The sequence below is a fragment of the Streptomyces sp. JN8 genome (assembly GCF_055808075.1).
Genome location: NZ_CM147852.1, coordinates 4712168 through 4824506, shown reverse-complemented (window position 1 = coordinate 4824506; position 112339 = coordinate 4712168). Strand labels below are relative to the sequence as shown.

The 112339-nt window shown below is 73.2% G+C and carries 102 protein-coding genes and 1 pseudogene (2 of these 103 cut by a window edge); 42 read left to right on the top strand and 61 right to left on the bottom strand.

Annotated elements, in window-relative coordinates:
- The 3 genes from ACY0MR_RS21360 to ACY0MR_RS21350 form a co-directional block, all read right to left on the bottom strand.
- Positions 1-812 carry the 5' portion of an ADP-ribosylglycohydrolase family protein gene (locus ACY0MR_RS21360; RefSeq protein WP_388806617.1) on the bottom strand. Its footprint begins 307 nt before the window's first position, so 812 of the gene's 1119 nt are visible here — the first part of the coding sequence; the start codon lies at positions 810-812; its stop codon lies off the left edge, out of view.
- A gap of 254 nt (positions 813-1066) precedes the next feature.
- On the bottom strand, positions 1067-3652 hold the full coding sequence (locus ACY0MR_RS21355) for a bifunctional FO biosynthesis protein CofGH (RefSeq protein WP_404085246.1): 2586 nt from the start codon (positions 3650-3652) through the stop codon (positions 1067-1069).
- Between the two features lie 111 nt (positions 3653-3763).
- Positions 3764-4594, bottom strand: coding sequence for an LLM class F420-dependent oxidoreductase (locus tag ACY0MR_RS21350; RefSeq protein WP_451059694.1), 831 nt, complete (start codon positions 4592-4594; stop codon positions 3764-3766).
- 155 nt (positions 4595-4749) lie between these two features.
- Here ACY0MR_RS21350 and ACY0MR_RS21345 point away from each other — a divergent pair, with 155 nt between their 5' ends.
- Entirely contained in the window at positions 4750-5490 is a 741-nt protein-coding gene (locus tag ACY0MR_RS21345) for a GNAT family N-acetyltransferase (RefSeq protein ID WP_388806623.1), read from the top strand.
- A gap of 92 nt (positions 5491-5582) precedes the next feature.
- Positions 5583-5786 carry a hypothetical protein gene (locus ACY0MR_RS21340; RefSeq protein WP_361854174.1) on the top strand — a complete coding sequence of 68 codons (204 nt, stop codon included), beginning with the start codon at positions 5583-5585 and terminating at the stop codon, positions 5784-5786.
- Positions 5787-5873: 87 nt separating this feature from the next.
- Here the strand turns inward: ACY0MR_RS21340 and ACY0MR_RS21335 are convergent, their stop codons facing one another.
- The 8 genes from ACY0MR_RS21335 to ACY0MR_RS21300 all read right to left on the bottom strand — a co-directional run bounded on the left by ACY0MR_RS21335 (position 5874) and on the right by ACY0MR_RS21300 (position 17046).
- Positions 5874-7457 carry an APC family permease gene (locus ACY0MR_RS21335; protein WP_451059696.1) on the bottom strand — a complete coding sequence of 528 codons (1584 nt, stop codon included), beginning with the start codon at positions 7455-7457 and terminating at the stop codon, positions 5874-5876.
- A gap of 238 nt (positions 7458-7695) precedes the next feature.
- Positions 7696-9147: an aldehyde dehydrogenase family protein gene (locus tag ACY0MR_RS21330; protein WP_473554722.1), complete on the bottom strand. Its 1452-nt coding sequence runs from the start codon at positions 9145-9147 to the stop codon at positions 7696-7698.
- Positions 9144-10883: an N-acyl-D-amino-acid deacylase family protein gene (locus ACY0MR_RS21325; RefSeq protein WP_473554720.1), complete on the bottom strand. Its 1740-nt coding sequence runs from the start codon at positions 10881-10883 to the stop codon at positions 9144-9146. The genes ACY0MR_RS21330 and ACY0MR_RS21325 overlap by 4 nt, the downstream gene beginning before the upstream one ends.
- A gap of 145 nt (positions 10884-11028) precedes the next feature.
- Positions 11029-12153, bottom strand: coding sequence for an LLM class flavin-dependent oxidoreductase (locus ACY0MR_RS21320; protein ID WP_392866138.1), 1125 nt, complete (start codon positions 12151-12153; stop codon positions 11029-11031).
- A gap of 99 nt (positions 12154-12252) precedes the next feature.
- Positions 12253-13014 (bottom strand): SDR family NAD(P)-dependent oxidoreductase, encoded by a 762-nt coding sequence (locus ACY0MR_RS21315; RefSeq protein WP_473554716.1) that lies wholly within the window; start codon positions 13012-13014, stop codon positions 12253-12255.
- Between the two features lie 10 nt (positions 13015-13024).
- A complete protein-coding gene (locus ACY0MR_RS21310) occupies positions 13025-13942 on the bottom strand; it encodes an LLM class F420-dependent oxidoreductase (RefSeq protein WP_388806635.1) in 918 nt (305 codons plus the stop codon).
- 207 nt (positions 13943-14149) lie between these two features.
- Positions 14150-15577: a hypothetical protein gene (locus tag ACY0MR_RS21305; protein WP_473554714.1), complete on the bottom strand. Its 1428-nt coding sequence runs from the start codon at positions 15575-15577 to the stop codon at positions 14150-14152.
- Between the two features lie 251 nt (positions 15578-15828).
- Positions 15829-17046 carry an amidohydrolase family protein gene (locus ACY0MR_RS21300; protein WP_388806639.1) on the bottom strand — a complete coding sequence of 406 codons (1218 nt, stop codon included), beginning with the start codon at positions 17044-17046 and terminating at the stop codon, positions 15829-15831.
- Between the two features lie 184 nt (positions 17047-17230).
- Between ACY0MR_RS21300 and afsR the strand changes: the two genes are divergently transcribed.
- Together afsR and ACY0MR_RS21290 are read left to right on the top strand one after the other, a co-directional pair.
- Positions 17231-20344 (top strand): SARP-family global regulator AfsR, encoded by a 3114-nt coding sequence (gene afsR / locus ACY0MR_RS21295; protein WP_473554711.1) that lies wholly within the window; start codon positions 17231-17233, stop codon positions 20342-20344.
- Between the two features lie 217 nt (positions 20345-20561).
- Positions 20562-20804 (top strand): hypothetical protein, encoded by a 243-nt coding sequence (locus ACY0MR_RS21290; protein WP_361857758.1) that lies wholly within the window; start codon positions 20562-20564, stop codon positions 20802-20804.
- Between the two features lie 276 nt (positions 20805-21080).
- Here the strand turns inward: ACY0MR_RS21290 and ACY0MR_RS21285 are convergent, their stop codons facing one another.
- Complete coding sequence (locus ACY0MR_RS21285) at positions 21081-22625, bottom strand: FadD3 family acyl-CoA ligase (RefSeq protein ID WP_404085349.1); 1545 nt, start codon at positions 22623-22625, stop codon at positions 21081-21083.
- A 90-nt stretch (positions 22626-22715) separates the two neighbouring features.
- On the opposite strand from ACY0MR_RS21285, the gene ACY0MR_RS21280 reads away from it, so the two are divergent.
- Genes ACY0MR_RS21280 through ACY0MR_RS21270 form a run of 3 tightly spaced genes read left to right on the top strand, consistent with a single transcriptional unit; the run spans position 22716 to position 25079 of the window.
- On the top strand, positions 22716-23858 hold the full coding sequence (locus ACY0MR_RS21280) for a lipid-transfer protein (protein WP_388806644.1): 1143 nt from the start codon (positions 22716-22718) through the stop codon (positions 23856-23858).
- A gap of 13 nt (positions 23859-23871) precedes the next feature.
- Positions 23872-24297 (top strand): Zn-ribbon domain-containing OB-fold protein, encoded by a 426-nt coding sequence (locus ACY0MR_RS21275; RefSeq protein WP_361857753.1) that lies wholly within the window; start codon positions 23872-23874, stop codon positions 24295-24297.
- Entirely contained in the window at positions 24294-25079 is a 786-nt protein-coding gene (locus tag ACY0MR_RS21270; RefSeq protein ID WP_392866129.1) for an enoyl-CoA hydratase/isomerase family protein, read from the top strand. The genes ACY0MR_RS21275 and ACY0MR_RS21270 overlap by 4 nt, the downstream gene beginning before the upstream one ends.
- Here the strand turns inward: ACY0MR_RS21270 and ACY0MR_RS21265 are convergent.
- Positions 25066-25668: a hypothetical protein gene (locus ACY0MR_RS21265; RefSeq protein WP_404085266.1), complete on the bottom strand. Its 603-nt coding sequence runs from the start codon at positions 25666-25668 to the stop codon at positions 25066-25068. The two genes, ACY0MR_RS21270 and ACY0MR_RS21265, sit on opposite strands and share 14 nt — an antisense overlap.
- Before the next feature lie 124 nt (positions 25669-25792).
- Here ACY0MR_RS21265 and ACY0MR_RS21260 point away from each other — a divergent pair, with 124 nt between their 5' ends.
- Complete coding sequence (locus tag ACY0MR_RS21260) at positions 25793-26404, top strand: hypothetical protein (protein WP_388806650.1); 612 nt, start codon at positions 25793-25795, stop codon at positions 26402-26404.
- A 58-nt stretch (positions 26405-26462) separates the two neighbouring features.
- On the opposite strand, the gene afsK is transcribed toward ACY0MR_RS21260, so the two are convergent.
- Positions 26463-28880, bottom strand: a complete 2418-nt coding sequence (gene afsK / locus ACY0MR_RS21255) for a protein serine/threonine kinase AfsK (protein WP_388806652.1) — start codon at positions 28878-28880, stop codon at positions 26463-26465.
- A gap of 136 nt (positions 28881-29016) precedes the next feature.
- The gene (locus ACY0MR_RS21250; protein WP_388806654.1) at positions 29017-29802 is read right to left on the bottom strand and encodes a VOC family protein; all 786 of its coding nucleotides are present in this window, start codon (positions 29800-29802) and stop codon (positions 29017-29019) included.
- A gap of 320 nt (positions 29803-30122) precedes the next feature.
- Between ACY0MR_RS21250 and ACY0MR_RS21245 the strand changes: the two genes are divergently transcribed.
- Positions 30123-30770 carry a TetR family transcriptional regulator gene (locus ACY0MR_RS21245; protein ID WP_361852592.1) on the top strand — a complete coding sequence of 216 codons (648 nt, stop codon included), beginning with the start codon at positions 30123-30125 and terminating at the stop codon, positions 30768-30770.
- 103 nt (positions 30771-30873) lie between these two features.
- Here ACY0MR_RS21245 and ACY0MR_RS21240 read toward each other — a convergent pair whose 3' ends face one another.
- A complete protein-coding gene (locus tag ACY0MR_RS21240; protein WP_361852595.1) occupies positions 30874-31344 on the bottom strand; it encodes a nitroreductase family deazaflavin-dependent oxidoreductase in 471 nt (156 codons plus the stop codon).
- Positions 31345-32583 (bottom strand): acyl-CoA dehydrogenase family protein, encoded by a 1239-nt coding sequence (locus ACY0MR_RS21235; protein WP_473554706.1) that lies wholly within the window; start codon positions 32581-32583, stop codon positions 31345-31347.
- Between the two features lie 105 nt (positions 32584-32688).
- Here ACY0MR_RS21235 and ACY0MR_RS21230 point away from each other — a divergent pair, with 105 nt between their 5' ends.
- The 3 genes from ACY0MR_RS21230 (at position 32689) to ACY0MR_RS21220 (ending at position 35962) form a co-directional block, all read left to right on the top strand.
- Positions 32689-33900, top strand: coding sequence for a thiolase C-terminal domain-containing protein (locus ACY0MR_RS21230; RefSeq protein WP_451060578.1), 1212 nt, complete (start codon positions 32689-32691; stop codon positions 33898-33900).
- A gap of 110 nt (positions 33901-34010) precedes the next feature.
- The gene (locus ACY0MR_RS21225) at positions 34011-35312 is read left to right on the top strand and encodes an FAD-dependent monooxygenase (RefSeq protein WP_473554703.1); all 1302 of its coding nucleotides are present in this window, start codon (positions 34011-34013) and stop codon (positions 35310-35312) included.
- On the top strand, positions 35309-35962 hold the full coding sequence (locus ACY0MR_RS21220; RefSeq protein WP_388806663.1) for a pyridoxine/pyridoxamine 5'-phosphate oxidase: 654 nt from the start codon (positions 35309-35311) through the stop codon (positions 35960-35962). The genes ACY0MR_RS21225 and ACY0MR_RS21220 overlap by 4 nt, the downstream gene beginning before the upstream one ends.
- 7 nt (positions 35963-35969) lie before the next feature.
- On the opposite strand, the gene ACY0MR_RS21215 is transcribed toward ACY0MR_RS21220, so the two are convergent.
- The 4 genes from ACY0MR_RS21215 to ACY0MR_RS21200 all read right to left on the bottom strand — a co-directional run bounded on the left by ACY0MR_RS21215 (position 35970) and on the right by ACY0MR_RS21200 (position 40739).
- The gene (locus ACY0MR_RS21215) at positions 35970-37853 is read right to left on the bottom strand and encodes an AMP-dependent synthetase/ligase (RefSeq protein WP_473554700.1); all 1884 of its coding nucleotides are present in this window, start codon (positions 37851-37853) and stop codon (positions 35970-35972) included.
- A 144-nt stretch (positions 37854-37997) separates the two neighbouring features.
- Entirely contained in the window at positions 37998-38639 is a 642-nt protein-coding gene (locus ACY0MR_RS21210) for a TetR/AcrR family transcriptional regulator (RefSeq protein WP_473554697.1), read from the bottom strand.
- A gap of 103 nt (positions 38640-38742) precedes the next feature.
- Complete coding sequence (locus ACY0MR_RS21205; RefSeq protein ID WP_388806668.1) at positions 38743-40092, bottom strand: dicarboxylate/amino acid:cation symporter; 1350 nt, start codon at positions 40090-40092, stop codon at positions 38743-38745.
- 380 nt (positions 40093-40472) lie between these two features.
- A complete protein-coding gene (locus ACY0MR_RS21200; RefSeq protein ID WP_361852615.1) occupies positions 40473-40739 on the bottom strand; it encodes a DUF4229 domain-containing protein in 267 nt (88 codons plus the stop codon).
- A 144-nt stretch (positions 40740-40883) separates the two neighbouring features.
- Here ACY0MR_RS21200 and ACY0MR_RS21195 point away from each other — a divergent pair, with 144 nt between their 5' ends.
- Positions 40884-41417, top strand: coding sequence for a GNAT family N-acetyltransferase (locus ACY0MR_RS21195; RefSeq protein ID WP_404085281.1), 534 nt, complete (start codon positions 40884-40886; stop codon positions 41415-41417).
- Positions 41418-41497: 80 nt separating this feature from the next.
- The gene (locus ACY0MR_RS21190; protein WP_388806672.1) at positions 41498-42376 is read left to right on the top strand and encodes an AraC family transcriptional regulator; all 879 of its coding nucleotides are present in this window, start codon (positions 41498-41500) and stop codon (positions 42374-42376) included.
- Between the two features lie 78 nt (positions 42377-42454).
- Here ACY0MR_RS21190 and mqnE read toward each other — a convergent pair whose 3' ends face one another.
- Positions 42455-43618, bottom strand: a complete 1164-nt coding sequence (mqnE, locus tag ACY0MR_RS21185; protein WP_361852622.1) for an aminofutalosine synthase MqnE — start codon at positions 43616-43618, stop codon at positions 42455-42457.
- 49 nt (positions 43619-43667) lie between these two features.
- Positions 43668-44123 carry an Lrp/AsnC family transcriptional regulator gene (locus tag ACY0MR_RS21180; protein WP_148005687.1) on the bottom strand — a complete coding sequence of 152 codons (456 nt, stop codon included), beginning with the start codon at positions 44121-44123 and terminating at the stop codon, positions 43668-43670.
- Between the two features lie 113 nt (positions 44124-44236).
- On the opposite strand from ACY0MR_RS21180, the gene ACY0MR_RS21175 reads away from it, so the two are divergent.
- Complete coding sequence (locus ACY0MR_RS21175) at positions 44237-44374, top strand: hypothetical protein (RefSeq protein ID WP_361852626.1); 138 nt, start codon at positions 44237-44239, stop codon at positions 44372-44374.
- Here the strand turns inward: ACY0MR_RS21175 and ACY0MR_RS21170 are convergent.
- From ACY0MR_RS21170 to ACY0MR_RS21160, 3 genes are all read right to left on the bottom strand, one after another.
- Positions 44371-45042 (bottom strand): UbiX family flavin prenyltransferase, encoded by a 672-nt coding sequence (locus tag ACY0MR_RS21170; RefSeq protein ID WP_473561862.1) that lies wholly within the window; start codon positions 45040-45042, stop codon positions 44371-44373. The two genes, ACY0MR_RS21175 and ACY0MR_RS21170, sit on opposite strands and share 4 nt — an antisense overlap.
- A gap of 100 nt (positions 45043-45142) precedes the next feature.
- Complete coding sequence (locus tag ACY0MR_RS21165) at positions 45143-46231, bottom strand: GNAT family N-acetyltransferase (protein ID WP_473554692.1); 1089 nt, start codon at positions 46229-46231, stop codon at positions 45143-45145.
- Entirely contained in the window at positions 46231-47316 is a 1086-nt protein-coding gene (locus ACY0MR_RS21160) for a phosphotransferase (protein ID WP_388806679.1), read from the bottom strand. The genes ACY0MR_RS21165 and ACY0MR_RS21160 overlap by 1 nt, the downstream gene beginning before the upstream one ends.
- Positions 47317-47576: 260 nt before the next feature.
- Between ACY0MR_RS21160 and ACY0MR_RS21155 the strand changes: the two genes are divergently transcribed.
- The 3 genes from ACY0MR_RS21155 to ACY0MR_RS21145 are packed head-to-tail and all read left to right on the top strand — an operon-like array spanning position 47577 to position 50638.
- Complete coding sequence (locus ACY0MR_RS21155) at positions 47577-49397, top strand: glycosyltransferase (RefSeq protein ID WP_388806681.1); 1821 nt, start codon at positions 47577-47579, stop codon at positions 49395-49397.
- Positions 49398-49409: 12 nt separating this feature from the next.
- Complete coding sequence (locus tag ACY0MR_RS21150; RefSeq protein ID WP_388806683.1) at positions 49410-49775, top strand: hypothetical protein; 366 nt, start codon at positions 49410-49412, stop codon at positions 49773-49775.
- Positions 49772-50638: a glycoside hydrolase family 16 protein gene (locus tag ACY0MR_RS21145; protein ID WP_392866108.1), complete on the top strand. Its 867-nt coding sequence runs from the start codon at positions 49772-49774 to the stop codon at positions 50636-50638. The genes ACY0MR_RS21150 and ACY0MR_RS21145 overlap by 4 nt, the downstream gene beginning before the upstream one ends.
- Positions 50639-50659: 21 nt before the next feature.
- On the opposite strand, the gene ACY0MR_RS21140 is transcribed toward ACY0MR_RS21145, so the two are convergent.
- The 4 genes from ACY0MR_RS21140 to ACY0MR_RS21125 are packed head-to-tail and all read right to left on the bottom strand — an operon-like array spanning position 50660 to position 56268.
- A complete protein-coding gene (locus ACY0MR_RS21140) occupies positions 50660-51469 on the bottom strand; it encodes a polysaccharide deacetylase family protein (RefSeq protein ID WP_473554689.1) in 810 nt (269 codons plus the stop codon).
- Position 51470: 1 nt separating this feature from the next.
- Complete coding sequence (locus ACY0MR_RS21135; RefSeq protein ID WP_473554686.1) at positions 51471-53909, bottom strand: glycosyltransferase; 2439 nt, start codon at positions 53907-53909, stop codon at positions 51471-51473.
- On the bottom strand, positions 53906-55444 hold the full coding sequence (locus tag ACY0MR_RS21130; protein WP_473554685.1) for a glycosyltransferase family 2 protein: 1539 nt from the start codon (positions 55442-55444) through the stop codon (positions 53906-53908). Before ACY0MR_RS21130 ends, ACY0MR_RS21135 begins: the two co-directional genes overlap by 4 nt.
- The gene (locus ACY0MR_RS21125; protein WP_403316084.1) at positions 55441-56268 is read right to left on the bottom strand and encodes a glycosyltransferase family 2 protein; all 828 of its coding nucleotides are present in this window, start codon (positions 56266-56268) and stop codon (positions 55441-55443) included. Before ACY0MR_RS21125 ends, ACY0MR_RS21130 begins: the two co-directional genes overlap by 4 nt.
- 213 nt (positions 56269-56481) lie before the next feature.
- On the opposite strand from ACY0MR_RS21125, the gene ACY0MR_RS21120 reads away from it, so the two are divergent.
- Complete coding sequence (locus tag ACY0MR_RS21120; protein ID WP_473554682.1) at positions 56482-57216, top strand: TetR/AcrR family transcriptional regulator; 735 nt, start codon at positions 56482-56484, stop codon at positions 57214-57216.
- Here the strand turns inward: ACY0MR_RS21120 and mqnP are convergent.
- The 3 genes from mqnP to ACY0MR_RS21105 are packed head-to-tail and all read right to left on the bottom strand — an operon-like array spanning position 57206 to position 59978.
- On the bottom strand, positions 57206-58129 hold the full coding sequence (gene mqnP, locus ACY0MR_RS21115) for a menaquinone biosynthesis prenyltransferase MqnP (protein ID WP_361852192.1): 924 nt from the start codon (positions 58127-58129) through the stop codon (positions 57206-57208). The two genes, ACY0MR_RS21120 and mqnP, sit on opposite strands and share 11 nt — an antisense overlap.
- A complete protein-coding gene (locus tag ACY0MR_RS21110) occupies positions 58126-58524 on the bottom strand; it encodes a hypothetical protein (protein WP_388806699.1) in 399 nt (132 codons plus the stop codon). Before ACY0MR_RS21110 ends, mqnP begins: the two co-directional genes overlap by 4 nt.
- Positions 58521-59978 carry a menaquinone biosynthesis decarboxylase gene (locus ACY0MR_RS21105; protein WP_388806701.1) on the bottom strand — a complete coding sequence of 486 codons (1458 nt, stop codon included), beginning with the start codon at positions 59976-59978 and terminating at the stop codon, positions 58521-58523. Before ACY0MR_RS21105 ends, ACY0MR_RS21110 begins: the two co-directional genes overlap by 4 nt.
- Positions 59979-60067: 89 nt before the next feature.
- On the opposite strand from ACY0MR_RS21105, the gene ACY0MR_RS21100 reads away from it, so the two are divergent.
- Together ACY0MR_RS21100 and ACY0MR_RS21095 are read left to right on the top strand one after the other, a co-directional pair.
- Complete coding sequence (locus tag ACY0MR_RS21100) at positions 60068-60460, top strand: PLD nuclease N-terminal domain-containing protein (protein ID WP_388806703.1); 393 nt, start codon at positions 60068-60070, stop codon at positions 60458-60460.
- A gap of 1 nt (position 60461) precedes the next feature.
- Complete coding sequence (locus ACY0MR_RS21095) at positions 60462-61346, top strand: LysR family transcriptional regulator (protein ID WP_388806705.1); 885 nt, start codon at positions 60462-60464, stop codon at positions 61344-61346.
- Here ACY0MR_RS21095 and ACY0MR_RS21090 read toward each other — a convergent pair.
- Both ACY0MR_RS21090 and ACY0MR_RS21085 read right to left on the bottom strand, forming a co-directional pair.
- Positions 61249-62178, bottom strand: a complete 930-nt coding sequence (locus tag ACY0MR_RS21090; protein ID WP_388806707.1) for a DMT family transporter — start codon at positions 62176-62178, stop codon at positions 61249-61251. The two genes, ACY0MR_RS21095 and ACY0MR_RS21090, sit on opposite strands and share 98 nt — an antisense overlap.
- 125 nt (positions 62179-62303) lie before the next feature.
- Positions 62304-62495, bottom strand: coding sequence for a hypothetical protein (locus tag ACY0MR_RS21085; RefSeq protein WP_361852175.1), 192 nt, complete (start codon positions 62493-62495; stop codon positions 62304-62306).
- Positions 62496-62740: 245 nt separating this feature from the next.
- Here ACY0MR_RS21085 and ACY0MR_RS21080 point away from each other — a divergent pair, with 245 nt between their 5' ends.
- From ACY0MR_RS21080 to ACY0MR_RS21065, 4 genes are all read left to right on the top strand, one after another.
- On the top strand, positions 62741-63367 hold the full coding sequence (locus tag ACY0MR_RS21080; RefSeq protein WP_473554678.1) for a hypothetical protein: 627 nt from the start codon (positions 62741-62743) through the stop codon (positions 63365-63367).
- A gap of 31 nt (positions 63368-63398) precedes the next feature.
- Positions 63399-63863, top strand: a complete 465-nt coding sequence (locus ACY0MR_RS21075) for a nucleoside deaminase (RefSeq protein WP_473554676.1) — start codon at positions 63399-63401, stop codon at positions 63861-63863.
- Between the two features lie 164 nt (positions 63864-64027).
- Positions 64028-66118, top strand: coding sequence for a hypothetical protein (locus ACY0MR_RS21070; RefSeq protein ID WP_403316092.1), 2091 nt, complete (start codon positions 64028-64030; stop codon positions 66116-66118).
- Between the two features lie 4 nt (positions 66119-66122).
- A complete protein-coding gene (locus tag ACY0MR_RS21065; RefSeq protein ID WP_388806715.1) occupies positions 66123-67694 on the top strand; it encodes a hypothetical protein in 1572 nt (523 codons plus the stop codon).
- A gap of 31 nt (positions 67695-67725) precedes the next feature.
- On the opposite strand, the gene ACY0MR_RS21060 is transcribed toward ACY0MR_RS21065, so the two are convergent.
- The 8 genes from ACY0MR_RS21060 to hemL form a co-directional block, all read right to left on the bottom strand.
- Complete coding sequence (locus ACY0MR_RS21060) at positions 67726-68259, bottom strand: SRPBCC domain-containing protein (RefSeq protein WP_388806717.1); 534 nt, start codon at positions 68257-68259, stop codon at positions 67726-67728.
- A gap of 32 nt (positions 68260-68291) precedes the next feature.
- Entirely contained in the window at positions 68292-69047 is a 756-nt protein-coding gene (ccsB, locus tag ACY0MR_RS21055; protein WP_473561860.1) for a c-type cytochrome biogenesis protein CcsB, read from the bottom strand.
- Between the two features lie 326 nt (positions 69048-69373).
- On the bottom strand, positions 69374-71125 hold the full coding sequence (resB, locus tag ACY0MR_RS21050; RefSeq protein ID WP_473554673.1) for a cytochrome c biogenesis protein ResB: 1752 nt from the start codon (positions 71123-71125) through the stop codon (positions 69374-69376).
- 3 nt (positions 71126-71128) lie between these two features.
- Positions 71129-71866 carry a cytochrome c biogenesis CcdA family protein gene (locus ACY0MR_RS21045; protein WP_473554671.1) on the bottom strand — a complete coding sequence of 246 codons (738 nt, stop codon included), beginning with the start codon at positions 71864-71866 and terminating at the stop codon, positions 71129-71131.
- Positions 71867-71870: 4 nt separating this feature from the next.
- Complete coding sequence (locus ACY0MR_RS21040; protein WP_392866085.1) at positions 71871-72476, bottom strand: TlpA family protein disulfide reductase; 606 nt, start codon at positions 72474-72476, stop codon at positions 71871-71873.
- Positions 72477-72574: 98 nt separating this feature from the next.
- Positions 72575-73852 carry a polysaccharide deacetylase family protein gene (locus tag ACY0MR_RS21035; RefSeq protein WP_361852200.1) on the bottom strand — a complete coding sequence of 426 codons (1278 nt, stop codon included), beginning with the start codon at positions 73850-73852 and terminating at the stop codon, positions 72575-72577.
- Between the two features lie 304 nt (positions 73853-74156).
- The gene (locus tag ACY0MR_RS21030) at positions 74157-74861 is read right to left on the bottom strand and encodes a histidine phosphatase family protein (RefSeq protein WP_388806723.1); all 705 of its coding nucleotides are present in this window, start codon (positions 74859-74861) and stop codon (positions 74157-74159) included.
- Positions 74858-76204: a glutamate-1-semialdehyde 2,1-aminomutase gene (gene hemL, locus ACY0MR_RS21025; protein WP_392866083.1), complete on the bottom strand. Its 1347-nt coding sequence runs from the start codon at positions 76202-76204 to the stop codon at positions 74858-74860. Before hemL ends, ACY0MR_RS21030 begins: the two co-directional genes overlap by 4 nt.
- A gap of 410 nt (positions 76205-76614) precedes the next feature.
- On the opposite strand from hemL, the pseudogene ACY0MR_RS21020 reads away from it, so the two are divergent.
- A pseudogene (locus ACY0MR_RS21020) lies at positions 76615-77058 on the top strand (hypothetical protein); the annotation flags it as partial.
- A 91-nt stretch (positions 77059-77149) separates the two neighbouring features.
- Here the strand turns inward: ACY0MR_RS21020 and ACY0MR_RS21015 are convergent.
- Positions 77150-79123 carry an APC family permease gene (locus tag ACY0MR_RS21015; RefSeq protein WP_473554668.1) on the bottom strand — a complete coding sequence of 658 codons (1974 nt, stop codon included), beginning with the start codon at positions 79121-79123 and terminating at the stop codon, positions 77150-77152.
- Between the two features lie 125 nt (positions 79124-79248).
- Between ACY0MR_RS21015 and ACY0MR_RS21010 the strand changes: the two genes are divergently transcribed.
- A complete protein-coding gene (locus ACY0MR_RS21010) occupies positions 79249-79668 on the top strand; it encodes a MerR family transcriptional regulator (RefSeq protein WP_404085302.1) in 420 nt (139 codons plus the stop codon).
- A gap of 235 nt (positions 79669-79903) precedes the next feature.
- On the opposite strand, the gene ACY0MR_RS21005 is transcribed toward ACY0MR_RS21010, so the two are convergent.
- On the bottom strand, positions 79904-80752 hold the full coding sequence (locus ACY0MR_RS21005) for a substrate-binding domain-containing protein (RefSeq protein ID WP_404085303.1): 849 nt from the start codon (positions 80750-80752) through the stop codon (positions 79904-79906).
- 300 nt (positions 80753-81052) lie between these two features.
- Between ACY0MR_RS21005 and ACY0MR_RS21000 the strand changes: the two genes are divergently transcribed.
- Complete coding sequence (locus tag ACY0MR_RS21000; protein WP_361853858.1) at positions 81053-81292, top strand: hypothetical protein; 240 nt, start codon at positions 81053-81055, stop codon at positions 81290-81292.
- Positions 81293-81330: 38 nt separating this feature from the next.
- Here the strand turns inward: ACY0MR_RS21000 and ACY0MR_RS20995 are convergent, their stop codons facing one another.
- Positions 81331-81933: a TIGR03086 family metal-binding protein gene (locus tag ACY0MR_RS20995; RefSeq protein WP_388806730.1), complete on the bottom strand. Its 603-nt coding sequence runs from the start codon at positions 81931-81933 to the stop codon at positions 81331-81333.
- Positions 81934-82022: 89 nt separating this feature from the next.
- On the opposite strand from ACY0MR_RS20995, the gene ACY0MR_RS20990 reads away from it, so the two are divergent.
- Together ACY0MR_RS20990 and ACY0MR_RS20985 are read left to right on the top strand one after the other, a co-directional pair.
- Positions 82023-82973: a DUF6597 domain-containing transcriptional factor gene (locus ACY0MR_RS20990; RefSeq protein ID WP_473554664.1), complete on the top strand. Its 951-nt coding sequence runs from the start codon at positions 82023-82025 to the stop codon at positions 82971-82973.
- Between the two features lie 14 nt (positions 82974-82987).
- Entirely contained in the window at positions 82988-83521 is a 534-nt protein-coding gene (locus ACY0MR_RS20985) for a GNAT family N-acetyltransferase (RefSeq protein WP_473554663.1), read from the top strand.
- A 21-nt stretch (positions 83522-83542) separates the two neighbouring features.
- Here ACY0MR_RS20985 and ACY0MR_RS20980 read toward each other — a convergent pair whose 3' ends face one another.
- A complete protein-coding gene (locus ACY0MR_RS20980) occupies positions 83543-83992 on the bottom strand; it encodes a GNAT family N-acetyltransferase (RefSeq protein ID WP_388806736.1) in 450 nt (149 codons plus the stop codon).
- A gap of 123 nt (positions 83993-84115) precedes the next feature.
- Here ACY0MR_RS20980 and ACY0MR_RS20975 point away from each other — a divergent pair, with 123 nt between their 5' ends.
- Both ACY0MR_RS20975 and ACY0MR_RS20970 read left to right on the top strand, forming a co-directional pair.
- The gene (locus tag ACY0MR_RS20975; protein ID WP_473554660.1) at positions 84116-84967 is read left to right on the top strand and encodes an NAD(P)H-binding protein; all 852 of its coding nucleotides are present in this window, start codon (positions 84116-84118) and stop codon (positions 84965-84967) included.
- Between the two features lie 51 nt (positions 84968-85018).
- Positions 85019-85759, top strand: coding sequence for a Mut7-C RNAse domain-containing protein (locus tag ACY0MR_RS20970; protein WP_388806740.1), 741 nt, complete (start codon positions 85019-85021; stop codon positions 85757-85759).
- A 173-nt stretch (positions 85760-85932) separates the two neighbouring features.
- Here the strand turns inward: ACY0MR_RS20970 and ACY0MR_RS20965 are convergent, their stop codons facing one another.
- Both ACY0MR_RS20965 and ACY0MR_RS20960 read right to left on the bottom strand, forming a co-directional pair.
- Complete coding sequence (locus ACY0MR_RS20965; protein ID WP_361853879.1) at positions 85933-86418, bottom strand: MarR family winged helix-turn-helix transcriptional regulator; 486 nt, start codon at positions 86416-86418, stop codon at positions 85933-85935.
- 61 nt (positions 86419-86479) lie between these two features.
- Positions 86480-87040, bottom strand: coding sequence for a TetR/AcrR family transcriptional regulator (locus tag ACY0MR_RS20960; protein ID WP_361853881.1), 561 nt, complete (start codon positions 87038-87040; stop codon positions 86480-86482).
- 116 nt (positions 87041-87156) lie between these two features.
- On the opposite strand from ACY0MR_RS20960, the gene ACY0MR_RS20955 reads away from it, so the two are divergent.
- On the top strand, positions 87157-88644 hold the full coding sequence (locus tag ACY0MR_RS20955) for an FAD-dependent oxidoreductase (RefSeq protein ID WP_473554657.1): 1488 nt from the start codon (positions 87157-87159) through the stop codon (positions 88642-88644).
- A gap of 28 nt (positions 88645-88672) precedes the next feature.
- On the opposite strand, the gene ACY0MR_RS20950 is transcribed toward ACY0MR_RS20955, so the two are convergent.
- On the bottom strand, positions 88673-89155 hold the full coding sequence (locus ACY0MR_RS20950) for a hypothetical protein (protein WP_361853887.1): 483 nt from the start codon (positions 89153-89155) through the stop codon (positions 88673-88675).
- A gap of 174 nt (positions 89156-89329) precedes the next feature.
- On the opposite strand from ACY0MR_RS20950, the gene ACY0MR_RS20945 reads away from it, so the two are divergent.
- Entirely contained in the window at positions 89330-90094 is a 765-nt protein-coding gene (locus ACY0MR_RS20945) for an SDR family NAD(P)-dependent oxidoreductase (protein ID WP_361853890.1), read from the top strand.
- Positions 90095-90168: 74 nt separating this feature from the next.
- Here ACY0MR_RS20945 and ACY0MR_RS20940 read toward each other — a convergent pair whose 3' ends face one another.
- On the bottom strand, positions 90169-91362 hold the full coding sequence (locus ACY0MR_RS20940) for an RtcB family protein (protein ID WP_388806750.1): 1194 nt from the start codon (positions 91360-91362) through the stop codon (positions 90169-90171).
- A 175-nt stretch (positions 91363-91537) separates the two neighbouring features.
- On the opposite strand from ACY0MR_RS20940, the gene ACY0MR_RS20935 reads away from it, so the two are divergent.
- The 3 genes from ACY0MR_RS20935 (at position 91538) to ACY0MR_RS20925 (ending at position 94675) form a co-directional block, all read left to right on the top strand.
- Positions 91538-92473: a DUF3558 domain-containing protein gene (locus ACY0MR_RS20935; RefSeq protein WP_473554653.1), complete on the top strand. Its 936-nt coding sequence runs from the start codon at positions 91538-91540 to the stop codon at positions 92471-92473.
- Between the two features lie 87 nt (positions 92474-92560).
- Positions 92561-93295 (top strand): DUF3558 domain-containing protein, encoded by a 735-nt coding sequence (locus ACY0MR_RS20930; RefSeq protein ID WP_388806754.1) that lies wholly within the window; start codon positions 92561-92563, stop codon positions 93293-93295.
- A gap of 144 nt (positions 93296-93439) precedes the next feature.
- A complete protein-coding gene (locus ACY0MR_RS20925) occupies positions 93440-94675 on the top strand; it encodes a DUF2637 domain-containing protein (protein ID WP_404085320.1) in 1236 nt (411 codons plus the stop codon).
- Positions 94676-94839: 164 nt separating this feature from the next.
- On the opposite strand, the gene lysS is transcribed toward ACY0MR_RS20925, so the two are convergent.
- Positions 94840-96564 carry a lysine--tRNA ligase gene (lysS, locus tag ACY0MR_RS20920; RefSeq protein ID WP_404085322.1) on the bottom strand — a complete coding sequence of 575 codons (1725 nt, stop codon included), beginning with the start codon at positions 96562-96564 and terminating at the stop codon, positions 94840-94842.
- Positions 96565-96780: 216 nt separating this feature from the next.
- Here lysS and argS point away from each other — a divergent pair, with 216 nt between their 5' ends.
- The gene (argS, locus tag ACY0MR_RS20915) at positions 96781-98577 is read left to right on the top strand and encodes an arginine--tRNA ligase (RefSeq protein ID WP_473554650.1); all 1797 of its coding nucleotides are present in this window, start codon (positions 96781-96783) and stop codon (positions 98575-98577) included.
- A 66-nt stretch (positions 98578-98643) separates the two neighbouring features.
- Here argS and ACY0MR_RS20910 read toward each other — a convergent pair whose 3' ends face one another.
- Positions 98644-98913 (bottom strand): DUF1876 domain-containing protein, encoded by a 270-nt coding sequence (locus ACY0MR_RS20910; RefSeq protein ID WP_073916640.1) that lies wholly within the window; start codon positions 98911-98913, stop codon positions 98644-98646.
- Positions 98914-99033: 120 nt separating this feature from the next.
- Between ACY0MR_RS20910 and ACY0MR_RS20905 the strand changes: the two genes are divergently transcribed.
- On the top strand, positions 99034-99810 hold the full coding sequence (locus ACY0MR_RS20905) for a DUF4253 domain-containing protein (protein ID WP_473554647.1): 777 nt from the start codon (positions 99034-99036) through the stop codon (positions 99808-99810).
- A gap of 111 nt (positions 99811-99921) precedes the next feature.
- On the opposite strand, the gene hemB is transcribed toward ACY0MR_RS20905, so the two are convergent.
- From hemB to ACY0MR_RS20875, 6 genes are all read right to left on the bottom strand, one after another.
- Positions 99922-100926 (bottom strand): porphobilinogen synthase, encoded by a 1005-nt coding sequence (hemB, locus tag ACY0MR_RS20900; RefSeq protein ID WP_361853913.1) that lies wholly within the window; start codon positions 100924-100926, stop codon positions 99922-99924.
- 528 nt (positions 100927-101454) lie between these two features.
- Positions 101455-103125 carry a bifunctional uroporphyrinogen-III C-methyltransferase/uroporphyrinogen-III synthase gene (locus tag ACY0MR_RS20895; RefSeq protein WP_388806765.1) on the bottom strand — a complete coding sequence of 557 codons (1671 nt, stop codon included), beginning with the start codon at positions 103123-103125 and terminating at the stop codon, positions 101455-101457.
- Entirely contained in the window at positions 103122-104108 is a 987-nt protein-coding gene (gene hemC, locus ACY0MR_RS20890) for a hydroxymethylbilane synthase (RefSeq protein ID WP_361861351.1), read from the bottom strand. Before hemC ends, ACY0MR_RS20895 begins: the two co-directional genes overlap by 4 nt.
- On the bottom strand, positions 104105-105460 hold the full coding sequence (locus ACY0MR_RS20885) for a glutamyl-tRNA reductase (protein ID WP_392045124.1): 1356 nt from the start codon (positions 105458-105460) through the stop codon (positions 104105-104107). The genes hemC and ACY0MR_RS20885 overlap by 4 nt, the downstream gene beginning before the upstream one ends.
- Positions 105457-106254, bottom strand: coding sequence for a redox-sensing transcriptional repressor Rex (locus tag ACY0MR_RS20880; RefSeq protein ID WP_388806769.1), 798 nt, complete (start codon positions 106252-106254; stop codon positions 105457-105459). The genes ACY0MR_RS20885 and ACY0MR_RS20880 overlap by 4 nt, the downstream gene beginning before the upstream one ends.
- Positions 106255-106526: 272 nt before the next feature.
- On the bottom strand, positions 106527-106808 hold the full coding sequence (locus ACY0MR_RS20875) for a glutaredoxin family protein (RefSeq protein WP_361861343.1): 282 nt from the start codon (positions 106806-106808) through the stop codon (positions 106527-106529).
- A gap of 105 nt (positions 106809-106913) precedes the next feature.
- Between ACY0MR_RS20875 and ACY0MR_RS20870 the strand changes: the two genes are divergently transcribed.
- The 3 genes from ACY0MR_RS20870 (at position 106914) to ACY0MR_RS20860 (ending at position 110762) form a co-directional block, all read left to right on the top strand.
- Positions 106914-107870 (top strand): HAD family hydrolase, encoded by a 957-nt coding sequence (locus tag ACY0MR_RS20870; RefSeq protein ID WP_388806771.1) that lies wholly within the window; start codon positions 106914-106916, stop codon positions 107868-107870.
- A 569-nt stretch (positions 107871-108439) separates the two neighbouring features.
- On the top strand, positions 108440-109225 hold the full coding sequence (locus ACY0MR_RS20865) for an ECF subfamily RNA polymerase sigma factor, BldN family (RefSeq protein WP_361859232.1): 786 nt from the start codon (positions 108440-108442) through the stop codon (positions 109223-109225).
- Positions 109226-109523: 298 nt separating this feature from the next.
- Positions 109524-110762 carry a DUF5667 domain-containing protein gene (locus ACY0MR_RS20860; protein WP_388806774.1) on the top strand — a complete coding sequence of 413 codons (1239 nt, stop codon included), beginning with the start codon at positions 109524-109526 and terminating at the stop codon, positions 110760-110762.
- A gap of 55 nt (positions 110763-110817) precedes the next feature.
- Here ACY0MR_RS20860 and ACY0MR_RS20855 read toward each other — a convergent pair whose 3' ends face one another.
- Together ACY0MR_RS20855 and ACY0MR_RS20850 are read right to left on the bottom strand one after the other, a co-directional pair.
- The gene (locus ACY0MR_RS20855) at positions 110818-111870 is read right to left on the bottom strand and encodes a lysophospholipid acyltransferase family protein (RefSeq protein ID WP_392866049.1); all 1053 of its coding nucleotides are present in this window, start codon (positions 111868-111870) and stop codon (positions 110818-110820) included.
- Positions 111871-111885: 15 nt separating this feature from the next.
- Positions 111886-112339 carry the 3' portion of an NAD-dependent epimerase/dehydratase family protein gene (locus ACY0MR_RS20850; RefSeq protein ID WP_361859241.1) on the bottom strand. Its footprint extends 650 nt past the window's final position, so only the last 454 of its 1104 coding nucleotides appear in the window; its start codon lies beyond the right edge, outside the window; its stop codon occupies positions 111886-111888.

Genomic DNA, 112339 nt, shown 5'->3' with positions numbered 1-112339 from the left:
TCCTCGGCCGCCCCGAGGGCGGCCACCCGCTCCGGATCGGGGGCCCCTTCGCGTACGGCTCCGAGGGCGCGGCCCAGCGCCTCGGTGACCGGCTCGTGGCCGGAGCGCTCCGCCAGCTGACCGAGGGCCCGCTCGACGGCCGCCTCCACGGAGCCGCCGCGCGCCAGGCCGTGGACGACGACCGCGAAGGCTCCGGCGGCGAGGCCGGCGGCCGGGGCGCCGTGGGTCTGCACGGCGCACTCCACGGCCAGCTGGCAGACGAGCTGCGGCTCCCAGCCGACGAGCAGCCCGAAGGGTGCCGAGCGGACCAGGGCACCGGAGTCGGCGGCCTCCGGGTTCTTGGGCTTGTCGAGGGTGCCGAGGATCTCGTCGCCGAGGCCGGTGAGGCAGGCGCGGGACGGGTCGCGGCGGGCGTAGAGCCACTCCTCGCCGGCGAGGAAGCCGTTGTCCTTGCGGCGCTCGTCGGGGCCCCAGTCGCGCTGGGTGGCGGCCCAGCGGAGATGGGCCCGGTGGACGTCGGTGGGCGGGTGCCAGGCGCCGGTGTCCCGGCGGACCTGAGCGCGGATCAGGCCGTCGACGGTGAAGAGCGCCATCTGCGTGGCGGCGGTGACGGCGCCGCGGCGCCCGAAGGCGGGCGCGGGCTCCCCGAGTCCGTCAGGTCCGTGCCGCTCCAGGATCTCGGCGAGGGTGAGCCCCGCGACCCCGGCGCCCAGGGCGTCGCCGAGGGCTCCGCCGAGCAGACAGCCCCGTACGCGGGCGCGGAAGTCCTGCTGTTCGGCGCGGCCCCACACGGCCGCGGCTGTCGTGGCCACGTCGTGCCCTCCCCCCGTAGACCGGTCTGCGCAGCACTGTAATGGACCGGGTACGTCCGCTCGGGGTCCGGAACGTTATGCGATCCGAAGCCTTTCAGTCCACTTTCGACCGTAGTTCACCTGAGGTTTGAGCATGAATTGAACGATCCGCGTCATGAACGCCCCTCGTTCCGCGGCTGCCTGCGGAAGGGCCTCGGCATCGCCGACCGGGAGCTCAAGGAGCTGAAGAAGGACCTGGGCGTCGGCTGACCCCGCTACTCCCGCGGAAGGACCGGCAGCAGTTCCGGGAGGTGTCCGTCCGACGCCCTCGCCGTGCGCTGCCGCTCCTCGGGCACGTCGCCGTAGAGGGTCGTCCGGGGCTTCGCCGGGCGGCCCGCCGCCTCGGCGATGGCCTCGAGGTCCTGGATCGAGCGGTAGGAGCCGTAACTCGACCCGGCCATGCGGGAGATCGTCTCCTCCATCAGGGTCCCGCCGAGGTCGTTGGCGCCCGAGCGGAGCATCTCGGCGGCGCCCTCGGTGCCGAGCTTCACCCAGCTGGTCTGGATGTTCGGGATGTGCGGGTGGAGGAGGAGGCGGGCCATCGCGATGACCGCGCGGTTGTCGCGGGCGGTCGGGCCCGGGCGGGCGATGCCGGCGAGGTAGACCGGCGCGTTCGTGTGGATGAAGGGCAGCGTCACGAACTCGGTGAAGCCGCCCGTCTCCTGCTGGATGCGGGAGAGGGTGCGGAAGTGGCCCAGCCAGTGGCGGGGCTGGTCCACATGCCCGTACATCATCGTCGAGGAGGAGCGGATGCCCAGCTCGTGGGCGGTGGTGACGACCTCGATCCAGGTGGCGGTGGGCAGTTTGCCCTTGGTGAGGACCCAGCGGACCTCGTCGTCGAGGATCTCGGCGGCGGTGCCGGGAATCGAGTCGAGTCCGGCCTCCTTGGCGGCGGTGAGCCACTCGCGGATGGACAGGCCGGTGCGGGTGGCGCCGTTGACGACCTCCATCGGGGAGAAGGCGTGGACGTGCATGCCGGGGACGCGCTCCTTCACCGCGCGGGCGATGTCGAAGTAGGCGGTGCCGGGCAGGTCGGGGTGGATCCCGCCCTGCATGCAGACCTCGACGGCGCCGACGTCCCAGGCCTGGGCGGCGCGGTCGGCGACCTGGTCCAGGGAGAGGGTGTAGGCGTCGGCGTCGGTGCGGCGCTGGGCGAAGGCGCAGAAGCGGCAGCCGGTGTAGCAGACGTTGGTGAAGTTGATGTTCCGGGTGACGATGTAGGTCACCTCGTCGCCGACGGTGGACCTGCGGACGTCGTCGGCGATCCGGGTCAGCGCGTCGAGCGCGGGCCCGTCGGCGTGCAGCAGGGCGAGCGCCTGCGCGTCGCTGAGCCCGGTCGGGTCGTCGGCGGCGACGGCGAGGGCCTCGCGGACGTCGGCGTCGACGCGCTCGGGGACCATGCCGGGGGCGGCGGCCTCGCGCAGGGCGTCCCAGTCCCCGTAGACCTCGTCGAAGTCCTCGCGGCGGTCGTGGGTGCGGCCGGTGGTGTCGATCGTGCGGTGCAGATCGGTGCGGCCGGCGGCGGTGAACGCCTCGTCCGGCTCCTGCCACGGCAGACCCCGCACCGGCGCGTCCGGGTTCGCGAGACCGGTCTCCGGGTCGGCCAGGGCCCGCACGTGCGGCAGCAGCCGGGGGTCCAGCCACGGCTCGCCGCGGGTGACGAACTCCGGGTAGACGCAGAGCCGTTCGCGCAGCTCGAAACCGGCCGCGGCGGACCGGGCGGCCAGCTCCTCGATGCGGGGCCAGGGCCGCTCGGGGTTGACGTGGTCGATGGTGAGCGGCGAGACGCCGCCCCAGTCGTCGATCCCTGCGGCGATCAGCCGCTCGTACGCGGAGTCGACGAGGTTCGGCGGCGCCTGGAGGCAGGCGGAGGGGCCCATGATGAGCCGGGCGACGGCGACGGTGGCGACCAGGTCGTCCAGCTCCGCGTCCGGCATCCCGCGCATCGCCGTGTCCGGCTTGGCGCGGAAGTTCTGGATGATCAGCTCCTGCACCGAGTGGTACGCCCGCGCCACCCGCCGGAGCGCGAACAGGGACTCGGCCCGCTCCTCAAGGGTCTCGCCGATGCCGAGGAGGAGGCCGGAGGTGAAGGGGACGGAGGAGCGGCCGGCGTCCTCCAGGACCCGCAGCCGCACCGCGGGCTCCTTGTCCGGCGAGCCGTAGTGCGGACCGCCGGGCTCGGACCACAGGCGGGTCGCGGTCGTCTCCAGCATCATCCCCATCGACGGCGCCACCGGCTTGAGGCGCTGGAAGTCGGTCCAGGACAGCACCCCGGGATTCAGGTGGGGCAGCAGTCCGGTCTCCTCCAGGATCCGGATGGCCATGGCCCGGACGTAGGCGAGGGTGTCGTCGTAGCCGTGCGCGTCGAGCCACTCGCGGGCCTCGGGCCACCGGTCCTCCGGCTTGTCGCCCAGCGTGATCAGGGCTTCCTTGCAGCCCAGTTCCGCACCCCGGCGGGCGATCTCCAGGACCTCGTCGGGGGACATGAACATCCCGTGCCCGTCCCTGCGCAGCTTGCCGGGGACGGTCACGAACGTGCAGTAGTGGCACTTGTCCCGGCACAACCGGGTCAGCGGTATGAACACGCTCTTCGAGTACGTGATGACCCCCGGCCGCCCCGCGGCCTCCAGGCCCGCGTCGCGGACCCGCCCCGCCGAGGCCACCAGGTCCGCCAGATCCCCGCCCCGCGCCCGCAGCAGCACGGCCGCCTCGCCGACATCGAGGGCGACCCCGTCCCGCGCCCGCTTCAGAGCACGGCGCATCGCGTTCGCGGAGGGGCGGGCTTCCTGGTCATCCGTCATGGACCGAGCATACGAGCGGGTGCCGGGAGCGGGCTTCGGGTCCCCGCAGGAAGCGGCGGATCCGGCCACCCGGCCGTCCGTCTCCCCGCCCACCGCCCGGCGCTACGGCGCTCAGAGGTACTCGGCGTAGGCGTCCAGGACGCGCAGGACCTCCGCCTCGCCCTCGGGCGGGAGCTGGAGGACGACCTCCTGGCACCCCAGCTCCGCGTAGTGGTCGAGCTTGCCCCTGGTCGGGAGGACCGCGTACGGGACGACCTCCAGGGCCTTCGGGTCGCGGCCCGCCTCCTCCCACGCCTCCCTGAGGACCGGCAGCGCCTCGGTCAGGCCACGGCCGCCGATCGGCATCCAGCCGTCCGTCTGCGCGGCGATCTGCGCGAAGAGCTTCGGGCCCGCCGCACCGCCCAGCAGGATGCGGGGCGCGCCGCCCGCGGGCTTCGGCCAGGCCTCCGAGGGGCGGACGGAGTGGCCGAACGCGCCGTCGTACGCGGTCGGTTCCGGAGCCCAGAGGGCGCGCATCAGGTCGAGGCGGTCGCGGCCGAGCTCCCGGCGGGTCGACCACTCGACGCCGTGGTCGGCGGCCTCCTCCTTGTTCCAGCCGAAGCCGAGACCGAGGGTGAAGCGGCCCCCGGAGAGGTGGTCGAGGGTCGCGATCTGCTTCGCGAGGGCGATCGGGTCGTGCTCGGTGATCAGCGTGATGCCGGTGCCGAGCGCCAGGCGCTCGGTGACGGCCGCGGCCTGGCCGAGGGCCACGAGCGGGTCGAGGGTGCGGCCGTACTCGCGGGGCAGTTCGCCGCCCGCCGGGTAGTCGGTGTCCCGGGCCACGGGGATGTGGGTGTGCTCGGGGAGGTAGAGCCCGCCGAACCCGCGCTGTTCGAGTTCGCGCGCGAGCCGCACGGGGGCGATGGTCTCGTCGGTCAGGAAGATCGTGGTCGAGATCCGCATAGCGGCACGGTAGGGGGTGCGGCGTGGATTTCCGAGGGGTACGACGCATCCGTGTGCCGCACGGGCCGAACGGGCGCGGGCACGCGCCCCGTACGCGCACGGGCGGGGCGGAAATACCCGGGCGGGGGTCGGGCGGCGGGGCCTAGCGTGTGGCCGTGCTGAAGCGAATCGAGACGTATTACGACGCCGTTCCCCGTTCCGCCGCCCGCGCCGAGGAGTTCGGGCCCCTGACCCTGTTCGTGCGGGAGGGGCCCGGCTGGCCGTACTACGCGCGGCCCTCCCTCGGGTACGAGGGGGAGGTGACCGTCGCCGACGTGGACCGGGTGCGGGCGCGGCAGCGGGAGCTGGGGGCGCCCGAGGCGTTCGAGTGGGTGGCGGAGACGACGCCGGGGCTGCGGGCGGCCGTGGAGGCGAGCGGGCTCGCCGTGCACGAGCATCCGCTGATGGTCCTGGAGGGCGAGGCGCTGCCGGTGGCCGGGCCCGAGGGCGTCACCGTGCGGATGGTCGGGGCGCGCGATCCGTTCCTGGCGAGCGCGGTCGCCGCGCCGTACGCGGCGTTCGGAGCCGAGCCGGGGCCGGAGGTGGCGGGCCAGGTCGCGGACCGGATCACGGCGGGTCTGACGCATCTGTCGGCCGCGCTGGACGACACCGGCACCGCGCTCTCGGCCGGGCAGCACCAGCCGGTCGGGGGCGTCTCCGAGGTCGTCGGCGTCGGCACCGTCCCGGCGGCCCGGCGCCGGGGCCTCGGGCTCGCGGTGACGGCGGCCCTGGTGGCCGACGCCCGGTCCCGGGGCGTGGACCTGGTGTTCCTGTCGGCCTCGGACGGGGACGTGGCGAGGCTCTACGGGCGGCTCGGCTTCCGCACGGTGGCGACCGCGCTCATCGCGGAGGCGTGACGCGGGGCGTCGGACGGCGCCGCGGACCGGTCGCGGCCGGGGCCCGGCGGCGGGCTCGTAACCGGATCGCCGTCGTCCGCGTTGGTGCGGGCATGAAGAAGATGCTCACCGCAGTCGCCCTGACCTGTTTCGCCGCGTCCGGCGGCCTCGCCGCCGCCGGGACCGCCGCCGCCGACGCGAGCCTGCCGTCGGTGGTGCCGCTCAGCGGCGTCCTGACCCCGAAGGCCAAGCCGGCCGGTACGCCCGACCTGCCGCCGGCGAACGCGGCGGTGGAGCGCCTGCTCCCCGGACGCTGAGCGGGCGGAGGGAAGGACGAAGGTGGCGGGACCCCCCACGGGCCCGCCACCTTCGCGTTCGAATGCCTCAGGAGGGCCGCACCGGGCTCAGTCGGCGACGACCAGCGACGGGGTCTCCTTCGTCAGGACCTCGCCCCGGAAGAAGGCGGGGCTGCGGCGCTGCATGACCAGCATGATCACCACGCCGATGAGCAGCAGGCCGACGCCGATCACGAAGACCGAGCCGACGCCGAAGACCGCGGAGCCGGAGCCGTAGGCCGGGTCCCACATGTCGTAGAGGGTCTTGCCGAAGACGGCGGTGAGCATGAGCCCGCCGAGGAGCGGCATCAGGCCCTTGTAGGCGAAGTCCCGGCCGGAGCGGAAGAGCTCGCCGCGGAAGTACCAGACGCAGGCGAAGGCCGTGAGCGCGTAGTAGAAGCAGATCATCAGGCCGAGCGCGTAGATGGTGTCGACCAGGACGTTCTCGCTGAGCAGGGTCATCACGGTGTAGAAGGCGCCGGTGGCGACTCCGGCGACGATCGTGGCCTTGCCGGGGGTCTTGAAGATCGGGTGGACCTTGGTGAAGGACTTCGGCAGGGCCTCGTAGGTGGCCATGGCGAGCACCGTGCGGGCGACCGGGATGAACGTCGTCTGGAGGCTGGCGGCGGCCGAGGCGAGGACCGCGACGAAGAGCAGCACGCCGAGCGTGGGGCCCATGACCGGGCCGGCGAGCGCGGCGAAGACGTTGTCGGAGGTCTCCGGGTTGGCGAGGCCGAGGCCCTTCTCGCCGGAGCCGACGACCATCTGGGCGGCGATGCCGGTGGCCAGGTAGGAGCCGACCAGGACGACCATCGCGATGAGCGCGGCGCGGCCGGGGGTCTTGGCGCTGCCGGTGGTCTCCTCGTTGGTCGCCATGCAGGCGTCCCAGCCCCAGTACATGAAGATCGAGAGCGAGAGGCCGGCGGTGAAGGCCGCGAAGGACTGGACCGCGAAGGGGTTCATCCAGGACCAGGAGAAGTCGACCGAGGTCTCGAAGGAGCCGGCCTTCGTCAGGGCCATGCCCACGAAGACGGCGAGGACGACGAGCTGGAGGCCGACGAGGGTGTACTGGACGCCCTTGGTGGCGGTCATGCCGCGGTAGCTGATCGCGGTGGCCGCGGCGATGAGGGCCAGGCAGGTGACGATGTGGACGGCCTTGTTGTCGTCCAGGGCGGCGATGGACCCGCTGCCGCTGATCTCACCGGCGAGGAGCCAGAAGTAGGAGGTCGCGACGCCCGCCAGGTTGGAGAGGACGATGATCGTCGCGATGACGAGGCCCCAGCCGCACATCCAGCCGATCCTGGGCCCGAAGGCCTTCACGGTCCAGGTGAACGAGGTGCCGCAGTCGGGCATGACCCGGTTGAGCTCCCGGTACGCGAAGGCGACGAGGAGCATCGGGAGGAAGCCGGCGAGGAAGATCGCGGGCATCTGCAGGCCGACCTCGCCGGCGGTGGAGCCGAGCGTCGAGGTCAGGCAGTAGACCGGGGCGACGGTCGAGATGCCGATGACGGCGCTGCCGAGGAGGCCGACGGAGTTCCCGCCGAGCCCTTTGGTGCGGACGCCGTTGGCATCGGCCGCGCCGTCGCCGCCACCCGGAGCGTTGACGCCCCTTACCGTGTCTCCGGCCTGGGGCCGCGCATCCACCTGAGTCATGAACAGGACGTTAAGTGCTGCGGTTTCCATATCCGGAGGATCTGAATCCGCGCACTCGATCGATCACCGCCTTGCATTGCCCGGGTCGAAGCGGCCGCATGCCAATGATTGAAAGATCGACCACCGGCACGGACCGACCAACTGGTAGGTCGGTCGGTCCGTGTCCGATATGCGGGAACCGCAGCTCGGTCCGAAATGTCCGTTTGGAAATTTTCCCGAGGAATTTTCGCGGGCGCCGTCAGCCCGGCCACACCACCGCCTGCAGCTCGCTGTAGGCGTGCAGCGCGTACGAGCCCACGTCCCGTCCGACCCCGCTCCGCTTGAATCCGCCGAACGGCGCCTCCATGTTCCGTCCGATCGTGTTCACGCCCACCCCGCCGGCCCGCAGCCGGGCCGCGATCCGGAAGGCGCGGGCCACGTCGCCCGACCACACGTAGTCGAGCAGCCCGTAGTCGCTGTCGTTGGCGAGCGCGATCCCCTCCTCCTCGTCGTCGAAGGGGACCACCACCACGACCGGCCCGAAGATCTCCTCCCGCACCACCCGCATCTCGTTCGTGCAGTCGGCGAGCAGCGTCGGGGCCACGTAGAAGCCCTTCGGGAGGTCCGGCCGCTCGCCGCCCGCGACGACCCGCGCCCCCTCCTTCCGGCCCAGCTCCACGTACGCCTCCACCCGGTCGCGGTGGGCCGCCGAGATCACCGGGCCGACGATCGTGCCCCGCTCCGCCGGGTCCCCCACCGTCATGAACGCCAGATAGCCGGTGAGCTTCTCGACCAGCCGCTCGTAGATCCCGCGCTGGGCGAGCACCCGGGTCGGGGCCGTGCAGATCTGCCCGCTGTAGAAGGAGAAGGTCGTCCCGATGCCCAGCACCGCCGAGTCGAGGTCGGCGTCGTCGAGGACGAGCGCGGCGCCCTTGCCGCCCAGCTCCATCAGCTGCCGCTTGAGCGTGCGGCCGCAGACCTCGCCGATCGCCTGCCCCACCGCCGTGGAACCGGTGAACGACACCATGTCGACGTCCGGCGAGTCCACGGCCGCCTGCCCCGCCTCCACCGAGGAGCCGGTGACCACGTTGACGACGCCCGCCGGGACGCCCGCCTCCTCCAGCGCCCGGGTCATCGCGTACACGGAGAGCGGATCCTGCGGGGCGGGCTTCACCAGGACCGTGTTGCCCATGGCGAGCGCGGGGGCGACCTTGCCCGCCGGGTTGGCCCAGGGGTTGTTGTACGAGGTGATGCAGGTGACGACGCCGACCGGGCGGCGCACCGCGACCGCGCCGAACACCCCGGCCTTCCCCATCGGGCCGGCCTCGTTGATCTGCGGGGGCAGCGCCTGCTCGACCGGTTCCATCGCCCCGCGGGCGTACCGCCGGAACCGGGCGGCGCCGACGGCCACCTGCATGCCGCGCGCGGTGCCGGTGGTGGCGCCGGTCTCGGCGCGGGCCAGGAGCGTGTTCGCCTCGGCGTCCCTCGCCATCAGGTCGGCGGCCCGGTCGAGGATCGCCGCCCGCTCCTCCGGTCTGGTCCGGGACCAGGAGGCGAAGGCCTCGCGGGCCGCGGCGGCCGCGTCGTACACCTGGGCCCGGGAGGCCTCCGGGGCGAGCCCGACGACCTCCTCGGTGGCCGGGTCGACCACCTCGTAGTGCCCGCCGGCCGGCTCGACCCACTCCCCGCCGATGAAGAGCCTCTGGTTCACCTGGTCGCCACCGTCCTCGTGTCGCGGCCCGAGCGCAGCACCTTCCCCGGTACCGCGCCGGTCACCTCGTCGTCCCGCACCGTCTCCACGCCGTTGACCCGCACCGACACGATCCCTACGGCCCGCGAGTCGAGCCGCGGGCTGTCCCCCGGCAGGTCGTGCACGAGCGTCGCGGGTCCGGCGTCGATCCGCTCCGGGTCGAAGAGGACCAGGTCGGCGTGGAAGCCCTCGGCGATCCGGCCCCGCTCGCGGAGCCCGAAGAGCCGCGCCGGGTCGTCGGTCAGCATCCGCACGGCCCGCTCCAGCGGCACGAGCCTCCGGCCGCGCAGGCAGTCGCCGAGGAACCGGGTCGTGTAGGGCGCTCCGCACATCCGGTCCAGGTGGGCGCCCGCGTCCGAGCCGCCGAGCAGCACGTCCTCGTGGTCCCAGGTCTCGCGGCGCAGCGCCCAGGAGGCCGGGTCGTTGTCGCTGGGCATCGGCCACAGGACCGTCCGGAGCCCGTCGTTGGCGCAGATCTCGACGAGGCACTCGAAGGCGTCCTGGCCGCGCTCGGCCGCGATGTCGTCGACGACGCGGCCGGTGAGGCCCTCGTTCCCGGGGCTGTAGGTGTCCCCGATGACGTACCGCCCGAAGTGGGCGAGGCGCCGGAAGACCCCGGCCTCCTTGGAGTCGGCCCGCCGCAGCATCCCGGCCCGTACCTCCGGGTCGCGGAGCTTCGCGATCCGCTCGGGGACGGGAAGCCCGAGGATCTCGCCCCAGCCGGGGATGAGGTTGAGGGCGCAGAAGGTCCCGAGGGACATGTTCATCGGGGTCAGGATCGGCATGGTGAGGGCGACGATCCGGCCGCCGGACTTCCGGGCCCGCTCGGAGGCGGTGAGCTGGCGCGGGACCCGTTCGGGGACGGCGGCGTCGATGGTGAGGACGTTCCAGTTGAGCGGGCGTCCCGCGGCGGCGGTCATCTCGACGAACAGTTCGATCTCGTCGTCGGAGAACTGGTCGAGGCAGCCGGCCAGGATCGCTTCGAGCTGGGTGCCCTCGTGCTCGCCGACGGCGCGGGAGAGCGCGATGAGCTCCTCGGGGCCGGCGTGCCGGGAGGCGACGGGGGCGCCGTCGCCGTCGGAGTGGGTGGCCGACTGGGTGGTGGAGAGCCCCCAGGCGCCGGCCTCCATGGCCTCCTTGAGCAGGGCGACCATGTGCGCCAGCTGCTCGGGGGTGGGCTGTCCACCGACGGCGTCGGCGCCCATCACGTACCGGCGCAGGGCGCAGTGGCCGACCATGAAGCCGGCGTTGACGGCGATCCGCCCGTCGAGGGCGTCGAGGTACTCGGCGAACGACGACCAGGACCAGTCGACGCCCTCCTCCAGGGCCTTCAGGGCCATCCCCTCGACCTTGGACATCATGCGGCGCGTGTAGTCGGCGTCCTCGGGCCGGTCCGGGTGGAGCGGGGCGAGGGTGAAACCGCAGTTGCCGCCGGCGACGGTGGTGACGCCGTGGTTCATGGACGGGGTGGCGTACGGGTCCCAGAACAGCTGGGCGTCGTAGTGGGTGTGCGGGTCGACGAAGCCGGGCGTGAGGACGAGACCGGTGGCGTCCTCGGTGGTCCGGGCCTCCTCGCGGACGGTGCCGGGCTCGGCGACGACGGCGATCCGGCCGTCGCGGATGCCGACGTCGGCGGTGCGGGCGGGGGCGCCGGTGCCGTCCACGACGGTGGCGCCCGTGATCAGGTGGTCGAGCATGACGGTCCCTTTCTGGACGCGGACACGGGTGTGCCCCGGACCGGGGGCCGCCGCGGAACGGCCTCCGGCCGGGGCCGGTACGGGGCGGCGGTCCGGGAAGACACCGCCCCGCGCTCGTCGTGCACCGCCCGCCGGCGCGGGGCCCTCAGGCGCCGGCGGACTGACGGAAGCGGGTCGTGCGGTGGACCGGGTCCGTGTCGATCTTCGGGATCACGTGCTCGCCGATCAGCCTGATCGAGTTCATCGTGTCCTCGTACGAGATCCCGATCGGCAGCCCGAAGGAGAGCTGGTCCGCCCCGGCCTGCTCCCACCGCTTGCACTGGGCCAGCACCTCCGAGGGGTCGCCGCAGATCATCAGCTCCTCCTGGATGAGGAGTTCGATGATCTCGGCGGAGTACTCGGGGAGGAGCTCCGGCCACTCGGGGATGCCCTCGGGCCGCGGGAAGGTGTCGTGGTAGCGGAAGAGCAGCGACTGGAGGTAGTTCAGACCGCCGCCGACGGCGATCTCGACCGCCTTGTCGTGCGTCTCGGCGCAGATCGCGGTCGAGGTCACCATGACGTTGTCGTTGACGAAGTCGCCGACGGCCTTGGCCTCCTTGATGGCCGTCTTGTAGGAGTCGAGGACCCACTCCATGTCGGAGACCTTCTGCACGCTGAAGCCCAGGACGCCGAGGCCCTTCCTGCCGGCCATGGCGTACGAGGGCGGGGAGCCGGCGGCGTACCACATGGCGGGGTGGGACTTCCCGTACGGCTTCGGCAGGACCTTGCGGGGCGGCAGCGACCAGTGTTTGCCCTGGAAGCCGACGTACTCGTCCTGGAGCCACATCTTGGGGAACTCGGCGATCGTCTCCTCCCACAGCTCCTTCGTGTGGTTCATGTCGGTGATGCCCGGCATGAACCCGAGGATCTCGTGGGAGCCCGCGCCCCGGCCGGAGCCGAACTCGAAGCGTCCGCCGGAGAGGTGGTCGAGCATGGCGACCTTCTCGGCGACCTTCACCGGGTGGTTGACGGGGGCGAGGGGGTTGAAGATGCCGGAGCCGAGGTGGATCCGGTCGGTGGCGTGGGCGAGGTAGCCCAGGTAGACGTCGTTGGCGGAGAGGTGCGAGTACTCCTCCAGGAAGTGGTGCTCCGAGGCCCAGGCGTACTTGAAGCCCGACCTGTCCGCCTGGATGACGTACTCGGTCTCCTCCATGAGGGCCTTGTGCTCGGCTTCGGGATCGGTCTCGGCGCGCTTGCCGACGTATCCCTGTACGAAGATCCCGAATTCCAAGGGGGTTCACCGTCCTCGTAAGTTTCTGACGAGTCGTCAGATCTGCGATGTGCCCGACTGTCGCACCGAGCGCCATGGGCGTCAATACCTGACGAGTCGTCAGAACAGACTGACCCCGGCCAGCCAGCCGCCGTCGATCACGAACGGCTGGCCCGTGATGTACGCCGAGTCGTCCCCGGTCAGGAACAGCGCCAGGGCCGCCACCTCGTCCGGGCGCCCGATCCGTCCGAGCGGCACGAGCCTGCGGTACAGCGCGGCGGTGGCGGCCGGGTCCACGCCCTCCGGGTTGCTCATGGGCGTGTCGATGGCGCCGGGGCAGACCGCGTTCACCCGGATCCCCTTCCCGGCCAGTTCGAGCGCGGCCACCCGGGTCAGCCCGAGGACGGCGTGCTTGGAGGCCGCGTACGCCCCTACCCCGGCCATCCCCGTCAGGCCGGTGTACGAGGCCGTGTTGACGATCGTCCCGCCGCCGGCCGCGGCGATCTCGGGGGCGACGGCGCGGATGCCGAGGAAGCATCCCGTCTGGTTGACGGAGACGATCGCCTGGAACTCCTCCAGCGGGGTGGCGAGCAACTCGCGGAAGCGGAGGATGCCGGCGTTGTTGACGAGCCCGTCGATCTTCCCGAAGCGCTCCCTGGCGACGGCCACGGCCGCGGCCCAGTCCTCCTCCCTGGTCACGTCCAGGCGGACGGCGACCGCCCGCTCCTTCCCCAGCTCCTCGGCCAGCGCGGCGGCGGCCTCGTCGAGCACGTCCGCGAGGACGACCCTGGCCCCCTCCGCGGCGAACAGCCTGACCTCCTGCTCCCCCTGCCCGCGCGCCGCGCCGGTGACGAGGACGACCCGCCCGTCGAGTGAGCCCATGTCGACACCCCTAGAGATGAGGGGCGACCTCCGTGCCGAAGGCCGCCATCTGGTCGATGAGTTCGGTACGGCTCCGGGACCGGAACCTGACCTGGATCTGGTGCACGCCCATCTCCCCGTACGCGCGCAGGGAGGCGGCGATCTCCTCCGGGGTGCCGCTCAGGGTGCGGCGGCCGACGGGCCAGCCGGGCGTGCCGACGTACAGCGGCTCGGCGATCGCGCCGACGGTGATCGGCTCCGCGATCCCGGCCTCGGCGCGGAGCCGCAGGAGTCTCCGGATCTGCTCGGCGAGCCTTTCGCGCGGGTCGCCCTGCGGCAGCCAGCCGTCTCCCTTGAGGGCGGCGCGGCGCACGGCGGCCGGGGACGACCCGCCGACCCAGAGCGGGACGCGCTCCTGCGCGGGCCGGGGCAGCTGCCCGAGGTCCTTGAAGGCGAACCGCTCCCCCAGGTGCTCCGGGTACTCCTCGGGCCCGAGCGCGGCCCGGAGGGCGTCCATGGTCTCGTCGAGGACGGCGCCCCGGCGGGCGAAGTCCACGCCGAGCGCCTCGAACTCCTCCTGGACGTGTCCGGCGCCGACCCCGAGCACCAGGCGGCCGCCGGAGAGGTGGTCGAGCGTCGCGTACGCCTTGGCTGTGGCGAGCGGATGGCGCAGCGCGACGACGGCCACGTGCGAGAGCAGCCGGACCCGCTCGGTCGCGGCGGCGAGGAAGGAGAGCGTGGCGACGGGGTCGTACCAGACGGTGCTCATGGCCTCGGCGAGCCGGCGCGGGATGGCGACGTGCTCGCAGCCCGCGAGGTAGTCGAACCCGTGCTCCTCGGCGGCGCGGGCGACGGCGAGGAGGTCGGCGGGCCCGGCGCCCGCCTCCCAGGGCTCGGCGTAGATCACGCTCTGCGACTGGACCGGCAGCTGCATCCCGTAGACCACCACGGCAACCCCCTCGAAGCCCGGGCACCCGGCCCGTATCTGACGGATCGTCACTTCATCGAGCAGGGCCCATGCTCGTACCTGACGACCCATCAGGCAAGGGGTGGGGAGGTCCCGGGCGCACACGGGCGCCCCCGCCCGGGCAGCGGGGAGCTGCCCGGGCGGGGGCGGATCGCGGCGCCGTCGGGCGCCGGGGACCGACGGAGGCCGTCAGGCGCCGTCGGTCGCGCCGGACGCCCTCGCGTGGCGCACCAGGGCGGAGGCGGCCAGGCAGACGATGCCCACGGCACTCAGGAGCGCCAGGGCCTTCGCCCAGGCGAACGTCGTGCCGAGGCTGTCGCCCAGCAGGTCTGCCGTGCGCGCGCTCTCGACCCCGTGGACCGCGATGACGAAGACGGCGGCGCCCGCGGCGGCGGCCCAGGCGATCAGGGTGTCCCTGGCCGCGAGCCAGACCGCGCACGCCAGGCAGAGCACCGAGACGACCGCGGAGAGCGCCTGCGCGTCGCCGCCCGAGCGCAGGCCCGCGAGGTCGGTCGGCAGATGGATCAGACCGCAGGCGAACAGCGCGAGCGCGGCGGGCCAGCGCAGTACGGAGCGCAGCCCGGGCGTGGCGACGTGACTGCCGGGGCCCGCCGCGAGCGCGCCGTCCAGGGTGGACCTGCGTCCCTTGGCGGCGCCCCGGTCCCGCTTCCGCTCGGCGGGTGCGGTCCCGGCCGGGTCGGCCGCGCGGCCTGCCGGGCGGCCTGCCGGGCGGCCTGCCGGGCGGCCGACCCGGCCGGGTGCGGCGTCCGGGCCGCCCCCGGCGTCGCCGCCCACGGCGGGCCGCCGGTCGCCGCTGTCGGAGCCGAGGATGCCCACCAGCCGGACCACGTCCTCGACGGGCCGGCCGACCGCGGCGGCGCGCAGGGTGGTCTCGGCCTCGTGGAGGTCGTACCCGGAGGCGTTGAGCAGCACGAGCAGCTCGCGCACCTCGTCCAGCGGACGGGTGACGGCCGCGGCGCGGAGTGCCACGTCGGCGGGGCTGGAGAGCTCGCCGGTCTCCTGGAGGCGGGCCACCAGGGCGGCCACCTCCTCCACCGGCCGCTCGGTCGCCGCGGTCCGCAGGAGCGTGTGCACCGCTTCGTCGCCGGACTCCTCGGCGGCCGACGGTTCGGCGGTCGGCTCCTCGGCGGTCGGCCGGTCGGCACCAGGCTCCTCGGCGGTCGGCCGGTCGGCGACCGGCGGTTCGGCTGCCGGCTTCTCGTCGGTCGAATGCTCGGCGGTCGACCGGTCGGCGCCGGGCCGTTCCGTCTGCGGGGCGTGCGGGGCGGCCGGCGCCCCGGTCACCGGCGGAACGGCCGTCGCGACGGTGGACCTCGTCGCCTCGAAGGGGGCCGCGGGGGACGTCGTCACGAACGCGGCCTGCGGGGCCTCCGAGGACTTCGAGGGCTTCGAAGCGTCGGAGGAGGCGGTGTCGGCCGGGGCGGCGGGCCGGGGCTCCGCCGGGCGGTCGTGGCGGGGAGGTGCGTCGAGCGTGGGGGGCGAGGAGACAACCGGCTCGCGGGACGGACCCGGGCGGGGTGCTGCGGTCGGTCCTATGTCGTCGGGTTCCATGTCGTCGTCCGCGGGATGAAGGTGCGGGAGGGGGTGGGGGGTCATGTCACAGGCTCCGTTCGTGGACACCCCGGAGGGACGCCCACTGGCTGTCTCGTGATGTGCAAGAAGCGCACACTTGATTACTATTTGCGCGCACTCGTCGACCCTCCGCCATCAGGGGGGCGTCCCACTGGGCCGTCCGGGCGACACGACGGCCGGGCTCCCCCCCCGCTGCGGGGGGAAAGCCCGGCCGCGGGGGAAACGCCGCCGGCGGTGAAGCCCGGCCGCGGGGAGGCCCGGCCGCGTTCGCCGGACTACGGCCGCCAGAGGCCGTCCGGCGTCAGGCCCAGCAGGTCGATCGCGTTGCCGCGGACGATCCGCTCGACGACGTCCGGTGCCAGGTGCCCCATCTGCGCCTCGCCGACCTCCCTCGACTTGGGCCAGGTGGAGTCCGAGTGCGGGTAGTCCGTCTCGTAGAGGACGTTCCCGGCCCCGATCGCGTCGAGGTTCCGCAGGCCGAAGGCGTCGTCGAAGAAGCAGCCGTAGACATGCTCGGCGAACAGCTCCGACGGCGGGCGCAGCACCTTGTCGGCGACCCCGCCCCAGCCCCGGTTCTCCTCCCACACCACGTCGGCGCGCTCCAGGATGTACGGGATCCAGCCGATCTGCCCCTCCGCGTACATGATCCGCAGGCCGGGGAAGCGCTCGAACTTGCCGCTCATCAGCCAGTCGACCATCGAGAAGCAGCAGTTGGCGAAGGTGATGGTGGAGCCCACGGCCGGCGGGGCGTCGGCCGAGGTCGACGGCATCCGGCTGGACGAGCCGATGTGCATGGCGATGACGGTGCCCGTCTCGTCGCACGCGCGGAAGAAGGGGTCCCAGTGGTCGGTGTGCACCGAGGGGAGTCCGAGGTGCGGCGGGATCTCGGAGAACGCGACGGCCCGCACCCCCCGGGCGGCGTTGCGGCGCACCTCGGCGGCGGCGAGCTCCGGGTCCCAGAGCGGGATGAGGGTGAGCGGGATGAGCCGCCCGCGGGCCTCGGGGCCGCACCACTCCTCCACCATCCAGTCGTTGTACGCCCGGACGCAGAGCAGGCCCAGCTCGCGGTCGCTCGCCTCGGTGAAGGTCTGCCCGCAGAAGCGGGGGAAGGTCGGGAAGCAGAGCGCGGACTGGACGTGGTTGACGTCCATGTCGGCGAGCCGCTCGGGCACGGAGTGGGAGCCGGGCCGCATCTGCTCGTAGGTGATGACCTCGAGCCGTATCTCGTCGCGGTCGTAGCCGACGGCGGTGTCGAGGCGGGTGAGGGGCCGGTGCAGGTCCTCGTAGACCCACCAGTCGCCGATCGGGCCGTCGTCCCCCTTCGCGCCCATGACGGGGGCGAACTTCCCGCCCAGGAAGGTCATTTCCTTGAGCGGGGCGCGGACGATCCGGGGTCCGGTGTCGCGGTGGCGGGACGGGAGCCGGTCCCGCCAGACGTGCGGGGGCTCCACGGTGTGGTCGTCCACCGAGATGATCTTCGGGAAGGTCTCCATGGCCTTCACGGTAGCGCTGATCTGACGACCCGTCAGCTAGCCTGCGGGGAATCGGCGGCCCGACGCGCCCCCCGCGGCCGCGTCACGGCCCGGACTACGGCCGACCCGATGCTGACGGAGCCCCTCCGGACAAGGCAGACTGTCCAGGGCGAAACAAGCGTTGGCGGTACGGGCAGGGGGAGCTATGGACCGTGAGAACGGGCCGCGGATCCCGGCGCAACGGGCTCCGAGGACGGGCGCGGACGCCGGCACGGAACGGAACCCCGAGGTGGGCGGCGACGGAACGACGGGCGGGGCGGCCCCGGCCGCCGCGGACCGGACCGGGGCCGGGAGCGACGCCCCCGGCCCGACCGCGGGCCCGCCGCCCGGCCCGACCGCGCCGACGGACACCGGCCCCGCCGCCGGACCCCTCCGGTTCGCCGTGCTCGGGCCCGTACGCGCCTGGCGGAACGGCGAACCGGTGCCCACCGGCTCCCCCCAGCAGCGGGCCCTGCTCGCCGCACTGCTCCTCCGCGGCGGACGCACCGCCACCGCCTCCGAACTCATCGACGCCCTCTGGGGCGAGGAGTCGCCCTCGCAGGCCCTCGCGGCCGTCCGGACGTACGCCTCCCGGCTCCGCAAGGCCCTCGGCGCCGAGGTCCTCGTCAGCGAGTCCGGCGGCTACGCCCTGCGCACCCCGGCCGCCTCCCTCGACGCCGACACCGCCCAGGAACTCGGCGCCGAGGCGGAGAAGCTGCGGGCCGCAGGGGACCGCGCGGGAGCCCGCGACCGGCTCGCCGAGGCCCTGGACCTGTGGAACGGCGAGGTGCTGGCCTCCGTGCCCGGGCCGTACGCCGACACCCAGCGGACCCGGCTGGAGGAATGGCGGCTCACCCTCCTGGAGACCCGGCTCGACATCGACCTGGAGGTCGGCGCGCACGCGGAGGCCGTGTCCGAGCTGACCGCGCTCACCGCCGCGCACCCCCTGCGGGAGCGGCTCCGCGAACTGCTGATGCTCGCCCTCTACCGCAGCGGACGGCAGGCCGAGGCGCTCGCCGTGTACGCGGACACCCGGCGGCTGCTCGCCGACGAGCTGGGCGTCGACCCCACACCCGAACTCTCCCGGCTCCAGCAGCGCATCCTCCAGGCCGACGCCGAACTCGCCCGCCCGATGGAGGAGTCCGCGCCGGCCGCCCCGCCCGTCGCCCGGCCCGCGCAGCTCCCCGCGACGGTCCCGGACTTCACCGGCCGCGCCCCCTTCGTACGGGAGCTGGGCGCCCGGCTCGCCACCGCCGAGGGGCACGTCATGGCGGTGTCGGCGCTGGCCGGCATCGGCGGGGTCGGCAAGACGACGCTGGCCGTGCACGTCGCGCACGAGGCGCGGCCGCACTTCCCGGACGGGCAGCTGTACGTGGACCTCCAGGGGGCCGGCTCCCGCGCCGCCGCGCCCGAGACGGTCCTGGGGTCCTTCCTGCGCGCCCTCGGCACGCCCGACTCGGCCATCCCGGACTCCCTCGACGACCGGGCGGCGCTGTACCGCTCGACCCTCGACGGGCGGCGGGTCCTGGTCCTCCTGGACAACGCCCGGGACGCGGCCCAGATCCGCCCGCTGCTGCCGGGCACGGCGGGCTGCGCGGCCCTGGTGACGAGCCGCATCCGGATGGTCGACCTGGCCGGGGCGCACCTGGTGGACCTGGACGTGATGTCCCCGGAGGAGGCGCTCCAGCTCTTCACCCGGATCGTCGGCGCGGAGCGGGTCCAGGCGGAGCGGGAGGCGGCGCTGGACGTCGTGGCGGCCTGCGGCTTCCTGCCGCTGGCCATCCGCATCGCCGCGTCCCGCCTGGCGGCGCGGCGCACCTGGACGGTCTCGGTGCTGGCGGCGAAGCTCGCCGACGAGCGGCGCCGGCTCGACGAGCTCCAGGCGGGGGACCTCGCGGTCAAGGCCACCTTCGAACTCGGCTACGGGCAGCTGGAGCCGGCCCAGGCCCGCGCGTTCCGGCTGCTCGGCCTGGCGGACGGCCCGGACATCTCGTTGGCGGCGGCCGCGGCGGTCCTGGACCGGCCGCTCTGGGACACCGAGGACCTCCTGGAGGCCCTGGTCGACACGTCCCTCCTGGAGTCGGCGGCGCCGGGCCGCTACCGCTACCACGACCTGGTGCGGCTCTACGCGCGCGCGTGCGCGGACCGCGACGAGCAGCCGCCGTCGGAGAAGGACGCGGCGCTCTCCCGGCTCCTGGACTTCTACCTGTCGACGGCGGCGCGGGTGTACGCGATCGAGCGGCCCGGCGACCGCCTGGTCGACCACCTGGAGCCCACGGCGTACGAGGGGCTGTCCTTCACCGACCGCCACGAGGCACAGGACTGGCTCTACGCGGAGGCGAACTGCCTCCTGGCCTGCGTCCGCCAGTCGGCCGCGTCCCCGACGGCGCTGCGCCGGGGGGTGGACCTGCTGTGGGCGTCGCTGGACCTCGGGGAGTCGGGCGCGAACTCCCGGGAGTTCGAGGCGACCGGCGTCGTCGTCCGTGACGCGGCCCGCAGCCACGCCGACGCCAGGGCCGAGGGCCGCGCGCTCATGGTCCTGGCGGGGGTGCACCACACGGCGGGCCGCTTCGCGGAGGCGGACCGGGACGCCGAACTCGCCCTGCCGCACGCGGACGGGGCCGGGGATCCGCTGCCGGCCTGCTGGTCCGCCAACGCACGGGGCATCATCGCGCTCTACCAGAACCGCTTCGCGGAGGGCGAGCAGTACCTCACCCAGGCGATCGAGCGGTTCCGTGACATCGGGGACCAGCCGGGGGAGGCGAGCGCCCTCTGCAACCTGTCGCGCATCCACCTGGCCATGGGGCGGACTCCGAGCGCGATAGCCCTCGCACGCCAGGGAACCGAGATCTACGACGCGATGGGGCACGCGCTCCGGGGCGCCAACGGTCGGTACGCCCTCGGGCTCGCCCTCACCCAGGACGACCAGCTGGCGGCGGCGACCGAACAGCTCCGCGAGGCGCTGGCGGTCTTCGCCGACAGCAGGCAGCGGCTGTGGGAGGGCATGACGCTCTTCCGGCTGTCCGAGGTGGACCTCGCCGCGCGCCGGCACGCGCAGGCCGCGTCGAACGCCGAGATGGCCCTCACGGTGCTGCGCGGCATCGGGGGCGAGTGGCGGCGGGGCAACGTCCTCACCGTCCTGGGCCGAGCCCTCTTCGGCATCGGCCAGAGCGGCCGGGCGCTGGTCTGCTGGCAGGAGGCACTCGGCATCTTCGACGCCCTCGGGGCCCCGGAGGCCGCCGAGGTGCGAGCGCTGCTGACGCCCGCGACGGCCGCGTAGCCCTGTCGGGCCTGGGCGTTCATCGTTCGTTTATCGCCACCCGGCATGCTCTTCCTCATGACGATCCGCCGCGTCGGGGGGCAGGCGGGTCGCCGATGAGGGCCACTGCCCCTGAGTACTAGGGTGATCGGCCCCCGGAGATTCGCCCAGCTGTCCACGGGGGAACGGCTGGGCGGATCTCCCCCATCTCGGACATCACACGCAGGAGTTGACGAGCATGACCGACCCGATCAAGCAGGAACCGCTCATCACCACCAAGGACATGCACGCCACGTCCGAACCGGCCGTCGGCGCGATCACCGAGAAGATCACCGGTGGTCACGACGAGTCCATCGCCACCAAGGACATGCACGCCACGTCCGAACCGGCCATCGACGCGATCACCGAGAAGATCACGGGCGGTCACGACGAGTCCATCGCCACCAAGGACATGCACGCCACGTCCGAACCGGCCAAGTAGACCACTCCCGACGGGGAGAGGCCGCGGCGGCGACTTCGGGGGAGCCGCCGGGGCCCGAGGGCCGGTCGACGGGGGAGCACACGGGCCCGGGGGACGCCCGGGACGGGACCAGGGGGGATCCGTCCGGGCAGGACCCGTGCGCAACGCGATCGGACCACCGCAGAAGAGGGGCCGGGCATCCGCCCGGCCCCTCCGGCGTGCGCGGGCCGGCACCGGGCGGTCCGCCTCCCGAGGCCCCTTTTCTCGGCCCCGCCCCCTCGGCCCCGTCCCCGGCTCTCAGCACCGTGCCCTCAGCTCACCCTTCACCACCTTCCCGCTCGCGTTCCTCGGCAGTTCGGTCACGAACTCGACCTGCCTCGGCACCTTGAAGTTCGCCATCTCCCGCCGTGACCAGGCGATCAGGTCGTCCGCGGTGACCCGGGCGCCCGGCCTGCGGACCGCGAACGCCTTGCCGACCTCGCCGAGCCTCGGGTCCGGGACGCCGATGACGGCGACGTCCGCGATGTCCGGGTGGAGGCCCAGGAGCTGTTCGATCTCGGCCGGGTAGGCGTTGAAGCCGCCCACGATGAACATGTCCTTGAGGCGGTCGGTGATCCGCAGGTTGCCGGCCTCGTCGAGGACCCCGATGTCGCCGGTGTGCAGCCAGCCGTCCTCGTCGACCGCCGCCGCGGTCTCGGCCTCGTCCTCGAAGTAGCCGCTCATCACGTGGTGGCCGCGGACCAGGACCTCGCCCGTCGGGGAGACGCGGACCTCGGTGCCGGGGATCGCGCGCCCCGAGGTGGTGGCCACCGTCTCCGCCGGGTCCTCGCGGCGGCACATGGTGACGATGCCGCTCGCCTCGGAGAGGCCGTACGCCGTGAGGACCGTGCCGACGCCGAGTTCGCCGCGGAGGCGTTCGACCAGCCGGAGGGGGATCACGGCCGCGCCCGTCACGACGAGGCGGAGGGTGGAGAGGTCGTGTCCGCCGCGCGCCGGGTGGTCCAGGAGGGACTGGTGGAGGGTGGGGGGTCCGGGGAGGACGGTGATGCGTTCGGCGGCGATGTTCGCGAGGACGGTGTCGACGGTGAAGACGGACTGGGGGACGATCACCGCGCCCCGCATCAGGCAGGCGAGGATCCCGGCCTTGTAGCCGAAGGTGTGGAAGAAGGGGTTGACCACGAGGTAGCGGTCGCCCTCGCGCAGGCCCGCCAGTTCGGACCAGATCGCGTAGCAGCGCAGGCTCTGGGCGTGGCTGATGACGGCGCCCTTGGGGCGGCCGGTGGTGCCGGAGGTGTAGACGATGTCGGAGGGAGCCGCGGGGTCGAGGGCGGCGGCCCGGGCGCGCACCCGCTCCGCCGGGACGGCGTCGCCCTCCGCGAGGAACTCCTTCCAGGTGGTCCACTCCTCGGGCGCGGTGTCGCCGAGGACCACGACCGTCTCCAGGTCGGGGAGCGCGACCCCGGAGCGGCGCAGGGAGGCCACGTAGGAGGTGCCGAGGAAGGTGCCGGTGACGAAGAGCAGGCGGGCGCGGGAGCGCTGGAGGACGAAGGCGGCCTCGGTGCCCTTGAAGCGGGTGTTGAGCGGGACGAGGACGGCGCCGGCGGTGACGGCGCCGAGTGCGGAGACGATCCAGTCGAGGGTGTTGGGGGCCCAGATCGCGACCCGGTCCCCCGTGCGTATGCCGGTGGCGAGGCAGGCGGCCGCGGCCCGTTCGACGCGTGCGCCGAGTTCGGCGTAGCTGATCCGGTTGCGGCCGTCGACGACGGCCTCCCGTGCGCCGTACCGCTCGGCGGCCGCTCGGACGAGACCGGGGATCGTGCCCCACTCCAGGTCGCCGCGCATGTCCATACCCAACCTCCCTGTAGCTGACTATCCGTCAGATTAGTTGTAGCCTGACGCGCTGTCAGCAGTGCTGCCCCATGAGGAGGTCCGGTGCTCAAGGACGCCACGGCCATCGTCGGCATAGGTCAGACGGCCTTCGCCAGACAACTTCCCGAGACGGAGAGGACACTCGCCTGCCGGGCGATCCTCGCCGCCCTCGACGACGCCGGGATCGCACCCTCCGAGGTCGACGGTTTCGCCTCGTACACGATGGAGGAGACCGACGAGGTCGAGGTCGCCAAGGCCATCGGCGCCGGCGACGTCACCTTCTTCTCCAAGGTCGGCTACGGCGGCGGCGGTTCCTGCGCCACCGTCGGCCACCTCGCCGCCGCCGTGGCCACCGGCCAGGCCACCGTCGGCGTCGCCTGGCGCTCCCGGAAGCGGGGCAGCGGCCCCCGCCCCTGGAAGAACACCGCCGTCCAGCTGCCGACCCCCGGCCAGTGGACCCGCCCCTTCGGGCTGCTCCGCCCCGCCGACGAGATCGGCATGCTGGCCCGGCGCTACATGCACGAGTACGGCGCGACCCGCGACCACCTCTTCAACGTGGCCCTGGCCTGCCGCAACCGCGCCAACCAGAACCCCGACGCGATCATGTACGAGCGCCCGCTGACCCGCGAGATGTACATGACCTCGCGCTGGATCAGCGACCCGCTCTGCCTCTTCGACAACTGCCTGGAGACCGACGGCGCCCTGGCCTGCGTCGTCGTCTCCGCCGAGCGGGCCCGCGACTGCCGCCGGAAGCCCGTCTACGTGCACTCCGCCGCCCAGGGCCTGCCCGCCCAGCACCACGGCATGGTCAACTACTGGAACGACGACCCGCTCTCCGGCCCCGCCTGGACCGCCGCCCGCCACCTGTGGAAACAGGCCGACTTCGGCCCCCAGGACGTCGACGTCGCCCAGATCTACGACGCCTTCACCCCGCTCATCCCCCTCTCCCTGGAGGGCTACGGCTTCTGCGGCCGCGGCGAGGGCGCCGCCTTCACCGAGGGCGGGGCCCTGGAGACCGGCGGCCGGCTGCCGATCAACACGGGCGGCGGCGGACTCAGCGAGGCCTACGTCCACGGCTTCAACCTCATCAACGAGGGCGTGAAGCAGCTCCGCGGCACCTCCACCGCCCAAGTCCCCGACGCCGCCACCTGCCTGGTCACCGCCGGCGAGGGCGTCCCCACCTCCGCCATCCTGCTGCGCGCCTGAGGAGCTGGTCCCCATGCTGACCCCCGTCACCGACGAGGACGGCGCCCCCTTCTGGGAGTACGCCGCCCGGGGCGAACTGCGCGTCCAGAGCTGCGCCGACTGCGGCGAGCTGCGCTTCCCGCCCCGCCCCTGCTGCCCGCACTGCCAGTCGTTCGCGAGCGAGTGGCGCCCGATGTCCGGCCGCGGCCGGATCTGGTCGTACGTGTTCCCCCACCCGCCCCTGCTGCCCGACTACGCCGCCCAGGCCCCGTACAACGCGGTGATCGTCGAGCTCGCCGACGCCCCCCGCATCCGCCTCGTCGGCAACGTGGTCGCCGCCCCGGACGCCCCGCTCGACTCCGTCGACCCGAGCCGGCTCCGGATCGGGGCCGCGGTGCGGGTGGCCTTCGCCGAGATCGACGGCGTCGTCGTCCCGCGCTGGCTCCTGGAACGCGGATGAGCACCCCGGGCATCACGGTCGAGCGGGACGGGGAGACCGGCGTCGCCGTCGTCACCCTCGACCGGCCCGAGCGGCACAACGCGATCACCCTCGACATGGCCCGCGCGCTGGGCGCCGTCTGGCGGGGGTTCCGGTACGAGGACGAGGTCCGCGCGATCGTCGTCACCGGGGCCGGCGGGCGGGCCTTCTCCACCGGCATCGACCGGACCGCGGTCGGGGACGTGCCCCAGCCCTCCTCCCCGTACGCCGTCGACGACCCGCTGCTCGCGATCGGCCCCAAGGCCAACGACCTGTGGAAGCCGGTCGTCGCCGCCGTCGAGGGGATGGCCTGCGGCGGGGCGTTCTACCTGCTCGGCGAGGCCGAGTTCCTGATCGCGGGCGAGGACGCCGCCTTCTTCGACCCGCACACCACCTACGGCATGGTGAGCGCCTTCGAGACCGTCCACATGGCGCTGCGCATGCCGCACGGGGAGGTCGCCCGGATGGCGCTCATGGGCGGCGCCGAGCGGATCTCGGCCCGGCGCGCGTACGAGACCGGGCTGGTCTCCGAGCTGACCCCGCCCGGCGGGGCGCTGGCCGCGGCCCGCGCGGCGGCCGCCGTCGTCGCGGGCCATCCGACGGAGGCGGTCCAGGGGACGGTCCGGGCGCTGTGGTCGGTGAAGGAGGCGGCCCGGGCCCAGGCGCTGGCGCACGCGCCACACCTGGTCGCCCTGGGGAACCTGCCCGCGGACCGTCAGGCGGAGCTGTTCGGGAAGCGGGGGTCGGGGTTCAGGACGAGGTAGCCGACGGGGTGGCGGTGGAGGCGCCGGGCGCCGGCACCTCCCCCTCGACGTAGGCGAAGCACTCCTTCACCCGCGCGACGGCCCCGGGGTGGGCCATGCCCACCTCGAAGGTCTTCGTGCCCCTGCGGCCGACGGTCACCGTCGTCACGGCCTGGTCCACCTTCGCCAGGCCCGTGCCGCTGAACTCCACGCGGATCCGGAAGGTCTTCTCCTCCCACGCGTCCGAGGTGATCCTCAGCGTCGTGGTCGTGTCCGCCCGGCGGGCCGGGCGGCCCTTGCGCTTCTTCTGCGCGGGCTTCACGCAGTCGACGGTGGTGACGCGGACGTCCGCGGTCGGTGAGGCCGTCGGCGTCGGATCGTAGGTGTACGGATCGGCCGTGCCGCCGCCCGAGCCGCTGTAGTCGTCGTTGTCCTTCTCGTCGCTGGAGCAGCCGCCGCCCGAGTCGTCGTCGGATCCGCGGCTCTTGCTCTTGCCGCTCTTGCTCTTCCCGCCGCCACCGCCGCTGCTGCCGTGGCCCGTGTGGAAGCCGGTCAGCGCCAGCACCACCACCGCGAGCGTCGCCGCGAGCTTCAGACGTGTGCGCACCATCGCCGCTCCCCGTCCTCCCTGTCGTGTCCGCGCCACTTTAGTGGGGCCCGTCGGCCGCGTGGCGGGGCCCCCGCTCCCGGCGTAGCGTCGGGAGCGGGAGCAGGACCCCGAGGAGGCCGCAGCGATGATCCGTAACCTCGCCGGCTCGGTCCTGGCTCTCGCCGGAGCGACGGCCGCCGTCTGGAGCCCCTTCCGTGCCTGGTACGACGGCCGTCACGGACGCGACTACGCGATCGACGAGCTCTTCACCGGCATCACCGACGCCCGGCCCGAGGTCATCGGGTCGATCCTCGCGCCGTTCCTCTTCGCCGCCCTGCTGACCCTGCTCGGCGTGCTGCTGCGCTCGCGGCTGCTGGTCGCGTTCGCCGGGCTCGTCGTCCTCGGCTTCACCGTGCTGTGGATGGTGCGGGTCGGGCAGGCCGAGGGCGGCCTCACGGTCGGCGGCGACGGCGCCGGGCTCGGCGACGGGGTCGCGAACGCCCTGGGCGGCGGCGTCCTGCTGCTGATCGGCGCGCTCGTCATGTCGGGCAGGTCCCGTGCCCCGCACCGCGGGGACCGGCCGCCGCCGCGATCCCCCCGCCCCCCGTCGGACGGACCCCGTCCCGGGGACCCGGACCCCCGGGAGGATCCGCGGGCGCATCCGCAGGCCCCGGCGCCGTACGCGGCGACGCAGACCTACGACGTGCCGGTCTGGGACCCCGACCGGGAACGGCGGAACCCGCCGCCGGGGAGCTGAGACTCCCCCGGGGCGGGTCCCCTTCGTGGGCGCGGTCCCGGCCCGCGCCGGTACCGTCCTAGCGCGCGGCGGCCCCCCGGCCGGTGGCCGTGCCCTTGGCCGCGTCGAGCGCGTACACGCAGCGGTCCTTGCTGCAGGCGTAGACGACGCCGCCCCTGACCACCGGCGAGCCGGTGATCTCGCCGCCGGTCGCGAGCTTCCAGCGCAGCTGCCCGCCGGTCGCGTCCAGCGTGTAGAGGACGTGGTCGGCCGAGCCGAAGTGGACCCGGCCGTCGGCGACGACGGGCGAGCCGACCAGTTCGCCGCCGGCCGCGAACCGCCACCGGGGCGTGCCGGTGACCGCGTCGAGCGTGTACAGCGCGCTGCCGCTGCCGACGTGGACGTTGCCGTCGGCGACGAGGACGGGCTCGGTCGACTGGCGCGGCTCGGTCGCGATGCGCCAGCGGTCCTGGCCGGTGGTGGCGTCGAGGGCGTAGACCGTGCCGAGGTGGTCGGAGAGGTACACCCCGCCGCCCGTGACGGCCGGTCCGGGGGCGAACGCCGGCGGGGAGGTGAAGACGGCCGGCGCCTCGAAGTGCCAGCGGACGTGCCCCGCGGCGACGTCGATCGACAGGACCCGGGTGCCGGCGGAGACGTACACCCAGCCGTCCTCGGCCGGGGCCACCCGGACGGGCACGTTGGCGCAGGAGGCGGCGTCGCCGATCGGGTACGACCAGCGCTCCGATCCGGTGCGGGCGTCGAGGGCCTGGAGCCGGGCGTCCCGCCACACGTACACGGTGTCGCCGTGCACGGCGGGCCCCGCCTCCGGGGTCTCGAAGTCGGTCTGGGCTCCGGTGATCTCCCACAGCTTGGCGCCGTTGGAGGCCTCCCAGGCCTGCACGCCGCCGCCGCGCGTCCCGGTGACGACGGTGCCCCGGTCGACCTGGAGCGAGTACACCCAGGCGTCGGTCCGGAGCCGCCAGCGCTCGGTGCCGTCGGTCGCGTCGAGGGCGTAGAGGGTGGGCCCGTCGGAGGCGTGGATCCGGCCCGCGTCGACGGCCATGGACCAGGCCACGTCCCGGGTCTTGAACTGGCGCCGGCCGCTGCCGGTGTCCAGGGCGTGTACCTCGAAAGAGGTCACGTACAACAGGTCGCCGTCCACGACCGGGGTACCCCAGACGTCGTTCGACATCCGGAAGCGCCACGGCCGCCAGGGGCCGGGCTCGGCCGGCGCGGCCTGGTCGGAGCCCTGCGGCGGCACGTTGACCGGGCGGGAGCCGGGCGGCGGGCCGGGCTCCCCGGCGTACGAACCGTGGTCCGCGCCGTGCGGGCCGCCGCCGGGCGGCCGGATCCAGCCGGTCGCCGGTCCGGCGTCGGCGCCGCGGCCGACGGCGAGCGCCGCACGGGTGTCCGCGACCCGCGGCCCGGGGCCGATCGGGACGGTCGCACCGGCGAGGCGCACGGGTCCGCCGCCGCTCTCGACGGGTCCCGCGTGCCGGCCTCCGGCGGCGGCCGGCTCCGGGAAGCGCGGGTCACCGCCCCGCTCGGCGGGCTGCCGGGGCGGGCGCGGCGGCATCGGCGGCGCGGTGGCCTGCGGGGCGGGGCGGCCGCCGCGGCGGGTCTCGATCATGTCGGTGGCGCTCCGCGGCAGCCAGGCCGAGGCCGTGCCGCTGTCGTCGCTGCCGGGGCCGAAGAGGTGCGGGGCCAGCTGGGCCTGGAGGTCGGCCGGGGTGGGCCGGCGGCTGACGTCCATCTGCATGCAGGAGTCGATGAGGGGCCGCAGCTCGTCGGGCAGGCCCTCCAGGTCGGGTCCCTCGCGCAGCAGCATGAAGACGGTCTCGACCGGGTTCGCGCCGTGGAACGGCGCGTGACCGGTGGCCGCGAAGACCAGCATCGAGCCCAGCGAGAAGACGTCGCTGGCGCCGGTGACGCTGCGCGAGTCGCGGGCCTGCTCGGGCGACATGTAGGCCGGGGTGCCGACGGCGACGTTGGTCATGGTCAGGCGCGTGTTGGAGACGCCCGACGCGATGCCGAAGTCGATCACCCGGGGGCCGTCCTCGACGACGAGGACGTTGGAGGGCTTGAGGTCGCGGTGGACCAGGCCCGCTCCGTGGATGGACTGCAGGGCCTCGGCGACGCCGGCGGCCAGCCAGCGCACGGCCTGGGCCGGGAGCGGTCCGCACTCGTTCACTATCTCTTCGAGCGAGGGCGCGGGGACGTACGCGGTCGCCAGCCAGGGCACGGCGGCCCGCGGGTCGGCGTCCACGACGGCGGCCGTGTAGAAGCCGGAGACCGCCCGCGCGGCCTCCACCTCACGGGTGAAGCGGACCCGGAACAGCTGGTCCTCCGCGAGCTCCGTGCGCACGGTCTTGATCGCCACGCGCCGGCCCGAGGCCGAGCGTGCGAGATAGACCAGACCCATTCCGCCCGCGCCGAGCCGGCCCAGCACCTCGAAGGGCCCGATACGTCTCGGGTCGTGCTGCGTCAGCTGTTCCACTTGCCTGCCACCTCCCCGTACGGGCCATGAGGGTACGGCCCCGTGGCCCTGATTCTTCCTGTCCGAGGGCCCGGTTGCGAACCCGGGGGCGGATCGGGGTGTCTCAGGTCATAAGGAAGCCCGCCGCGGGGGGTCCTCACGCCGGGCGGGACGGCTCCGAGAGGACCGCGAACCGCGCGCCCTGGTCGTCGCGGAGGACGGCGATCCGGCCGTGCGGGGTGTCGAAGGCGGGGGTGGCGACCCGTCCGCCGAGCCGGAGGGTCGTCTCGCAGGCCTCGTCGCAGTCGTCGACGACGAAGTAGACGAGGACGTGGCCCGGCATCTCCGCGGGGAAGTCGTCGCCGATGACGGCGCGGCCGCCGAAGGCGCTGTCGTCGCCGGGCCGGGAGCCGGGGGGCGACCAGACGCGGTAGTCGAAGCCGGCGTCCCGGCCCTCCTCCTCGGGGTCGGCCTGGCGGCCGAGGTAGCCGAAGACGGCGGCGTAGAAGGTGTCGACGGCGTCGGGGCGGCGCGTGTACACCTCCATCCAGCAGAAGGAGCCCGGTGCGTCGGTCACCTCGAAGCCGTCGTCGTCCCCGGACTGGCGGAGGCCGAAGACGGCGCCGCCGGGGTCGGCGGCGAGCGCGAGGACGCCGAAGGGGCCGACGGGGTAGGGCTCCATGACCATCCGGCCGCCGGCGGCCCTGATCCGGGCGGCGAGGGCGCCGGCGTCCCGGGTGGCCAGGTAGAGGGTCCAGGTGGTGGGCATGCGGCCGTCGCGCTTGGGGAGGAGGCCGGCCACCCGGCGCCCGTCGAGGAGGGCCTCGTCGCGGTCGGGGTCGAAGGTCCAGCCGAAGAGCTCGCCGTAGAAGCGCTTGCCCGCCCGCAGGTCGGGCAGCTGCGCCTCCACCCAGCAGGGGGTGCCCTCGGTGCGTGCGGCCATGTCCCCACGCTAGGTCGGCGGACACGGTCCCGCAGGGCGCCACGACACCCGGACATGCGAACAAAGTGCCGATTTATCGCGATGGAACCCTTGGGACGCCTGGGTTGTCCACCGAAGTTGTCCACAGGCTGTTCATAAGCCTATTCGAGGGGGGAGCCGCTCCGCCGCCCGTCAGGAGTGGCGCGATCCCGCCCCTCCCCCGCGACGGCCCGCCCGCGGAGACACGCGTGCCGACCTCGGAGAACACGCGTGGCCGGGGGGTGCACCCCATTTGCAGTCGGCCGAATCGCGCGCCGACACCCCCTCGGTAAGCTGACGGCATGACAGGACAAGTACGCACCGTCGACGGCCGCGTGGCCGGACGACGCGGCCAGGCGACGCGGCAGAAGCTGCTCGACTGCCTCGGTGAGATGCTCAGCTCCTCGCCCTACCGGGACGTCAAGGTCATCGATGTGGCCCGGAAGGCGGGTACTTCACCCGCGACGTTCTATCAGTACTTCCCGGACGTCGAGGGGGCCGTTCTCGAGATCGCGGAGGAAATGGCCAAGGAGGGAGCCGGGTTGACCGAACTGGTCTCCGGCCGCTCCTGGGTCGGCAAGGCCGGCTGGCAGACCTCCGAGGAACTCGTCGAGGGCTTCCTGGACTTCTGGCGGAAGCACGACGCGATCCTCCGGGTCGTGGACCTCGGCGCGGCGGAGGGCGACAAGCGGTTCTACAAGATCCGCATGAAGATCCTGAACTCGGTCACCAACTCCCTCACGGACGCGGTGAAGGAGCTCCAGGCCAAGGGCAAGGTCGACAAGGAGGTCAACCCCGCCGCCATGGCCGGCTCGCTGGTGGCGATGCTGGCCGCGGTCGCCGGCCACCAGAAGGGCTTCACGACCTGGGGCGTGAAGCAGGCCGAACTCAAGCCCAACCTGGCCCTGTTGGTGCATCTGGGCATCACCGGCAAGAAGCCGACCAGATAGCCCCGACCCCTCCTCCACCCGTCCTGTCGTCGACGCCGGCGGCGGCCCGCCCCCACGGACCGCCGTCGGCGTCGCCGTGTCCGGGGGCCGGTCCGCCCGCCGGTCACCGCCGGGCCAGTCGGAACAGCCTGATCTCGCGCTCGATCCGCGCCTGGTACGTGGCGTACGGCGGCCAGAACTCCAGGGCCGCCCGCCAGGCCTCGGCGCGCTCCTCGCCCGTGAGGAGCCGGGCCCGTACGGGGATGTCCTCGCCCTTCCAGTTCACCTCGGCGTCCGGATGGGCGAGCAGGTTCGCGGTCCACGACGGATGTCCCGGGCGGCCGAAGTTGGAGCCGACGAGCAGCCATCCGCCGTCCGCCTCCGGCATGCAGGCGAGCGGGGTGACCCGGGCCAGCCCGCTCCTGGCCCCCCGGGCGGTCAGCACCACGCCGGGCAGCATCCGGGCACTGAGCAGGACCTTTCCCCCGGTCAGCCGGTGCACGGCCTTGTCCATGGCGGGGACCACGTGCGGGCCGATCCGGGCGAAGGTCCTGGTCGAGGACATCTTCTGCAGGAGGGTGCGTCCGACGGGCATCTACGCCGCCACCTCTCCGAGGAGTCCGGTCCGTTCCGCCGCGCGGGCGCGCAGCCGCCGCACGGGCCCGAAGAGCAGTTCGTCGGAGGCGGCCCGCCGGAAGAAGGGCTGCGCCTCGTGCTCCCCGGTGACGCCGAGGGCGCCGGGGAGCCGGACGCACTCGCCGGCGGCGGCGCGGAGCGCCTCCAGGGCGTGGGCTAGGGCGAGCGGTCCGCCGGCGGGCCCGGGGCCGGGCTCCCGGGCGGCGGCGTACGTGAGGGAGCGCGCGGCCTCGACCTGGACGCAGAGGTCGGCGAGGCGGTGGCCGGCCGCCGGGAGGGCGCCGGCGGGCCGGCCGGGCCGCTCGTGCGCGGAGGCGTGGGCGAGGGTCCGGTCGAGGGCCTCCCGGGCCGTGCCGACGGCCTCGGCGGCCAGCATGACGGCGGCGGCGCGCCCGGTGGCCGCGAGGGCGGCGAGGACGTCGGCGGGCTCCTCGCCGAGCAGTTCGGCGGCGGTGTCGCGGAACTGGACGGAGGCCTGCGGGCGGGTGGGGTCGAGGGTGGGCCGCCGGGCGCGGACGAGTCCGTCGGCGCGCCGCTCCGCCTCGTCCGCCCGGACGAGGAAGAGCAGGGTGCGGCTGCGGGCGAAGCCGCCGGCGTGGGCGGCGACGAGGAGCAGTCCCGCGCTGTGTCCGTCGAGGACCTGGGCGGCCTCGCCGTACAGGCGCCAGCCCCCGTCGGCGGCGCGGGCCTGGACGCCGCCCGCGCGGCCGCCGCCGGACCAGTCCTCGGCGGCGTTGTCGCCGGTGAGGCCGAGGGCGAGCGCGAGCGAGCCGCCGGGGGCCGCGAGGGCGCAGGTCAGGCCGCCGTCGGCGAGCGCGGGGAGGATCGCGGCGCGCTGCCCGGGGGTGCCGAGGGCGGTGAGGAGCGGTGCGGCGAGGACGGCGGTGGCGAGGAGCGGGGAGGGGGCGAGGGCGCGGCCGGCCTCCTCGCAGGCGAGGGCGAGGGCGGCGGGGCCGCCGCCTCCCCCGTACTCCTCGGGGAGGGCGAGTCCGGCGATGCCGAGGGTGCCGGACATCCGGGCCCAGAGGCCGGGGTCGTACCCCTGGGGTGTGGCGGTGGCCGCGCGGTTCTCCTGCGGTCCGGCCCGTTCGGCGAGCAGCGCGCGCAGGGCGCGGCGGATCCCCTGCGGCTCCTCGGCGGGCGGGGCGGCGGGCGGGGCGGTTCCGGCGGCGAGCGCTGCGCTGTCGGCGGCGTCCATGGGGCTCCCTCCGTATCTGACGGTGCGTCATGCTAGGCCCGTGCCGGGCCGGTTGCCAGAGTCACGCCGGTCCCGATCCGGCAGATCTGATGTACCGTCAGATTCATGCCGACCCCTGCGCCCGCCCCCGTGCCGACGACCGCGCGCACCACCGCACGCGCCGCCGTCCGCAGACCCCGCCGTGTCGCCGTCGCCGGAGTGGCCCTCGCCGACTGCGGCCGGGTCGACGAGGCCACCCCCCACGCCCTGCACGCCCAGGCGGCCCGGCGCGCGCTGGCGGACAGCGGCCTGGACCGCTCGCTGATCGACGGCCTCGCCTCGGCGGGCCTCGGCACCCTCGCCCCGGTCGAGGTCGCCGAGTACCTCGGCCTCCGGCCCCGCTGGGTGGACTCGACCGCCGTCGGCGGCGCCACCTGGGAGGTCATGGCCGGGCACGCCGCCGACGCGATCGCCGCGGGGCACGCGAACGCGGTCCTCCTCGTGTACGGCTCCACCGCGCGCGCCGACATCCGGGCCCGGCGCCGCACCGCCAACCTGTCCTTCGGCGCGCGCGGCCCGCTCCAGTTCGAGGTGCCGTACGGGCACACCCTGATCGCCAAGTACGCGATGGCCGCCCGCCGCCACATGCACGCGTACGGGACCACCCTGGAGGAGCTCGCGGAGGTGGCCGTCCGGGCGCGGGCGAACGCGGCCCTGAACCCGGAGGCGATGTTCCGCGACCCGATCACCGTCGACGACGTCCTGGACGGGCCGATGATCGCGGACCCGTTCACCAGGCTGCACTGCTGCATCCGCAGCGACGGCGGCTGCGCGGTGCTGCTGGTCGCCGAGGAGTACGTCCAGGACTGCCGGACCGCCCCGGTCTGGGTGCTCGGCACCGGGGAGCACGTCTCGCACACCACGATGTCGGAGTGGGAGGACTTCACGGTCTCCCCCGCGGCCGTCAGCGGCCGGCTGGCCTTCGAGCGGGCGGGCGTCCGGCCCGCCGACATCGAGGTGGCGGAGATCTACGACGCCTTCACCTACATGACCCTGGTGACCCTGGAGGACCTGGGCTTCTGCGCGAAGGGCGAGGGCGGGGCGTTCGTCCGGGAGAAGGACGCGCTGCCGGTGAACACCGACGGCGGCGGCCTGTCGGCCTGCCATCCGGGGATGCGGGGACTCTTCCTGCTGGTGGAGGCGGTGCGGCAGCTGCGCGGGGAGGCGCCGGGCCTCCAGGTGCGACGGCCGGACGGCTCGCTGCCGGAGCTGGCGGTGGCCTCGGGCACCGGGGGCTGGTTCTGCTCCTCGGGGACGGTGGTGTTGGGCCGCTCGTGACCCCGACCCAGCCATCTATACAACCGTCATAGACAATCGTGTAGTACATCCGTATAGTCATGTCCGCGGGCAGGGGAACGGCCCGCAGCCACCCGACGAGGAGTCCTGCCATGAGCAGCACCGCGCACCGCAGCCCGCAGACCGCCGCCCACGCGGCCGCCCGGCCCGCCGCCACGACCGTCCTGATCTCCGGCGCCTCGATCGCCGGCCCCGCCCTCGCGCTCTGGCTGCACCGCTACGGCTTCGCGCCCACCGTCGTCGAGCGCGCCCCCGCACTCCGCACCGGCGGCTACAAGGTGGACGTCCGGGGCACCGCGATCGAGGTCTGCCGCCGGATGGGCGTCCTCGACGACATCCGCGCCCGCTCCACCGACATGCGCGGCGGCTCCTACGTCGACGGCGCCGGACGCACCATCGGCGAACTGCCCGCCGACATCTTCGGCGGCCGCGTCGAGGGGGACGACGAGATCATGCGCGGCGAGCTCGCCCGCATCCTGTACGACCGCACCCGCGAGGACGTCGAGTACGTCTTCGGCGACTCGATCGCCGCCCTGGACGAGGACGCCGACGGCGTCGCCGTCACCTTCGACAGCGGCACCGTCCGCCGCTTCGACCTGGTCGTCGGCGCCGACGGACTCCACTCGAACACCCGGAGGCTCGCCTTCGGCCCCGAGGAGCGGTACAAGCGCCACCTCGGGGCGTACATCTCGATCTTCACCGCCCCCAACCACCTCGGCCTGGACCGCTGGGAGACCTACCACGCCCTCCCCGGGAAGCTGGTCTGCGTCTACAACTCGGCCGGCGAGAGCGACGCCAGGAACCTCTTCGTCTTCTCCTCGCCCGAACTCCCCCACGACCCCCGGGACGTCGCCGCGCAGAAGCGCGCCCTCGCCGACCGGTTCGCCGGAGACGGCTGGGAGGTCCCCCGGCTCCTCGGCCACGCCGCCGACGCCGACGACTTCTACCTCGACTCCATGTCCCTGATCGAGATGGACCGCTGGTCCCGGGGCCGGGTCGTCCTCCTGGGCGACGCCGCCCACTGCGCCTCCCCCGCCTCCGGCCAGGGCACCGGCCTCGCCCTCACCGGCGCCTACGTCCTGGCGGGCGAACTGGCCCGCGCCGGCGGCGACCACACCGTGGCCTTCGCCCGCTACGAGCGGCTCATGCGGCCCGGCGTCGAGCAGAACCAGAGGATGGCCGAGGGCTTCGTCGGGGAGATGACCGTCGCCTCGAAGTGGAGGATCGCCCTGCGCATGCTCATGGTCCGCACCCTGCCGAAGACCCCCTGGAGGAACCTCGTCGCGAAGAGGATCCGCGACGGCATCCAGGCGGCCGCCCACGCGGTCCCGCTCGTCGACTACCCGGCTCCGGACGCCGCTGGCGCCGCCGCACGCCCTACCGTGGCCGCATGACCGACTTCCACCGCGCCCTCCGCTCCCTGAAGGTCTGGGACACCGAACTCCCCGCCTTCGACCCGGCGGGCGCCCCGCCCGAGCCGCTCCCGCTCTTCCACGACTGGTTCACGGCCGCGGTCGCCGCCGGCCAGAGCGAGCCGCACACCCTCTCCCTGGCCACCGCCGGCGAGGACGGCAGGCCCGACGTCCGCATCGTGATGCTGCACGACGCCGACGCGCGCGGCTGGCACTTCGCCACCCACGCCACCAGCGCCAAGGGCCGCCAGCTCGCCGCCGTCCCGGAGGCCGCGCTCGTCTTCTACTGGCCGGTCCAGGGCCGCCAGGTCCGCATCCGCGGCCACGTCGCCACCGGGACGGCCGAGGAGGCGTACGCGGACCTCCACGCACGCACCACGGGCGCCCTCGCCTCGGCCCTGGTCGGCCGGCAGAGCGAGGTCCTCGACTCCCCCGGGACCCTCGCCGAGGCGAGCGCCCGGGCCTGGGAGCGGGCCCGGGCGGAACCGGACGCCGAGGCCCCCACCTGGACGCTCTACGTCGTCGAGCCGGACGAGGTCGAGTTCTTCCAGGGCGACGCGCAGCGCCGCCACCTCCGCCTCCGCTACCGCCGCACGACCGACGGCTGGACCCGCGAACTCCTCTGGCCCTAGGGCGCGTTCAGGCGCCCGCCCCGGATTCGTACATCTCCTCGATGTCCCGGGCGAAGTCCCGCAGCACCGCCCGGCGCTTGAGCTTCAGGGACGGGGTCAGGTGCCCGGAGCCCTCCGAGAACTCCGTGCTCAGCACCCGGAAGTCGCGGATCGACTCCGCCCGCGACACCAGCCGGTTGGCGTCCTCCACCGCCCGCCCGAGGGCGGCCAGCAGCTCCTCGTCCCGGGTCAGCTCCCAGAGCGCCAGGTGGTCCTTGTGCCGCATCCGCCGCCAGTGCAGCAGGCCCTCGTGGTCGAGGGTGATCAGGGCGGTGACGTACGGGCGGTCGTCGCCCAGGACCATGCACTGGGCGACCAGGGGGTGGGCGCGCAGCCAGTCCTCCAGCGGGGCCGGGGCGACGTTCTTCCCCGCCGAGGTGATGAGGATGTCCTTCTTGCGGCCGGTGATCCGCAGATAGCCGTCCGCGTCGAGCGAGCCCAGGTCCCCGGTCGGGAACCAGCCGTCGTCCGTGTACGGCACCGCCGCCCCGCGCTGGGCGTCCCAGTAGCCGGCGAAGACGTGGCCGCCCTTGAGCCAGACCTCGCCGTCGCCGGCGATCCGGACCGACGTGCCGGGCAGCGGCCAGCCGACCGTGCCGGTCCGGGGCCGCCGCGGCGGGGTGACCGTCGACGCGGCCGTGGTCTCCGTCAGGCCGTACCCCTCGAAGACCTCGACGCCGGCCCCGGCGAAGAACTCGGCGAGCCGGGCGCCGAGCGGGGAGCCGCCGGAGATCACGTACCTCACCCGGCCGCCGAGCGCGGCCCGGATGCGCCGGTAGACGAGCGGGTCGTAGAGCGCCCGCGCGGCCCGCAGCGAGAGCGAGGGGGCGGTCTCCTTGCCGTACCGGCGGGCGACCGAGGCGGCCCGGTCGAAGGCCGCGGCCCGGCCGCCGCGTTCGGCGGTGGCGCGGGCGGCGTTGAAGACCTTCTCCAGGACGTACGGGATCGCGAGGAGGAACGTGGGCCGGAACGCGGCCAGGTCGTCCAGGAGTTCCTGCCCCTCCACCGAGGGGGCGTGCCCGACGCGGACCCGGGCCCGGACGCAGCCGATGGAGACCATCCGCCCGAAGACGTGGGAGAGCGGCAGGAACAGCAGGGTGGCGGCCGGGTCCTTGCTCTCGGAGACGAAGACGGGGTGGAGGAGCCGGACGGCGTTGTCGACCTCGGCGAAGAAGTTGGCGTGGGTGAGGGCGCAGCCCTTGGGCCGGCCGGTGGTGCCCGAGGTGTAGATGAGGGTGGCGAGGGTCTCCGGTGTGAGCAGTCCGCGCCGGGCGGTGACGGCCTCGTCGGCGACCCGGGCGCCCGCGGTGCGGAGCTGGTCGACGGCGCCGGTGTCCAGGACCCAGAGGTGGGCGAGGCCGGGCAGCTGCCGCCGCTCGGCGGAGACCAGCCGGGCCTGGGCGGGGTCCTCGACGACACAGGCGGCGGCGCCCGAGTCCTGGAGGATCCAGCGGGTCTGGAAGGCGGACGAGGTCGGGTAGACGGGGACGGTGACGAGCCCGGCGGCCCAGGCGGCGAAGTCGAGCAGTGTCCACTCGTAGGTGGTGCGGGCCATGAGGGCGAGCCGGTCGCCGGGCCGCAGCCCGTGCGCGATGAGCCCCTTGGCGACGGAGTGGACCTGGGCGGCGAAGGCGGAGGCGGTGACGTCGGACCACCCGCCGTCGGCGTCCTTCCGGGAGAACAGCACCGCCCCGGGGTCCTGGCGGGCGTTGTCGTACGGCAGGTCGGCGAGCGATCCCCGGCGGACGACGGGGACGAGCGGGGGCACGGAGACCTCGCGCACCACCCCGTCCACCAGGGTCTTGTGCGGCTCGACCGGTTCGCTCCCGGACGGTGCGGTGACGACGGACACGTGCGGCTCCTCGGTCTGCGCGATGAACTGAGGTCGTGCGTCGACGAACCGCGGTCACGCCGCGACGGTCCCCCACCGCGGTCCGGTACGTCGCCTACCGTGCAACTCCCTTGACCAGCCGGTAACCTTACTGCCAAGTAAGGGTCAACGGGGAGACCAGCGCTCGCTTTTCATGAGGTTCCCGAGACCGGACCACGCGAAGTTCATCAGCGTCGCGGCCGCCTCCCTCGCCGTCACCCCCGGGGTCTCGTTGGCCCAGCTCGCCAGCGACTCGGCGGATCCGACGAGCGCCTGCGCGAGCGCGTCCACGTCCCGCCCGGTGATCTCCGCGCCGCCCGGCGCCTCCCGCGCCGCCTCGCCGATCAGCCCCGCGACGAACGCCGTGATCTCCGCCCGCATCCGCGCCGCCTCCCCGGCGAACGGCTCGCCCTGCGTCCGCGCCTGCCGACTCAGCACCGCCCAGGAGTCGGGATGCTCGGCGGCGAAGCCGAAGAAGGCCATCAGCCCGGCCCACAGCCGCTCGTCGGGCGGTGCGTTCCGGTCCACGACCGCCTCGGCCACGGCCCCGAGCAGCGCCTGCGCCTCCCGCCGGATGACGACGGTGAACAGCTCCTCCTTGGAGTGCAGATAGAGGTAGACGAGCGGCTTCGACACCCCCGCCGACTCGGCGATCTCGTCCATGGAGGCGGCCTGGTAGCCGCTCCGCGCGAAGCAGCGCACGGCCGCGTCCACCATCTGCCGCTCCCGCACGGCCCGCGGCAACCGCCGCTTAGCACCATCGGCCATGGCGCCCACCCCTGCTCCCAAGATCCACTGGTTGCCCCGCGAAAGCCTACGTGCCCCCCGCCCGGACGGGGGCGAGGGGCACGCGGGGCGGGTGCAGGAGGGGTCAGGCCGCGGCCGCGACCTTCTCCCGGGTGTCGGCGGTGCCGGCGGTGTCGGCGAGGTCGTCGATCGGGGACGACGAGGCGTTCTCGTACGCCGTGAGGTCGAGGATCTTCTCCCGGGCCGAGACGATCACCGGGACGAGGGCCTGGCCCGCGACGTTGGTCGCCGTCCGCATCATGTCCAGGATCGGGTCGATCGCCATGAGGAGGCCGACGCCCTCCAGGGGGAGGCCCAGGGTGGAGAGGGTGAGGGTCAGCATGACCGTCGCGCCCGTCAGACCGGCGGTGGCCGCCGAGCCGATGACCGAGACGAAGGCGATCAGCAGGTAGTCGCCGATGCCCAGCTGCACGTCGAAGATCTGCGCGATGAAGATCGCGGCGAGCGCCGGGTAGATCGCGGCGCAGCCGTCCATCTTGGTCGTCGCGCCGAACGGGACGGAGAAGGAGGCGTACTCCTTCGGGACGCCGAGGCGCTCGGTGACCTTCTGGGTGACCGGCATGGTGCCGACCGAGGAGCGGGAGACGAAGGCCAGCTGGATGGCCGGCCAGGCGCCCTTGTAGAACTGGACCGGGTTGACCTTGGCGACCGTCGCGAGGAGCAGCGGGTAGACGCCGAACATGACCAGGGCGCAGCCGATGTAGACGTCGGCGGTGAAGGTCGCGTACTTGCCGATCAGGTCCCAGCCGTAGTCGGCGATGGCGAAGCCGATGAGGCCGACGGTGCCGATCGGAGCGAGGCGGATGACCCACCAGAGGGCCTTCTGGAGCAGTTCGAGGACCGACTCGGAGAGGCTCAGGATCGGCTTGGCCCGGTCGCCGAGCTTGAGGGCGGCGATGCCGGCGACGGCGGCCATGAAGACGATCTGCAGGACGTTCAGCTCGGTGAACGGCGTGATGACGTCGGTGGGGATGATGCCGGTCAGGAAGTCGATCCAGGTGCCCTCGCGCTTCGGCAGCTTGCCGTCCTGCGGGGTGAGGCCGGTGCCGGCGCCCGGGTTGGTGATCAGGCCGATGGCGAGGCCGATGGCCACCGCGATCAGCGAGGTGATCATGAACCAGAGCAGGGTGCGGGTGGCGAGCCGGGCGGCGTTGTTCACCTTCCGCAGGTTGGTGATCGAGACCAGGATCGCGAAGAAGACGAGCGGGGCGACGGCCAGCTTCAGGAGCTGGACGAAGATGTCGCCGACCTGGCCGAGGGTCTCCTTCAGCCAGGAGACGTCCTGGCTGCGGGCGATCCAGCCGAGCAGGGCGCCGAGGACCAGACCGGCGATGATCTGGGCCCAGAAGGGGAACTTCGGTATGCGCGAGGAAGCCGGTGACTGCTTCTCGGGTGTGGTCGCGGACGCGGACACAGACACACTCCACAGGTGCGTATCGGGAAATACGGGACGGGGGTGCGGCACACACGCGCTTTCACGCGGGCCGCTGCATGATGCCGGGTCAGACCCCGCGGCAACAGACCGCGGACATACAGCGGCACAGATCGACGTGCAGGCGCGCCACGAGCGGGGTGCTCGCGGCATGAGAAGGGCGCACTGCTGTCGTCATGGCGAACACGTTAACACTTGAACTTTGAGAACCTCAAAGCCCTTCTTTGGGGTGCGGGGACGCCTCCGCGCCTCCGAAACGCAGAACACCCCGGGCGGAAGCCTGGGAAGCTCCGACCGGGGTGTCCGGGGTTGTGCAGTTCTGTGACGAACCTTACGCGCTCTTCACGCGGCCGCGAGGGCCTCTAGAGCGCGTCCTCCTGGGAACGGTTCGCGGCCAGGCGGCCCTTGGCGCGGTCGACCTTCGCCACGACCTCGGCGCTCGCCTGGTCGCGCACCTTGCGGAGGAGGACGAAGCTCAGCGGGGCGGAGACGACGATGGAGAGCACGAGGACCCAGAGCAGGTTCGAGTCGCCGAGGCCGCGCGGCAGCGCGCCCACGTAGACGAGGCCCCACAGGGCGAGGAAGCATCCGGCGAAGATGCCGAGACGCATCAGCGTGTAGCGGAGCATGTCAGCCCACTCTTCCGTTCCGACGTTCCGAAAAGTTCCCAAGATCCCTTACGGGACAAGCGCCCCTCCAGTGAAGCACGCCCCTCCGCGCGCTCCCGGGGCGGGCCTCTTGAGCCCCCCGCGGGTAATAGGTACCCTCGATCCATGACCCTTACCTTCGAGGTGGATCCGGCGATCGACCCCGCCCTGCGCGACGGGGTGCTCGCCCTCTGGGCCGACGTCTCCAACGCCGGCGGCGCGGTGGGCTTCGTCCCGCCCGTCACTCCCGACGAGATCCGCCCCGCACTGCTCAAGCACCTCGTCGCGATGCACGAGGGCGGCACACGGCTCCTCGTCGGCCGCGACGCGGCGGGCGCGATCGCCGCCACCGCGTTCTTCACCTTCAACTCCCACCCCCTGATGCAGCACTGGGTGTGGCTCTACACCGTGATGGTCGACCCCCGGCACCAGGGCAGGGGCTACGGCCGCGACCTCATGGCAGCGGTCGAGCACACCGCCCGCACCGCCGAGGGCTTCGAGCACATCGAGGCGATCCGGCTGGGATGCCGGGGCGGCACCGGCGTCGACGGCTTCTACGCCAAGTGCGGCTACAAGGAGGTCGGCCGCGTCCCCGACGCGATCCGGGTCGCCCCCGGCGACGACCGGGACGACATCGTCATGCTGCTCCCGCTGACCTGACAGGACCGGACACAGGAAGTCGGGTCCGGGCTCCTGGCCTCTTCCTACGGTGGGAGCAAGGAAAGGGAAGGACGGACCACGTGCTGGAGCGGCTCAACCAGGCACTCGACCACATCGAGGAGCACCTCGTCACCGAGGTCCACGGCGACCTCGACCCGGCCGAGCTCGCCCGGATCGCGACGACCACGGAGCACCACTTCCGGCGCATGTTCTCGGCACTGGCCGGCATGCCCCTGTCCGAGTACGTGCGGCGCCGGCGGCTCACCGTCGCGGGCGCCGAGGTGCTCGCCGGGGAGCGGACGCTCCTGGAGATCGCGGTGCGCCACGGCTACGGCTCCGGGGAGGCCTTCGCCCGCGCGTTCCGCGCGGTGCACGGGGTCGGGCCCGGCGAGGCCCGCCGCACGGGGGCCGCGCTCAGCGCCCAGCCGCGGATGTCCTTCCGACTGGTCGTCGAAGGGAGCAGCAGCATGCGGTACAGGGTCGTGGAGAAGAAGGACCTGAGGGTCGTCGGGCGGAAGGCCCGGGTCCCGCTGGTCCACGAGGGGGAGAACCCGGCGATCGCCGCGCACATCCGGTCCCTCGGGCAGGAGACGATCGAGCGGCTCGGGCGGCTCTCGGACCAGGAGCCCCGGGGCGTGGTCTCGGCCGTGGTCCACCTCGGCGAGAGCCGGGAGGAGGGCGTCGAACTGGACTACTGGCACGCGGTGGTGAGCGACGCCGAGGTGCCGGAGGAGTTCGAGGTGCTGGACGTGCCGGCCGGCTCCTGGGCGGTCTTCGAGAACGAGGGCCCGCTGCCGGAGGCGGTGCAGCACCTGTGGCGGGACATCTTCACCCAGTGGTTCCCGTCCAACCCGTACGCGATCCGGCCGGGCCCCGAGATCATGAGCATCAGCCCCTCGGAGGACTGGAAGACGGCGCGGGCGGCGCTGTGGATCCCGGTGGAGCACACGGCCGGGTGAGGGCCGGGCCCGTGGAGCGCACGGCGGGATGAGAGAAGGGCCGGTGGGTGCACCCACCGGCCCTTCCGCCGCGCCTGCTCAGAACCGCATCGGCTGCGGGGTCTCCCGCCGCTCGGCGTCCGGTCCCGGGTACTCGCGGATGATCTCGTACCGGGTGTTCCGCTCGACCGGGCGGAAGCCGGCGTCGCGGATCAGCTCCAGGAGGTCCTCGCGGCCCAGCTTGTTGGGCGTGCCGTAGTTGTCGGCGTCGTGCGTGATCTTGTACTCGACGACCGAGCCGTCCATGTCGTCGGCGCCGTGCTGGAGCGCGAGCTGCGCCGTCTGCACGCCGTGCATGACCCAGAACACCTTGACGTGCGGCACGTTGTCGAAGAGGAGCCGGGAGACCGCGAAGGTCTTCAGGGCCTCGGCGCCGGTCGCCATGGTGGTGCGCGCCTGGAGCTTGTTGCGGACCTTGCCGTCCTGCATGTCGACGAAGTCGTGCTGGTAGCGCAGCGGGATGAAGACCTGGAAGCCGCCGGTCTCGTCCTGGAGCTCACGCAGCCGCAGCACGTGGTCCACGCGGTGGCGGGGCTCCTCGATGTGCCCGTACAGCATGGTGCTGGGGGTCTTGAGCCCCTTCTCGTGCGCGAGGCGGTGGATCCGGGACCAGTCCTCCCAGTGGGTGCGGTGGTCCACGATGTGCTGCCGGACCTCCCAGTCGAAGATCTCGGCGCCGCCGCCGGTCAGGGACTCCAGACCGGCCTCGATGAGCTCGTCGAGGATGTCGGAGGCCGACATCCCCGAGATGGTCTCGAAGTGGTGGATCTCGGTGGCGGTGAACGCCTTGAGCGAGACGTTCGGCAGGGCCTTCTTGAGCTCGGAGAGGGAGCGCGGGTAGTACCGCCAGGGCAGGTTGGGGTGCAGCCCGTTGACGATGTGCAGCTCGGTGAGGTTCTCGTTCTCCATCGCCTTCGCGAGGCGCACGGCCTCCTCGATGCGCATGGTGTACGCGTCCTTCTCGCCCGGCTTGCGCTGGAACGAGCAGTAGGCGCAGGAGGCGGTGCAGACGTTGGTCATGTTCAGATGCCGGTTGACATTGAAATGCACCACGTCGCCGTTCTTGCGGGTCCGGACCTCGTGGGCCAGGCCGCCGAGCCAGGCGAGGTCGTCGGACGCGTAGAGGGCGATGCCGTCCTCACGGCTCAGCCGCTCACCGTCCCGGACCTTCTGCTCGAGTTCGCGCTTGAGGCCCACATCCATGTACGGCCGCCTCCCTTTTCTCCGAATTACGCCGTGCCCAACCGTACTCTCAGGCCTCTTCGGGCAGCTCTCCGACCCGGTTCTCCCACTTGGTGGACAGCACGATCGTCGTCCGGGTGCGGGAGACGCCCTTGGTGCCGCTGAGGCGGCGGATCGTCTTCTCCAGGCCGTCGACGTCGCTGACGCGGACCTTGAGCATGAAGGAGTCGTCGCCGGCGATGAACCAGCAGTCCTCGATCTCGGCGAGGTCCTTGAGGCGGCGGGCCACGTCCTCGTGGTCGGCGGCGTCGGAGAGGGAGATGCCGATGAGGGCGGTCACGCCGAGGCCGAGCGAGGCGGCGTCGACGGTGGCGCGGTAGCCGGTGATGACTCCGGCCGCCTCAAGGCGGTTGATGCGGTCGGTGACAGAGGGGCCGGAGAGCCCGACGAGCCGGCCGAGCTCGGCGTACGAGGCACGACCGTTCTCGCGCAGAGCCTGGATGAGCTGCCTGTCCACGGCGTCCATAGGTATGAAGCCTTCCATTGTCCAGCGATACCGCGAGTTTAGGTATAGAATCTAAGGTACACAGGGAAGAAGCCCTGTGAATCTTTTAGACGATCAAAGACGATCTTTCAGGAGTGGTGTTCACCGTGTACACGATCGAGATGGCCTACGCACGCATGCGCGAGCTGCAGGACCTGGCCAACCGCTCGCGTGCCCACCAGCCGACCGCCGCCTCGAAGCGCGCCGCGAAGAAGCGCGCCCCGAAGCGCTAATCCGATCGGGGGGTCGCTCCACCGAGCTCTCCCTCCCACCGGCGGTACAGCCGATGCGGCACCCCTGCCGCGTCGAGCACCCGCCCGGCGACGAAGTCCACCAGATCCTGGATGTGCGTCGCCCCCGCGTAGAACGCCGGAGAGGCGGGCAGCACCACGGCGCCCGCCTCGTCCAGCGCCACCATGTGCTTGAGCGTCTGCCCGTTCAGCGGGGTCTCCCGCACGGCGACGACCAGCGGACGCCGCTCCTTGAGCGTCACGCTCGCGGTCCGCTGGAGCAGGTCCTTCGAGAGCCCCAGTGCCACTCCCGCCACCGCCGCGGTCGAGGCCGGCACCACCAGCATCCCCTTCGCCGGGTACGAACCCGAGGACGGCCCCGCGGCCAGGTCGCCGGCCGCCCAGTACCGCACGTCGCCGAGGGCGTCCGCCACGTCGAAGGCGTCCGGCTTGCCGTCCGCACCCCGCGCCAGCCACGCGGCCAGGTCCTCGCGCCAGTGCGCGTCCCGGAAGGAGATGCCCGTCTCGTCGAGCAGCGTCAGCCGCGAGGCCCTCGACACGACGAGGTCGACGCTCTCCCCGGCGGCCAGGAGGCCCCGCAGTACGGCGGCGGCGTACGGCGTGCCCGACGCCCCGGAAACCCCCACCACCCAGGGCCGACGACTCTTCATCTCCTGCGACTCCACGACAGAGAGCCTATCCGGCCGGGAAAAGCCAGGCCCGGGCGCGGCTCGCTCCCGGAGCCGTACCCGGGGGCCCGGCCCGCCGCCGTCAGGCGTCGCGGAAGCGCAGCAGCCGTTTCGCCGCGGTCCGCAGCAGGCGGTCGGCCTCCGTGAGCGGGAGGCGTTCGCGGCGGTGACGGAGCGAGGGGAGGCCCTCGGCCCCGAACCCCTCCTTGAAGTGGGCGAGCGAGGACCCCGGGCGGGAGTCGCCCATGACGTAGGCCGTCCGCCCCTCGGCGCACGCGTCCTCGATCGCGAGCCGCTGCAGCAGGAAGTTCGCCCGCACCGGATGGGCCAGCTCCCGGTCCATCGCGCCGCGCCAGTACTTGGCGTGCCGCCCGTACGACACCACCACCGCTCCGGCGGCCGGTTCCCCGCCCACCCGGGCCAGGTAGACGGCGCAGGAGGTGCCGAACCGGTCGGCGACCGCCTCCAGGTACCGGCGGGGGAACGTCCGGGACCGGCGCAGCCTGGCGAGCGCCTTCGGCTCGTGCTGCTGCTCGGCCCAGCGCAGCATGGACTTCTCGTACAGCCCGTAGAACTCGGGCACCAGCCGGCCCTGCCGGTCAACCTCCACCTCGACGGACGACCGCTCGCCGCGGCGCACGTCGCGCCGCACGCGGCCGTGGAAGCGCCGCTCCCAGACGGTGTCGAAGCCGCCGCTCAGGTCCAGGACGTACGTCGTCAGGGTCTCCGCCGCGAAGTCCGGGGGCGCGGTGGACGCCCACACCGGGTCGGCCTCCGGTCCGAGCCGCAGGCCGGTCCGCAGGGCCGGGCGCCGGGCCAGGTCGCGCCAGACGACCAGGGCCTCCTCCGCGTCGGGCGTGCCCGCGGGGGCCAACGGGCCGCCGATCCCCCAGCGGGACGGCCAGGACTCCTCGGCGAGCAGCCGCCCGGGCAGGCCGCGCCCCCGCACGAGGGGGACGAGGAGCCGGCGGCCGCCGGCGAAGGAGTACAGCCTGCTCGCGTCCTCGTAGGGCGCGGCCGCGCAGATCGCGTCGAGCCAGGCCGGGGTCTGGGTGACCAGGGTCGCGGGGTCCTCCCGGGCGAGCCGCCGCCAGACCTCGCGGGGGGCGGGGGACGCGACCCGCACGGGGCCCGCCGCGGTGGTCTGGCCGAGGACCTCGACCGCGGTCATCACCGGGTCACCTCCGTGAGGACCGGGACCACGTTGCCGGCGACCCAGCGCCGGCTGCGTCCGTAGCGGGCGGACTTGGCGGCGTTCCCCGCCACGTGCCAGAGCCAGGTGAGCAGCGGCAGCAGCGCCTCGTCGCGCTCCTGCCGCGGGGGAGGCACGTCCGCGTGGCCGAGCAGGGCGCGGTCCTCGGGGAGGAGGCCGCCGCGGCGCACCGCCTCGGCGACGATCTGCCCCAGCTCCCGCCGCTCGCGCTGCTGCCGCAGGGTGAGGACGAACAGGTAGGAGTCGACGGCGCACGGGCCGTCGGGCAGGGAGTCCGCCCAGTCGATCACCCCGGACGGGGTTCCGTCCGCCTCGTCCACCAGGATGTTCCCGGGGTGGTAGTCGCCGTGGGTCCGGCCCGCGGTCAGGGTGCGGCCGGCCAGACCGGTGCGGAGGCGCTCGCCCAGGGCGCGGACGGCGGGCGCGCCGCGGGGCCCGCCGCACCAGGGGATCTGGTCGGTCAGCACGGCGAGGCGGGCGTCCACCCAGTCGGCGGTCCGCAGGTCGGCGCGTTCCGGGCGGCCGGTCGCGCGGTGCAGGCCGGCGACGGCGGCGAGCGCGGCGACGGCCACGGTCCAGGTGCGGCCGGGGGCGCGGCGCAGCAGGGCGTCGGCCTCGACGCCCGGCAGGCAGCGCTCGGCCACGAGCAGCAGCCGGCCGTCGTACCGGAGCTCCTCGGCCGACGGGAGCAGGCGCCGCCACGCGGCGACGCGGTCGTCCTCCGCCAGTTCGCGGAGGGCCGCGCAGCCGTGGGTCAGGGATCCGGCCGCGCGGGGGCTGCGCGGGTGCTTGACGACGAGGGGTGCGGACGCGTGGTCGTCCAGGTGGAAGACGAGCAGGTCGGAGACGGTCCGCTCCAGCCGGTGCAGGTCGCGGTAGCGGACGGGGCCGCCGCGCAGCAGGCCGGCCAGCCGTCGGGCCCGGACCAGGTCCGAGGGCCTGGTCAGCAGGGGGTTGGGATCGAGGGGGAGGAGGCCGCTCCATCCCGGCCGTCCGGTACCGGTCCGTTCCCCCGGTACGGCCCGGGGGAACGCGGTGTCCACGGGTCCTCCCGGCGAGCCTGCGAGTCGTCGCGCGGTCGCGCGGACGGGCCGTCGCGCCGCCGGCGCATGCGCACATTTCACCTTAACAAGGGCATATGTTCCCCGCGCGCCGTCCCACCGCTCCCCCCTTCGGCGGCCCTTCCGGGCCCGGCGTCCCAACGGGCCTCCCCACAGGGGACGTTCTAGAATCGCACCATAATGTCCCTTTCGAGGCTTCGCGGTAGGTGGGGTCCCGCCGAACAGGTCCTGGACGTGTTCCGGTGAGCGGGCCCGAACGCCGGGCCCGCACGACGGCCGCCGACGGCCCCGCCGGGACCCCCGCCCCCGCACCGCCCGCCGACGCCCCGCACCGCACCCGGTCCGAGGCGGTCCGGGTCTGGGCGGCCCGCCTGGTCCTGCCCCTCTCGGTCGTCCTCTGGCTGCTGTCGCTGCGCTCCGTCCCCCTCGACCGGATGCGCGACCTCGGGCTCCTCCAGGTGCTGCCCCCGCTCTTCTGGGTGGCCGCCGCCCTGCTCACCCTGGGCTTCTGCCTGGCCCTGAGCGACCGCCGCACCCACGGCGCCTGGCTGACCGGCTACGTCCTCGCCCTGATCGCCCTCGTCCACGCCACGCCCACCCTGCTCTACCCGACCCTGCGCTACTCCTGGGCGTGGAAGCACCTGGCGGTCATCGACGCGATGATCCGGCACGGCGGCGAGGTGCCGAACGCCGACAAGTTCTCCGTCTACAACGACTGGCCCGGCTTCTTCCAGCTCCACGCCCTGTTCCTGCGGACCACCGGCCTCGACTCGTCCGTCGGGTACGCCGCCTGGACGCCGCCCTTCGCCAACGCCCTGCTGCTCGCCCCGCTGCTCCTGCTCTACCGCAGCGTCACCCGCGACCGGCGGCTGGTCTGGGGCGCGGTCTGGATCTTCTACAGCTGCTCCTGGGTGGGCCAGGACTACTTCGCGCCGCAGTCCTTCGCCTTCCTGCTCTTCATGACCGTCGTCGCCCTGCTCTTCCGGCAGCTGCGGTCCTCGGCGCTCCCCCGCCCCGACCCGCGCCGGCGGGAGGGCTGGCCACCCGGGCTCCTCGTCGCGGTCGTGGTGATCGTGGCCGCGATCGTGGTCTCCCACCCGCTCACACCGCTCATGCTGATCAGCGCCATGGCCCTGCTGTCCCTGCCCCGGCGCAGCCGGCGCCTGGCCCTGCCGGTGCTGATCGCCGCGGTCGTCCTCACCGCCGTCTGGGACGCCACGGTGGCCCGGTCGTACATCTCCGTCAACATCAGCAGCCTCGTCGAATCCCTCACCGAGCCCGACAAGAACGTCTCCTCCGGACTGGCCGCCCTGGGCGACGCCGCTCCGGGCCAGATCCTGCTGTCCTGGGTGGACCGCGGCCTGTCGGCGGCCGTCGCCCTGCTGGCCGTCGCCGGCCTGCTGGTCCGCCGGTGGACCCGGCGCACCGGCCTCCCCCTGCTGGCCGCGGCCCCGCTGCCGCTGCTCGCCGTCAACGCCTACGGCGGCGAGATGCTGTTCCGGGCCTACCTCTTCGCCCTGCCCGCCGCCGCGTTCCTGGCGGCGGCCCTCCTCCTGCCCTCGGGCGACCGGCGCGTCGGCCGCACGCTGGCCGTCTACCCCGTCCTCCTCGCCATGTTCGGGGCGCTGGTCTTCGGCTACTACGGCAAGGAGGCCCTGAACCAGTACACCCTCAAGGAGGTCGCCGCCGCCCGCTACGTGATCGAGCACGCCCCGCCGGGCTCGACGATCGTCACGCTCACCGCCGACGTACCCGACCTCGACCTCGACTACGAGAAGCACCGCCGGGTCCAGCTGGCCTACCAGGAGACGGACGACCGGCGGCTGCTGGTGCGCGACCCGCTGGAGGGCGTCGAGGGCTTCGTCTACGGCGCCACCGAGGAACGGCCCGCGTACGTCGTGCTCTCCCGGGCCCAGGACATGAACCTCTACGTGACCGGGGCCCTGCCCGCCGACGTCCCCGAGCGGCTGGAGGCCGCGCTGTCGGACGCCCCCGGCTTCACCCGCGTCTACGACAACGGCGACGCGATCGTCTACCGCTACGTGACGCCCCCACCGGACTGAGGAGGGCACCGCATGACACGTCCGCGCCTGGCACTCGCCGCCTCCGGCTGGCTCGCGCTCCTCGCCACCGGGCTGCCCGACGCCCACCCGGTCCGGGTGGCCGCCGTCACCCTGTTCCTGCTGGTCTGCCCCGGGCTCGCGGCCCAGCTCGCCCTGCGGCCCGCCGTGGCGTGGCGGCGGCCCGGGCACCCCGCCGCGGTCCTGGAACTCGCCCTCGTCACCCTCGTCCTCGGCCTCGCCCTGACGACCCTGGTGGCCGTCGTGCTCTTCCTCGGCGGCGTCTTCACCGCCACCCGGTCCCTGCTCGTGCTCGCCGCCCTGACCTCGGTCCTCGCCCTGCTGCCCCACCGGGCCGCGGTCGCGGGCCGGGACCGGTGAACGCGCGGGGCGCCCGCCGGCCCCTCCGGCGGACGGCACTGGCGCTGACGGCCCTGCTGCTGGCGGCCACCGCCTGCACCGCGCCCGCCGGCGGCCCGCCGGCGGACGGGACGGCACCGCCGTCCGCCGTCACGCCGACGCCGTCCGGCCCCTGGCGGCTCGTCATGAGCGACGACTTCGACGGCGACGAGCTCGACGACCGGACGTGGACCACCTGCTACGACTGGAACAAGGAGGGCTGCACCAACAGCGGCAACGACGAACTGCAGTGGTACCTGCCGGAGCAGGTCTCGGTGGGCGACGGCGAACTGACCCTCACCGCCGAGCGGCGCGAGACCCGCGGCAGCGACGACCACACCTATCCGTGGACCTCCGGAATGATCTCCACGGGACGGGACGACTGGTACGCCGAGCCGCGGCGCACCTTCACCTACGGCTACTTCGAGGCCGCCATCAGGATCCCCGCCGAGGCCGGCATGTTCCCCGCCTTCTGGATGATGCCCGCCTCGCGCTTCACCCCGCCGGAGCTCGACATCATGGAGTTCCTGGCCACCACCCAGGAGGTCAGCATGTACGTGCACTGGCGCGAGCCCGACGGCGACGAGGAGCGGCAGAGCGGCACCTACGGCCCGGTCGACTTCCCGGCCCGCTTCCACGTGTTCGGCCTGCTGTGGGAGCGCGACCGGCTCGTCTGGTACGTGGACGACGTCGAACGCCTCCGGGTCACGTCCCCGGAACGGATCCCGCACGTGCCCATGGAGGTGCTGATCAACCTGGCCGTCGGCGTGCCGAAGGCGCCCCCGGACACGGTCGACAGCGCCCGGATGCAGGTGGACTGGGTCCGGGTGTGGCAGCGGCCCTGACGCACCCGCCCCGGCCCCGCCTCAGGAGACGGCCCGGTACGGCACGTTCAGCCGGGCCCTCATCCGGCGGTAGGCGCGCCAGCCCCTGGTGCGGGCCCCCTCGGGGAACGGCGCGACCGGCGCCGCCGCCCCCTCGGTCCAGCGGCGGAACCGGTCCCGGCCCGTGTCGGCGCGCACCATCAGCCGGGCGATGCGCAGCGGATCGTCCTCCGCCGAGCTGAACGCCTCGCGCACCGCCGCCGCCGACGTCCAGCCGGCCTCGGTGACCTGCACGCGCACCGCCGGACTGGAGTAACCGTGCGGATAGGCGAACGAGACGACCCGGTGGCCGAGGAAGTCCTCCAGTTCGCGACCGCACCCCGCGACCTCGTCCCGCACCCGGCGGGCGGGCAGCGTGTCGAGCTGCGGGTGGGTCCTCGTGTGTCCGCCGATCTCGACACCCGCCGCGTCCAGCGCGGCGAGCTGGCGCCAGCTCAGCATCCGGGACTCCGGCGGGAAGACGCCGTCCACCGGAGCGCCGGCCCGGCCGCGCAGCGCGCCCGTGGTGACGTACAGGGTGGCGGGCAGGCCGCGGCCCGTGAGCAGGGGCAGCACCGTGGAGTGGAAGTCCGCGAAGCCGTCGTCGAAGGTGAGGACCGCGGCCCGGTCCGGCAGCGGCGGGCCGCCGCGCAGGGCGGCCACCAGCGTGCTCAGCGGCACCGGCCGCAGACCGCTGTCGGCGATCGTCTCCAGCTGCTCGGCGAAGACCCGCGGGGCGACCGTGAACGGCGCGATCCAGGACGGCGGGTCGGACGACACCGAGTGGTAGAGGAAGACGGGCACGGCGGTCATGTCAGACTCCCGCCCCTCCCCCGGCCCGGCCCTCGGCGGCCACCGCGGCCCCGACGGCGGACGGCTCGGACGAGGCCCGGGCGGGAGGCCGGAGCCGGCCCACGGCATAGCCGGCGACGGTCGCCCCGACCCCTCCCAGCAGCGCCGCGGCCGTGCGCGGCCCGCCCTCGCGGCCGGGCGTCAGCGCCCGGGCGACCGCGCGCGGCACGGTCGACGTCAGATAGGCGCGCTCGCTGGACAGGGCGGCGCGGCTGCCGCCGAGCCGGGCCACGTGCGCCTTGGACAGGCCCTCGGCGTAGCACCGCGCACGGAAGTACGCCCAGGTGGCGCGGGCCGCGGGCACCCGGTGACGGACCGCGGCGGCGGGTTCGTGCAGCAGCACGGCGTCCGGGCTGCGGGCCGCGATGCGCAGGCACAGCTCGGTCTCCTCGCAGCCCAGCGGCCGCTTCCCCACCCGTCCCAGGTCGGTGCGGAAGCCGCCGGCGGCGGTCACCTCCGCCAGCCGGAAGGACATGTTGGCCCCGATGAAGTTGCGTACGGGGGAGGCCTGTTCGGGCAGCCCGCGGTACGAGCAGCCGACCACCCAGTCGAACTCCCGGGGGAACCACGCCGGCCGCCGGGTGATCCACCACGGGCGGACCAGGCCCCCCACCCCGGCCACGGCCGGGTCGGCGTACCGGGCGAGGAGCCGGGCGGACCAGTCCGGGTCGGCCGCGGCGTCGTCGTCGAGGAAGGCGACGACCTCGCAACGGGCGGCGGCGACCCCGGTGTTGCGGGCGCCGGAGAGACCCCGGCGCTCGGTGTTCTCCCGCACGCGGACGCCGGGGAACGCCGCGGACGCCCGCGCGTACAGCTCGGGGCAGTGGTCGACGACGAGGACGGTCTCCGTCACCGGGTGCCGCTGGGCCCGCAGCGAGCCGATCGCGGCCCGCAGGTCGTCCCAGCGGTCGAGGGTGTAGGCGCAGACGACGACGCTCAGGGTCGGCGGGGGGCCGGAAGCCGGCCCCGGCGCGGTCGCGGAGCCCGTCGCGGTGTCGGCGGTCGTCTCGGTCTCGGTGTTCACGGGGGCCTCCCGGGATCCGGTCGTGAGCCAGCGCCCCCGCCAGATCAGCAGCGGCGCGGCGAGCAGGCACATGGTCACCAGCCAGGCGACGCCCGCCCCGGTGATCCCCAGCGTCGGCAGCAGGATCTTGGTGAGTCCGAGGACCAGGACGCACATCACGATCTGCACCCCGACCGCCCAGCGCAGCAGCCGGCGCGCCCGCCACACGTCGATGGCCAGGCTGACCACGATGTTCGGCAGGGCGGCCAGGGCGAGGAGCCGGAGCAGGGTGCTGCCGTGCTCGGCGTACTCGGCGCCGAACAGGGAGAGGATCTGCGGCGCGAGCACGGCGACGAAGACGATGCCGGAGCCCAGCAGCAGGCCCGTGTGGCGCATCATCCGCACCGCGTGCTCGACCAGGCGCTCCGGGTTGCGGACGGCCTCCACGACGAGGGAGTTGCCGAGGTTGCGGGCCACCAGGAAGAGCGTGTAGCCGACGATCCAGGCCAGCGAGAAGTAGGCGCTCTGGTCGGCGCCGAGGTTGTTCAGGACCATCAGCGGGACCACGGTGTACGCGGCCATCCGGAACATCGAGCCGAAGTAGTCGGCCGCCGCGTACCGCAGGGCCCGGTCCGGCCGCTCGCCCGCCGTCGACTCCCGCACGTGCGCGGGCACGGCCCGCCGCAGGAGCACGAAGTTGGCCACGACGAGGGAGACCGCGAGCGCCCCCACCCAGGAGAGCAGGATGCCGGAGAACAGGGCCAGGGCCGCGCCCATGCCGAGCAGGCCGATCTTCACGCAGGCGAAGATCACGTTCTCGCCGACCACCCAGCCGGGCCGCCGCACGGCGGTCAGCGCGCCGTCCTGCATCACGAAGACGGAGTATCCGGCGGTGGCGGCGACGAAGCAGGTGGCGGTCACCGGGGTCAGCAGGAAGCCGAGACCGGGGGCGACGACGGGGACGAGCAGCAGGAAGGCCATGGCCACCAGCGCGCTGGCGACGGCGCTGACGGCGTAGCAGAGGAGGATCAGCCGGCGGGTGTGGTGGCCGGCGGAGGGCACGAACCGGACGAGGAAGTCGGACAGGTTGAGCTGTCCCATGCTGGCGAGCAGCAGCGTCATGGAGAGCGCGGAGTAGCTGAGGCCCACCACGTCGTCCTCGTACCAGTGCGTGGCCAGGAACCAGAAGATCGATCCGAGTCCGGCGCTGACGAGGGAGCTGATCGCCAGGAGGTGTCCGTTGCGCAGCAGCGGGTCGCGGGGGAAGACCGTGGCGACGCCGGACCGGACCACCGTGCCGAGGGAGTGCCGGGCGCCGGGGTGCGGCCCGTCCCCCGCGCCGGGCCGCCCGGCCGCCGTGGACGTCCGGGTGCGGCGTACGGCCGGGGGCGCGGTCATCGTCGGGTCCGCCGCTCGATCAGGCGGCTGCGCAGGTAGCCGAAGGGTCCGTAGAGCAGGCCGCGCAGTTCCAGGCGGGCGAGCGAGGAGGGCGTGCCGTCCGGGCCCGCGGCCGGTCCGGCGCGTTCGCGGTTCCTGGCGATCGCGTACCGGACGCCGCCGGACAGCCGCCGGAGCAGTGCGGGCAGCATGCGCGGCTCGTGGGCGAGGGCCGCGGCCAGGAAGGCGCCGAAACCGGCTCCGTAGCCGTACGCCTGGGCGGCGAGGGCCTCGTGGGTGCGCCGGTGGCGGTGCCAGACGATCGCGGTGGGCTCGTAGGCGAGGGAGCGGCCGCGGGCCAGCACCCGGAAGAAGGCGAGCAGGTCGTCGCCGCCGCGCGCCGGGGTGCCGGTGCCGGTGGCGGGGTCGAAGCCGCCGATTCCGTGCAGGAGTTCCGTACGGAAGGCCATGTTGGCGCCGGAGCCGAACCGGCCGGCGGTGAAGGGGAAGAGGGGGTCCGCGGGCGGTTCCCGCAGCGACCAGGTGAGCGGGGCGTAGCCCTTGCCGAAGGCGCCGTGCCGTTCCAGCGCGATCTGCGCCTCGGTGTCCAGTTCGGCGGGGACGATGAGGCCGGTGACGCAGCCGGTCCGGGGGTCGGCGAGGAAGGGCTCGGCGAGGGCGGTGAGCCAGTGCGGGTCGACCAGCGTGTCGTCGTCGGTGAAGGCGGCGATGTCGCCGTCGGCCACGGCGAGTCCCCGGTTGTGGGCGCGGGCGAGTCCGGGGACCGGCTCCCGCAGGTAGCGGACCGTGGGGCCGTCGCGCCGGCCGGCGTACTCCCGCCGGACCAGGTGCTCGGTGGACGTGTCCGCCGGGGCGTTGTCCACGACGATCACCTCGTACCGGGGGTAGTCGAGGGCGAGCAGCGAGTCCAGGCAGTCGCGGAGCATGCCGGCGCGGTTCCTGGTGGCCACGATCACGCTGATCGAGGGCGGTCCGGCGGTCCCGCCCCGGTGGGCCGCGCCGGGGTCCTCGCCGGTGCGGGCGCCGCGGCCGGTCCGCCGCCTCCCGCCGAAGCCGGTGCCCCGGGCGGCCCGCGGGCCCCCGCCGGAACGTGGCCCCCGGGCGGGCCGGCGGCCGGAGCCGGGCCCGCGACCGGGCCTGCGGACCTCCCCCGCGCCGGAGCCGACGGCGGGGACCGCACTCCGCGCGGGCCGGAGGCTCGCTCCGGAGCCGGGCCCCCGAGCGGGTCGGGGGCTCCCGGCGGGGCCGGCACGCCCCGCGGCTCCGTGCTCCCCCTCGGCGGCCGGGAAGTCCCGGCGCGCCGCGTCGGCGAGCGCCTGCCACAGCTCCTCGGGGCCCCCGCCACAGGCCTCGGCCATGCCCAGCGGACGGCCGTGGAGGCGTACGAGACCGAGGGCCCGGCCGGACGGTCCGGGCCGCGCGCCGCCGCCGGGGCGCCGGAACGCCCCGGGCTCCGCGAGGTCGATGTCCACGACCGGCAGGGGCGCGTGCGGCGCGGGTGACGGCGCGGCGGCGGGCGGGCCGCCGCCGGTCACGGCGTGCTCCGCTCCTGCGGGGCGGGCGCCGGGCGGCCGCCGGGGCGCTCGGACAGCAGCGTTCGCAGCACCCGGCGCCCGTCGGAGATGGCGTGCAGGTTGGACCGCCCGTTGCGGCGGGGCAGTTCGAGGCTGGGGACCTCGGCGATCCGCAGGCCGGAGCGCAGCGCGTGGACGATCATCTCGGCCTCGATCTCGAAGCCGGTGGCGTGCAGGTCGAGCTGGTCGAGGAAGCTGCGCCGGAAGGCGCAGAAGCCGTAGCAGAGGTCGGTCAGGGTGGCGTCGTAGAGCCGGTTCACGAGGGCGAGCAGGGCGTGGTTGCCGAGCTTGCGGATGCGGGTGATGTCGAGGGAGCCTCCGCCCTCGACGAACCGGGAGCCCTTGACGAAGTCGTAGCCGTTCTCCAGGAAGTGCACGAAGTGCGGGATCTCGGCCGGGGACATGCTGCCGTCGGCGTCCATCATCACCACGTAGTCGCCGCGCGCCGCGAGGAAGCCGGTGCGCAGGGCGTCGCCCTTGCCCCTGCCGGTCTGCGGGATGCTGCGGACGGTGGGCAGGATCCGGGTCGCGACGGGGACCGTGGCGTCGTGGGAGGCGCCGTCGATCAGCAGGACCTCGCCGACGCAGTCCGGTATCTGCTCGAAGACCCAGGGGATGTTGCGCGCCTCGTTGAGGGCGGGGATCACCAGGCTCACCGCGGGTCGGGTCGGCGTCCGGTCCGTGGCGCGTCGCATCGGGTGCGGGGGCGGGTCGGTCGAGCGGCGCAGGGGGTGCTCGGAGACCTGGGACTCGGTGCTGGGCGACAGGGTCGGGTGCGTGGTCATGATCGCTCCGGGAGGGAAGCGGCGCACGGTCGCGTCGTGCTGCGGAGGCCGTCCGCCGGGGTGTGGTGCGCGAGGGGTACACCCTGACGATGCACCATACGTTTACGACGTATATGTACACTTTATCCATAGATGTCTTCTGGTCAAGGCGTAGCGTGAGGACGGCTCCCCTCCGGGGCCGCGCACGACGGACCGCACGGTGAAGGCGGGCAGATGGCGATCGAGAAGGGCCCCGCCGCGGGGCGCCGGGAGCCGGGCAGGCGCGCGGGCGACCACGGCCGCTACGGCCGGCTCAACCGCGAGCTGGTGCTCACCGCCGCGCTGGGGCTGGTCGACCGCGAGGGGCTCTCCGCCCTGAGCATGCGCCGGACCGGCGCGGAGCTCGGCGTCGAGGCCATGGCGCTGTACCGGTACGCCGCCGGGAAGGACGCGCTGCTCGACGGCCTGGTCGAGGCGGTCTACGCGGAGCTGGAGGAGGAACTGGCCCGCTCCGCCGAGGCTCCCGGGTGGCGGGAGGAGCTCCACCGGATCGCCGCGGCGACCCACCGGGTCGTCCTCGGCCACCCCCAGGTGGCCCCGCTCCTGGCCACCCGCATGCTGGCGGTCCCGCTCGCCCGCCGCCCGCCCGCCGTCCTCAGGGACCACGAGCGCGTCCTGGTGCTCCTGGGCCGCGCGGGGCTCGACGAGGAGGCCCTCGCGGAGGCCTTCCGGGCCGTCAGCGGCTGGATCCTCGGCTGCTGCCTCGGGGACCTGCGGGCCATGGTCGACAATCCCGACGAGCCCGACCCGGCGTTCCGCCTCGGACTGCACCGGCTGCCGGCGCACGAGTTCCCCCGCCTGCGGGCCGCCGCCCCGGCGCTCGCCCGGCGGGGCGGCGCCGAGGCGATGGCCGCCGGGCTCGACGCGCTCCTCGACCGCTTCGCCCCCGGGGCGACGCCTACGGGGTGAGCCCGCGGACCAGCAGGTCGAGGAGGGCGCACACGAACAGCGCCATGCCGATGAAACCGTTCACCGTGAAGAACGCCCTGTTCAGACGGGACAGGTCGTGCGGCTTCACGATCGAGTGCTCGTAGCAGAAGGCGACCGCCACGATCACCAGACCGGCCCAGAAGAAGGCGCCGGCGTCGGTGAGGAGGGCGTACCAGACGAGCAGGCCCGTGGTGACGACCGCGGAGGCGCGGGCGCCCCACAGCGCGGCCGGGATGCCGAAGCGCGCCGGTACGGACAGGACGCCGTGCGCCCGGTCCGCCTGGACGTCCTGGCAGGCGAAGATCAGGTCGAAGCCGCCGATCCAGACGCCGACCGCGAGGCCCAGGACGACCGCGTCCCAGGACCAGGTGCCGGTCACCGCGAGCCATGCGCCGATGGGCCCGATGGCCTGGGCGAGGCCCAGGATGGCGTGCGGGAAGTTCGTGAACCGCTTGCCGTACGGATAGACGACCATCGGGATGACGGCGAGCGGCGCGAGGGCCAGGCAGAGCGGGTTGAGCAGGGCGGCGGCGCCGAGGAAGACGACGACGGCGATCCCGGCGCCGGTCCACGCCGACCGCACGGACACGGCCCCGGTCACCAGCTCGCGCTGGGCGGTCCGCGGATTGCGTGCGTCGATCTCGCGGTCGATGATCCGGTTGCAGGCCATGGCGAAGGTCCGCAGGCCCACCATGCAGACGGTGACGAGGAACAGCGTCCACCAGTGGATGTTCCGGTCCAGCTGGTACATCGCGGTGAGCGAGGCGGTGTACGCGAAGGGCAGCGCGAAGACCGAGTGCTCGATCATCACGAGGCGCAGGAAGGACTTCACCTTCCCGTCGGAGTCGGGCGCGGGGCCCTGTCCGAGGACGCCTTCGGCGGCCGATGTCATACGAGGGACCTCCGGAAGTCGTCGAGGCGACCGCGCAGCTCGGCCCGGTCCATCGGGTCGATCTCCAGGTCGAGGTGCACGGTGGTGTCGTGCCCGTTGGGGGTGAGCCGGACCACGAAGGCGAGGTCGTCGCCCGTCCGGACCGACCGGAGCTGCAGCGGGTTGTCCCTGCTCTCCTTGACCTCCAGGCGGAACGGGCCGTCGCCGTCGACCCCGGCCAGGAACGCGTCGGCGAAGGCCGCGGCCTCCCCGGCCCGGAGGTCGCACTCGAAGTCGGCGGCGAAGGCGCCCACCCAGTCGGCCGTCACCCGCCACTGGCCGGGGGCGTCCTCCTCGGGGGCCAGCTCGACCCAGGCCTGGTCGTCCCCTATGCGGAGCGCCACCGCCTCGGTCACAGCCCGTACTCCTTCCAGCGGCGGTCCACGAGTGCGGCCGTCGCCGGGTCCGACTCGACCATGTCCGGCCAGCCGCCGTCCCGGGTGTAGCCCTCCTCGGGCAGCTTCTTCGTGGCGTCGATGCCGGCCTTGCCGCCCCAGAACTGCTGGTAGGAGGCGTGGTCGAGGTGGTCGACCGGCCCCTCGACGACCGTGAGGTCGCGGGAGTAGTCGGTGTTGCCGAGGGCCCGCCAGGACACCTCGTGCAGGTCGTGGACGTCGCAGTCCTTGTCGACCACGATGATCAGCTTGGTCAGCGACATCATGTGCGCGCCCCAGATGGCGTGCATGACCTTCTGCGCGTGCTTCGGGTACTTCTTGTCGATCGAGACGATCGCGCAGTTGTGGAAGCCGCCCGACTCCGGCAGGTGGTAGTCGACGATGTCCGGCACGATGATCTTGAGGAGCGGCAGGAAGAAGCGCTCCGTGGCGCGGCCGAGCGGGCCGTCCTCGGTGGGCGGCCGGCCGACGACGATCGACTGGAGCAGCGGACGCTTCCGCATGGTGATGCAGTCGATCGTCAGCGCGGGGAACGGCTCCTGCGGCGTGTAGAAGCCGGTGTGGTCGCCGAACGGGCCCTCGGGCAGCATCTCGCCCGGCTCCAGCCAGCCCTCGACGACGACCTCGGCGTTCGCCGGGACCTGGAGCGGCACGGTCTTGCAGTCGACCATCTCGATCCGCTTGCCCTGCACGAAGCCGGCGAAGAGGTACTCGTCGATGTCGCCCGGAAGCGGGGCGGTGGAGGCGTACGTCACGGCCGGCGGGCAGCCGAAGGCGATCGCGACGGGCAGCCGCTCGCCCTTCGCCGCGGCGACGGCGTAGTGGTTCCGGCTGTCCTTGTGGATCTGCCAGTGCATGCCGATGGTGCGCTTGTCGTGCCGCTGGAGCCGGTAGAGCCCGAGGTTCCGCACCCCGGTCTCGGGGTGCTTGGTGTGGGTGAGCCCCAGGTTGAAGAAGGAGCCGCCGTCCTTGGGCCAGGTGAAGAGCGCGGGGAGGAGGTCGAGGTCGACGTCGTCGCCGGTCAGGACGACCTCCTGCACGGGGGCGTCGTCCGACTTCACCTTCTTCGGCGGCACGTGGACCATGGCGCCGAGCTTGCCGAAGGCCTCGCGGACACCGATGAAGCCCTGCGGGAGCTCGGGCTTGAGCAGCCCGCCGATCTTCTCGCCGATCTCGGCGTACGACTTCAGGCCGAGGGCCTTGAGCAGCCGGCGGTCGGTCCCGAAGACGTTCATCGCGAGCGGCATCGAGGAGCCCTTGACGTTCTCGAAGAGAAGCGCCGGACCTCCTGCCTTGTTCACCCGGTCGACGATCTCCCCGACCTCCAGGTACGGGTCGACTTCGGCCTTGATGCGCTTGAGGTCGCCTTCGCGCTCGAGGGCCCTGAGCAGCGAGCGGAGATCGTCGTAAGCCATAGGGGCCAGTATCCGCCACGGGCTACGCTGGACGTGTCACCGGGGCGGTCGAAACGAGCCCCATCGCTGCTTCCAGGGGGCTGTCCCACATGCTCAGGGCGCTGTTGTTCATCCTGCCTCTGGCGCTGATGATCTACGCCTTCATCGACTGCCTGAACACCCCGGAGGAGGAGGTCAAGCACCTTCCGAAGCCGGTCTGGGCCATCGTCGTGCTGCTGTTCTCCGTGGTCGGCGCGATCGGCTGGATCGTCGCGGGCAAGGACCGGCGGCCGCGGGCCCGGGGCGGCGCGGGCGGCTGGGTGGCCCCCGACGACAACCCCGAGTTCCTCAAGTCCCTCAGGGACGAGAAGCGGACCGACGCCCCCGCCGACGGCCCCGACGACGAGACCGCGCTCAAGGACTGGGAGGCGGACCTCCGCCGCCGCGAGGAGGAGCTGAGGAAGCGCGAGCAGGACGGCGGCGAAGCCCCCGAGAAGCCCTGAGATGGAACTCAGACTCCTGGCCGCCTTCGAGAAGGTGGCGACGGTCCTCTCCTTCACCCGGGCCGCCGCCGAGCTGGGCTACGCCCAGTCGAGCGTCACGGCCCAGGTCCGCTCCCTGGAGTCGTCCCTGGGGGTGGAGCTCTTCGAGCGACTCGGCAGCCGCATCCGCCTCACCGAGGCCGGGGAGCGGCTGCTGCCGTACGCCCGGGGGATGGCGGACCTCGCGGAGGAGGCCCGCGCGGCCGTCGCGGCCACGGCGGACCCGGCCGGCACGATCGCGGTCGGCACGATGGAGTCCCTGACCTCCTACCGGCTGCCGCCGCTCCTGGAGTACTTCCACCACCGCTATCCGGGCGTGCGCCTCACCCTGCGGCCGACCCTGGGCGACGAGACGCGGCGGGCCCTGCGGCAGGGCACGTACGACGTGGGGTTCCTGATGGAGCCGGAGACCGAGCACGAGGGCCTGGAGTCGGAGGTCCTGGCGCCGGAACCGCTGGTCCTGGTGGCGGGCCCGGCGCACGCGCTGGCCGGCCGTGCGGAGCTGACTTCCGCCGAGGTGGCGGGCGCGCAGCTGGTGGGCACGGAGCCGGGCTGCCCGTACCGCGACCTGTTCGAGCGCGAGCTCGCGCCCTGGTCCCCGCCGTTCATGGAGTTCGGCACGATCGAGGCGACGAAGCGCGGGGTGGCGGCGGGCCTCGGCGTGGCGCTCCTCCCCCGGGTGGCGGTGGCGGAGGAGCTGGCCGCGGGGACCCTGGCGGCCCTGCCCTGGGAGGCCCCGTTCACCCTCTTCACCCAGCTCGCGTGGCGACGGGGGAAGCGGCTTCCGCCGCACGTCCGCCTGTTCGTGGAGCAGGCGCGGCGACTGGTGTCCGAGCAGCGAGGGTGACCTTGAGGCTGGCGAGGACGATCAGGGGGACGCCGAGCGCCTGGACGAGCCCGATGTGGTGCCCGTAGACCGCCCAGTCCACGCCCATGGCGACGGCGGGGTAGGTGAAGGCGAGCACCGCGATCTTGGCGGTGGGCAGCTTGGCGTAGGCGGCGTACATGAGGACGTACATCAGGCCGGTGTGGACCACGCCGAGCCCGACCAGCCAGCCCCAGCCGCCGCCGAGCTCCGACGCGGCGCCGAAGTCGACGAAGGGCAGCAGCAGCGGCAGTCCGACGAGCACCTGCACGAGCGCGATCAGATGGGGCCGCACGCCGGTGATCCGCTTGGTGACGAAGGTGGCGAGGGCGTAGAGGACGGCGGCGGCGAGCGCGAACCCGAGCCCCTTGAGCGAACCGGTGTCCCCCGGCCTCACCCCGGAGACGAGCACAAGCCCGGCGAAGGCGAGCAGGAGCCAGCCGAGCTTGCCGGCGGAGATCCGCTCCCGCAGGAAGACCGCCCCCAGCAGCACGAGGAAGAACGGCTGCGTGTGGTAGACGACGGTGGCCAGGGAGATCGAGGTGGCCTCGTACGCCTCGAAGAGGAACACCCAGTTGAAGACGATGAAGGCCCCGCCGAGGGCGGCCAGGCCGAGCGTCCTCGGAGTGAGGCCGTGCCCGGTGAGGTAGCCGCGGGCCAGGCTGTAGGCGCCGAGGGCGGCGGCCCCGAAGAGGCAGCGGAAGAACACCACGTCGAAGGGGGACGCGCCCGACTCGACGACGAAGACGCCGAGGGTGCCGGAGAGCACCATGGCGAGGGTCAGTTCGACGGTTCCCCTGGTCTCGTTTCTCATGCCGACGACGCTACGAGCGCCCCGGATCCGGGTCCACGGGCCAGTGGGGCGACCTGCCGATGACCCCGATCGGCCGGGCCGATGGGGCTCCCGGACCGCCGCGGGCGCGGCGGTCCGGGGGAGGCTCAGTTGTCGGAGCCGACGGTGTTGTCGTGGCCCGCGTTGAACACGTCGTCGTGCGCGAACTGGAGCCAGTCCCCGAAGACGACGGTGTGCGAGGCCTCCGGCTCCAGTTCGACGGTGACGTCGGCGCTCGCGACGCCGGCGGCGCCGAGGACGAGGACACCGGTGGCGAGGGCGGTCAGCAGGGGACGCATGGAGGACACCTCTCGGTAGTGCGGCGGAACGCCCCGCCGACCGGCGGAGCACCCCGTAAGCCAAGGCCACGAGCCGTCCCGCCCCCCGGCGCCGGGCCGGTGGGACCGCGACCGTCAGCCGATCGGCGGAGGCCGGTGCCGGGGGCCGACCGCCGGCGAAGCACCCGGTACATCGCCCCCAACGGAACCTCGCACGTGTGTTCTTGTGTGAGAGCGATCAGGAGATCCGATCGTGAGGGGGAACGGTGAGCAGGAAGCTCGAACGGAAGATGCTGCGGCTGCTGGCGGGCGGGGGGCCGGTCGCGCTCGGCGCGGGCTCGGCCTCCTTCAAGAGACTCGCCCGATTGACCCTGCTGGCCGAGCAGTTCGGCTACACGTACGCGGACCTACGACAGGGAGGAACCAGCTTCACCCTGTACCTCGTGCCGGACCTCCGGCCGCGGGCGCGGGAACTCGCCGCGGAGAACTGGAGCAGATACCCGCGGGCCGCCGAGGGAGGACCCGTGCCTGCGACCGACCTCGAGACGTACGCGCTCCTCAGGGCCAGGATGCTGTCCGACCTGGAGCGGCGGTACCGCAAGGAGGTCCTCTGGCTCATCAGCGTGCCCCTCGTCCTCGTCGCCCTCGACTTCGGGAGCGATTTCGGTGACGGCTGGGACTCCGTCCTCACCATCGCCGCCGCCGCCTGGGCGGGGGCCGTCGTCCTCATGCTGCCCTTCCACGTGTGGGGCCGACGGACGGCACGGAAGAGCGCGGCCCTCCTCGAAGCGGCCGGCTTCACCCGGGTGCCGGACGAGAACGGCAGGCTCCGCCACGTGCCCCCGGGAGACGGGGCACGGCCCGGACCCGGTGTCGCGGGCGGCCGGAGGTGAGGCCGCGCCTCCTCCGGGGAAGGCATCCCCCATGGACGAGCGTCTCGGCAAGGACCTGGCCCGGGAGTGGCTCGCGGTCGCCGTCGGCGAGGCGCGGGCCGGGCTCGCCGAGGGCGGGATCCCGATCGGCGCCGCGCTCTACGCGGCCGACGGGACGCTGCTCGGCCGCGGGCGCAACCGGCGCGTGCAGGACGGGGACCCGTCCGTGCACGCCGAGACCGACGCCTTCCGCGCCGCCGGCCGGCAGCGCTCGTACCGGGGGACGACGATGGTGACGACCCTCTCGCCCTGCTGGTACTGCTCCGGCCTGGTACGGCAGTTCGGCATCTCCCGGGTCGTGGTCGGGGAGGCCCGGACCTTCCACGGCGGGCACGACTGGCTGGCGGACCACGGCGTCGAGGTGCTCGTCCTCGACGACCCGGCGTGCGCCGCGATGATGCGGGAGTTCATCGCCGAGCGGCCCGCCCTCTGGCACGAGGACATCGGCGACGACTGAGACCCGGCCCCGGAAGCAGCGGCATGTCCCCGTCCGGACACGGAGAGGCAACACCTCCAGAACAGAGCCGAGAAGCCGAACGCCTTCCCAACAGAGCGTCGATATCCTTGAGTTGACTGTGACGGGGGTAGTCCGGGGCAACGCGGGCAACGGGGGAGCAGGGCGTGGACAGGGAGCTGTACGGCCGCGAGGCGGCCTTGCACGACGCCGGGCTGGTCGCGCGCCTCAGCGGCCTCACGAGGGACGGCACCTCCCGGGTGCCGTTCGAGCACGGTGACGATCCGCCGGTCACCGTCTTCACCGGCGGACGCGGTACGGGCAAGACCGCCCTGCTCAAGGAGGTCCGCAACCGCTACAGGGGGTACACGCCGCTGGCACTCCTCGACTGCGCGCACGTCGAGCCGCCCGCCGACCACGGACCCGGCTGGACCCCGCTCACGGGGGCCCTCGCCGAGCTCGCCGTGCAGATGTCGCCGAAGGTGCTCGGCGCGCGGCCGGTGCGGTTCCCCCGGGTGTCGCTCGGGCTGGTCGCCGTCGCCTCGATCGGCTGGTCGCAGGAGGACGACGAGCGGGCCCGGCGCGACCTCCAGCGGCTCGGGCCGCTGCTGGCGACCGTCGACCCGACGCGGGGGGCCGCCACCCACTGGGTCGGCAAGGTCCTCGCCAAGCTGGCCGCCACCTTCGCCGAGGCCGCCGCGCCGCTCGCCGGGCTGCTGGCCGAGGCGACCGTGGAGACCGTCCTGGAGGAGGTGTTCGGCCGCCTCCAGCGCACCTCGGAGAGCTGGTACGGCGCCTACCGGAACGCCGGCGGACGCGGCAAGGCCGGACTCCAGCAGCTCGCGATCGACTTCGAGCAGGGCGGCCGCCGCCGCGCCGAGGCCGAGGGCTTCCTCGTCGGCGCACTGACCGAGGACCTCCTCCACCCCTATGTGGGGCTCCGGCGCGGCGGCCGGATCGGCCGTCCGCTGATCCTCCTCGACAACGCCCACGAACCGCTCGGCCGGCAGCTCGTCGAACCGATTCTGCGGGCCCGCGCCGAGGGCCGCCGCGACCGGGTCGTCGTCCTCGCCGCCTCCCGGGTCCGCGACCACGAGGGGCTGCGGAACGCCACCAGGACCCGGCTGCCGGAGACCGCGCACCGGGCGCCCAGCCCGCGCGACGCCCGCGTCGGCTCCGGCATCCTCGCCGTGGAGCTGACGCCCCTGTCCCCCTCGCAGACCCGGTCCGCCTTCGACCACCACGACCCGGCCGGCCGGACACCGGCCGAACTCTCGCGCGCCGTCCACCGGTTGACCGGCGGCCGCCCGCTCGGCGTCGCCCTGCTCGGCCGGGCCGCCGGAGAGGCCCCGGCCCACCTGCGGGCCGCCCTCACCCCGGGCGCGCTGCTCGACCTGACGGTGGAACTGCGCGAGGACGCCCCGCCGGTGCCCGTCGCCGCCACACTGCTCGCCGAACTCCTCCCGGTGCGGCGGCCCGGCCCGTACGCCGTGCTCGCCGCCGCCCACGACGAGGAGTCCGCCCGGATGCTCGCCCACGCCCGGCTCCAGGGCGAGTCCCTCGACGGCGACGTGGCGCTGCGCGTCCGCGACCGGCTGCGCGCCGAGGACTGGGCGGCCGCCGAGCCGGGCTCCGGCCACTTCGTGGCGGACCCGCTGCTGCGCGCCCTGCTCCTGCACCGGCTCCGCTTCGAGGACGGGGACCATCCCCGGTACGCCGCCTGGCACGCCGTCCACGAGACCCTGCGCCGGCACTACGGCCCCGAGCCCGGCCCGTACCGCCTCCACCACGACCTGGCACTCGGCCGCACCGAGGAGGCCGTCACCCGGCTGCGGACCACCTTCCCCGAGCCGGACGTCCTCGGCTGGCTGGAGCGGCTGCGGTTCATCGGCTCCGCGCCGTACCCCCGGGAGCGCGACCGGACCGGACCCGACCCGCGCCGGGTGATCGCCCTCGGCGGCCGCCCGGCGGCCGTCCCGGGCGGCGAGTCCGCCGACCTGCCTCCCGGCCTCGACCACGACACCACCGAACTCCACCTGTCCGTACGGCGCCTGCTGCACGCCGTATGGCTGCTGACCGATCCGCTCGCGCTGCCCGACGACGAGGTGGCCGACCGCCTGGCGCACGAACTGCGCCGGCTCTCCGGCCGCCATCTGACCGGCAGCGGTGCGCTCTGGGACGCGGCCACCCACTGGCCGCGCGACATCCGTGCCTGGCGGGAGCCGTCGCTGCCGCCGGGCCGCGAGGACGGAGTCTGACGCCATGCCCGACCGCCCGACCGCCCCCCGCATCGGACGACCGCTCGACCGGCTGCGCCGCCGTCTCCGCACCCCCCGCCAGAGGCTCGTCGCCTCCGTCGTCACCGCCGCCGTGGTCCTGGGCCTGGGCGGGTACGGCGTCGTCCGGCTCACCACTCCGGAGGACCGTTCCTGCGCCGCCGGCGTGGCACGGCCGGAGGGCAGCGACGAGTGCGTCGGCGTCAACGGCGACGGCCACGCCTTCGGCGTGCCCGAACTCGCCGAGGTGGCCCGGGCCATCGGCGCCGAGAACGCCGCGCTCACGCCCGGCGAGTACGCCACCGTCGCCGTCCTGCTGCCGCTGACCTCCACGGACAGCGGCATGCGGACCAAGGTGCTGCACGAGGTCCAGGGCGCGTACGCCTACCAGTTCCGGGCCAACCACGAGTCGAACAGCGAGACCCCGAAGATCCGGCTCGTGCTCGCCAACACCGGCAAGGGCAACGCCCACTGGCGCGGCACCGTCGACCGGCTGATCGCCATGACCGGAGCCCCCGACCGGCTGCGCGCCGTCTCCGGCGTCGCCACCTCCTCCACCGAGGTGCGCGAGTCGGTGGCCGCGCTCACCGGCGCCGGGATCGCCGTCGTCGGCACCACCATCACCGCCGACGACATCGCCAACGGCCCGGGCCCCGGGCACAACCGCTACCCCGGTCTCGCCCGCGTCTCCCCCACCAACAACGACGAGGCCAAGGCCCTCGCGCACTTCGGCCGGGTCGACGCGGCGAAGGCCCTCCTGGTGCAGGACACCCGCAGCGGCGACCACTACACGGACACCCTCAAGTCCGCCTTCGCCGCCTCCCTGAAGGGCGCCCCGTACGAGCCGCAGCTCTTCACCTCGCCGCCCGACCCCACCGACGAGGGCACCACCGCCAACACCTTCCGCCAGATCACCCATCTGATCTGCGACACCCGCGCCGAAACGGTCTTCTTCGCGGGCCGCCACACCCAGCTGCGCCAGTTCATCAACGCGCTCGGCTCGCGCGGCTGCCTCGACCGGGCCTTCACGGTCCTGACCGGCGACGAGGGCTCCTACCTGGGCGCGGACGAGCGGCTGGACCGGAGCGCGCTGAAGGCGCGGCTGACCGTGCGCTACGCGGCGCTCGCCCACCCCGACGCCTGGCGGCCGGCGGCGGGACGCAAGGTCCCGGCGACCGGCGGCTCGGTCGTGGCGTACACGACCTTCGTCACGGACATCGCCCGCGCCTCGAAGGATCCGGTGGCGCTCGCGGACGGTCAGGCCATCGTCGCGTACGACGCGATGGCGACGGCCGTGCACGCGATCCGCCAGGCGACCCCGCAGGGCGCCCGGTACCCGGAGCTCGCGGACGTGGTCACCCAGTGGCCGCAGGTCAAGGGCTCGCTGCGGGTGCAGGGCGCGAGCGGCTGGATCTGCCTCGACAACTACGGCAACCCGTACAACAAGGCGGTCCCGATCGTGGAGCTGGCCCCCGACGGCAGCCAGCGCTTCGTCCAGATCGCCTGGCCGGAGGGCACGCCGCCGGCGGCGTCCTGCCTGCCGCCGAAGCGGGGCTAGGGCCTCGCCGAAGAGGGGTCGGCGCCGGGCCTTACGGCACCCACGTCGGCCAGCGCGCCTCGTCCCGCTCGTACAGGTCGCGCAGGTGCCGCCACCGCTCGGGCGACCAGGCCGCCCAGTCCGACGGGTGCCCGTCGAGGGCGGCGGCGAGCCGCTCGAAGTGGTCGTGCCAGCCCGCGAGGCAGTCCAGCCGGTACGCGCGGTCGGCCCGCAGTTCGTTGGTGAAACGCAGCACGGTCGACCCGTCGTCCCCGGACGCCCCCGGTTCCAGGTGGAAGCGGATGCGTCCGTGCGTCGGATCGACCGTGTACTCGGCCACGTGGCCGGGGTCCCAGGCGGTCACCCGCCCCGACACCACGGTGTCGCCGTTCAGCCAGCGGAGGGTGACCCGGCCGTCGAGGCGTGGCTCCAGCGGGTCCGCCGCGCAGAGCCAGCCCGCCAGGCCCTCGGGGGTGGCGACGGCCTCCCAGACCTCGGACGGCGGATGGGGCAGCTCCACGGCGAACCGCAGGAGCTGCGCGTCCCCGTCGTGGTTCTCGCACCTGCCCCGGGGTATCTCGCTCATCCCACCAGGGTGGCCCCGGGGTCTCTCGCCCGCTACTCCACGCCCGCGTAGGAGTGCTTGCTGTTCACGAAGATGTTCACGCCGTAGTAGTTGAACAGGAAGCAGCCGAAGGCGATGAGCGCGATGTACGCGGCCTTCCGGCCCTTCCAGCCGGCCGTCGCGCGCGCGTGCAGGTACGCGGCGTAACCGACCCACGTGATGAAGGACCAGACCTCCTTGGCGTCCCAGCCCCAGTAGCGGCCCCACGCGTCGCCGGCCCAGATCGCGCCCGCGATGATCGTGAAGGTCCAGAGCGGGAAGACGGCCGCGTTGACCCGGTAGGAGAACTTGTCGAGCGAGGCGGCCGAGGGCAGCCGCTCCATGACGGAGCGGGCGAAGGCGCCCGGGTTCCCGCCGGTCGCCAGCTTGTTCTCGTACGAGTCGCGGAAGAGGTACAGCAGGGTGGCGACGGCGCCCAGGTAGAAGACCGCGCCGCAGAAGATCGCGGTGGACACGTGGATCCACAGCCAGTACGAGTCGAGCGCGGGGACCAGCTGGTCGCTGGGGGTCTTGAGCCAGGTGGTCGCCATGCCCAGGTCGAGCAGGACCGTGGTGACCAGCGGCAGGCCGATCCAGCGCACGTTCTTCTTGGCGACCAGGAAGCCGAGGTACGCGCCGACCGCCACCGTGGAGAAGGTGGTGGAGAACTCGTACATGTTGCCCCAGGGGGCCCGCTGCACGGAGAGCGCCCGGGTGACCACGCCCGACGCCTCCACCAGGAAGGCGAGGGCGGTGAGCGAGACGGCGATGCGGCCGTACAGGTCGCCCTTGACCGAGCCGCCGGCGGCGCCGGGGCCGTCCGGGACGTCGCGGGTGCCGGCCGCGGAACGGGTGACGACCTTCGGCTTCTCCAGGACGGTCGTCCCGCCGGCCGCCTTGACCTGGACGGTCACGGCGGAGGCGGCGCCCGCGGTGCGGGGGGTGAGCGCGGCTGCGGTCCGGCCGACCTTGCTGCGGCTGCCCAGCACCCACTCGGCGATGTGGGCGAAGAAGGCCAGGGTGTAGACGGCCATCGAGGAGTAGATGAGCAGGTCGCTCATCCGCGCCAGGCTCTCGTTGGTCGTGGCGGCGAGGATCACTTGTCGGCCTCTCCAGACGGGGCGGGGTCTTCTGCGGGTTCTTCCGCGGTTTCCGGTACGTCGTCCGGATCGGTGTCGGGCGCCGGCGGCGCGTCCGCCGTGAGCGCGACCGCGAGGTCGCCCAGTTCCTCCGGCAGTCTGGCGGACTCGCTCCGGCCGAGGCCGGCCATCTCGACGACGGTGACGCCGTCCTCACCGCGCACGGCACGGACCCAGACCCGGCGCCGCTGGATGAAGAGCGAGCCGGTCAGTCCGGCGATGGCGGCGATGGCTCCCGCGAGGGCGAGCCCGTTGCCGGGCTGCTGCGAGATCTGGAAGCTCGCCCACTCCTTGACGTCCTTCTCGAAGGTGATCGAGCCGGCGCCGTCGGGGAGCTTCATGGCTTCGCCGGGCAGCAGCCGCTTCGCGAGCTTGTTGCCCTTCTCGTCCGTGAACTGCTTCATCTTGGACTTGTCGAGCTGGTACACGTTCTGCGGCAGACCGGAGTCGACCCGCAGGTCGCCGTGGTAGCCGGTGAGCGCCATGACGGGGAAGTCGAGGGCCGGGAACTGCGAGAACATCGAGCCCTGGCCGGCACCGGCGAACGTCGGCACGAAGAAGGCCTGGAAGCCCAGCTGGTCCTTCTCGCCGTTCTTGTCGCGGTAGCCGTCCATGACCTTGATGGCGCCGGTGGACGTGATGTTGTTGTCGATGGGCAGCAGCGGCACGGCGCCGTGGAAGACGGTCTTGCCGCGGCCGTCCCGGACGGTCACGACGGGCGCGTAGCCGTGGGCGATCAGATAGACCTTGGAGTCGCCCACCTTGAGCGGCTGGTTGACCCGGATGACCGCCTTCTTGTCCTGGCCGCCCTGCGAGTACGAGACCTTCGCCTCGAAGGTGCGGGGCGTGCCGCGCTGGGGGCCGTTCTTCTCGTACGTGCCGTCGAAGGCGTCGAGCTTGAAGCTGAAGGGTTCCAGCTCGCCGATGCCGAACTGGGAGCCCGACTTGAAGTCGTCGTACTGGGTGAGCGTGTTCGAGAAGCCGTCGCCCTCGACGATCAGCTTGCCGCCCTCGGACTTGAAGAGCTGGCCCCAGGCGAAGGCGACGAGCATGACGATCAGGGCGACGTGGAAGGCCAGGTTGCCGGCCTCGCGCAGATAGCCCTTCTCGGCGGCGATCGCGTCGCCCGCCGTGTGGGCGCGGAAGCGGCGGCCCTTGAGGAGGGCGAGCGCGGCCCCGCGGACCTGCTCGGGCTCGGCCGCGGTGCGCCAGGTGGTGTACGCGGGGAGCCGGTCGAGGCGTTTGGGGGCGCCCGGCGGGCGGCCGCGGAGCTGGCCGACGAACTGCCAGCTGCGGGGCACGATGCAGCCGATGAGGGAGACGAACAGCAGGATGTAGATCGCGGAGAACCACACGGAGCTGTACACGTCGAAGAACTGGAGCTTCTCGTACAGCGGCGTCAGCGTCTTGTGGGCGTCCTTGAAGGCCTGCGCCTTGATCTCGTCCACGCTGGTCTGCGGGATGAGGGAGCCGGGGACGGCGCCGAGGGAGAGCATGAAGAGCAGGATCAGCGCGACCCGCATCGAGGTCAGCTGACGCCAGAACCAGCGGATCCAGCCGATGACGCCGAGGGTGGGACCGCCGGTGACGGTCGTCTCGGCGCGCTCCTCGACGGGGGCGGTGGACAGCTGGGCGCCGGCCTCGCCGAGGCCCTCCTGCTGCTCCGCTCCGGAGGTGTCCGTCGTACCGGACGTGTCGGTCGTACTCATGGATCAGATCCCCACCGTGAAACCGCTGGACCAGCCCTGCATCGTGGCGACCATGCTGTCCCACGCGCCTGTGAGGAGCAGGACACCGGTGATGAGCATCATGCCGCCGCCCACCCGCATCACCCACACGTAGTGCTTCTTGACCCACCCGAACGCCCCGAGCGCCTTGCGGAAGGCGATGGCGGCGAGCACGAACGGCACGCCGAGGCCGAGGCAGTACGCGAAGGCCAGCAGCGCGCCGCGGCCCGCGCTGGCCTGCTCCAGGGCGAGCGCGTTGACCGAGGCGAGCGTCGGGCCGATGCACGGGGTCCAGCCGATGCCGAAGAGCGCGCCGAGCAGCGGCGCGCCGACGAGCCCGGCGACGGGCTTCCTGTGGAAGCGGAACTCGCGCTGGGTGAACCAGGGCATCAGGCCGAGGAAGAACACGCCCATGAGGATCATGAGCACGCCGAGGACCGTGGTGAGCGTCTCGCGGTACTCCTGGAGGGTCGACCCGAAGTAGCCGAAGAGCGCCCCGCCGGAGACGAACACGGCGGTGAAGCCGAGGACGAACAGGGCCGCGCCCGCGGTCATCCGGCCCCGTCGGCTCTCGGCGAGGTCGGTGCCGGAGACGCCGGTCACGTACGACAGGTAGCCGGGGACGAGCGGGAGGACGCAGGGCGAGAAGAAGGAGACCAGGCCGGCGAGGAGGGCGACGGGGAGCGCGAGGAGCAGGGCTCCGCTGGTGACGGTCTCGTTCACCGGCTCACTTCTCCTTGAGGAGGGGGTCGATCATCGACCGCAGCTTCTCCTCGTTGAGCGCCATGAGCGAGCGGGCCGCGATCTTGCCCTCCTTGTCGAGGACGACGGTGGAGGGGATGGACTGCGGGGAGAGCGTGCCCTTGGGGAACCCGAACAGGATCAGCCTGCCCTGCGGGTCGTAGAGGCTGGGGTAGGAGACCCCGTAGTCCTCCTCGAAGGCGAGGGCGGGCTGCTTGTTGGGGTCGCGGGTGTTGAGTCCGACGAACTCGACGCCCTGGCCCTTGAGGTCCTTGGCGACCTTGGCGAAGTGCGGGGCCTCGGCGCGGCACGGGGCGCACCAGGAGCCCCAGACGTTGAGGACGACGACCTTGCCCCTGAGGTCGGCGACGTCGAGCTGCTTGCCGTCGAGGGTCTCGCCCGCGAGTTCCCCGGTGGCCGCGCGCTCGCCCTTGGCGGCGGTGGAGATGCCACCCGTGTTGGTCACGAAGTTGGTGTTGCCACCGCCGCCGGACTTGCCGTTGCTGTCACCGCTGCAGGCCGAGAGCGCGAGGGCGGCGGACAGCACTCCGACGGCGAGCAGGGTGCGTCGAGGGGCACGGCTAAGGCTCATGTGAAAAGTTTCGCATGGGCGTTTGGGGGATCTTGGGCACCCCCCTACGTGCCCGTAAAGCCCCTTGTCAAGATCGCCTAAGCGGACACGGCGGACGACTATGCGGACGGGGTCGACGACGCCGTCGCCGCGGGCCTGAGGAAGGCGTTCCAGCCGCCGGCCGGCTTCTGCCCCACTTCGAGCGAGCGCAGCTTCTGGAGGATCTTCGGGTCCTGGACGTCGAGCCAGTCGACGAACTGGCGGAAGGAGACGAGCCGGACGTCCTTCTTGCCGGCCATGCCCTTGAGGGCGGCCTCGACGGCGTCCATGTAGATGCCGCCGTTCCACTGCTCGAAGTGGTTGCCGATGAAGAAGGGGGCGCGGTTGGACTCGTACGCGCGCGTGAAGCCGCCGAGGAGCGCTTCGGTGGCCTGCTTGCGCCAGCCCGGGTAGCGCGAGGGCATGCCCTTGGTCGTGTTCTTCGACTGGTTGGCGAGCATGTTGTAGTCCATCGACAGGACCTCGAAGGAGTGCCCGGGGAAGGGCACGGCCTGCAGCGGGAGGTCCCAGACGCCCTGGCGCTTCTCGGGCCACATCTGGCGGCCGCCGGGCGAGCTGGCGTCGTAGCGCCAGTTGAGCCGCTTGGCGGTGGGCAGCAGGTTGTCCTGGCCGAGGAGGCAGGGCGTGCGTCCGCCGACCAGTTCCTTGGAGTAGTCGAAGGGCAGCGGGTCGAGCTCGGTCCAGCCGCTGTTCGTCTTCCACTCGGTGACGAACGTCACGGCCTGGTCGATCTCGCTCTGCCACTGGGCCGGGGTCCAGTTGCCGACGGAGCCCGAGCCTCCGCAGAAGTGCCCGTTGAAGTGGGTGCCGATCTCGTGGCCGTCGAGCCAGGCCTGCCGGACGTACTTCAGGGTGTCCTTGATGTGGTCGTCGGTGAGGTAGCCGATGTCCGAGGCGCCGACGCGGTTGTTCGGCGGGCGGTAGAGGTTCTTCTTCGCCTCGGGGAGGAGGTAGATCCCGGAGAGGAAGAAGGTCATCGCCGCGTCGTGGTTCCTGGCCAGTTCCAGGAAGCGCGGGAAGAGGCCGTTGCCGACCTCGCCGGCGCCGTCCCAGGAGAAGATCACGAACTGGGGCGGGGTCTGGCCGGGTTCGAGCGGGACCGGGGTGTCGGGCTGGTGCGGCTGCTTCCCGGTGTCGGCGGTGGAGCCGTCGCCGATGAGCTTGATCGGGTCCTTGGTCGGGGTGCCCGTGCCCGGTTCGGCCGAGACGTCGCCCCCCTTGCCGGGCCCGGAGCGTCCCGGCTTGTCCTGGCCGCCGTTGCTGCACGCCGCGACACCCATCGCCGCCGCGGCCCCAACGCCCGCCCCGAGCAGCCCCCTTCGACTGATTCCACTGATCCCGCGCATGACATCCCCATTCGCGCTGACGTATTAACGAAACGTCATCCAAACCGACAATGAGTGAGATGCCGGGAGGAACACGGAGGTTCCGGGAAATCGCACAAAAATTTCAGGGCGATCGATTGGCATGAACACCACTCGACCGCCCTGAACTGTGGACCGCTCACTCCCGCGCTGTCCAGCGGGGCCGCAATCCTTCACCGAAGGACTACAGACGACTCCCGAACAACCCTCCGCGTACCGGAACGCTCACGCTCCGGTCATCGGCGCGACGGGAAAAGCACCGGGGGACCTCCGGAACCTACGCCCCGAAAGCCTTCGACTTCCCCTTCACCGGCTTCGCGCCGGCCAGCAGGTGCGCCGGAACGAGGTCGCGCGCCGGCTCGCTGTACCCGACCGAGACGATCGTGTCGCCGCGGTACGTGAACGAGGTCAGCGAGGCGAGCGTGCACTGGCGCCGCCGCGGGTCGTGCCAGAGCCGCCGCTTCTCCACGAAGCTGCGCACGATCCAGATCGGCAACTGGTGGCTGACCAGAACGGCCTCGTGCCCCCGGGCCGCGTCCTTCGCCGCGTCGAGCGCGCCCATCATCCGGACCACCTGCTCGATGTACGGCTCGCCCCAGGACGGCTGGAACGGGTTGGTCAGGTGCTTCCAGTTGCCCGGCTTGCGCAGCGCCCCGTCGCCGACGCCGAACGTCTTGCCCTCGAAGACGTTCGCCGCCTCGATGAGCCGCTCGTCCGTCGCCAGGTCCAGACCGTGCGCCTTGGCGACCGGCGTCGCCGTCTCCTGCGCCCGCTCCAGCGGGGACGCGACCACGTACGTGACGTCCCGGCCGGCCAGGCTCTCCGCGACCCGGTCCGCCATCTGCCGGCCCAGCTCGGAGAGGTGGTACCCGGCCCGGCGCCCGTAGAGGACGCCGTCGGGGTTGTGCACCTCGCCGTGCCGCATCAGATGGACGACGGTGATGTCCTGGCCGTTCTCGGCACCGGCGGTGGCGTCGCTCATGCCGTCGCCTCCGCGGCGGCGCGGGCGGCGGCCGGCAGGGCGGCGGCGATCCGCTCGACCGCCCGCTCGTCGTGCGAGGCCGACACGAACCACGACTCGAAGGCGGACGGCGGCAGGTACACGCCGTCGGCCAGCATCGAGTGGAAGAAGGCGTTGAAGCGGAAGGCCTCCTGGCGCTTCGCCTCGTCGTAGTTCCGCACCTCGTCGGCGGTGAAGAAGACCGAGAACATGTTGGACGCGGTCTGCAGCCGGTGCGCCACGCCCTCCTTGGCGAGCGCCTCGGTGACCAGGCCCTGGATCGTCTCCGACACCGCGTTCACCGTGGCGTACGCGGCGTCGTCGAGCAGGCGCAGCTGCGCGAGCCCGGCGGCCGTCGCGATCGGGTTACCGGAGAGGGTGCCCGCCTGGTAGACCGGGCCGGCCGGGGCGAGGTGCCCCATGACGTCGGCGCGGCCGCCGAACGCGGCGGCCGGGAAGCCGCCGCCCATGACCTTGCCGAAGGTCAGCAGGTCCGCCTTGACGCCGTCGACGCCGTACCAGCCGGCCTTCGACGTACGGAAACCGGTCATCACCTCGTCGGAGATGTACAGCGCGCCGTTCTCCCGGCACAGGTCCGCCAGACCCTGGTTGAAGCCCGCGACCGGCGGGACCACGCCCATGTTGCCGGGCGATGCCTCGGTGATCACACAGGCGATCTCGCCCGGGTGCGCGGCGAACGCGGCCCGGACGGCCTCCAGGTCGTTGTAGGGCAGGACGATCGTGTCCCCGGCCTGCGCGCCGGTCACGCCGGGCGTGTCGGGAAGGCCCAGGGTCGCGACACCGGATCCGGCCGCGGCCAGCAGCGCGTCCACGTGGCCGTGGTAGCAGCCGGCGAACTTGACGACCTTGGCCCGCCCGGTGAAGCCGCGGGCCAGCCGGATCGCGGACATGGTGGCCTCGGTGCCCGAGGAGACGAGCCGGACCTGCTCGACGGGCTCGACGCGCGCCACGATCTCCTCGGCGAGCGCGACCTCGCCCTCGCCCGGCGTGCCGAAGGAGGTGCCGCGGGCGACGGCCTGCTGCACCGCGGCGGTGACCTCGGGGTGCGCGTGGCCGAGGATCATCGGCCCCCACGAGCACACCAGGTCGACGTACTCGCGACCGTCCGCGTCGGTGAGGTACGGGCCGGAACCGGACACCATGAACCGGGGCGTACCGCCCACGGCCCGGAAGGCGCGCACCGGTGAGTTCACGCCGCCGGGCGTCACGAGGGAAGCGCGGTCGAAAAGCGTCTGTGAGACTGGGGCTTCGTATGAATACGGCACTGTGATCCTGACCTGCGAGAACGACTGAGGGCACGACATCGGGAACGGAGGAGGGGTGTGAACATCCCGAGTATTACGCCGGGGCGTTCGCCCTCCGCGTCTGCGAAACTGGGGCGTCATAGGGATGGCTCACGGAATCCATGGTGTCAGAGGCCACGGCGTTCTTGCGGACAGGTGTTTCACCGTACGAACGCGGGGGAGGTCACTGACACGATGATCGGGTCGCGCGGCGGGGTCGTGTTGCCGAGAAAAAGCAGTCGGGTGGAGATATGCATCGCGGTGGCGGACCGGGCGAGGGGACGGACGATCTGGGTCCGGAGTCTGCCCGCCGGGGGAGGCACCGGCGCCGGCGGAGCGAGGACCCCGCTTCGGGAGGCTCCGGCAGCCCGGGCGTTCCGGGCACCTCGGGCCCTCCGGGGGATCCGGTCACCGGAAGCGCGAGCGGGAGTGGCCGGTTGGGGGTGACGTACAAGTACTTCGGTGCGCCCGACGGGGCCACGGCGGCCCGCGTACCGATCTCGATGCGCCCGGAGGAGCTCGGCGGCGACGAGCTCGGCATGGGCGGCATGTTCACCAAGATCAAGCCGGAGACCATAGCGGCCATGGTCCTGACCGGCATCCAGGGCATGCCCCTGAACAAGGTGCCGCCGCTGGAGCTCGTGGTCCTGCACCCGGACTACGCGGTGGTGAAGCTGCCGATGACGGTCGTCGACCCGCTCCGCGCGATCGGCGAGGAGTCCGTCGGCGCCGCCGCCTTCATCTGGTCCACGGTCCCCGACCGAGGCGGCCCCCGCGACGCCTTCGACGTCTACCAGCTGCTCCACGAGTGGCAGGACTTCTCGGTCCGCCTCCACGAGGCGGGTCACCAGCCCTACTGCCTGGTGTGGCCTTAGGGGGTGTCTTGTCGATCAGGCCGGGCTCGCGGGGCCCGATCGACAAGACACCCCCCAGCCGCCCCGTGCGACCGGGCGGACCGGCCCTCCCTCAGGTCCGGTCCTCGGCCGCCTTCGCGGCCTCCGCCGCCCGCGCGCGCTCCGCGGCCAGCTCACGGGCCGAGGCGAGCCGGTACGGCACGTCGATGACGACCACGTTCTTCATGAACAGCAAGCGGGTCTTGAGGCGCAGCGCGCTCTGGTTGTGCAGCGGCTGCTCCCACCAGTGGCCCACCACGTACTCGGGGATGACCACCGAGACCACCGAGTCGCCCGTCCGCTCCGGCGCCTCCCGGACGTGCCGCAGCACCGGCTGGACGATCGAGCGGTACGGGGAGCTCAGCACCCGCAGCGGTACGTCGATGCCGTGCGCCTCCCAGGTCGCCCGGAGCAGTTCCACCTCGGCCGGGTCCTCGGCGACGGTCACGGCCGTGAGCGAGGTGCCGCGCAGGGTCTTCGCGTACGACAGGGCCCGGAGGCTGGGCGCGTTCACCGAGGCCACCAGGACGAGGACGTGGTTGCCGGCGAGGACGCGGGGCCGCTCGCCGGGACCGACCGCCACCTCGGCCGCGACGGCGTCGTAGTGCCGACGCACCCCCTTCATCCCGGCGAACAGCACCGGCATCGCGATGACGACGAGCCAGGCGCCGTGGGTGAACTTGGTGATGAGGACGATGACGAGCACGACCGCGGTCAGACAGGCTCCGAAGGCGTTGATCGCCAGGCGCCGGTGGATGTTGTGCCGGTCGGCCGCCCCCGCGGGGGTGGTCAGCTCCCGCCGCCAGTGCTTGACCATGCCGGCCTGGGAGAGGGTGAAGGAGACGAAGACGCCGATGATGTACAGCTGGATCAGCCGGGTCAGCTCGGCGTCGAAGGCCACGATGAGGACGATCGCGGCCAGCGCGAGCAGCACGATGCCGTTCGAGTAGACGAGCCGGTCGCCGCGGTGGAAGAGCTGCCGGGGCGCGTACCGGTCCCGGCCGAGGACGGAGGCCAGCATCGGGAAGCCGTTGAAGGCCGTGTTGGCCGCCAGGATCAGCACGCCCGCGGTCACCGCCTGGAGCACGTAGAAGAGGATGTGCCAGTCGCCGAAGGTGGCCCGGCCGATCTGCGCGAGCGCGGTGGACATCGGGGTGCCGGGCGCGAGCCCGAGCTCCGTGGGGTCCTCGGCGACGTGCACCTCGTAGACCATGGCGAGCACCGTGATCCCGAAGAACATGGTCACCGACAGCCCGCCCATCACCGCCAGGGTCGTCGCCGCGTTGCGGCTCTTGGGCTTGGCGAACGCGGGTACGCCGTTGCTGACGGCCTCGACGCCGGTCAGCGCCGTGCAGCCGGAGGCGAAGGCCCGCAGCGCGAGCAGCACGAGCGCGATCCCCGAGTAGGTGGACACCGCATCGACGGGCAGGTCGGCGGACTCGGCGCGGATCGTCGCACCGGTCGCCATCCGCACCGCGGCCACCGCGAACATCAGATAGACGACCGCGATGAACGCGTACGTCGGGACGGCGAACCAGCGGCCCGACTCCCGCACCCCGCGCAGGTTCATCCAGGCGAGCACCGCCACGAAGACCACCGACAGGAGCACGGCGTGCCCGTCGAGCGAGGGGACGGCCGAGGTGATCGCGGCGACCCCCGACACCACCGAGACGGCGACGGTCATCACGTAGTCGATCAGCAGCGCGGAGGCCGCGGTGAGCGCGGCGGTCTGCCCGAGGTTCTCGGCGGAGACGACGTAGGCCCCGCCGCCGCCCGGATAGGCGTAGCAGGTCTGCCGGTAGGAGGCCACGACGACCAGGAGCAGGATCACGATGCCGACCGCCGCGTACCAGGCCAGATGGAGCACGGCGAGGCCGCCGAGGGCGAGGATCAGCAGGATCTCCTCGGTGGCGTACGCGACCGAGGAGAGGGGGTCGCTGCAGAAGATCGGCAGGGCGACCCGCTTCGGCAGCAGGGTCTCGCCGAGCCGGCCGCTGTCCAACGGACGACCTACGAGCAGGCGTTTCGCCGCACTTCCAGCTCTCATAAGTGCTGAAGTTAGGACGAATGGTATGTAATGCGCGGAAGCCGCGCCCTGGGGGACCCCGTACGCCTGGCGGGAACCCCGCACGAGGAAGGACCTGACGCGTGAGCGGAGCACGAGGAGTGCGCATGGCCGGCGAGCCCCTGCAGATCGGCGAGGTCGCCGCACGGACCGAGCTGTCCCTGCGCACGATCCGGCAGTACGAGGACAACGGCCTGGTGGTCCCGTCCGCGGCCTCACCGGGCGGGTTCCCGCTCTACACGGACGCGGACGTGGCGCGGCTGATGGTCGTCCGCCGGATGAAGCCGCTCGGCTTCACCCTGGACGAGACCCGCGAACTCCTCAGGGCCGTGGACCTGCTGGCCGGCGAGCGCGAGGGCACGGAGACCGAGCTCGACCCGGACGAGCGGGCCGCGCTCGTGGCCCGCGTCCGCGGCTACGAACAGGCCGCCGCGGAACGGGTCGCCGAACTGCGGGCCCAGCTCGCCCGCGCCGAGGAGTTCGCCGACTCCCTACGCCGGACCCGCCTCACGGCGACCCCCGCCTGAGGGGGGCGGGAGCCGGGGGCGGCGTGTGCGGGCGGGAGTCCGCGCGTGGGGGCGAGCCCGGCGCGGGCCGGGACCGCGGTGGCGCGGACCGGGACCGCCGTGGCGCGGGCCGGGAGGCCGCCGTGCGGGCCTTGGTCGGCCGTGCCCCGGCCCGCCTGGTCGGCCCATGGGGCACGGGGCCCCGAGGGCCGGGACCCGGGACAGACCGCGGGTCCGTGGCGGCGTGCGCGGGCGCTCAGCCCGCGAGCGCCCCGGCCACGGTGCGGAAGAAGCGCGCGTACGCGGCCGGGCTCGGCGGTGTCTCCGGGTTCCACGGCGTGCGGCGGACGGCGGGCAGGGCCGCGTCCGGCGCGGTGGCGTGCGCCCGGCTGTCGAAGAGGACCAGGTCGGGCCGGAGCTCGACGGCCCGGCCCCAGTCGCCGGTGAGCCAGTTCGCGCCGGGACCCGGGCCCGGGTCGACGAGCCGGACGCCCAGCTCGGCGAGCCTCGCGAGCTCCGGCCAGGCGAGCGGCCGGGCCAGGTGCACCTGCTCGGGCCCGGCACCGGAGAGCGCGAGCACCCCGAGACCGGTCCGCGCGGCCGCCTCCCGCAGCTCGTCCTCCGCGGCCCGGAGATCGGCCGCGGAGCCCTCGGCGGCCGTGCCCCCGTCCGCCGGCGCCCCCAGGCTCGCCGCCAGCGCGCCGAACCGGTCGAGGATGGCCGGCAGGCTGAGCTCGTTGCCGACGGAGAGCGCGACCAGCGGCACCCCGAGCCGTTCGGCGACGGCCTCGTCCAGCGCGTAGGGGCTCTTCCCGTCATAGGTCACGTCGACCAGCACGTCCGGCCGCAGCTCCCGCAGCCGCTCCTCGTCGAGGACCCGGCCCGGCCCGAGGTACGTCACCGCGGCCGCGCCCAGCCCGCCCTCCTTCGCCGGATCGAGGACGTCCCCGTCGTGCCCCGACCCGTACACGGCGACCGGCGTCACACCCAGGTCGCACAGCGCGGCCCCGGCCCGCACGTACGCGACCACCCGCCGCGGCACCCGGGCCGCGCCCGGCTCCGCCCCTCTGTCGTCCGTGAATCCCCACGCCTGCGTCCCGGACATTCGGCTGCTCCCTCCCGGCCTGAAACGTGCCTCTCCCCGAGCACCTTGGAGCGCTTCCCCGGCCCGCACAAGAGGGCCTGCGGTCAGGTCGCGACGCCGGGGCGGCCGCGGCCCCGGTGACCCGCGCGGGGCCGCGCCGGGGCCGGGACCAAGGTCCCGGACCCCCCTGCCGAAAGTCCCCCGGGTTGGTGTTAACTGAACAGGTCGGGAGGAAGCAGTAGGAATCGTCGGGCCTTCGTGCCCGCGCGCCACCTGCCGGGGCGTGCGGCGCTCGGCGGCCCTCACGCCCTGGAGTGAGTCATGTCCTTGCCCGGCCAGTTCTCCGACCCCCGTGTGATCACGCTCTTCGGCCTGCTCGCCGTCTCGACGGTGGTGTGGCTGTCGCTCGGCCTGCGCGCCCGCGCCCGCGACCGGGCGCGCAGGCCCCTGGAGCGGGTCTGGCACCCGCAGGAGTCGATCGTCCTGACGCCCGCCGAGGAGCACGCCTTCGGCCAGGTCGTCTCCCGCCTCTCCCAGGGCTCACCGGGCCGCCTGCGCTGAACCGCCGGTTCCGCCGGCCCGGACCGGCGCACCGGGGCTCAGACCAGGGGCGCGTACGGGTCGCGGCCCGTCGTCGCGAGCAGCCGCTCGAAGGGCGTCGCGCCGCCGGGCAGGTCGACGGCCTCCTCGAAGACGCCCGCCTTCCGGGCCATGGGCGCCATCGCCTCGACCTCCCCGACGAGCCCGTCGACCACGGCAGGGTCCGGTGTGAAGTCCCGCCCGGTGGCCCGGGCCAGGTCCCAGGCGTGCACGGTGAGGTCGAGCAGCACCATGGCCCCGACGGTCCTCGCCGGCAGCCCCATGCCCCCGGTGGTGCCCTCCTCGGCGCCGGGCGCCGACCAGGCCGCGACGAGCTTGTCCGTCTCGGTCTCGAAGCCGTCCCGCCACGCGGCGTCGGCGAGCCAGTCGGTGGTCGTGGACAGCTCGGCGGACTGCTTGGCGGCGAGCGCCTGGAAGTGCACGACGACGCCGTAGAGGTGGTTCAGCAGGGCGCGGACGTCGTACGCGGCGCAGGGCGTGGGCGCGCCGAGCGAGGCGTCGCCGATGCCCCTGACCACGGGTACGGCCCGCGCGGCGGCGCTGCGGAGCAGGTCACCGACGCGGGGCGGTGCGCCGGTACGGAGCGGTTCCTCGTTCGTCATGGAACCGACGCTAGGAGCCGCGGTGCGCCCCGTCTTGAAGAAACACGCCAGGCGGCGCGTTCAGGACGGGACGCACCTAGCATCGGGGCATGTCCGACTCCGCTCCCCGCAGGGACACCCGGGGCATCGTCGACCCGGCCGAGCTGCTCTCCCGGGTCCGCTTCCGCCGGCACACGCCGGCGCCGGAGCTGCGGCCCTACCTGGAGCACTACTGGCTGATCGACTGGGACCTGCCGGAGCCGTACGCGACCCACGTCGTCCCGCACCCGTCGGTGAACATCGTCTTCCAGCGGTACGGGGCGCTCGACGCCCCCTCGGCGCACGCGCGCGCGTCCGCCGAGGTCGCCGGGATCGGGCTCGGCCTGTTCACCCGGAAGCTGACGGAGCGGGGCCGGGTCTGCGGGATCCAGTTCCGCCCGGGCGGCTTCCGCCCCTTCGCGCCCGCGTGGCCGGTGTCGGCCTGGACGGGGCGCCGGGTCCCCCTGGCGGAGGTCTTCCCGGACGCGGCCGCGGCGCGGGGCCCGGCCGCGGAGCCGTCCTCGGGCACGGCCCCGGACATCGAGGCGGACACGGACGCGGGTACCGAGCCGGGCCGGGACACGGACGCCGCTCTCCTCGACGCCGTCCTCTCCCCCGAGGCCGACCACGCGCGCGTGGCGGCGCTCGACGCCTTCCTGCTCGCCCACGGCCCCGCCCCCGATCCGGCCGCCGACCGGGCCATGGAGCTGGTGGACCTGATCCGCGGGGACCGCGGCCTGTCCAAGGTGTCGCACCTGGTCGCGGCCGCGGGCCTGTCGGCGCGCTCGCTCCAGCGCCTCTTCGGGACCCACGTCGGCGTGGCCCCGAAGTGGGTGATCCTGCGCTACCGCATCCACGAGGCCCTGGAGCGGGCCGAGGCCGCGGGCGAGGCGGGCGGCCCGGACTGGGCGGCCCTGGCGGCGGAGCTGGGCTACAGCGACCAGGCCCATCTCGTACGGGACTTCACCGCGACGATCGGGGCGCCGCCGACGGCCTACGCCCGGGGACTGTCGGCGCCCTGACCTACCGTACGGGGATGGACTTCCCCGCTTCCTCGCCCGTACGGCTCGAACCCTGGTCCGAGGCCGACGCCGGCCTGCTGCGCGCCCTGAACGCACCCGCGCTGACGGGTCACCTCGGCGGCCCCGAGACGGAGGAGCAGCTCGTCCGCCGCCACGCGCGCTACGTGGCCCTGAGCGCCGCCGCCCCGGCCTCGGGGCGCATGTACCGGATCGTGCTGCTGCCGGAGGAGGCCGTGGTCGGCAGCATCGGCTTCTGGGTGCGGGCGGGTGACGGCGCGCCGGTGTACGAGACCGGGTGGGCCGTGCTGCCGGGCTTCCAGGGCCGGGGCGTGGCGACGGCCGCCACGCGCGCGGTGGCGGCGGAGGCCCGGGCCGCGGGCCTGCACCGCTTCCTGCACGCGTACCCGTCGACGGAGAACGCCGCGTCGAACGCGGTGTGCCGCAAGGCGGGGTTCGAGCTGCTCGGCGAGCGGGACTTCGAGTACCCGCCGGGCCGCCCGATGGTCTGCAACGACTGGCGGCTCGACCTGGCCGAGCCGGCCCGGTAGCGGGGAGGCCCCGGCGGCCTCCTAGGAGGCGCCTTCGGGTGCGGTGAGCGGCCGGCTGAAGTGGAAGGCCACGATGTCCAGGCGTTCGCGCAGGTAGAAGCGGTGGGCTCCGGTGCGGTGGGTGCCGGAGTCCAGGTCGAGCGTGTGGCAGCCCTCGGCACGGGCACGGGCGTCCAGGTGGGCGAGGAGCGCGTGGCCGACACCCGTGGAGCGGCTGGCCGAGGCGGTCACGAGGTCGTCGACGTAGAGCTGTCGCAGGGTGCTGGTGTTGACGACGATCCGCCAGCCGGCCGCGCCGACGCAGCGGCCGTCCTCGGCGTAGGCGGCGCTGAAGCGGAGGCCCTGGGCGTACCCGGTGCCGTAGACCTCGCGGAAGAGCTCCGCGGTGAGGTGGGGCCGGAGCTCGGTGAGGACGGGCAGGAGGTCGTTCTCCAGCCGGGGGTCGCCGGGCTCGAGGTCGATGATCTTCATGGCGGGACGGTACACCGGCGTCCGGGCGGGGTTGACGAGCGGCGGCCACCCCTGGATATTTGTCTGCGTGACGCAGATGATGTGTCACGCAGAACAACATGCCCGTTTCCGGAAGGACTCCCCATGACCGTTCTCGTCACCGGCAGCCGCGGCCGGGTCGCCTCCACGCTGCTCGGGCTCCTCGACGCCGCCGGCATCAAGGCGAAAGCCGCCTCCAGGAACCCCGCGGACCTCTCCCCACCGCCCGGCATCGCCACCGTGCGCTGCGATCTCGCCGACCCGGCGACCTTCGACACGGCCCTGACCGGCGTCGACGCCGTCTTCCTGTACGCCGAGGCGACCCACGCCGGCGCCTTCGCCGACCGGGCCCGCGCCGCCGGCGTCGAGCACGTCGTCCTGCTCTCCTCCAGCGCGGTCCTGGCCCCGGACGCCGCCGCGAACCCGATCGCCGCCTCCCACCTCGCGGCGGAGCGCGCCCTCTCCGCCGCCGCGGACGCCGGAGCCTTCGAGGCCACCCGCCTCCGGCCGGGCGCCTTCGCCACCAACGCCCTGCAGTGGGCGCGGGGGCTCCGGGACGGCCGGGGACCCGCCCTGCCCGTGCCCCGCGCGTACGCCGATCCGATCCATGAGCGCGACGTCGCCGAGGCGGCCTTCGCGGTCCTCACCGAGCCCCGGCTGCGCGGCTCCGCACACCACCTGACCGGCCCCGAGTCGCTGACCTTCGTCGAGCAGCTCGCGGTGCTCGCCGAGGTGACGGGCCGGCCCGCCCCGCACACCGTCGTCACCCCCGCGGAGTGGAGGGAGTCGGTCGCCGACTTCCTGCCGGAGCCCTTCGCCGACGCCCTGCTCGCCCACTGGACCGCGCACGACGGGCGGCCGGCACCGCTGACCCGCACGGTGGAGGAGCTGACCGGCCACCCGGCCCGCACCTTCGCCGCCTGGGCCGCCGACCACGAGCGGGCCTTCCGCCCCTGACGGCCGCGAATTCCCTGGCAGCCCGTCCCGCCCCGGTGCGATCCTGTCCCCGTGAACGGACCGGAGATCCACATCAGCTTCGCCCCCGCCCTCGGGCTCTTCGTCCCGGCCGACCGCCGCGCGGGCCGGACGACCGTGACCACCGACGGCGCCTCCTCGCTCGGCCACGTCGTCGAGTCGCTCGGCGTGCCGCTCACCGAGGCCGGCCGGCTGCTGGTCGACGGACGCCCCGTCGACACCTCGTACGTCCCGGCGGCGGGCGAGAGCGTCGAGGTCGAGGCGGTCGTCCGCCCCCAGCCGGTCCGGCCGGGCGCCCCCCTCCGGTTCCTGCTCGACGTGCACCTCGGCACGCTGGCCCGGCGTCTGCGGCTGCTCGGGGTGGACGCGGCGTACGAGAGCGAGGACATCGGCGACCCCGCCCTGGCCGCGCTGTCCGCGCGCGAGCGGCGCGTCATGCTCTCGCGCGACCGCGGCCTGCTGCGCCGCCGGGAGCTGTGGGCGGGGGCGTACGTCTACAGCGACCGCCCCGACGACCAGCTCCGGGACGTCCTGGAGCGCTTCGCGCCGCGGCTCGCCCCCTGGACGCGGTGCACCGCGTGCAACGGAGGACTGAGCGAGGCGGACAAGGACACGGTCCGCGAGCGCCTGGAGCAGGGCACCGAGAAGTCGTACGACGTGTTCGCGGAGTGCGTGGAGTGCGGCCGGGTCTACTGGCGCGGCGCCCACCACGCACGGCTGGAGGCGATCGTCTCCGACGCGGTGCGCGAGTTCGGCGGCGCGACCGCGGGCTGACACCGCGGGCGGGCTCCCGGACGGGCTCCCGGACGGGCTTCCGGGCCGGCTCCCGGGCGCTGACCGACCCGGCCCGCGCGGACGCGGGCCGGATCCGTACCCGGATCCCTCACCCGGGTCCCGGCCGGGAAGGTCGGGGAAGGCTTGGGCAGCCCCGGCCGGCCCCTCCCGGGTCAGTCCAGACCGCCGCCGCGCAGCCGCTCGATCTGGGCGGCGCTGACCTCCACGGTGCGCCGCATGTGGGCGATGAGCAGGGCGACCTCGGCATCGCTGTAGACGTCGAACATCGTGCCCCAGGTGCTGTTGAGCTTGCGCCAGAGGGCACCGAGCTCGGCGATCCGCTCGGGCACGAGGGCCACCAGGACGCGGCGCCGGTCCTCGGTGTCCCGTTCGCGCGTGACGTAGCCGGCGCGCTCCAGACGGTCGGCGAGCCGGGTCGCGGATCCCGTGGTGAGCCCGGTCAGCTCGGCGACCCGCCCGGTGGTCACCGGCCCCTCCTCCAGGCTGAGCAGGTTCAGGCACTGGACGTCGGTCGGGTGGAGCCCCAGATGGTCGGCGACGGCCTGGTTGAACAGGGCGTACGCCGCCATGTAGCGGCGGGCCTCCCCGTACAGCTCGGTCATCAGCGCCTCGCGCCGGCCTGAACTCTTCTGCGTCATGCAGAGATTGTACGAACCAGGCACCCGTCGGCGGTCGCGGCCGCCCGCTCCGGGGCCGCCGTCAGGGCGCGTCCGCGGTCAGATAGCGCTGCACCGTCGGCGCCAGCCAGGCGACGACCTCCTCGGGCGGCATGTCGACGAGCGGCGGCAGCCGCAGCACGTAGCGGGTGAGCGCCATGCCGAGGATCTGGGAGGCGACGAGCGCCGCCCGCCGCGGCGCCTCCGCCGGGTCGGGGCAGACACCCCGGGTGACGGGGCCGAGCTGCTCGGCGAAGATCGCCCGCATCCGCTCCGCCCCGGCCTCGTTGGTGACCCCCACCCGCAGGAGGCCGGTGAGCACGTCGTCCCGCTCCCAGCGCTCCAGGAAGTGGGTGACGAGGACGGCCCCGACGTGCCGCGCCGGCAGACCGCCCAGTTCGGGGAGGTGCAGCTCGATCTGCGAGGCGGCGGCGAACAGTCCCTCCTTGTTGCCGTAGTAGCGCATGACCATCGACGGATCGATCCCGGCGTCCCGGGCGATGGCCCGGATCGTGGCGCGCTCGTACCCGTCGGAGGCGAAGCGCTCGCGGGCGGCCTCCAGGATGGCGGCTCTGGTGGTGTCGGAACGGCGGGCGGTCGTCATACCAACAACTGTAGGCCAACAGGCGTTGACACTCCATCGGAGGCGCCTCTACAGTTGCCAACAAGCGTTGACCAACAGCCGTTGGCCAACGGTCGTGGGCACCCCCGGAGGCAGCCATGAGCACCACGGAGACACCGAAGAGCGCGCAGCGCACGACGACCGCCACGAACGGCACGCGCACGACGCACACCGGACCCACGGACACCCAGGTCCTCGTCATCGGCGCCGGCCCCACGGGCCTGCTCCTCGCCGGCGACCTCGCCGCCGCCGGCCTCGACGTGACCCTCGTCGAGCGCCGCCGTCCCGGCTTCGCCAACATGACCCGCGCCTTCGGCGTCCACGCCCGCACCCTGGAGCAGCTCGACGCCCGCGGCCTCGCGGACGAGCTCGTCGCCACCGGTACGACCCTCCGCAGCGCACGGCTCTTCGGCCGGCTCGACCTCGACCTGACCCGGCTGCCCAGCCGCTTCAACCACCTGCTCGTCACCCCGCAGTACGAGATGGAGCGCCTCCTGGAGCGCCGCGCCAGGGCCGCCGGCGTCACGTTCCGCCACGGCACGGAGCTGCGCGGACTCCACCAGGACGCCGACACCGTGACGGCGGAGTTCACCGACCCCGACGGGGCCCCGCTCACCCTCACCGCCCGCCACCTGGTCGGCACGGACGGGGTCCGCAGCGCCGTCCGCACCGCCCTGGGCCTGCCCTTCCCCGGCGGATCCGTGATCCGCTCCCTCGTCCTCGCCGACGTCCGCCTCACCGAGGAGCCCGCCGACTCCTTCAGCGTCAGCGGCTCGGGGGACACCTTCGCCTTCATCGCCCCCTTCGGCGACGGCTGGTACCGGGTGATGGGGTGGAACCGCACCCGCCAGGTCCCCGACAGCGAGCCCGTCGACCTGGACGAGCTCCGCGAGATCACCCGGCGCGCCCTCGGCACCGACCTCGGCATGCACGACCCGCGCTGGATCTCCCGCTTCCACAGCGACGAGCGCCAGGCCCCGTCGTACCGCGTCGGCCGGGTCTTCCTCGCCGGCGACGCCGCCCACGTCCACTCCCCCGCCGGCGGCCAGGGCATGAACACCGGCCTCCAGGACGCCGCCAACCTCTCCTGGAAGCTCGCTGCGGTCCTGCGCGGCGACGCACCCGACCCCGAGGCCCTCCTCGACAGCTACCAGTCCGAGCGCCACCCGGTCGGCGCCGCCGTGCTCCGCAGCAGCGGCACGCTCGTGCGCCTCGCGATGGCCCACACCCCGCTCACCCGCGCCGCCCGCTCCCTGATCGCCCGAGTGGTGGGCACCCTGCGGCCCGCCTCCGCCCGCGCCATGGGCATGATCAGCGGACTCGGCATCGCGTACGCGCCCCCGACGGGCTCCCGCCGCCCCGCGGGCCGCCGCGCGCCCGACACGCGACTGCGCGAAGGCCGCCTCTACGAGCTGCTGCGGGCGGGCCAATTCGTCCTCATCACCCCGGAGGGCGGCGCCCCCGCGCTGCCCGGGAGCGCCCCCGTCTCCCCCGAGCGCCTCATACGCGCCACCTGGACGGACCCGGCGCGCAGGACCGCGGTCCTGGTCCGCCCCGACGGGTACGTCCACTGGACGAGCCGCTGACCGGCGCCGGAGGTGCCGGCAGAAGACGTCAGAAGACGTAGGGGTCGCCGGTGGCGAGCACCAGGACCCGGTGCCGGTCGTTCCGCGGATTCCGGTCGGCCACGCCGTCCCGCCAGGCGGTCGTGATGTCCACGGTCAGCTCGTCCGGCGCCCCGGCGGTCCGCAGGTCCAGCATCAGCTCGCCGACGCCCCCCGCGGCCGGCAGCTCGCCCGTCCGGCAGGAGACCACCCGGTCGCTGCTCCACAGGCAGGCCTCCGGCAGCTCCGGGCCACCGGCCATCGGCACGGAGAACGCGAGCCGGACCGTCGCCTGGGCGAGATCCGTGGGGCCGAAGTTCTCACTGACCAGCCAGACCCCGACCCGCCCGTCCCAGAGGGAGACATGGCCGTGATGGGCCAGATCCGCCTCGGGCCCGGCCACCGGCTCCACCGCACCGGCCCGCGCGCCGGCACCCGCCACCACCGCGGCCGCGAGGGCGACCCCGAGCACACCATTCCGCAATCCACGCATAGTCCCCAAGAAACCACAGACCATCCGATTTACTGACCATTCATCAGCCTGCGTGTCACTGCCTCGCACCCCCGCCCCGCACCCCGCCCGCTCACCGCGCCCCCCGGGATCCGAGCCGCCTATCCTGGCCGGGCGATCGACATAATCGACCACCTGCGCGAGGAGCACGACGTCATGACTGCCCCCGGTACCCCCATCGCCGTCATCACCGGAGCGAGCAGCGGAATCGGCGCCGCCACGGCCAGGCAGCTCGCCGCCGCCGGCTACCGCGTGGTCCTCACCGCCCGCCGCAAAGACCGCATCGAGGACCTGGCCGCCGAGATCAACGAGGCCGGCCACCAGGCCACCGCCTACGCCCTCGACGTCACCGACCGCACCGCCGTCGACGAGTTCGCCACCGCCTTCAAGACCCTCGCCGTCCTCGTCAACAACGCCGGCGGCGCACTCGGCGCCGACCCCGTCGCCACCGGCGACCCCGCCGACTGGCGCCAGATGTACGAGGTCAACGTCATCGGCACGCTGAACATGACCCAGGCCCTGCTCCCGGCCCTCACCGAGAGCGGCGACGGCACGGTCGTCGTCCTCTCCTCCACCGCCGGCCACTCCACCTACGAGGGCGGCGCGGGCTACGTCGCCGCGAAGAACGGCGCCCGCGTGCTCGCCGAGACCCTCCGCCTGGAGATCGTCGGCACCCCGGTCCGCGTCATCGAGGTCGCCCCCGGCATGGTCAGGACCGACGAGTTCGCCACCACCCGCTTCCGCGGCGACACCGAGAAGGCCGCCAAGGTCTACGCCGGCGTGGCCGAGCCCCTCACCGCGGACGACGTGGCCGACACCATCACCTGGGCCTGCACCCGCCCCCCGCACGTCAACATCGACCTCCTGGTCGTCCGCCCCCGAGCCCAGGCCTCCAACACGAAGGTCCACCGCGAGCTCTGAGCGGACCGCACGGAAGACGGGAGGGGCCGGCGCATCGCGCCGGCCCCTCCCGTCCTCCCCCGTGCGGTGACGGCTCAGCCCTTCACACAGATGACCTGCTTCAGCTGGGCGACGACCTCCACCAGGTCCCGCTGCTGGTCGATGACCTTCTCGATCGACTTGTACGCACCCGGGATCTCGTCCACGACGCCGGAGTCCTTACGGCACTCCACACCCCGCGTCTGCTCCTCCAGGTCCTGCGTCGAGAAGCGCCGCTTCGCCGCGCTCCGGCTCATCTTCCGGCCCGCCCCGTGCGAGGCGGAGTTGAACGACGACGCGTTCCCCAGGCCCTTCACGATGTACGAACCCGTCCCCATCGAGCCCGGGATGATCCCGAACTCCCCGGACCCGGCCCGGATCGCGCCCTTCCGCGTGACCAGCAGGTCCATGTTCTCGTACCGCTCCTCCGCCACGTAGTTGTGGTGGCAGGAGATGACCTGGTCGAAGCCGACCCTCGCCTTGCGGAACTCCTTGCGGACGACCTCCTGGAACAGCGCCATCATGATCGCGCGGTTGTACTTCGCGTACTCCTGAGCCCAGAAGAGGTCGTGCCGGTAGGCCGCCATCTGCGGCGTGTCCGCGACGAACACCGCCAGGTCGCGATCTACGAGGCCCTGATTGTGGGGCAACTTCCGGGCTTCGCCTATGTGAAACTCCGCGAGTTCCTTGCCGATATTGCGGGAGCCCGAGTGCAGCATGAGCCATACCGAATCGGACGTATCGACACAGAGCTCTACAAAATGATTCCCGGCTCCAAGTGTTCCCATCTGCAAAGCAGCACGTTCTCGGCGGAACTTCACCGCATCCGCCACCCCGTCGAACCGCGACCAGAAGTCCCCCCACCCCGCGGTCGGGAACTGGTAGAGCCGTGCCGGGTCCACCTCCGAGCGGTGCAGGCCCCGGCCCACCGGGATCGCCTGCTCGATCTTCGACCGGAGCCGTGAGAGGTCGCCCGGCAGATCGTTCGCCGTCAGCGAGGACTTGACCGCCGACATGCCGCAGCCGATGTCCACACCGACCGCCGCCGGACAGACCGCGCCCTGCATGGCGATCACGGAACCGACCGTGGCGCCCTTGCCGTAGTGGACGTCGGGCATGACGGCGAGGCCCTTGATCCACGGCAGCGTCGCCACGTTCTGCAGCTGCTGCATGGCACCGCCCTCCACCGTGGCGGGGTCGGCCCACATCCGAATGGGTACGTTCGCCCCCGGTACCTCTACGTACGACATACTTCCTCGATTCCCCCGAAAAGTCTGATAACGCAAAAACCGGCGCCAAAGCCCGTACAGGTGACAGCGGACCGGCATCAACAGCTGCGTGTGCGATAGACATTGTGTCCATCGGCCGGGTTCGCGCGGCAAACAGTTTTTCGGGAATGACCTCGGGAGAAGGGAGCCTGGGAGCGTGCACCGTAAGAGGTACAGCCCCGGCCGCACCGGGTCCACGGCTCGCGGCGCCGTCGTCCTCGCACTCGGCCTCGGCCTCGGAATCGGCCTCACCGGCTGCTCGGGCGGCACCCCCGCCGACGACGTCACGGTGGACGCCAAGGCCGGCCCCGCCGTGCCCGTGGCACCTCCGGGCCGCTACCGCACGCTCTTCGAGCCCTGCGGCGCCGTCCCCCAGGCCACCCTCAAGGACCTGCTCCCCGGCGCCGCCGCCCTCGCCGACGCCGAACGCGACAAGGCGTACCGCGGCACCACCGCCGTGACCTACGACACCGACCGCCGGGTCGGCTGCACCTGGCGGGCCGACACCCCGGACGTCTCGCACCGGCTCGCGCTCGACGTCGAGCGGGTGGTCTCGTACGACACGGCCGTCAGCGACGACGACCGGGCGCAGGAGGTGTACGCCCGCAAGCAGCTCGCGGCGGGCATCCCGCTGCCCCCGACGGCGCCGCCGACCACCGCACCGCCGTCGACCGCCCCGCCCTCGGGCACGGCGACGTCCCCGGCCACCCCCTCGGCGAGCGGCCGGCCCTCGGACGGGGCCCGGGGCGCGGACGCGGCGGAGGCCACCGCCGGCACCCCGTCGGGCAAGCCCTCGCCCGGCACCACCGCGCCCCCCTCCGGCGCCACCCCGTCCGACCCGTCGCCCACCGGCCTCGAACCCCGCGTCCTCGAAGGCCTCGGGAACGTCGCCTTCCTCGACGACGCGCTGACAACGGTCGGCGCGAACGGCCACCAGCGCGCCGTGAGCGTGGTGTTCCGCACATCCAACGTCATCGTGACCGTCTCCTACCGGGAGCAGACGACCGGTTCCGCGGAGGCCCCGGACAGCATGGAGCTGCAGGAAAAGGCCCGGAACCTGGCCCGACTGCTCGCCGAACGCCTGGAGGAGTAGCCGCTCGGCTCCGCTCCGTGAGCGGACGGACACCACGTAACGTGTCGGCGTACCGGCCGGACCGTACGACAAGCGACTGAAGGAACCATGCAGCGAACAGCTCCGCGACTCACCCGCATACTCGCCTGCGCCGCCGTCCCGGTGATGCTCGTCGTCGCCGGCTGCTCCTCGGACTCCGACGGCGGTTCCGGCGCGGCGGGATCGAAGGACAAGGGGTCCTCGTCGGCCTCCGCCACCCCGTCGCCCTCGCAGACGACGAAGACGGTCGAGCCGGCGAAGTTCGCGAAGCTGCCGGAGGCCTGCAAGGCGGTCGTCGCGAAGACGACGGCCTCGCTCGTGCCGAAGGCGAAGACCAAGAACGGCACGCCGGCCGTCTCCAGCGACCTCGGCAGCCGTAGCGGCTGCTCGTGGAACGGCCTGGACGACAAGGGCGTGAAGGGTTCGCAGTACCGCTGGCTGGACGTCTCCTTCTACCGGTACGAGTCGGACGCGGCGCTGGGCAGCGGCCAGGAGCGTGCGCAGGAGAACCTGGCGAAGGAGCTCGCCAAGATCGAGCAGACCCCAGGTGCGAAGAAGCTGCGCACCAGCGCGGCGACGGGGATCGGCGACGAGGCGAAGTCCGTCGCGTACGAGCTGCGCAAGACCGACGAGGACTTCGTCTACGGCTCGATCGTGGCGCGCACCGGCAACGTCCTGGTGCTGCTCTCGTACAACGGCGCCGGTTACGCGGGGGCGCCCACTCCGTCGGACAAGACGGTGATGAGCGGTGCGGTGAAGGCGGCGAAGGAGGCCGTGGCCGCGGTCGCCGCCGCCAACAAGTAGACGCGAGTGAATCTCGACAACTCGTAGCGAACCGGCGCAGAGCGACACGTCGATGCGGAGCCCGTCCCTCCCCTGGGGGCCGGGCTTCGCGCACATGTGCCAGTCTGTGCGCGCGAGATGTCGATTGACGGGAGGGGATCGCGGGTGGCCGCGATGCAGCTGACACGCACACACCGAATACTCATCGGCCTCGTCATCGCCGGTGCGCTGATCATCGCGGGGATCGGTTTCGCGGGTTCGTACGCCGCCGTGCGGGAACTGGCCGTGCAGAAGGGCTTCGGCACCTTCTCCTACTTCTTCCCGATCGGCATCGACGCGGGCATCTGTGTGCTGCTCGCCCTGGACCTGCTGCTGACGTGGCTGCGGATTCCCTTCCCGCTGCTGCGGCAGACCGCGTGGGTGCTGACCGCTGCGACGATCGCGTTCAACGGCGCGGCCGCGTGGCCGGATCCGCTGGGCGTCGGGATGCACGCGGTGATCCCGATCCTGTTCGTGGTGGCCGTCGAGGCCGCCCGGCACGCGGTGGGGCGGATCGCCGACATCACCGCGGACAAGCACATGGAGGGCGTCCGGATCACCCGTTGGCTGCTCTCGCCGGTGCCGACGTTCCGGCTGTGGCGCCGGATGAAGCTGTGGGAGCTCCGCTCCTACGAGCAGGTGATCAAGCTGGAGCAGGAGCGGCTGATCTACCAGGCGCGTCTGCAGGCTCGTTTCGGCCGGAGCTGGCGTCGGAAGGCGCCGGTGGAGGCGCTGATGCCGCTGCGTCTGGCGCGGTACGGGGTGCCGCTGGCGGAGACGGCGCCGGCGGGTCTCGCGGCGGCGGGCATCGAGCCGGCCGTGCTGCCCCCGCAGCCGCAAGGCGGGGCGCCGCTGTTGCCTCAGCCGCCGCAGCTGCCCCAGCCGCTTCAGGTGGCGCAGCAGCCGCAGGGAGTGCAGCCGGCGCCGGGTCCGCAGCCGCGCCCCGAGGGGCCGGAGGAGGCCGAGGGCAGCCCGTGGTTCGCCGGGCAGGCGCGGCCGGACGGTTACCAGGGCTCGTACAACCCGCAGATCGTCGACGGTCTGGAGCCGATCCCGGTGCCCGTTCCGCTGGGTCCCGAGGACGTTCCGCCGTCGGGGCCGGAGGAGTTCGTCGAGTACCCCGAGTACGTCGAGGAGCAGCCGGAGCCGCAGGAGGTCGAGGAGTTCCGCGAGGTCGTCTACAAGCAGACCTGGGCGTACGCGGTGGAGAACGACGCCTTCCCGGAGACCGGGGAGCTGGAGCGGATGGTGGCCGATCACTACGGTCTCGACCAGCTCCGCAACCCCGAGTTGCTGCACCGGATGATTCCGGAGGTCCAGCAGCAGATCCAGCGGGACATGCAGGAGTACCGCACTCCCTGACCTGTCGGGGAGTAGGGGGAGGGGCCGCCGCCCGGTGTCCGGGTGGCGGCCCCTCCTCGTGCTCGGTCAGGTCGAGGGTGACGGTCCGGGCCGTCCGCCTCGGTCTGGGGGTGACGGTCCGGGCCGTCCGCCTCGGTCTGAGGGGGACGGCCCGGGCCGGTCGGTCACGCGCCGAGCAGCGTCCTCACTCGGTCCGCGCCCACGGCGAGCAGCAGCGTGGGCAGGCGCGGGCCGGTCTCGCGGCTGACGAGGAGCTTGTAGAGCAGGGCGAAGAAGGCGCGCTGGGCGAGCTTCAGCTCGGGCGTCGGCTTGGCCTCGGGGTCGAGCCCGGCCATGACCTTCGGGACGCCGTAGACGAGGGTGGTGAGTCCGTCGAGCGACCAGTGGCTGTCGAGGCCTTCCAGGAGCAGGCGGAGCGACTCGCGGCCCTCGTCGTCGAGGGAGCCCAGGAGTTCGGTGTCGGGCGTCTCGCGGACGATGGTGCGCTGGTCGGCCGGGACCTGGCTGGTGATCCAGTTCTCGGCGCGGTCGAGGCGCGGGCGGACCTCGTCGAGGGACGTGACCGGGTTCTCGGGGTCGAGTTCGGTCAGGATCCGCAGGGTCTGCTCGTCGTGGCCGGCGGTGACGTCCATGACCGAGGCGAGCGTGCGGTACGGGAGCGGGCGCGGGGTGCGCGGGAGCTCTCCGGCGGCCGTGCGGGCGGCGCGGGTGTGGGCGGCGGCGTCGGCGGGGAGCACGGTGCCGTCGGCGACCTTGGCCTCCAGCTTGTCCCACTCGTCGTAGAGCCGCTGGATCTCCTGGTCGAAGGCGATCTTGAAGGACTGGTTGGGGCGGCGGCGCGCGTACAGCCAGCGGAGCAGCGGCGCTTCCATGATCTTCAGCGCGTCGGCGGCGGTCGGGACGCCCCCGCGCGAGGAGGACATCTTGGCCATGCCGCTGATGCCGACGAAGGCGTACATGGGGCCGATGGGCTGGACGCCGTCGAAGATCTCGCGGACGATCTGGCCGCCGACGACGAAGGAGGAGCCGGGCGAGGAGTGGTCGACGCCGGAGGGCTCGAAGACGACGCCCTCGTAGGCCCAGCGCATGGGCCAGTCGACCTTCCAGACCAGCTTGCCGCGGTTGAACTCGCTGAGCTTCACGGTCTCGGAGAAGCCGCAGTTCGCGCAGGTGTAGGCGAGCTCGGTGGTGTCGTCGTCGTACGAGGTGACCGTGGTGAGGTCCTTCTCGCACTGCCCGCAGTACGGCTTGTACGGGAAGTAGCCCGAGGTGCCGCCGGAGCCGTCGTCCTCGGCGGCGGCGCCGGAGCCCTCCTCGGCCTCCCGCTCGGCCTCGTCGACCGGCTTCTGCGACTGCTTCTTCGGCGCCTTCTTCGTCCGGTACTGGTCGAGGATGGCGTCGATGTCGCCGCGGTGCTTCATGGCGTGCAGGATCTGCTCGCGGTAGGTGCCGGCGGTGTACTGCTCGGTCTGGCTGATCGGGTCGTACTCGACGCCCAGCTCGGCCAGGGACTCGACCATGGCGGCCTTGAAGTGCTCGGCCCAGTTGGGGTGGGGCGAGCCGGCGGGGGCGGGGACCGAGGTCAGGGGCTTGCCGATGTGCTCGGCCCAGGACTCGTCGATGCCCTCGATGCCGTTCGGCACCTTGCGGTAGCGGTCGTAGTCGTCCCACGAGATCAGGTGCCTGACCTCGTGCCCGCGGCGGCGGATCTCGTCGGCGACCAGGTGCGGGGTCATGACCTCGCGGAGGTTGCCCAGGTGGATGGGGCCGGACGGGGAGAGTCCGGAGGCGACGACGACCGGTTTGCCAGGCGCACGTCGCTCCGACTCGGCGATGACCTCGTCCGCGAAACGGGAGACCCAGTCGGTCTCGGTGCTGCTCTGAGCCACGGTCGGTACGTCCTTCTTCCGGTTGGGTTCTGCCTGAGGGGTCCTACGCGAGCCATTCTCCCAGACGGAAGAAGGCTCTCCGAGGTTGTCCACAGGCCGACACGGCGTGTGCCCCCGGTCGTCCACAGGCGGGGAAATCACGTTGCGCTGCCGTGGGACACTTGACAAGCGTTTCAGACGCAGAGAACTCACCGGACTCAACAGGAACGGAAGCTCATGGCCTCGGTCCCTTCCCTCGCTTCGACCGTGCAGCAGCGTCTCGCGGACGGCCTCTCGGCAGCCCTGCCGGACGCCGCGTCCGCCGACCCGCTGCTGCGACGAAGCGACCGGGCCGACTTCCAGGCCAACGGCATCCTGGCGCTCGCCAAGCAGCTCAAGGGCAACCCGCGTGAGCTGGCGACCAAGGTCGTCGCCGCGATCCCGGAGAACGACGTCCTGCGGGAGATCGAGGTCTCGGGCCCCGGCTTCCTGAACATCACGGTCAGCGACGCGGCGATCGTGCGGACCCTCGCGGCCCGCGCCGCCGACGCCCGGCTCGGCGTGCCGTTCAACGAGTCGGCCGGTACGACGGTCATCGACTACGCCCAGCCGAACGTGGCGAAGGAGATGCACGTCGGGCACCTGCGCTCGGCCGTGATCGGCGCCGCGATGGTCGAGATCCTGGAGTTCACCGGCGAGACGGTGGTCCGCAGGCACCACATCGGCGACTGGGGCACCCAGTTCGGCATGCTCATCCAGTACCTGATCGAGCACCCGCACGAGCTGGACCACAAGGCCGAGGGCGGCTCCGAGGTCTCCGGTGAGGAGGCCATGTCGAACCTGAACCGGCTGTACAAGGCCTCGCGCGCCCTCTTCGACACCGACGAGGCGTTCAAGACGCGGGCCCGGGCCCGCGTGGTGGACCTGCAGGCCGGCGACGAGGAGACGCTCGCGCTCTGGCAGCGGTTCGTCGACGAGTCGAAGATCTACTTCTACTCGGTCTTCGACAAGCTCGACATGGACATCCGGGACGCCGACGTGATCGGCGAGTCCGGCTACAACGACATGCTGGCGGAGACCTGCCGGATCCTGGAGGAGTCGGGCGTCGCCGTCCGCTCCGAGGGCGCGCTGTGCGTGTTCTTCGACGACGTGAAGGGCCCGGACGGCAACCCGACCCCGCTGATCGTCCAGAAGTCCGACGGCGGCTTCGGCTACGCGGCGACCGACCTGTCGGCCATCCGCGACCGGGTGGGGAACCTGAAGGCGACGACCCTGCTGTACGTGGTGGACGCCCGGCAGTCGCTGCACTTCAAGATGGTCTTCGAGACGGCCCGCCGGGCGGGCTGGCTGAACGAGGACGTGAAGGCCGTTCAGCTGGCTTTCGGCACGGTCCTCGGCAAGGACGGCAAGCCGTTCAAGACCCGTGAGGGCGAGACGGTGCGGCTGGTGGACCTGCTGGACGAGGCGGTGGACCGGGCGACGTCGGTCGTGCGCGACAAGGCGGACGAGTACGTCGCGAAGACCGGCGAGACGCTCCTCACCGACGCGGAGATCGTCGAGAACGGCCGGTACGTGGGCATCGGCGCCGTGAAGTACGCCGACCTGTCGACGTCGGCCGCGCGCGACTACAAGTTCGACCTGGACCAGATGGTCTCGCTGAACGGCGACACGTCGGTCTACCTGCAGTACGCGTACGCGCGGGTCAGGTCGATCTTCGGTAAGGCCGGCGACCGTACCCCGCTCGCGCACCCGGAGCTGGAGCTGGCTCCGGCGGAGCGCGCGCTCGGCCTGCACCTGGACCAGTTCGGCGAGGTCATCGCCGAGGCGGCCGAGGAGCACGCACCGCACAAGCTGGCCGCGTACCTGTACCAGCTGGCCTCGCTGTTCACGACGTTCTACTCGGAGTGCCCGGTCATCAAGCCGGCGCCGGCGCAGGACGTCGCGGAGAACCGCCTCTTCCTCTCCGACCTGACCGCCCGCACCCTGCGCCAGGGCATGGCGCTGCTGGGCATCCGGACGCCCGAGCGCCTCTGACGGCACCCGGAACGGCATCCGGTCACGGGGCCCCCGGTACGGATCACCGTGCCGGGGGCCCCGTCGTCAGCGGAGGGTGTGCGAGGTGCGGCCCGAGACCTCGTCGATCTCCGTATGGGCCTTCTGGAGCAGCTGGGAGGCGAGGTCCATCAGCGCGCGTGCGCCGGCGATCTCCTCGCCCACTCTCAGCTGGTCCGGGTCGGAGGGGTGCCGGTTGGCCGTGCCGTGGGCCCGGAACTCGGTTCCGTCGGAGAGCCGCACCATCGCCGCGGCCCGCGTCCGGTCGCCCTCCTCCTGGAACTCCATCTCGACATGCCATCCGACAAGCGTGTGCATCATGAGGACCACCTCCAGCGAGGTACCTGTCGGCTACCTCTCCAGGGTGCGCCGACGCGTGCCGCCTCACCACTCGCTCCGCAGTCCGGGGATGTCAGTGGTGCCCCGTACGTTCTCCGCATGGCGATGATCCCGAACCGGCTGCCCCGGCTCGCGGCCGATCCGACCGGCCGTTCCCTCGGTCTCGACCTGCCGCCCGGCGCGCTCACCGGCCCCGCGGACGCCCCGTGCCTCTGGTCGGGGGACGGTCCGGCGGGCCCCGCCGCCTGGGGCGCGCTGCGCCCGGCGGCCCGTACGGCCGGGCTGCTGCCGGTGCTGCTGGGCGGCCGCTGGGGGCTGGACCGGTGGGAGCTGATGCCGGAGCGGATGAGCGATCCGGCCGACCACGACGCCGAGGAGGTCCTCGCCGGATTCTGGGACGCCAACGCGGCCGACGAGATACCGGGGAGCGCGGGCTGGCCCGGTACCGCGCCGGCGCAGCGCTGCGAGGCGGATCCCGACGAGGCGGCCGACGCCGTGGCGGAGCTGCTGACGGAGCCGGGGTTCTGGTTGGAGGACGCCCGTCCGGCCCTGGTGCCGGCCCGGCGCAGCGCGGACGTCCCGGCGGTCATCGGCTGGACGGGGCCGCTGAACCACGAGAACGACGTGGCCCGGCTGTGCGCGGTGCTGCGGTCCTGGGAGGACCGCTTCGGGGCCCGGGTCGTGGCGCTGACCTTCGACCAGCTCGTGGTCTCGGTGGCGGCGCCGCCGGTGACGCGGGAGGACGCCGAGGCGGTGGCGGCGGAGCACTTCGCGTTCTGCCCGGACACCATCTGGCAGGGCGGTCACACGAACCTGCGCGACTACGCCCGCGAGGCGCTGCTGGACAGCCCGGTCTGGACGTTCTGGTGGGACTAGGCCGTCTCTTCCGGATCTTGCCGGGCGGCGCGGGTCAGGCAAGATCCGGAAGAGACGGCCTAGTCGCCCCGGGTGGGTGTCCCGGCACGCCGACCGGGACACCGGCGGGCGCTAGCCGCGCGAGCGGGACAGGTTCTGGGCGACCTCGGTGGCCCAGTAGGTGAGGATCATGTGCGCGCCGGCCCGGCGGATGCCGGTGAGGGTCTCCATGATCGCCCGGTCGCGGTCGATCCAGCCTTTCTCGGCGGCGGCCTCGACCATCGCGTACTCACCGCTGATCTGGTAGGCGGCGACGGGCACGTCGACGGCCTCGGCGACCTTGGCGAGCACGTCGAGGTACGGCCCCGCGGGCTTGACCATCACCATGTCGGCGCCCTCCTCCAGGTCGAGCGCGAGCTCGCGCATCGACTCGCGGACGTTGGCGGGGTCCTGCTGGTAGGTCTTGCGGTCGCCCTTGAGGGAGGATCCGACGGCCTCGCGGAAGGGGCCGTAGAAGGCGGAGGAGTACTTCACGGTGTACGCGAGGATCGACACGTCCTCCTTGCCGATGGTGTCCAGGGCGTCCCGGACGACGCCGACCTGGCCGTCCATCATCCCGGAGGGGCCGACGACGTGGACGCCTGCGTCGGCCTGGACCTGGGCCATCTCGGCGTAGCGCTCCAGGGTGGCGTCGTTGTCGACGCGGCCGTCGGCGTCGAGGACGCCGCAGTGGCCGTGGTCGGTGAACTCGTCGAGGCACAGGTCCGACATGACGATGAGCTCGTCGCCGACCTCGGCCCGCACGTCGCGGATGGCGACCTGGAGGATGCCGTCCGGGTCGGTGCCGGCCGTGCCCGCCGCGTCCTTCTTCTCGTCCGCGGGCACGCCGAACAGCATGATCCCGGAGACGCCGGCCTCCACCGCCTCGACCGCGGCCTTCCGCAGGGTGTCCCGCGTGTGCTGGACGACGCCGGGCATGGCCTGGATCGGCACGGGCTCGGTGATCCCCTCGCGCACGAACGCGGGGAGGATCAGATCGGCGGGATGAAGCCGCGTCTCGGCCACCATCCGCCGCATGGCGGGCGTCGTCCGCAGCCGCCTCGGCCGCGCCCCGGGAAAGGATCCGTACGAGTTCATAGTGTGAGGCTACGCCCGCGTGCGCGATGCCCTTACAGACACGTTGTGGGCATGCGCCCCACCCCCGGCCCGACACGGGCGCCCGCTCCTCGGCCCCGCTGTGGGCCCGCGCCCCACCCCGTGGGGGGCCTGGGCCCCGCCCGTTGTGGGCAGGCGTTCCGCAAGGGGCGGAACGGGTGGGCACAACGGACCAGCGCCCCGCCGGCGCCCGAGGCTCCCGCGCCTGAACCCGCACCACCAGGTGCAGCACCCGGTGGTGCGGGCCAGGGCACAGAACGCGGAGGCGCCGCGAAAGCACGCCGTCCCGTGTGCCCACCCGTCCCGCCCAGCGGGACGATCGCCCACACGGGCGTGGGCGACGCCCACACGGGCAGCGGGCGAGGCGCCCACGACGCGCGCAGGACGAAGGCCCCGACCGGCACCGGGCGCGGGCCCACAACCGGCGGCGCGCGGGCCGCGCGACGCGCGCGGGGCGCGGCCCCGTCCGCGAAGACGGGCCCGCGCCCCGCGCGTGAAGAGACCGAACCGCTACGTCGTGCGGCGCCGACGCGCGCCCGGCCGCCGCTCGCTCGGCCGCGTCACGGGATCGCCCGCCTCCAGGGCGGCCTCCCGCCGGCGCGTGCCGAAGTCCGCGAGCGCCTCGGCCAGCTTGTGCACGGACGGCTCGGGCGACAGCACGTCGACCCGCAGCCCGTGCTCCTCGGCGGTCTTCGCCGTGGCGGGACCGATGCACGCGATGACGGTCACGTTGTGCGGCTTGCCGGCGATGCCGACCAGGTTCCGCACCGTCGACGAGGACGTGAAGAGCACGGCGTCGAAGCCGCCGCCCTTGATCGCCTCGCGCGTGTCCGCCGGCGGCGGCGACGCCCGTACGGTCCGGTAGGCGGTGACGTCGTCGACCTCCCAGCCGAGCTCGATCAGGCCCGCGACCAGCGTCTCCGTGGCGATGTCGGCCCGCGGCAGGAAGACGCGGTCGATCGGGTCGAAGACCGGGTCGTACGGCGGCCAGTCCTCCAGGAGTCCGGCGGCGGACTGCTCCCCGCTGGGCACCAGGTCGGGCTTCACGCCGAAGTCGACCAGCGCCGCGGCGGTCTGCTCGCCGACCGCCGCGACCTTGATCCCGGCGAAGGCGCGGGCGTCGAGCCCGTACTCCTCGAACTTCTCCCGTACGGCCTTGACCGCGTTGACCGAGGTGAAGGCGATCCACTCGTAGCGGCCGGTCACGAGCCCCTTGACGGCACGCTCCATCTGCTGGGGCGTGCGCGGCGGCTCGACGGCGATGGTCGGCACCTCGTGCGGCACCGCGCCGTACGAGCGCAGCTGGTCGGAGAGCGACGCGGCCTGCTCCTTGGTGCGCGGCACGAGCACCCGCCAGCCGAAGAGCGGCTTCGACTCGAACCACGACAGCTGGTCCCGCTGCGCGGGGGCGCTGCGCTCGCCGACCACGGCTATGACCGGCCGGTGGCCCTCGGGCGACGGGAGGACCTTGCCCTGCTTGAAGACCTGGGCGATGGTGCCGAGGGTGGCGTTCCAGGTCCGCTGCCGGGTGGTCGTCCCGGCGATGGTGACGGTGAGCGGGGTGTCCGGCTTACGGCCAGCCGCCACCAGTTCACCGGCGGCCGCGGCCACCGAGTCGAGCGAGGTGGACACGACGACGGTGCCGTCGGAGGCGCCGACCTCGGTCCAGCACCGCTCGTCGGCGGTGCGGGCGTCGACGAAGCGCACGTCGGTGCCCTGGGCGTCACGGAGCGGGACACCGGCGTACGCGGGTACGCCGACGGCCGTGGCGACGCCGGGGACGACCTCGAAGGGGATGCCCTCGGCGGCGCAGAGGAGCATCTCGGCCCCCGCGTTGCCGTCGAGTCCGGGGTCGCCGGTCACCGCACGGACGACCCGCCTGCCGCCCCTCGCGGCCTCCATGACAAGATTGGCGGCATCCCTCAACACGGGGACTCCGGCGGTTGTTGACGCCTCGTCAACGACCGTCAGCTCCGGCGTGCTCACCCCCGCGCGCGCGTGGCCGCGAACGACCTCGAGCACCTCCGGCTCGGCGATCAGGACATCCGCTCCGGCGAGGGCCTCCACGGCCCTGAGGGTCAGGAGTCCGGGGTCACCGGGGCCTGCGCCGAGGAATGTGACGTGCCCATGGCCCGCGAAGGCCGGGGACAGCGGGCTGGTGGTCGGGCTGGTGGGGTTCAAAGTGCTCGCTCCCCCATAAGACCGGCCGCACCCTTGGCGAGCATCTCGTCCGCGAGTTCGCGTCCGAGCGCCATGGCCTCGTCGTGCGAGGTGGGTACGGGTCCGGTGGTGGACAGCTGCACCAGCGTCGAGCCGTCGGTGGTGCCGACGACGCCCCGCAGGCGCATCTCGGTGACAACCTGCCCGTGACCGGGGTCGTCGGCCAGCAGGTCGGCCAGCGCACCCACGGGTGCGGAGCAGCCGGCCTCCAGGGCGGCGAGCAGGGATCGCTCGGCGGTCACGGCGGCCCGGGTGAGCGGGTCGTCGAGCTCGGCGAGCGCGGTGACGAGGTCGGCGTTCGACGCCGGGCACTCGATCGCCAGGGCCCCCTGGCCGGGGGCGGGCAGGACGGAGTCGACCGACAGGTGGTCGAGCGACAGGGAGCCGGTGAGCTCCGCCGTCCCGCCGATGCGGTTGAGGCCTGCCGCGGCGAGGACCACCGCGTCCAGTTCTCCGCTGCGCACGTAGCCGACCCGGGTGTCGATGTTGCCCCGGATCGGGACGCAGGTGATCTCCAGGCCGTGGTTGCGCGCGTACGCGTGGAGCTGGGCCATGCGCCGCGGCGAGCCGGTGCCGACCCGGGCGCCGCGGGGCAGCCGGTCCAGCGTCAGTCCGTCGCGGGCGATCAGCACGTCGCGCGGGTCCTCGCGCCGCGGGATCGCGGCCAGCACCAGGTCCGGGTGCTGCGCGGTCGGCAGGTCCTTCAGGGAGTGGACGGCGAAGTCCACCTCGTCCGCGAGCAGCGCGTCACGCAGGGCGGCGACGAAGACGCCGGTGCCGCCGATCTGCGCGAGGTGCTCCCGGGAGGTGTCCCCGTACGTCGTGATCTCCACGAGCTCGACGGCCCGGCCGGTCAGCTGCCGGACGGCGTCGGCCACGTGCCCGGACTGGGCCATGGCGAGCTTGCTGCGCCTGGTCCCGAGCCTCAGTGCCCTCTCGGTCATACTCGCCCTCGGTTCTTGACGTCGGCGTCATTCAGGTCGGCCCGGCTGACAGAAGCCACCGTCTCCGGGTCGAGGTCGAAGAGTGTGCGCAGCGCGTCCGCGTACCCGGCGCCGCCGGGCTCGCTGGCCAGCTGCTTGACCCGCACGGTCGGCGCGTGCAGGAGCTTGTCCACCACGCGGCGCACGGTCTGGGTGATCTCGGCGCGCTGCTTGTCGTCGAGGCCGGGCAGCCGGCCCTCCAGCCGGGCGACCTCGCCGGCCACCACGTCGGCGGCCATGGTGCGCAGGGCGACGACGGTGGGGGTGATGTGGGCGGCCCGCTGGGCGGCGCCGAAGGCGGCGACCTCGTCGGAGACGATGCCGCGGACCTGGTCGACGTCGGCGGCCATGGGCGCGTCGGCGGAGGCCTCGGCGAGCGACTCGATGTCGACGAGCCGGACACCGGGGATGCGGTGGGCGGCGGCGTCGATGTCGCGGGGCATCGCGAGGTCGAGCAGGGCGAGCGGGGTGCGGCGGCCCTGGACGGCGGTCTCGACGTCGTCCCCGGTGAGGACGAGCCCGGTGGCGCCGGTGCAGGAGACGACGACGTCGGCACGTGTCAGTTCGTCGCCGACGGCAACCATCTCGACCGCGTGCGCGGCCACGCCCGTCCCTCCGGGCTCGTTCAGGATCTGCGCGAGCCGCTCGGCACGGGCCAGGGTGCGGTTGGCGATGACGATCTCGGAGGCGCCGGACCGCGCGAGCGTGGCGGCGGCCAGCGAGGACATCGAGCCGGCTCCGATGACGAGCGCCTTCTTGCCCTTGGCCCAGGTGTCGACGTCGCTGCCGTCGGCGAGCTGCTCGAGTCCGAAGGTGACGAGCGACTGCCCGGCCCGGTCGATCCCGGTCTCGCTGTGGGCGCGCTTGCCGACCCGCAGGGCCTGCTGGAACAGGTCGTTGAGGAGTCGGCCGGCGGTGTGCAGTTCCTGGCCGAGCGCGAGTGCGTCCTTGATCTGGCCGAGGATCTGGCCCTCGCCGACGACCATCGAGTCGAGCCCGCAGGCCACCGAGAAGAGGTGGTGGACGGCCCGGTCCTCGTAGTGCACGTAGAGATAGGGGGTGAGCTCGTCCAGGCCGACGCCGCTGTGCTGCGCGAGCAGCGTGGACAGCTCGGCGACACCGGCGTGGAACTTGTCCACGTCGGCGTAGAGCTCGATGCGGTTGCAGGTGGCGAGGACGGTGCCCTCGGCGGCCGGTTCGGCGGCGAGGGTGTCCTGGAGGAGCTTGGCCTGGGTGTCCGCGGCGAGGGCGGCCCGCTCCAGGATGGAGACGGGTGCGCTGCGGTGGCTGAGGCCGACGACGAGGAGGCTCATGCCGGCATCACCGCGGGGACGTCCCCGTCGGGTCCCTTGCGGCCGCCGCCGGTGGTGGCGCGGGGCGCCGGCGGCGCGACGGCCGCGGCGGTGTCAGCCTCGGCGGCCGCGTCGGCCTCGGCGCTCGACTCCTCGCCGGCCTTCCGCTGCTCGTGGAAGGCGAGGATCTGCAGCTCGATGGAGAGGTCGACCTTGCGCACGTCCACGCCGTCGGGCACGGAGAGCACGGTCGGGGCGAAGTTCAGGATGGAGGTGACTCCGGCGGCCACGAGCCGGTCGCAGACCTGCTGGGCGACGCCGGCCGGGGTCGCGATGACGCCGATGGAGACGCCGTCCTCCTCGATGATCTTCTCGAGGTCGTCGCTGTGCTGGACGGGGATGCCCGCGACCGGCTTGCCGGTCATGGCGGGGTCGGCGTCGATCAGCGCCGCGACGCGGAAGCCGCGGGAGGCGAAGCCGCCGTAGCCGGCGAGCGCGGCGCCGAGGTTGCCGATGCCGACGATGACGACCGGCCAGTCCTGGGTGAGCCCGAGCTCACGGGAGATCTGGTAGACGAGGTACTCGACGTCGTAGCCGACCCCGCGGGTGCCGTAGGAGCCCAGGTAGCTGAAGTCCTTGCGCAGCTTCGCGGAGTTGACCCCCGCCGCGGCGGCGAGCTCTTCGGAGGAGACCGTGGGTACGGAGCGCTCCGAGAGCGCGGTGAGTGCGCGCAGATACAGCGGAAGCCTGGCGACGGTGGCCTCGGGAATTCCTCGGCTACGGGTCGCCGGTCGGTGAGTTCGGCCAGTTGCCACGGTGCTCCTGCGGGATGAGCGGGGCTGCAGGCGGCCATATGTCCCAAGACCGCCCCGTCGAATGCAGGCTATGTCTTTGTGAACGCGTGCACAAAGATGGTGTCCGTTTTGTCCGGCCAAAGTGACCGGGGTCACGCGGCTGGTTCGTATCGTCACGGAACCGAGCGGCGTGTCAGCGCGTTGAGAACCCGAAGGGGGCAAAACCGCACACACTCCTCACGATGCCGCCCCCGAAGCCCAACAAAACGTCCACGATGGTAGCCGTCTTTCGGTCAGCCACGCAGTTCGCGACGGAGCCGCTCGGCGTCCACACGCCAGAAGGTGTGCTGCTCGCCGTCGACCAGGACGACCGGAATCTGCTCCCAGTACGCCCGGTGGAGCTCCTCGTCCCGGGTGATGTCCTTCTCCTCCCAGCGCGCCCCCGTCTCGGCGCACACGGCCTCGACCACCGCGCGGGCGTCGTCGCAGAGATGGCAGCCCGGCTTGCCGATCAGCGTCACGGTGCGCGACGCGGCGTCCGTCTTCTTCTTCGTCCGTCCGAACATGGCGTCCATTCTGTCGTCGGTTCCGTCCTCGATTAACAGGGGAGCCCCGCAGTGTTCACGCCGCGGCATCGTCACAAGTCGGGAAGTACCGAACAGACTGGCTATGCTCACGGCATGGCCGCTCTGGGATGGCTCACCCCCCGTAGGCGCTCCGCCACCGCGCGCAGCGTCCTCGCAGGCGAGGCCGCTGCCGAGGCAGCGCGCAAGTCCTCGCTCCAGCTGGAACGGGAGCGGGAGGAGGCCGCGGCCCGGCCCGCGGAGGAGGAGACGCCGCCCGAGCCCGAGTTCCCGGTCGTCGGCGACGTACGGGCGGCCGCGTTCTTCGATCTCGACAACACCGTGATGCAGGGCGCCGCGATCTTCCACTTCGGCCGCGGCCTGTACAAGCGGAAGTTCTTCCAGCGCCGTGAGCTCACCCGATTCGCCTGGCAGCAGGCCTGGTTCCGGCTCGCCGGCGTCGAGGACCCCGAGCACATGCAGGACGCCCGCGAGAGCGCCCTGTCCATCGTCAAGGGCCACCGGGTCTCCGAACTGATGTCGATCGGCGAGGAGATCTACGACGAGTACATGGCCGACCGCATCTGGCCCGGCACCCGCGGCCTCGCCCAGGCGCACCTCGACGCGGGCCAGAAGGTCTGGCTGGTCACGGCCGCCCCGGTGGAGACGGCCACGATCATCGCCCGCAGGCTCGGACTGACGGGCGCGCTCGGCACGGTCGCCGAGTCCGTCGACGGCGTCTACACGGGCCGGCTGGTGGGCGAGCCCCTGCACGGACCGGCGAAGGCCGAGGCGGTCCGCGCCCTGGCCGCCGCCGAGGGCCTCGACCTGACCCGCTGCGCCGCCTACAGCGACTCGCACAACGACATCCCGATGCTCTCGCTGGTGGGCCACCCGTACGCGATCAACCCGGACACCAAGCTCCGCAAGCACGCGAAGGCCAGGGACTGGCGGCTGCGCGACTACCGGACCGGCCGCAAGGCCGCCAAGGTCGGCATCCCGGCCGCCGCGGGCCTGGGCGCCCTGGCCGGCGGCACGGCGGCCGCGGTCGCCCTGCACCGCCGCCGCCACTGAGGTCCGGCGGACCCGCCTCCCCCGCCCAGCGACACGCGGACCGCGCACCCCTCCCGAGCGGCGCGCCCCGGCCCGGCGCCCGAACACCTGCCCCCGCACCGCCACGGCACCGCCGGGCGGCCCCCCGTCCACCGGCCCCGTCCACCACGGCCGCGCGCCCGCGCGGGGCGACTGGCGATACGTTTCGGCTGCGATCATCTGCGACAACCCCGGACCAGGCGCCCTCACCCGTCCGTGGTCGAACACCCCCGCGCAGGTCGACTCCCAGGCATTCGGGCCTCCTTACCCCGCAGCGGCCTCGATCACTCACAGGTCCGGCACTTGAGCACAACGCAACGCCCGCACAGTCACACTCGAAAGCAAACCGATCAACAACCGGTCACCAAACGCACCTTGTTCCGACTGCAAGCAGTAACGGAACCGACGGAACCGGTGATTTGAGCAACTGGGTGTAGCGCTGCCTGTACGAAGCGTTATTCTCCTGGGACGCACAAAGGACCCCTCACGTCGTCACGACGGGTGAACGGTCCCGCACTGCACGTGATGGAAGCTCTGCCTCTGGGAGTCCCGTGTACCCACACGTCGGGGTTGACACCTCGGGCCTGGCTACGCTGCGCGCAACGGTCCTCGACCGTTTGCGCGGCTTCGTCCCCACCGCGTACGCCGGCCCTGTCCCCGCCTTCGCATTCGCCGCAACGGCACCCGCCGGGCCTTGCTACGCCCTGGCCGACGGCAGCGCCGCCGTGGGCAGACGCGGTGCCCGATCCGGAACCTCGACCACCCCCCGCCGCCCCACCGCCGACAGCGACAGCGCGCGGATGATGGACCTGGTCGAGCGCGCCCAGGCCGGTGAGGCCGAGGCCTTCGGCCGCCTGTACGACCAGTACAGCGACACCGTCTACCGGTACATCTACTACCGCGTCGGCGGGAAGGCGACCGCGGAGGACCTCACCAGTGAGACGTTCCTGCGCGCCCTGCGCCGGATCTCCACCTTCACCTGGCAGGGCCGCGACTTCGGCGCCTGGCTCGTCACCATCGCCAGGAACCTGGTCGCCGACCACTTCAAGTCGAGCCGCTTCCGCCTGGAGGTGACCACCGGCGAGATGCTCGACGCCAACGAGGTCGAGCGCAGCCCCGAGGACTCCGTCCTGGAGTCCCTCTCCAACGCCGCACTCCTCGACGCGGTCCGCCGCCTCAACCCCCAGCAGCAGGAGTGCGTCACCCTCCGCTTCCTCCAGGGCCTCTCGGTCGCCGAGACCGCCCGCGTCATGGGGAAGAACGAGGGCGCGATCAAGACCCTGCAGTACCGGGCCGTCCGCACCCTGGCCCGCCTTCTCCCGGACGACGCCCGCTGACCGGTCCGCGCCCCCCACACGCGCCCCCGCGGACCGGACCGCGCCCCCGTCTCCACCCCTCCCCCCACGTCCCCACGACCCCCGCCCAACTCACAGTCGGTGACGCCCCGATGACGCACTGGTCCGATCATCTTTCGCGCGTAACCCAAGTGCCGCGCCGCTCGTTGTGCGGGATGCAGGCTCCCTGTGGACACGCCATGTCCGCAGCCACTCACTCTTTCGTGTGGATGCGCTCAAGGTGTGCAACCTTCCGGACACCCCGGGGAGTCGACCGTCATGACGAGAGGAGGTGCCGCCAGTGATCGCGAACGTATCGGCGCACCGGCGGGCGAACGCCTTCGCCCAGGCCCTGGAGGACCGGGAGTCCGAGGGCGCGGCGGCCGAGCAGCCGGAGAGTCCGGCCGACCCGGCCGAACAGGGGCGGCTGTTGGCCTTGGCGAGCGGCCTCGGCGAACTGCCGAAGCCACAACTGGATCCCGAGGTCAAGGTGGTGCAGCGAGCCCAGCTCGTCGCCGCCATGGAAGCGATGCTCATGGAGGGGAGCGCGGCAGGGGCACCCACGGTGCCCGAGCAGCGCACCGCCGGCGGCAAGGGCACCCACCGGGCGTCCCCGCTCCGGAAGCTCCGCCCCCGTTCCCGCTGGTCCAAGGGCCTCGCCGCCGGCGGCCTCACGGTCGGCGTGGCGGCGGGCGCCTTCGGCGGGGTGGCCGCGGCCAGCTCCGACGCGCTTCCCGGTGACTCGCTCTACGGGCTCAAGCGAGGCATGGAGGACATCAAGCTGGGCATGGCGGACGACGACGCGGACCGCGGCGGCATCTACCTCGACCAGGCCTCCACCCGGCTCAGCGAGGCCCGAAGACTGATGGAGCGCGGTCGCGTCGGCGACCTCGACCACGAGTCCCTCGCCGAGATCCGCCGGGTCCTGGGCGGAATGAAGCACGACGCCACCGAGGGCCACCGCCTGCTCCGTCAGGCGTACCAGCGGGACGGCGAGATCGGCCCGATGGCCCGTCTGAACTCCTTCGCCCAGGCCCACCGGGACACCTGGAACGGCATCCGCGACCGGCTCCCCGTCCAGTTGGCGGACGTGGGCAGCGAGGTCACGCACGTCTTCGACGCGATGGACGAGGAGGTCGAGCCCCTCCAGTCGGTGCTTCCCCGCACCCCCGAGAAGGGCGCCATCGGAACGGAGAGCCCCAGCGGCCGCCCGAGCACGCCGCAGAGCTCGCAGGGCGCGGACACCCAGCGCCCGCCGACCGGTCAGGAGGCCCCGCCCACCGGCGGCCACTCCGCACCGCCCCGCCCGTCGGGCCCGAGCACGGGCACCAGCCCGAGCACGGACACCGGCACCTCGTCGCCCGAGGACGACGGTCTCCTCGGCGGGAGCACCGGCGGACTCCTCAAGCCGTCCCCGACCGGCACGCCGACCGCCCCCACGGACGGCCAGCCGACGCCCGAGATGCCGGACGTCACCCTTCCGCCCATCCTGCCGGGCCTGCTACCAGGCCTCGGCATCGACAGCGAGGACGCTCGCTAGCAAGGAGAAGGGGCGCCCCCACGGACGGGGGGCGCCCCTTCTTCCATGCTCCCGATCAGAAGAAGACCGACCTCCGCTGCACCAGCAACTTGTAGAGCGTGTGCTGGATCTGCTCCCGCACCTGGTCCGTCAGGTTGAACATCAGCATCGGGTCCTCCGCCGCCTCCGGCGCGTACCCGTCCGTCGGGATCGGCTCGCCGAACTGGATCGTCCACTTCGTCGGCAGCGGCAGCGCCCCGAGCGGCCCCAGCCAGGGAAAGGTCGGGGTGAGCGGGAAGTACGGGAAGCCGAGCACCCGCGCCAGCGTCCTGGCGTTCCCGATCATCGGGTATATCTCCTCGGCCCCGACAATCGAGCAGGGCACGATCGGCACCCCGGCCCGCAGCGCCGTCGACACGAAGCCGCCCCGCCCGAACCGCTGGAGCTTGTACCGCTCCCCGAAGGGCTTCCCGATCCCCTTGAAGCCCTCCGGCATCACGCCGACGATCTCACCGGACCGCAGCAGCCGTTCGGCGTCCTCCGCGCACGCCAGGGTGTGACCCGCCTTGCGCGCCAGCTCGTTCACGACCGGCAGCACGAAGACCAGATCGGCGGCAAGCAGCCGCAGGTGGCGCCCGGCCGGATGGTGGTCGTGGACGGCGACCTGCATCATCAGCCCGTCCAGCGGCAGGGTCCCCGAGTGGTTGGCGACGATGAGCGCCCCGCCCTCGGCCGGGATGTTCTCGACGCCCTTCACCTCGACCCGGAAGTACTTCTCGTACAGCGGGCGGAGCAGCGACATCAGGACCTGGTCGGTGAGCTCCTCGTCGTAGCCGAACTCGTCGACCTCGTAGTCGCCGGTGATCCGGCGCCGCAGGAAGGCGAGCCCGCCCGCGAGCTTCCGCTCCCAGGCACCGGCGCCCGTCCCCGCGCCGGAGGAGGCGCCAGGGGCCGTGTCCGCCGCGCCGGGATCCCCGGCGCCCTCCCGGCCGCCCTCCGGCTCCTGGTGGGCCTGCTGGGGCCCCGGCAGGGCCCGTACGGCCGCCGCCTCGCGGTCGGCACGGCCGCCGGGCCGCCGCCGGGCCCGCGACCGGTCGTCGTCGAACGGAATGACCTTGGCGTCCGCCATCGCTGTCCGGTCTCCTCAGGCGCCGTCGTGAACAGAGTGAACAGAGCGCACCTCGTGCGCAGGGGGTACGGCGTCGCCCGGCCGCGCCGTCGACGGGCCCAGCCGCTCGGCGATCCGGTCCACCGCCCCCGCGAGCAGCTCGGGCGGCAGCAGCCCCGGCCCCCGGCCCCGCGCGAAGTCCGCCAGGGCCTCCGCCGTGGTGTAGCGCGGCGAGAAGCCGAGGACCTCGCGCGTCTGGACCGTCGACACGACCCGGCCGTGGGTGAGCAGCCGGATCTGCTCGGGGGCGAAGTCGGTGATCCCGACCGTCCGCAGGGCCGTCCCCACCCAGGTGACGGCCGGCAGCAGCACCGGCACGGTGGGCCGGCCGAGGCGCCGCGCGCACTGGGAGAGCAGCAGCACCCCGTCGCCGGCGATGTTGAAGGTGCCGCTGTTCAGGGTGGCCCGACGGGGCTCGTGCGCCACCAGT

Excerpts from the sequence above, each read along its gene's own strand:
- ACY0MR_RS21125 (WP_403316084.1), bottom strand. The coding sequence starts at position 56,268 with ATGACCACGCACCCGACCCTGTCGCCCAGCACCGAGTCCCAGGTCTCC.
- ACY0MR_RS20950 (WP_361853887.1), bottom strand. The coding sequence starts at position 89,155 with ATGCGTGGATTGCGGAATGGTGTGCTCGGGGTCGCCCTCGCGGCCGCG.
- ACY0MR_RS20995 (WP_388806730.1), bottom strand. The coding sequence starts at position 81,933 with ATGACGAACGAGGAACCGCTCCGTACCGGCGCACCGCCCCGCGTCGGT.
- ACY0MR_RS21170 (WP_473561862.1), bottom strand. The coding sequence starts at position 45,042 with ATGAAGAGTCGTCGGCCCTGGGTGGTGGGGGTTTCCGGGGCGTCGGGC.
- argS (WP_473554650.1), top strand. The coding sequence starts at position 96,781 with ATGGCCTCGGTCCCTTCCCTCGCTTCGACCGTGCAGCAGCGTCTCGCG.
- ACY0MR_RS21355 (WP_404085246.1), bottom strand. The coding sequence starts at position 3,652 with ATGACGGATGACCAGGAAGCCCGCCCCTCCGCGAACGCGATGCGCCGT.
- ACY0MR_RS21340 (WP_361854174.1), top strand. The coding sequence starts at position 5,583 with ATGAAGAAGATGCTCACCGCAGTCGCCCTGACCTGTTTCGCCGCGTCC.
- ACY0MR_RS21275 (WP_361857753.1), top strand. The coding sequence starts at position 23,872 with ATGCTGACCCCCGTCACCGACGAGGACGGCGCCCCCTTCTGGGAGTAC.
- hemC (WP_361861351.1), bottom strand. The coding sequence starts at position 104,108 with ATGACCGAGAGGGCACTGAGGCTCGGGACCAGGCGCAGCAAGCTCGCC.
- ACY0MR_RS20905 (WP_473554647.1), top strand. The coding sequence starts at position 99,034 with ATGGCGATGATCCCGAACCGGCTGCCCCGGCTCGCGGCCGATCCGACC.
- ACY0MR_RS21265 (WP_404085266.1), bottom strand. The coding sequence starts at position 25,668 with ATGGTGCGCACACGTCTGAAGCTCGCGGCGACGCTCGCGGTGGTGGTG.
- ACY0MR_RS21015 (WP_473554668.1), bottom strand. The coding sequence starts at position 79,123 with ATGAGAGCTGGAAGTGCGGCGAAACGCCTGCTCGTAGGTCGTCCGTTG.
- ACY0MR_RS21225 (WP_473554703.1), top strand. The coding sequence starts at position 34,011 with ATGAGCAGCACCGCGCACCGCAGCCCGCAGACCGCCGCCCACGCGGCC.
- ACY0MR_RS21040 (WP_392866085.1), bottom strand. The coding sequence starts at position 72,476 with ATGAGCCTTAGCCGTGCCCCTCGACGCACCCTGCTCGCCGTCGGAGTG.
- ACY0MR_RS21240 (WP_361852595.1), bottom strand. The coding sequence starts at position 31,344 with ATGCCCGTCGGACGCACCCTCCTGCAGAAGATGTCCTCGACCAGGACC.
- ACY0MR_RS20990 (WP_473554664.1), top strand. The coding sequence starts at position 82,023 with ATGTCCGACTCCGCTCCCCGCAGGGACACCCGGGGCATCGTCGACCCG.
- ACY0MR_RS20965 (WP_361853879.1), bottom strand. The coding sequence starts at position 86,418 with ATGACGCAGAAGAGTTCAGGCCGGCGCGAGGCGCTGATGACCGAGCTG.
- ACY0MR_RS21135 (WP_473554686.1), bottom strand. The coding sequence starts at position 53,909 with ATGACCGCGCCCCCGGCCGTACGCCGCACCCGGACGTCCACGGCGGCC.
- ACY0MR_RS21065 (WP_388806715.1), top strand. The coding sequence starts at position 66,123 with ATGCCCGACCGCCCGACCGCCCCCCGCATCGGACGACCGCTCGACCGG.
- ACY0MR_RS21210 (WP_473554697.1), bottom strand. The coding sequence starts at position 38,639 with ATGGCCGATGGTGCTAAGCGGCGGTTGCCGCGGGCCGTGCGGGAGCGG.
- ACY0MR_RS21150 (WP_388806683.1), top strand. The coding sequence starts at position 49,410 with ATGACACGTCCGCGCCTGGCACTCGCCGCCTCCGGCTGGCTCGCGCTC.
- ACY0MR_RS21005 (WP_404085303.1), bottom strand. The coding sequence starts at position 80,752 with ATGTCCGGGACGCAGGCGTGGGGATTCACGGACGACAGAGGGGCGGAG.
- ACY0MR_RS20875 (WP_361861343.1), bottom strand. The coding sequence starts at position 106,808 with ATGGACGCCATGTTCGGACGGACGAAGAAGAAGACGGACGCCGCGTCG.
- ACY0MR_RS21245 (WP_361852592.1), top strand. The coding sequence starts at position 30,123 with ATGACAGGACAAGTACGCACCGTCGACGGCCGCGTGGCCGGACGACGC.
- ACY0MR_RS20960 (WP_361853881.1), bottom strand. The coding sequence starts at position 87,040 with ATGACGACCGCCCGCCGTTCCGACACCACCAGAGCCGCCATCCTGGAG.
- ACY0MR_RS21085 (WP_361852175.1), bottom strand. The coding sequence starts at position 62,495 with ATGCGTCCCCTGCTGACCGCCCTCGCCACCGGTGTCCTCGTCCTCGGC.
- mqnE (WP_361852622.1), bottom strand. The coding sequence starts at position 43,618 with ATGGATGTGGGCCTCAAGCGCGAACTCGAGCAGAAGGTCCGGGACGGT.
- ACY0MR_RS21030 (WP_388806723.1), bottom strand. The coding sequence starts at position 74,861 with ATGAGCGACGCCACCGCCGGTGCCGAGAACGGCCAGGACATCACCGTC.
- ACY0MR_RS20885 (WP_392045124.1), bottom strand. The coding sequence starts at position 105,460 with ATGAGCCTCCTCGTCGTCGGCCTCAGCCACCGCAGCGCACCCGTCTCC.
- ACY0MR_RS21100 (WP_388806703.1), top strand. The coding sequence starts at position 60,068 with ATGCTCAGGGCGCTGTTGTTCATCCTGCCTCTGGCGCTGATGATCTAC.
- ACY0MR_RS21230 (WP_451060578.1), top strand. The coding sequence starts at position 32,689 with ATGCCGACCCCTGCGCCCGCCCCCGTGCCGACGACCGCGCGCACCACC.
- ACY0MR_RS21000 (WP_361853858.1), top strand. The coding sequence starts at position 81,053 with ATGTCCTTGCCCGGCCAGTTCTCCGACCCCCGTGTGATCACGCTCTTC.
- ACY0MR_RS21200 (WP_361852615.1), bottom strand. The coding sequence starts at position 40,739 with ATGCTCCGCTACACGCTGATGCGTCTCGGCATCTTCGCCGGATGCTTC.
- ACY0MR_RS21260 (WP_388806650.1), top strand. The coding sequence starts at position 25,793 with ATGATCCGTAACCTCGCCGGCTCGGTCCTGGCTCTCGCCGGAGCGACG.
- ACY0MR_RS20930 (WP_388806754.1), top strand. The coding sequence starts at position 92,561 with ATGCAGCGAACAGCTCCGCGACTCACCCGCATACTCGCCTGCGCCGCC.
- ACY0MR_RS21060 (WP_388806717.1), bottom strand. The coding sequence starts at position 68,259 with ATGAGCGAGATACCCCGGGGCAGGTGCGAGAACCACGACGGGGACGCG.
- afsR (WP_473554711.1), top strand. The coding sequence starts at position 17,231 with ATGGACCGTGAGAACGGGCCGCGGATCCCGGCGCAACGGGCTCCGAGG.
- ACY0MR_RS20945 (WP_361853890.1), top strand. The coding sequence starts at position 89,330 with ATGACTGCCCCCGGTACCCCCATCGCCGTCATCACCGGAGCGAGCAGC.
- ACY0MR_RS21140 (WP_473554689.1), bottom strand. The coding sequence starts at position 51,469 with ATGACCGCCGTGCCCGTCTTCCTCTACCACTCGGTGTCGTCCGACCCG.
- ACY0MR_RS21090 (WP_388806707.1), bottom strand. The coding sequence starts at position 62,178 with ATGAGAAACGAGACCAGGGGAACCGTCGAACTGACCCTCGCCATGGTG.
- ACY0MR_RS20940 (WP_388806750.1), bottom strand. The coding sequence starts at position 91,362 with ATGTCGTACGTAGAGGTACCGGGGGCGAACGTACCCATTCGGATGTGG.
- ACY0MR_RS21195 (WP_404085281.1), top strand. The coding sequence starts at position 40,884 with ATGACCCTTACCTTCGAGGTGGATCCGGCGATCGACCCCGCCCTGCGC.
- ACY0MR_RS21250 (WP_388806654.1), bottom strand. The coding sequence starts at position 29,802 with ATGGCCGCACGCACCGAGGGCACCCCCTGCTGGGTGGAGGCGCAGCTG.
- hemL (WP_392866083.1), bottom strand. The coding sequence starts at position 76,204 with ATGTCGTGCCCTCAGTCGTTCTCGCAGGTCAGGATCACAGTGCCGTAT.
- ACY0MR_RS21180 (WP_148005687.1), bottom strand. The coding sequence starts at position 44,123 with ATGGACGCCGTGGACAGGCAGCTCATCCAGGCTCTGCGCGAGAACGGT.
- ACY0MR_RS21325 (WP_473554720.1), bottom strand. The coding sequence starts at position 10,883 with ATGCTCGACCACCTGATCACGGGCGCCACCGTCGTGGACGGCACCGGC.
- ACY0MR_RS20855 (WP_392866049.1), bottom strand. The coding sequence starts at position 111,870 with ATGGCGGACGCCAAGGTCATTCCGTTCGACGACGACCGGTCGCGGGCC.
- mqnP (WP_361852192.1), bottom strand. The coding sequence starts at position 58,129 with ATGACATCGGCCGCCGAAGGCGTCCTCGGACAGGGCCCCGCGCCCGAC.
- ACY0MR_RS21235 (WP_473554706.1), bottom strand. The coding sequence starts at position 32,583 with ATGGACGCCGCCGACAGCGCAGCGCTCGCCGCCGGAACCGCCCCGCCC.
- ACY0MR_RS21220 (WP_388806663.1), top strand. The coding sequence starts at position 35,309 with ATGACCGACTTCCACCGCGCCCTCCGCTCCCTGAAGGTCTGGGACACC.
- ACY0MR_RS20985 (WP_473554663.1), top strand. The coding sequence starts at position 82,988 with ATGGACTTCCCCGCTTCCTCGCCCGTACGGCTCGAACCCTGGTCCGAG.
- ACY0MR_RS21165 (WP_473554692.1), bottom strand. The coding sequence starts at position 46,231 with ATGACCGCGGTCGAGGTCCTCGGCCAGACCACCGCGGCGGGCCCCGTG.
- ACY0MR_RS20980 (WP_388806736.1), bottom strand. The coding sequence starts at position 83,992 with ATGAAGATCATCGACCTCGAGCCCGGCGACCCCCGGCTGGAGAACGAC.
- ACY0MR_RS21350 (WP_451059694.1), bottom strand. The coding sequence starts at position 4,594 with ATGCGGATCTCGACCACGATCTTCCTGACCGACGAGACCATCGCCCCC.
- ACY0MR_RS21010 (WP_404085302.1), top strand. The coding sequence starts at position 79,249 with ATGGCCGGCGAGCCCCTGCAGATCGGCGAGGTCGCCGCACGGACCGAG.
- ACY0MR_RS21300 (WP_388806639.1), bottom strand. The coding sequence starts at position 17,046 with ATGGAGACCTTCCCGAAGATCATCTCGGTGGACGACCACACCGTGGAG.
- ACY0MR_RS20955 (WP_473554657.1), top strand. The coding sequence starts at position 87,157 with ATGAGCACCACGGAGACACCGAAGAGCGCGCAGCGCACGACGACCGCC.
- hemB (WP_361853913.1), bottom strand. The coding sequence starts at position 100,926 with ATGAACTCGTACGGATCCTTTCCCGGGGCGCGGCCGAGGCGGCTGCGG.
- ACY0MR_RS21105 (WP_388806701.1), bottom strand. The coding sequence starts at position 59,978 with ATGGCTTACGACGATCTCCGCTCGCTGCTCAGGGCCCTCGAGCGCGAA.
- ACY0MR_RS21335 (WP_451059696.1), bottom strand. The coding sequence starts at position 7,457 with ATGACTCAGGTGGATGCGCGGCCCCAGGCCGGAGACACGGTAAGGGGC.
- ACY0MR_RS21120 (WP_473554682.1), top strand. The coding sequence starts at position 56,482 with ATGGCGATCGAGAAGGGCCCCGCCGCGGGGCGCCGGGAGCCGGGCAGG.
- ACY0MR_RS21270 (WP_392866129.1), top strand. The coding sequence starts at position 24,294 with ATGAGCACCCCGGGCATCACGGTCGAGCGGGACGGGGAGACCGGCGTC.
- resB (WP_473554673.1), bottom strand. The coding sequence starts at position 71,125 with ATGAGTACGACCGACACGTCCGGTACGACGGACACCTCCGGAGCGGAG.
- ACY0MR_RS21285 (WP_404085349.1), bottom strand. The coding sequence starts at position 22,625 with ATGCGCGGCGACCTGGAGTGGGGCACGATCCCCGGTCTCGTCCGAGCG.
- ACY0MR_RS20910 (WP_073916640.1), bottom strand. The coding sequence starts at position 98,913 with ATGCACACGCTTGTCGGATGGCATGTCGAGATGGAGTTCCAGGAGGAG.
- ACY0MR_RS21290 (WP_361857758.1), top strand. The coding sequence starts at position 20,562 with ATGACCGACCCGATCAAGCAGGAACCGCTCATCACCACCAAGGACATG.
- ACY0MR_RS21305 (WP_473554714.1), bottom strand. The coding sequence starts at position 15,577 with ATGACCCCCCACCCCCTCCCGCACCTTCATCCCGCGGACGACGACATG.
- ACY0MR_RS20975 (WP_473554660.1), top strand. The coding sequence starts at position 84,116 with ATGACCGTTCTCGTCACCGGCAGCCGCGGCCGGGTCGCCTCCACGCTG.
- ACY0MR_RS21095 (WP_388806705.1), top strand. The coding sequence starts at position 60,462 with ATGGAACTCAGACTCCTGGCCGCCTTCGAGAAGGTGGCGACGGTCCTC.
- ACY0MR_RS21075 (WP_473554676.1), top strand. The coding sequence starts at position 63,399 with ATGGACGAGCGTCTCGGCAAGGACCTGGCCCGGGAGTGGCTCGCGGTC.
- ACY0MR_RS20870 (WP_388806771.1), top strand. The coding sequence starts at position 106,914 with ATGGCCGCTCTGGGATGGCTCACCCCCCGTAGGCGCTCCGCCACCGCG.
- ACY0MR_RS21315 (WP_473554716.1), bottom strand. The coding sequence starts at position 13,014 with ATGGGCTCACTCGACGGGCGGGTCGTCCTCGTCACCGGCGCGGCGCGC.